Annotated in this window: 110 protein-coding genes, 2 tRNA genes and 1 pseudogene (2 of these 113 cut by a window edge); 38 read left to right on the top strand and 75 right to left on the bottom strand. The window is 64.6% G+C overall.

All coding sequences use genetic code 11. The annotated features are described in order from the left end of the window. The 4 genes in view from Q0L25_RS15635 to Q0L25_RS15650 are tightly spaced (at most 52 nt apart) and all read left to right on the top strand, a layout consistent with a single transcriptional unit that may run on beyond the window. Window positions 1-379, top strand: partial view of a cytochrome ubiquinol oxidase subunit I gene (locus Q0L25_RS15635; protein WP_296615898.1) — the end only. Its footprint begins 1,100 nt before the window's first position; 379 of the gene's 1,479 nt are visible here — the last part of the coding sequence; its start codon lies off the left edge, out of view; it ends in the stop codon at window positions 377-379. Further along, a complete protein-coding gene (gene cydB, locus Q0L25_RS15640; protein WP_296615900.1) occupies window positions 376-1,386 on the top strand; it encodes a cytochrome d ubiquinol oxidase subunit II in 1,011 nt (336 codons plus the stop codon). Before Q0L25_RS15635 ends, cydB begins: the two co-directional genes overlap by 4 nt. Next, complete coding sequence (locus Q0L25_RS15645; RefSeq protein WP_296615901.1) at window positions 1,386-1,505, top strand: DUF2474 family protein; 120 nt, start codon at window positions 1,386-1,388, stop codon at window positions 1,503-1,505. The genes cydB and Q0L25_RS15645 overlap by 1 nt, the downstream gene beginning before the upstream one ends. A 52-nt stretch (window positions 1,506-1,557) precedes the next feature. Continuing rightward, on the top strand, window positions 1,558-1,863 hold the full coding sequence (locus Q0L25_RS15650) for a hypothetical protein (protein WP_296615903.1): 306 nt from the start codon (window positions 1,558-1,560) through the stop codon (window positions 1,861-1,863). Here the strand turns inward: Q0L25_RS15650 and Q0L25_RS15655 are convergent. The 9 genes from Q0L25_RS15655 to Q0L25_RS15695 all read right to left on the bottom strand — a co-directional run bounded on the left by Q0L25_RS15655 (window position 1,856) and on the right by Q0L25_RS15695 (window position 9,835). After that, a complete protein-coding gene (locus tag Q0L25_RS15655; RefSeq protein WP_296615905.1) occupies window positions 1,856-2,386 on the bottom strand; it encodes a GNAT family N-acetyltransferase in 531 nt (176 codons plus the stop codon). The genes Q0L25_RS15650 and Q0L25_RS15655 overlap by 8 nt on opposite strands. 9 nt (window positions 2,387-2,395) lie before the next feature. After that, entirely contained in the window at window positions 2,396-2,926 is a 531-nt protein-coding gene (locus Q0L25_RS15660) for a phage tail protein (RefSeq protein ID WP_296615907.1), read from the bottom strand. Between the two features lie 15 nt (window positions 2,927-2,941). Beyond that, the gene (locus Q0L25_RS15665; RefSeq protein ID WP_296615909.1) at window positions 2,942-3,499 is read right to left on the bottom strand and encodes a phage tail protein; all 558 of its coding nucleotides are present in this window, start codon (window positions 3,497-3,499) and stop codon (window positions 2,942-2,944) included. A 35-nt stretch (window positions 3,500-3,534) separates the two neighbouring features. Next, window positions 3,535-4,074, bottom strand: coding sequence for a phage tail protein (locus Q0L25_RS15670; RefSeq protein WP_296615910.1), 540 nt, complete (start codon window positions 4,072-4,074; stop codon window positions 3,535-3,537). A gap of 463 nt (window positions 4,075-4,537) precedes the next feature. Next, window positions 4,538-6,442 carry an asparagine synthase-related protein gene (locus Q0L25_RS15675; RefSeq protein WP_296615912.1) on the bottom strand — a complete coding sequence of 635 codons (1,905 nt, stop codon included), beginning with the start codon at window positions 6,440-6,442 and terminating at the stop codon, window positions 4,538-4,540. A 27-nt stretch (window positions 6,443-6,469) separates the two neighbouring features. Next, on the bottom strand, window positions 6,470-6,736 hold the full coding sequence (locus Q0L25_RS15680; protein ID WP_296615914.1) for a PqqD family peptide modification chaperone: 267 nt from the start codon (window positions 6,734-6,736) through the stop codon (window positions 6,470-6,472). Then, window positions 6,733-7,632, bottom strand: a complete 900-nt coding sequence (locus tag Q0L25_RS15685) for a sulfotransferase domain-containing protein (RefSeq protein WP_296615916.1) — start codon at window positions 7,630-7,632, stop codon at window positions 6,733-6,735. The genes Q0L25_RS15680 and Q0L25_RS15685 overlap by 4 nt, the downstream gene beginning before the upstream one ends. Continuing rightward, window positions 7,629-8,552, bottom strand: a complete 924-nt coding sequence (locus Q0L25_RS15690; RefSeq protein ID WP_296615917.1) for a hypothetical protein — start codon at window positions 8,550-8,552, stop codon at window positions 7,629-7,631. Before Q0L25_RS15690 ends, Q0L25_RS15685 begins: the two co-directional genes overlap by 4 nt. A 92-nt stretch (window positions 8,553-8,644) precedes the next feature. Next, entirely contained in the window at window positions 8,645-9,835 is a 1,191-nt protein-coding gene (locus Q0L25_RS15695; protein WP_296615919.1) for a sulfotransferase, read from the bottom strand. 91 nt (window positions 9,836-9,926) lie between these two features. Between Q0L25_RS15695 and Q0L25_RS15700 the strand changes: the two genes are divergently transcribed. Together Q0L25_RS15700 and Q0L25_RS15705 are read left to right on the top strand one after the other, a co-directional pair. After that, window positions 9,927-10,508: an aspartyl/asparaginyl beta-hydroxylase domain-containing protein gene (locus Q0L25_RS15700; protein ID WP_296615921.1), complete on the top strand. Its 582-nt coding sequence runs from the start codon at window positions 9,927-9,929 to the stop codon at window positions 10,506-10,508. Beyond that, a complete protein-coding gene (locus Q0L25_RS15705; protein WP_296615922.1) occupies window positions 10,505-11,308 on the top strand; it encodes an FkbM family methyltransferase in 804 nt (267 codons plus the stop codon). Before Q0L25_RS15700 ends, Q0L25_RS15705 begins: the two co-directional genes overlap by 4 nt. A gap of 3 nt (window positions 11,309-11,311) precedes the next feature. Here Q0L25_RS15705 and Q0L25_RS15710 read toward each other — a convergent pair whose 3' ends face one another. Beyond that, window positions 11,312-12,310, bottom strand: coding sequence for an NAD-dependent epimerase/dehydratase family protein (locus Q0L25_RS15710; RefSeq protein WP_296615924.1), 999 nt, complete (start codon window positions 12,308-12,310; stop codon window positions 11,312-11,314). Window positions 12,311-12,320: 10 nt separating this feature from the next. Then, window positions 12,321-13,568, bottom strand: coding sequence for a nucleotide sugar dehydrogenase (locus Q0L25_RS15715; protein WP_296615925.1), 1,248 nt, complete (start codon window positions 13,566-13,568; stop codon window positions 12,321-12,323). Between the two features lie 132 nt (window positions 13,569-13,700). Between Q0L25_RS15715 and Q0L25_RS15720 the strand changes: the two genes are divergently transcribed. Together Q0L25_RS15720 and Q0L25_RS15725 are read left to right on the top strand one after the other, a co-directional pair. After that, the gene (locus Q0L25_RS15720; RefSeq protein ID WP_296615927.1) at window positions 13,701-14,639 is read left to right on the top strand and encodes a M48 family metallopeptidase; all 939 of its coding nucleotides are present in this window, start codon (window positions 13,701-13,703) and stop codon (window positions 14,637-14,639) included. Between the two features lie 94 nt (window positions 14,640-14,733). Further along, a complete protein-coding gene (locus Q0L25_RS15725; RefSeq protein WP_296615928.1) occupies window positions 14,734-16,032 on the top strand; it encodes a sugar transferase in 1,299 nt (432 codons plus the stop codon). A 57-nt stretch (window positions 16,033-16,089) separates the two neighbouring features. Here Q0L25_RS15725 and wecC read toward each other — a convergent pair whose 3' ends face one another. Beyond that, window positions 16,090-17,340 carry a UDP-N-acetyl-D-mannosamine dehydrogenase gene (gene wecC / locus Q0L25_RS15730; protein WP_296615930.1) on the bottom strand — a complete coding sequence of 417 codons (1,251 nt, stop codon included), beginning with the start codon at window positions 17,338-17,340 and terminating at the stop codon, window positions 16,090-16,092. Between the two features lies 1 nt (window position 17,341). After that, entirely contained in the window at window positions 17,342-18,475 is a 1,134-nt protein-coding gene (gene wecB, locus Q0L25_RS15735; RefSeq protein WP_296615932.1) for a non-hydrolyzing UDP-N-acetylglucosamine 2-epimerase, read from the bottom strand. Window positions 18,476-18,842: 367 nt separating this feature from the next. Here wecB and Q0L25_RS15740 point away from each other — a divergent pair, with 367 nt between their 5' ends. Both Q0L25_RS15740 and Q0L25_RS15745 read left to right on the top strand, forming a co-directional pair. Continuing rightward, window positions 18,843-19,097: a hypothetical protein gene (locus tag Q0L25_RS15740; RefSeq protein ID WP_296615933.1), complete on the top strand. Its 255-nt coding sequence runs from the start codon at window positions 18,843-18,845 to the stop codon at window positions 19,095-19,097. A gap of 202 nt (window positions 19,098-19,299) precedes the next feature. Then, window positions 19,300-19,998: a bifunctional 2-polyprenyl-6-hydroxyphenol methylase/3-demethylubiquinol 3-O-methyltransferase UbiG gene (locus Q0L25_RS15745; RefSeq protein ID WP_296615935.1), complete on the top strand. Its 699-nt coding sequence runs from the start codon at window positions 19,300-19,302 to the stop codon at window positions 19,996-19,998. Window positions 19,999-20,121: 123 nt separating this feature from the next. Here the strand turns inward: Q0L25_RS15745 and Q0L25_RS15750 are convergent, their stop codons facing one another. The 4 genes from Q0L25_RS15750 to Q0L25_RS15765 form a co-directional block, all read right to left on the bottom strand. Continuing rightward, window positions 20,122-21,369 (bottom strand): hypothetical protein, encoded by a 1,248-nt coding sequence (locus tag Q0L25_RS15750; RefSeq protein ID WP_296615936.1) that lies wholly within the window; start codon window positions 21,367-21,369, stop codon window positions 20,122-20,124. Window positions 21,370-21,389: 20 nt separating this feature from the next. Then, entirely contained in the window at window positions 21,390-23,618 is a 2,229-nt protein-coding gene (locus Q0L25_RS15755) for a polysaccharide biosynthesis tyrosine autokinase (protein ID WP_296615938.1), read from the bottom strand. Window positions 23,619-23,627: 9 nt separating this feature from the next. Next, the gene (locus Q0L25_RS15760; protein WP_296615939.1) at window positions 23,628-24,218 is read right to left on the bottom strand and encodes a polysaccharide biosynthesis/export family protein; all 591 of its coding nucleotides are present in this window, start codon (window positions 24,216-24,218) and stop codon (window positions 23,628-23,630) included. A gap of 103 nt (window positions 24,219-24,321) precedes the next feature. Next, on the bottom strand, window positions 24,322-25,794 hold the full coding sequence (locus Q0L25_RS15765) for an O-antigen ligase family protein (RefSeq protein WP_296615940.1): 1,473 nt from the start codon (window positions 25,792-25,794) through the stop codon (window positions 24,322-24,324). Between the two features lie 187 nt (window positions 25,795-25,981). Between Q0L25_RS15765 and gmd the strand changes: the two genes are divergently transcribed. The 3 genes from gmd to Q0L25_RS15780 are packed head-to-tail and all read left to right on the top strand — an operon-like array spanning window position 25,982 to window position 29,117. Then, window positions 25,982-27,046 carry a GDP-mannose 4,6-dehydratase gene (gene gmd, locus Q0L25_RS15770; protein ID WP_296615942.1) on the top strand — a complete coding sequence of 355 codons (1,065 nt, stop codon included), beginning with the start codon at window positions 25,982-25,984 and terminating at the stop codon, window positions 27,044-27,046. Then, window positions 27,046-28,158, top strand: a complete 1,113-nt coding sequence (locus Q0L25_RS15775; RefSeq protein ID WP_296615944.1) for a glycosyltransferase family 4 protein — start codon at window positions 27,046-27,048, stop codon at window positions 28,156-28,158. Before gmd ends, Q0L25_RS15775 begins: the two co-directional genes overlap by 1 nt. After that, complete coding sequence (locus Q0L25_RS15780) at window positions 28,155-29,117, top strand: GDP-mannose 4,6-dehydratase (RefSeq protein ID WP_296615945.1); 963 nt, start codon at window positions 28,155-28,157, stop codon at window positions 29,115-29,117. Before Q0L25_RS15775 ends, Q0L25_RS15780 begins: the two co-directional genes overlap by 4 nt. On the opposite strand, the gene Q0L25_RS15785 is transcribed toward Q0L25_RS15780, so the two are convergent. The 16 genes from Q0L25_RS15785 to Q0L25_RS15860 all read right to left on the bottom strand — a co-directional run bounded on the left by Q0L25_RS15785 (window position 29,095) and on the right by Q0L25_RS15860 (window position 49,731). Then, entirely contained in the window at window positions 29,095-29,838 is a 744-nt protein-coding gene (locus Q0L25_RS15785) for a bifunctional 2-polyprenyl-6-hydroxyphenol methylase/3-demethylubiquinol 3-O-methyltransferase UbiG (protein ID WP_296615947.1), read from the bottom strand. The genes Q0L25_RS15780 and Q0L25_RS15785 overlap by 23 nt on opposite strands. Then, window positions 29,835-30,962, bottom strand: coding sequence for a glycosyltransferase (locus Q0L25_RS15790; RefSeq protein ID WP_296615949.1), 1,128 nt, complete (start codon window positions 30,960-30,962; stop codon window positions 29,835-29,837). Before Q0L25_RS15790 ends, Q0L25_RS15785 begins: the two co-directional genes overlap by 4 nt. Window positions 30,963-30,975: 13 nt before the next feature. Beyond that, window positions 30,976-32,892: an asparagine synthase (glutamine-hydrolyzing) gene (gene asnB, locus Q0L25_RS15795; protein WP_296615950.1), complete on the bottom strand. Its 1,917-nt coding sequence runs from the start codon at window positions 32,890-32,892 to the stop codon at window positions 30,976-30,978. 10 nt (window positions 32,893-32,902) lie between these two features. Beyond that, window positions 32,903-33,874: an FkbM family methyltransferase gene (locus tag Q0L25_RS15800; RefSeq protein WP_296617771.1), complete on the bottom strand. Its 972-nt coding sequence runs from the start codon at window positions 33,872-33,874 to the stop codon at window positions 32,903-32,905. Then, window positions 33,874-35,217: an oligosaccharide flippase family protein gene (locus tag Q0L25_RS15805; RefSeq protein ID WP_296615952.1), complete on the bottom strand. Its 1,344-nt coding sequence runs from the start codon at window positions 35,215-35,217 to the stop codon at window positions 33,874-33,876. The genes Q0L25_RS15800 and Q0L25_RS15805 overlap by 1 nt, the downstream gene beginning before the upstream one ends. Window positions 35,218-35,235: 18 nt before the next feature. Then, window positions 35,236-36,438 carry a glycosyltransferase family 4 protein gene (locus Q0L25_RS15810; protein ID WP_296615953.1) on the bottom strand — a complete coding sequence of 401 codons (1,203 nt, stop codon included), beginning with the start codon at window positions 36,436-36,438 and terminating at the stop codon, window positions 35,236-35,238. A gap of 8 nt (window positions 36,439-36,446) precedes the next feature. Beyond that, window positions 36,447-37,214: an FkbM family methyltransferase gene (locus Q0L25_RS15815; protein ID WP_296615955.1), complete on the bottom strand. Its 768-nt coding sequence runs from the start codon at window positions 37,212-37,214 to the stop codon at window positions 36,447-36,449. After that, window positions 37,211-38,383: a glycosyltransferase gene (locus Q0L25_RS15820; protein WP_296615956.1), complete on the bottom strand. Its 1,173-nt coding sequence runs from the start codon at window positions 38,381-38,383 to the stop codon at window positions 37,211-37,213. Before Q0L25_RS15820 ends, Q0L25_RS15815 begins: the two co-directional genes overlap by 4 nt. Further along, complete coding sequence (locus Q0L25_RS15825; RefSeq protein WP_296615958.1) at window positions 38,371-39,297, bottom strand: glycosyltransferase family 2 protein; 927 nt, start codon at window positions 39,295-39,297, stop codon at window positions 38,371-38,373. Before Q0L25_RS15825 ends, Q0L25_RS15820 begins: the two co-directional genes overlap by 13 nt. Before the next feature lie 8 nt (window positions 39,298-39,305). After that, a complete protein-coding gene (locus Q0L25_RS15830; RefSeq protein WP_296615960.1) occupies window positions 39,306-41,402 on the bottom strand; it encodes a bi-domain-containing oxidoreductase in 2,097 nt (698 codons plus the stop codon). After that, window positions 41,402-43,054 (bottom strand): alginate lyase family protein, encoded by a 1,653-nt coding sequence (locus Q0L25_RS15835; RefSeq protein WP_296615961.1) that lies wholly within the window; start codon window positions 43,052-43,054, stop codon window positions 41,402-41,404. Before Q0L25_RS15835 ends, Q0L25_RS15830 begins: the two co-directional genes overlap by 1 nt. Then, on the bottom strand, window positions 43,051-44,268 hold the full coding sequence (locus tag Q0L25_RS15840) for a glycosyltransferase family 4 protein (protein WP_296615963.1): 1,218 nt from the start codon (window positions 44,266-44,268) through the stop codon (window positions 43,051-43,053). The genes Q0L25_RS15835 and Q0L25_RS15840 overlap by 4 nt, the downstream gene beginning before the upstream one ends. A 41-nt stretch (window positions 44,269-44,309) precedes the next feature. Then, a complete protein-coding gene (gene asnB, locus Q0L25_RS15845) occupies window positions 44,310-46,127 on the bottom strand; it encodes an asparagine synthase (glutamine-hydrolyzing) (RefSeq protein WP_296615965.1) in 1,818 nt (605 codons plus the stop codon). Window positions 46,128-46,136: 9 nt separating this feature from the next. Continuing rightward, the gene (locus Q0L25_RS15850; protein ID WP_296615967.1) at window positions 46,137-47,720 is read right to left on the bottom strand and encodes a hypothetical protein; all 1,584 of its coding nucleotides are present in this window, start codon (window positions 47,718-47,720) and stop codon (window positions 46,137-46,139) included. Further along, window positions 47,672-48,469: an FkbM family methyltransferase gene (locus Q0L25_RS15855; RefSeq protein WP_296615968.1), complete on the bottom strand. Its 798-nt coding sequence runs from the start codon at window positions 48,467-48,469 to the stop codon at window positions 47,672-47,674. The genes Q0L25_RS15850 and Q0L25_RS15855 overlap by 49 nt, the downstream gene beginning before the upstream one ends. 188 nt (window positions 48,470-48,657) lie before the next feature. After that, window positions 48,658-49,731 (bottom strand): glycosyltransferase, encoded by a 1,074-nt coding sequence (locus Q0L25_RS15860; RefSeq protein ID WP_296615970.1) that lies wholly within the window; start codon window positions 49,729-49,731, stop codon window positions 48,658-48,660. Between the two features lie 238 nt (window positions 49,732-49,969). Here Q0L25_RS15860 and Q0L25_RS15865 point away from each other — a divergent pair, with 238 nt between their 5' ends. Genes Q0L25_RS15865 through galU form a run of 3 tightly spaced genes read left to right on the top strand, consistent with a single transcriptional unit; the run spans window position 49,970 to window position 52,818 of the window. Next, entirely contained in the window at window positions 49,970-50,752 is a 783-nt protein-coding gene (locus Q0L25_RS15865) for a metallophosphoesterase family protein (protein ID WP_296615972.1), read from the top strand. Then, a complete protein-coding gene (locus Q0L25_RS15870; protein ID WP_296615974.1) occupies window positions 50,749-51,954 on the top strand; it encodes a nucleotidyltransferase family protein in 1,206 nt (401 codons plus the stop codon). Before Q0L25_RS15865 ends, Q0L25_RS15870 begins: the two co-directional genes overlap by 4 nt. Continuing rightward, window positions 51,955-52,818, top strand: a complete 864-nt coding sequence (gene galU, locus Q0L25_RS15875) for a UTP--glucose-1-phosphate uridylyltransferase GalU (protein ID WP_296615975.1) — start codon at window positions 51,955-51,957, stop codon at window positions 52,816-52,818. Here the strand turns inward: galU and Q0L25_RS15880 are convergent. The 3 genes from Q0L25_RS15880 to dut are packed head-to-tail and all read right to left on the bottom strand — an operon-like array spanning window position 52,815 to window position 54,434. Further along, a complete protein-coding gene (locus Q0L25_RS15880) occupies window positions 52,815-53,582 on the bottom strand; it encodes a molybdopterin-synthase adenylyltransferase MoeB (protein ID WP_296615977.1) in 768 nt (255 codons plus the stop codon). The two genes, galU and Q0L25_RS15880, sit on opposite strands and share 4 nt — an antisense overlap. After that, window positions 53,579-53,980: a hypothetical protein gene (locus tag Q0L25_RS15885; protein ID WP_296615978.1), complete on the bottom strand. Its 402-nt coding sequence runs from the start codon at window positions 53,978-53,980 to the stop codon at window positions 53,579-53,581. Before Q0L25_RS15885 ends, Q0L25_RS15880 begins: the two co-directional genes overlap by 4 nt. Window positions 53,981-53,987: 7 nt before the next feature. Then, window positions 53,988-54,434, bottom strand: a complete 447-nt coding sequence (gene dut / locus Q0L25_RS15890) for a dUTP diphosphatase (RefSeq protein ID WP_296615980.1) — start codon at window positions 54,432-54,434, stop codon at window positions 53,988-53,990. A 137-nt stretch (window positions 54,435-54,571) separates the two neighbouring features. On the opposite strand from dut, the gene Q0L25_RS15895 reads away from it, so the two are divergent. Further along, window positions 54,572-55,048, top strand: a complete 477-nt coding sequence (locus tag Q0L25_RS15895) for a GNAT family N-acetyltransferase (RefSeq protein ID WP_296615982.1) — start codon at window positions 54,572-54,574, stop codon at window positions 55,046-55,048. Here Q0L25_RS15895 and Q0L25_RS15900 read toward each other — a convergent pair. From Q0L25_RS15900 to Q0L25_RS15915, 4 genes and pseudogenes are all read right to left on the bottom strand, one after another. Continuing rightward, a pseudogene (locus Q0L25_RS15900) lies at window positions 55,045-56,325 on the bottom strand (bifunctional phosphopantothenoylcysteine decarboxylase/phosphopantothenate synthase). The gene Q0L25_RS15895 and the pseudogene Q0L25_RS15900 overlap by 4 nt on opposite strands. Further along, the gene (locus tag Q0L25_RS15905) at window positions 56,322-57,434 is read right to left on the bottom strand and encodes a hypothetical protein (RefSeq protein ID WP_296615984.1); all 1,113 of its coding nucleotides are present in this window, start codon (window positions 57,432-57,434) and stop codon (window positions 56,322-56,324) included. Before Q0L25_RS15905 ends, Q0L25_RS15900 begins: the two are co-directional and overlap by 4 nt. 121 nt (window positions 57,435-57,555) lie before the next feature. Beyond that, window positions 57,556-59,091: a 2-polyprenylphenol 6-hydroxylase gene (gene ubiB, locus Q0L25_RS15910; protein ID WP_296615986.1), complete on the bottom strand. Its 1,536-nt coding sequence runs from the start codon at window positions 59,089-59,091 to the stop codon at window positions 57,556-57,558. A gap of 124 nt (window positions 59,092-59,215) precedes the next feature. Next, on the bottom strand, window positions 59,216-59,947 hold the full coding sequence (locus Q0L25_RS15915; RefSeq protein WP_296615988.1) for a class I SAM-dependent methyltransferase: 732 nt from the start codon (window positions 59,945-59,947) through the stop codon (window positions 59,216-59,218). A gap of 56 nt (window positions 59,948-60,003) precedes the next feature. Here Q0L25_RS15915 and mutM point away from each other — a divergent pair, with 56 nt between their 5' ends. From mutM to dnaA, 3 genes are all read left to right on the top strand, one after another. After that, window positions 60,004-60,816 carry a bifunctional DNA-formamidopyrimidine glycosylase/DNA-(apurinic or apyrimidinic site) lyase gene (gene mutM / locus Q0L25_RS15920; RefSeq protein ID WP_296615990.1) on the top strand — a complete coding sequence of 271 codons (813 nt, stop codon included), beginning with the start codon at window positions 60,004-60,006 and terminating at the stop codon, window positions 60,814-60,816. A 135-nt stretch (window positions 60,817-60,951) separates the two neighbouring features. Then, window positions 60,952-61,212: a 30S ribosomal protein S20 gene (rpsT, locus tag Q0L25_RS15925; RefSeq protein WP_296615992.1), complete on the top strand. Its 261-nt coding sequence runs from the start codon at window positions 60,952-60,954 to the stop codon at window positions 61,210-61,212. Window positions 61,213-61,694: 482 nt separating this feature from the next. Next, window positions 61,695-63,047, top strand: a complete 1,353-nt coding sequence (gene dnaA, locus Q0L25_RS15930; RefSeq protein WP_296615995.1) for a chromosomal replication initiator protein DnaA — start codon at window positions 61,695-61,697, stop codon at window positions 63,045-63,047. Between the two features lie 84 nt (window positions 63,048-63,131). On the opposite strand, the gene Q0L25_RS15935 is transcribed toward dnaA, so the two are convergent. From Q0L25_RS15935 to ubiA, 4 genes are all read right to left on the bottom strand, one after another. Further along, window positions 63,132-63,914, bottom strand: a complete 783-nt coding sequence (locus Q0L25_RS15935) for a 3'(2'),5'-bisphosphate nucleotidase CysQ (protein ID WP_296615996.1) — start codon at window positions 63,912-63,914, stop codon at window positions 63,132-63,134. Beyond that, on the bottom strand, window positions 63,907-65,253 hold the full coding sequence (locus Q0L25_RS15940) for a TldD/PmbA family protein (RefSeq protein WP_296615999.1): 1,347 nt from the start codon (window positions 65,251-65,253) through the stop codon (window positions 63,907-63,909). Before Q0L25_RS15940 ends, Q0L25_RS15935 begins: the two co-directional genes overlap by 8 nt. Before the next feature lie 61 nt (window positions 65,254-65,314). Beyond that, on the bottom strand, window positions 65,315-65,662 hold the full coding sequence (locus Q0L25_RS15945; RefSeq protein ID WP_296616000.1) for a hypothetical protein: 348 nt from the start codon (window positions 65,660-65,662) through the stop codon (window positions 65,315-65,317). Between the two features lie 4 nt (window positions 65,663-65,666). Beyond that, entirely contained in the window at window positions 65,667-66,590 is a 924-nt protein-coding gene (ubiA, locus tag Q0L25_RS15950) for a 4-hydroxybenzoate octaprenyltransferase (RefSeq protein ID WP_296616002.1), read from the bottom strand. 125 nt (window positions 66,591-66,715) lie between these two features. Between ubiA and Q0L25_RS15955 the strand changes: the two genes are divergently transcribed. From Q0L25_RS15955 to Q0L25_RS15975, 5 genes are all read left to right on the top strand, one after another. Next, window positions 66,716-67,141 (top strand): DUF2147 domain-containing protein, encoded by a 426-nt coding sequence (locus Q0L25_RS15955; protein ID WP_296616003.1) that lies wholly within the window; start codon window positions 66,716-66,718, stop codon window positions 67,139-67,141. 28 nt (window positions 67,142-67,169) lie between these two features. Beyond that, window positions 67,170-67,322, top strand: coding sequence for a hypothetical protein (locus Q0L25_RS15960; RefSeq protein ID WP_296616004.1), 153 nt, complete (start codon window positions 67,170-67,172; stop codon window positions 67,320-67,322). 94 nt (window positions 67,323-67,416) lie between these two features. Beyond that, on the top strand, window positions 67,417-68,157 hold the full coding sequence (locus Q0L25_RS15965; RefSeq protein WP_296616006.1) for a 16S rRNA (uracil(1498)-N(3))-methyltransferase: 741 nt from the start codon (window positions 67,417-67,419) through the stop codon (window positions 68,155-68,157). Window positions 68,158-68,209: 52 nt separating this feature from the next. Next, complete coding sequence (locus Q0L25_RS15970) at window positions 68,210-69,583, top strand: glutamate--cysteine ligase (protein ID WP_296616007.1); 1,374 nt, start codon at window positions 68,210-68,212, stop codon at window positions 69,581-69,583. Continuing rightward, on the top strand, window positions 69,583-69,846 hold the full coding sequence (locus Q0L25_RS15975) for a hypothetical protein (protein ID WP_296616009.1): 264 nt from the start codon (window positions 69,583-69,585) through the stop codon (window positions 69,844-69,846). The genes Q0L25_RS15970 and Q0L25_RS15975 overlap by 1 nt, the downstream gene beginning before the upstream one ends. Here the strand turns inward: Q0L25_RS15975 and Q0L25_RS15980 are convergent. After that, complete coding sequence (locus Q0L25_RS15980) at window positions 69,827-71,158, bottom strand: isoprenylcysteine carboxylmethyltransferase family protein (protein WP_296616011.1); 1,332 nt, start codon at window positions 71,156-71,158, stop codon at window positions 69,827-69,829. The genes Q0L25_RS15975 and Q0L25_RS15980 overlap by 20 nt on opposite strands. Window positions 71,159-71,262: 104 nt before the next feature. Then, complete coding sequence (locus tag Q0L25_RS15985) at window positions 71,263-72,666, bottom strand: hypothetical protein (protein WP_296616013.1); 1,404 nt, start codon at window positions 72,664-72,666, stop codon at window positions 71,263-71,265. Between the two features lie 245 nt (window positions 72,667-72,911). Between Q0L25_RS15985 and Q0L25_RS15990 the strand changes: the two genes are divergently transcribed. Then, window positions 72,912-72,985 (top strand) — tRNA-Gly (locus tag Q0L25_RS15990). A gap of 137 nt (window positions 72,986-73,122) precedes the next feature. Next, window positions 73,123-73,566 (top strand): VOC family protein, encoded by a 444-nt coding sequence (locus Q0L25_RS15995; RefSeq protein ID WP_296616014.1) that lies wholly within the window; start codon window positions 73,123-73,125, stop codon window positions 73,564-73,566. Between the two features lie 22 nt (window positions 73,567-73,588). On the opposite strand, the gene Q0L25_RS16000 is transcribed toward Q0L25_RS15995, so the two are convergent. The 12 genes from Q0L25_RS16000 to Q0L25_RS16055 form a co-directional block, all read right to left on the bottom strand. After that, the gene (locus Q0L25_RS16000) at window positions 73,589-75,259 is read right to left on the bottom strand and encodes a thiamine pyrophosphate-binding protein (RefSeq protein WP_296616016.1); all 1,671 of its coding nucleotides are present in this window, start codon (window positions 75,257-75,259) and stop codon (window positions 73,589-73,591) included. Beyond that, entirely contained in the window at window positions 75,256-76,689 is a 1,434-nt protein-coding gene (locus Q0L25_RS16005) for an NAD-dependent succinate-semialdehyde dehydrogenase (protein WP_296616018.1), read from the bottom strand. Before Q0L25_RS16005 ends, Q0L25_RS16000 begins: the two co-directional genes overlap by 4 nt. A 165-nt stretch (window positions 76,690-76,854) precedes the next feature. After that, window positions 76,855-77,931, bottom strand: a complete 1,077-nt coding sequence (locus Q0L25_RS16010; RefSeq protein WP_296616019.1) for an AI-2E family transporter — start codon at window positions 77,929-77,931, stop codon at window positions 76,855-76,857. Beyond that, window positions 77,928-78,290, bottom strand: coding sequence for an adenosylmethionine decarboxylase (gene speD, locus Q0L25_RS16015; protein WP_367184159.1), 363 nt, complete (start codon window positions 78,288-78,290; stop codon window positions 77,928-77,930). Before speD ends, Q0L25_RS16010 begins: the two co-directional genes overlap by 4 nt. Window positions 78,291-78,298: 8 nt before the next feature. Beyond that, a complete protein-coding gene (locus Q0L25_RS16020; protein WP_296616021.1) occupies window positions 78,299-79,918 on the bottom strand; it encodes an FAD-dependent oxidoreductase in 1,620 nt (539 codons plus the stop codon). Next, complete coding sequence (locus Q0L25_RS16025) at window positions 79,918-81,450, bottom strand: polyamine aminopropyltransferase (protein ID WP_296616023.1); 1,533 nt, start codon at window positions 81,448-81,450, stop codon at window positions 79,918-79,920. Before Q0L25_RS16025 ends, Q0L25_RS16020 begins: the two co-directional genes overlap by 1 nt. A 140-nt stretch (window positions 81,451-81,590) precedes the next feature. Next, window positions 81,591-81,800 (bottom strand): DUF350 domain-containing protein, encoded by a 210-nt coding sequence (locus Q0L25_RS16030; RefSeq protein WP_296616024.1) that lies wholly within the window; start codon window positions 81,798-81,800, stop codon window positions 81,591-81,593. A gap of 15 nt (window positions 81,801-81,815) precedes the next feature. Next, entirely contained in the window at window positions 81,816-81,965 is a 150-nt protein-coding gene (locus tag Q0L25_RS16035) for a hypothetical protein (protein WP_296616026.1), read from the bottom strand. Next, the gene (locus Q0L25_RS16040; RefSeq protein ID WP_296616028.1) at window positions 81,965-83,368 is read right to left on the bottom strand and encodes a DUF4178 domain-containing protein; all 1,404 of its coding nucleotides are present in this window, start codon (window positions 83,366-83,368) and stop codon (window positions 81,965-81,967) included. Before Q0L25_RS16040 ends, Q0L25_RS16035 begins: the two co-directional genes overlap by 1 nt. Then, on the bottom strand, window positions 83,365-84,039 hold the full coding sequence (locus tag Q0L25_RS16045; protein WP_296616030.1) for a DUF4178 domain-containing protein: 675 nt from the start codon (window positions 84,037-84,039) through the stop codon (window positions 83,365-83,367). The genes Q0L25_RS16040 and Q0L25_RS16045 overlap by 4 nt, the downstream gene beginning before the upstream one ends. 10 nt (window positions 84,040-84,049) lie before the next feature. Continuing rightward, on the bottom strand, window positions 84,050-85,057 hold the full coding sequence (locus Q0L25_RS16050; protein WP_296616031.1) for an SPFH domain-containing protein: 1,008 nt from the start codon (window positions 85,055-85,057) through the stop codon (window positions 84,050-84,052). A 176-nt stretch (window positions 85,058-85,233) separates the two neighbouring features. Further along, entirely contained in the window at window positions 85,234-86,061 is an 828-nt protein-coding gene (locus Q0L25_RS16055; RefSeq protein WP_296616032.1) for a DUF6694 family lipoprotein, read from the bottom strand. 328 nt (window positions 86,062-86,389) lie between these two features. On the opposite strand from Q0L25_RS16055, the gene Q0L25_RS16060 reads away from it, so the two are divergent. Further along, window positions 86,390-87,364 carry an alpha/beta hydrolase-fold protein gene (locus Q0L25_RS16060; protein ID WP_296616034.1) on the top strand — a complete coding sequence of 325 codons (975 nt, stop codon included), beginning with the start codon at window positions 86,390-86,392 and terminating at the stop codon, window positions 87,362-87,364. Here Q0L25_RS16060 and Q0L25_RS16065 read toward each other — a convergent pair. The 5 genes from Q0L25_RS16065 to Q0L25_RS16085 form a co-directional block, all read right to left on the bottom strand. Continuing rightward, entirely contained in the window at window positions 87,361-87,951 is a 591-nt protein-coding gene (locus Q0L25_RS16065; RefSeq protein WP_296616035.1) for a murein L,D-transpeptidase catalytic domain family protein, read from the bottom strand. The two genes, Q0L25_RS16060 and Q0L25_RS16065, sit on opposite strands and share 4 nt — an antisense overlap. A 77-nt stretch (window positions 87,952-88,028) precedes the next feature. Beyond that, the gene (locus tag Q0L25_RS16070; RefSeq protein WP_296616037.1) at window positions 88,029-89,048 is read right to left on the bottom strand and encodes a L,D-transpeptidase; all 1,020 of its coding nucleotides are present in this window, start codon (window positions 89,046-89,048) and stop codon (window positions 88,029-88,031) included. Between the two features lie 4 nt (window positions 89,049-89,052). Continuing rightward, window positions 89,053-89,394, bottom strand: a complete 342-nt coding sequence (locus tag Q0L25_RS16075) for a carboxymuconolactone decarboxylase family protein (protein WP_296616039.1) — start codon at window positions 89,392-89,394, stop codon at window positions 89,053-89,055. A gap of 108 nt (window positions 89,395-89,502) precedes the next feature. Then, window positions 89,503-89,991 carry an Hsp20/alpha crystallin family protein gene (locus Q0L25_RS16080; protein ID WP_296616040.1) on the bottom strand — a complete coding sequence of 163 codons (489 nt, stop codon included), beginning with the start codon at window positions 89,989-89,991 and terminating at the stop codon, window positions 89,503-89,505. A gap of 350 nt (window positions 89,992-90,341) precedes the next feature. Further along, window positions 90,342-91,331, bottom strand: coding sequence for a zinc-dependent alcohol dehydrogenase family protein (locus tag Q0L25_RS16085; protein WP_296616042.1), 990 nt, complete (start codon window positions 91,329-91,331; stop codon window positions 90,342-90,344). A gap of 257 nt (window positions 91,332-91,588) precedes the next feature. On the opposite strand from Q0L25_RS16085, the gene Q0L25_RS16090 reads away from it, so the two are divergent. From Q0L25_RS16090 to Q0L25_RS16100, 3 genes are all read left to right on the top strand, one after another. After that, on the top strand, window positions 91,589-93,136 hold the full coding sequence (locus tag Q0L25_RS16090) for an MBL fold metallo-hydrolase (protein ID WP_296617774.1): 1,548 nt from the start codon (window positions 91,589-91,591) through the stop codon (window positions 93,134-93,136). Continuing rightward, window positions 93,136-93,783: a hypothetical protein gene (locus tag Q0L25_RS16095; RefSeq protein ID WP_296616044.1), complete on the top strand. Its 648-nt coding sequence runs from the start codon at window positions 93,136-93,138 to the stop codon at window positions 93,781-93,783. The genes Q0L25_RS16090 and Q0L25_RS16095 overlap by 1 nt, the downstream gene beginning before the upstream one ends. Window positions 93,784-93,939: 156 nt before the next feature. Beyond that, window positions 93,940-94,323, top strand: a complete 384-nt coding sequence (locus Q0L25_RS16100) for a histidine kinase (protein WP_296616046.1) — start codon at window positions 93,940-93,942, stop codon at window positions 94,321-94,323. 36 nt (window positions 94,324-94,359) lie between these two features. Here the strand turns inward: Q0L25_RS16100 and Q0L25_RS16105 are convergent, their stop codons facing one another. The 9 genes from Q0L25_RS16105 to Q0L25_RS16145 form a co-directional block, all read right to left on the bottom strand. Further along, complete coding sequence (locus tag Q0L25_RS16105; protein ID WP_296616048.1) at window positions 94,360-95,817, bottom strand: CHAD domain-containing protein; 1,458 nt, start codon at window positions 95,815-95,817, stop codon at window positions 94,360-94,362. After that, window positions 95,807-96,910 (bottom strand): AI-2E family transporter, encoded by a 1,104-nt coding sequence (locus Q0L25_RS16110; protein WP_296616049.1) that lies wholly within the window; start codon window positions 96,908-96,910, stop codon window positions 95,807-95,809. Before Q0L25_RS16110 ends, Q0L25_RS16105 begins: the two co-directional genes overlap by 11 nt. A 109-nt stretch (window positions 96,911-97,019) precedes the next feature. Further along, on the bottom strand, window positions 97,020-97,358 hold the full coding sequence (locus Q0L25_RS16115; RefSeq protein ID WP_296616051.1) for a TraR/DksA C4-type zinc finger protein: 339 nt from the start codon (window positions 97,356-97,358) through the stop codon (window positions 97,020-97,022). A gap of 145 nt (window positions 97,359-97,503) precedes the next feature. Further along, the gene (locus Q0L25_RS16120) at window positions 97,504-98,304 is read right to left on the bottom strand and encodes a universal stress protein (RefSeq protein WP_296616052.1); all 801 of its coding nucleotides are present in this window, start codon (window positions 98,302-98,304) and stop codon (window positions 97,504-97,506) included. Between the two features lie 94 nt (window positions 98,305-98,398). After that, window positions 98,399-99,301: a universal stress protein gene (locus Q0L25_RS16125; RefSeq protein WP_296616054.1), complete on the bottom strand. Its 903-nt coding sequence runs from the start codon at window positions 99,299-99,301 to the stop codon at window positions 98,399-98,401. 12 nt (window positions 99,302-99,313) lie between these two features. Continuing rightward, window positions 99,314-99,643: a helix-turn-helix transcriptional regulator gene (locus Q0L25_RS16130; RefSeq protein ID WP_296616055.1), complete on the bottom strand. Its 330-nt coding sequence runs from the start codon at window positions 99,641-99,643 to the stop codon at window positions 99,314-99,316. Further along, window positions 99,640-102,858 carry an efflux RND transporter permease subunit gene (locus tag Q0L25_RS16135; protein ID WP_296616057.1) on the bottom strand — a complete coding sequence of 1,073 codons (3,219 nt, stop codon included), beginning with the start codon at window positions 102,856-102,858 and terminating at the stop codon, window positions 99,640-99,642. The genes Q0L25_RS16130 and Q0L25_RS16135 overlap by 4 nt, the downstream gene beginning before the upstream one ends. 2 nt (window positions 102,859-102,860) lie before the next feature. Continuing rightward, a complete protein-coding gene (locus Q0L25_RS16140; protein WP_296616058.1) occupies window positions 102,861-103,886 on the bottom strand; it encodes an efflux RND transporter periplasmic adaptor subunit in 1,026 nt (341 codons plus the stop codon). A 12-nt stretch (window positions 103,887-103,898) separates the two neighbouring features. Further along, window positions 103,899-104,240, bottom strand: coding sequence for a rhodanese-like domain-containing protein (locus Q0L25_RS16145; RefSeq protein WP_296616060.1), 342 nt, complete (start codon window positions 104,238-104,240; stop codon window positions 103,899-103,901). Window positions 104,241-104,323: 83 nt separating this feature from the next. Here Q0L25_RS16145 and Q0L25_RS16150 point away from each other — a divergent pair, with 83 nt between their 5' ends. Together Q0L25_RS16150 and Q0L25_RS16155 are read left to right on the top strand one after the other, a co-directional pair. Further along, window positions 104,324-105,604, top strand: coding sequence for an FAD/NAD(P)-binding oxidoreductase (locus Q0L25_RS16150; RefSeq protein ID WP_296616062.1), 1,281 nt, complete (start codon window positions 104,324-104,326; stop codon window positions 105,602-105,604). Between the two features lie 11 nt (window positions 105,605-105,615). Beyond that, window positions 105,616-105,819 carry a DUF2892 domain-containing protein gene (locus tag Q0L25_RS16155; protein WP_296616063.1) on the top strand — a complete coding sequence of 68 codons (204 nt, stop codon included), beginning with the start codon at window positions 105,616-105,618 and terminating at the stop codon, window positions 105,817-105,819. A gap of 54 nt (window positions 105,820-105,873) precedes the next feature. On the opposite strand, the gene Q0L25_RS16160 is transcribed toward Q0L25_RS16155, so the two are convergent. Next, window positions 105,874-105,959: transfer RNA gene (locus tag Q0L25_RS16160), tRNA-Tyr, on the bottom strand. Between the two features lie 203 nt (window positions 105,960-106,162). Between Q0L25_RS16160 and Q0L25_RS16165 the strand changes: the two genes are divergently transcribed. From Q0L25_RS16165 to Q0L25_RS16175, 3 genes are all read left to right on the top strand, one after another. After that, on the top strand, window positions 106,163-107,767 hold the full coding sequence (locus tag Q0L25_RS16165) for a M20/M25/M40 family metallo-hydrolase (RefSeq protein WP_296616065.1): 1,605 nt from the start codon (window positions 106,163-106,165) through the stop codon (window positions 107,765-107,767). A 99-nt stretch (window positions 107,768-107,866) separates the two neighbouring features. Then, window positions 107,867-108,622, top strand: a complete 756-nt coding sequence (gene rlmB, locus Q0L25_RS16170) for a 23S rRNA (guanosine(2251)-2'-O)-methyltransferase RlmB (protein ID WP_296616067.1) — start codon at window positions 107,867-107,869, stop codon at window positions 108,620-108,622. 13 nt (window positions 108,623-108,635) lie between these two features. Then, complete coding sequence (locus tag Q0L25_RS16175) at window positions 108,636-109,391, top strand: hypothetical protein (protein WP_296616069.1); 756 nt, start codon at window positions 108,636-108,638, stop codon at window positions 109,389-109,391. Between the two features lie 151 nt (window positions 109,392-109,542). Here Q0L25_RS16175 and Q0L25_RS16180 read toward each other — a convergent pair whose 3' ends face one another. Continuing rightward, the gene (locus Q0L25_RS16180; RefSeq protein WP_296616070.1) at window positions 109,543-109,860 is read right to left on the bottom strand and encodes a 2Fe-2S iron-sulfur cluster-binding protein; all 318 of its coding nucleotides are present in this window, start codon (window positions 109,858-109,860) and stop codon (window positions 109,543-109,545) included. Between the two features lie 75 nt (window positions 109,861-109,935). Here Q0L25_RS16180 and Q0L25_RS16185 point away from each other — a divergent pair, with 75 nt between their 5' ends. Beyond that, window positions 109,936-110,559: a DNA-3-methyladenine glycosylase 2 family protein gene (locus tag Q0L25_RS16185; RefSeq protein WP_296616072.1), complete on the top strand. Its 624-nt coding sequence runs from the start codon at window positions 109,936-109,938 to the stop codon at window positions 110,557-110,559. On the opposite strand, the gene Q0L25_RS16190 is transcribed toward Q0L25_RS16185, so the two are convergent. Then, window positions 110,556-111,473, bottom strand: a complete 918-nt coding sequence (locus Q0L25_RS16190; RefSeq protein ID WP_296616074.1) for a LysR family transcriptional regulator — start codon at window positions 111,471-111,473, stop codon at window positions 110,556-110,558. The genes Q0L25_RS16185 and Q0L25_RS16190 overlap by 4 nt on opposite strands. 116 nt (window positions 111,474-111,589) lie before the next feature. Between Q0L25_RS16190 and Q0L25_RS16195 the strand changes: the two genes are divergently transcribed. Then, on the top strand, window positions 111,590-111,796 hold the 5' portion of the coding sequence (locus Q0L25_RS16195; protein WP_066587628.1) for a carboxymuconolactone decarboxylase family protein. It continues 339 nt past the right edge of the window; 207 of the gene's 546 nt are visible here — the first part of the coding sequence; the start codon lies at window positions 111,590-111,592; its stop codon lies beyond the right edge, outside the window.

The following is a 111,796-nucleotide window of genomic DNA, read 5'->3' on the forward strand; positions in this document are numbered from 1 at the left end:
GGGATTGTGTAGCCTGGCCGCGCGCATGCGGCGCAAGCTGTACGATTGGAAGTGGTTGCACCGCGCCGCCTTGGTGATGGGGCCGTCGGGCTTCGTCGCGGTGATTGCAGGCTGGATCACGACCGAGGTCGGGCGCCAACCCTGGACGATTTATGGCCTGCTCAGGACCAGCCAGTCGGCCTCGCCGCTGGCCACGCCAGCCGTCGCGACCTCGCTGGCAGCGTTCGTAATCGTCTATTTCGCGGTGTTCGGGATCGGCGTCTGGTACATCCTGAAGCTGATGCAGAAGGGGCCCGGGGCGCACGAAACCGAATTGTCGGACGCGCCGATCCGGACCGCCGGCATCACGCCCGCCGCTCAGATGGGAGACGAGCCATGACCGTCGATCCCACGCTTGCCTATATCTGGGCGTTCGTCATCGCCTTTGCCGTGTTCATGTACGTGGTGATGGACGGGTTCGACCTGGGCATCGGCATCCTGTTCCCGGCGTTCGGCGTCGGCGAGGAACGCGACCAGGCGATGAACGCTATCGCGCCCGTATGGGACGGCAACGAGACCTGGCTGGTGCTGGGCGGCGGCGGGCTGATGGCAGCGTTCCCGCTCGCTTTCGCGATCCTGATGCCGGCAATGTATCCGCCGATCATCGCGATGCTGCTCGGCCTGGTGTTCCGCGGCGTCGCGTTCGAGTTCCGCTGGCGCGATCCGCGGCACCGCGCGTTCTGGGATATTGCCTTCACCGCCGGATCGGTGACCGCCGCTTTGGCGCAGGGGATCGTGCTCGGTGCGCTACTCCAGGGCGTACAGGTATCGGGCCGCGCTTATGGCGGCGGCTGGCTCGACTGGTTGTCGCCCTTCTCGCTGCTCACCGGCGTCGGCACAGTGGCCGCTTATGCATTGCTCGGCAGCTGCTGGCTGATCTTCAAGACCGAGGGCGGGACTCAGGCGCATGCCTATCGCTTGGCGAAGGTCGCCGGTCTTGCCGCGGCTGTGGCCGTGATCGCGGTGAGCGCCGCGACGCCTTTCCTCGATCATCTTTATTACCAGCGCTGGTTCGCCTTCCCGAACGTGCTGGTCGCCGCGCAAGTGCCGCTGCTGGTGGCGGTCCTGTCGCTCGCCTTCTGGTGGGCATTGCTCAGGAAGAAGGAGCTGATGCCCTTCCTGCTCACGCTCGCTCTCTACCTGCTATGCTTCATCGGACTGGGGATCAGCATGTTTCCCGACATCGTGCCAGGATCGGTGTCGATCGTGCAGGCCGCATCGCCCGCGAATAGCCAGACCTTTATGCTGATCGGCACCGTGATCATGGTGCCCCTGATCCTGGCGTACACCGGCTGGTCCTACTGGGTGTTCCGCGGCAAGGTCGGCGAATCGGGCGGCTATCATTGATGGCCGACGACGCCGGTCCATTATGGAAGCGACTCTGCTGGATGGCGGCGATCTGGACGGCTAGCGTCGCGGCGCTGGCGGTTGTCGCGATGGCGATTCGTGCGGTGCTGCACGCTTGATCGCGCGGCGCTGCTGGGCCAGTGAAATCATGCGTCGCAAAGGGGGAAGCTAATGGCGGACGAAAAACTGGTTCTCGAGGATTTCGCGCCGCATGTCGGGACTGATTTCACAATCCCGAGAGCCGAGTCCTCGGACCTCGTCGCCTTCAAGCTGATCGACGCGAAGCCGCTGCCTCACAAGCCCAATTTCGGTGATTTTCGCGATCCGTTCCAACTCGTGTTCCGAGTTGCGGACCAGGACGTCCAACCGCAGGGTCTTTATCGCCTGTCTCATCCTATGATGGGAGATCAGGATATCTTTCTGGTTCCGGCGGGGCGCAGCGAGGCTGGTGTCGATTATTGCGCGACGTTCAACTGACGCCGTCGGGCGTCCACTCCATTTCCAGGTAGATTTCCTCTTCGCGGATCACCTTGAAGCCCATGCGGTCGTATAGCGATTTCGCAGGGTTGATCCGTTCGACAAATATATCGACACCCTTATCGCGCGCGCGGGCATAGTCTTGGAGGGCGTTTACAATCGCGGTACCCACGCCGCCGCCACGCCGATCGGGCATCAATGCGATGTCGAGAATATGGACTCGGGTCTGCCGTTCATCGACGTAAAGCCGGCCGATCGGCGTTCCGTCTCGTTCCAGCACGTCATAGGCGGCATCGGGATAATAGGCCCGATAATGTTTCCGTTGCGCGCTGAATTGGTGGACCAGAAAAGCGCGCTTCTCGTCCTGCGTCCAGGGGACAAGCGCCAGTTCCTCCGCCCGTGTCGACGCAAAGACTTGCATTAGGAAGGGCAAATCAGCGTCGGTTTCCGGCCGGAGCGACAAACCTTCTGTCAAAAGGCTTTCCGGCAACGCGAAGGCCGGAATTCCAGCAACTTCGATCATGGAAATCGATCAATTCCGTGCCGGGAAGACGCCTTGCAGACAGATGATGAAGGTGACCGCCAGATAAGGTTGCGTATTGTTATGCGGCTGCGATCCCCCGGCGGTCGAGATCGACTGAGGCGCCAGGAAAACCTGCGTGCCGACTGCCGCCGCGTAGACCCCATTCGGCGACGAATTGGTGAACAGCGTATTGCTCGCCGGTGTCGCGCCCGGGGTAGAATTCGCGATCGTCGCGCCCGAAATCGAGTGGGTGTGCAGGGGCATTTCCGTGCTGAGCAAGGTGACACTGTTTTCACCGGCTGTTTCGCCGATCACGTATTGGCTCAGGCCCGCGCCACTGCCCCAGTGCATCGGCGCGCGACCGCGCAGGTCGGGCAGGGCAAAATTTGTCTGACCGTTGCCCCCGTAGAACGTGCCGATCAAGGAGAACAAGGCGGTGTTTTGAGATATCGCCATGAGCTGGCCGTTGCACAGCGCCCAGCTCCTCGGCGCGAAATTGCCGGCGAACATCCGAATCTCTGCGACGTAGGGAGTGCTCATTGTCTATCCTTCCGGTCAATTCTGGCTCGGGAAGACGCCTTCCAGCGCGATGATGAAGGTGATGCACAGAAAAGGCATCATATTGTCATGCGGCTGGTTGCCCCCGGCATTGCCGATAATGCCCGCCAGCATCGGCTTCAGGTTGCCAGCCACCGGCGTCTTGGTCGAATCGGTATAGAGTGTCGCCGAATTCCCGCCGGTTGATTGTTTGGGTCGGCACGGCATCGTGTTCGAGGCGGGAGCGTCGTTGGTCGGATCGGTATTGTTGGCGACCGGCTGATGCCCGTGCGAGGGTAATTGGGTCGTGATCAGGGTTACGGTCTCCGTCCCGGCCTTCTCCCCAATGACGCGCGTCGACAGTCCCGGGCCTGTGCCCTGGTGAAGCGGAATGCGTCCCTGGAGATCGGGCAGCGCGAACGTCGTGACGCCGTCGCCACCATAAGTGGTGCCGATCAGCGCATATAATGCGTCGTTTTGTGAGATCGGAAGGAGCTGCCCATTGCAGAACGCAAAGCCGCGGGGTTGGAAACTCCCGCCGAACATCTTGACTTCACCGAGATAAGGAGTCGCCATGATAACCTCTCAATTGCGATAGTGCGCGATGTCGATCAGTTGCGCGACGGAAAGATGCCCTGCAGCGCTATGCAAATGGTCAGCACCAGATATGGCTGCATATTATTGTGGGGCTGGCTGCTACCCGCGGTCGACATGCTGAGCGGATTGAGATTCACATAGGATGAATTGGGCGCGTTATACGCGGCGAAATAATCGACCGGCTGAGTGTCAACGTCGTCGGCGAAGACGCCGAGATTGACACCTGCCTTCGTCGCGGGCGACGTCGTCGCAGTGAAACTATGGTTGTGGAGCGGCATCTCCACGCTGGTCAGCGTGTGATTTTCCTCGCCGCCCACTTCACCCAGCGAAACGTTGGCGAGGCCAGGACCCTGGCCCCAATGTATTGGCGTACGGCTCTGCAAATTGGGCAGTTGGAACGTCGTCACGCCATTGCCGCCATAGGTGGTCCCAAGAAGCGAGAACAAGGCCGCATTCTGCTGGATGGACAAAATCTGGCCGTTGCACATCGCCCAGCCTTTGGGCGCGAAATTGAACGAAAAGGTCCTGATTTCGGCCAGGAAGGGGCTCGACATTTTCCACCTCTCGCTTGCTTTGTCGGAAGCGAGGGGTTGTGCGATTCGCTGCACTGGCCCCCCGGCAGCACTATCCAGACCTTAAAAGCGTTCTCCGGCAATTCCTAGCTGAGTGAGAAAAAAAATATCACCGGAATGGAGATTCGCTTGGAGAAAGGTTCAAAGTGAGTTGAATTTATTTGCCGAAATACCGTTCGACTTGACCTCTGGCGGAGACTAGGCGCAAAAAGGATTAGGAATAGGCGCTGCGCAAGATCGCAGCATTGTTGGGGGAATTTTGCGATGTTGGCCACAGGCGAGCCTTCTTTCGGACTGGAACCGTCGAATAAGCGCAAGCAGTGGGAAACGCCGGTGGTGATCATTGCCTCGGCGGAACGCGCAACATTGACGAGCTTTAACACCGTCATCCCAGATACGCAGGCTACATCGACGAGCCAGGGATCGTAACGGCGCGGACTTCACGTCAGCGATTGCTGCGGTCGAGCCACGCCAAGAACCGAGCCGTTGTCAGCGCCTTCATTGCAAAGCCCAGCCGGATACGGTCACTCAGCCGTTCTTCCGACACCCCGTCGCGGAGCATTGCGGCGAGCGCATCTACGTCGATGTACCGTGCGATTGCGTCATCATGCCGAACGTCATCCAGTGCCGCGAGCATAGCGGGCGCGGCCTGGATATCCATTGATAGCAAATCGGGTTGTTCCCGATCATTGCCCGGCATCCGTCGGATCAAGGCGGGAGGAAGCCGGTCGGCGAAGGCGGTGCGAGCCAGCCATCTTTCGCGACCGTCGCGAAACAACAAATGATCTGGCAAGGCGCAGCCCAGTTCCACGATGCGCTTGTCGTGAAACGGTCGGGTCAAGTCGAGATCCGGTGTCATGGCGATGTAATTGCCGGCAGCGCCGGCCGAGGTCCAATTGCAGATTTCCAACCATAGTCCGCGCCAGCGAGGACCGGGATGAAACCCGTCCCGCAACCGACGGCGGCTGACGACACCGTTGGCGAAAGCTCGCAAGGCAAAGTCGCGCTGTACGCCGCGTCGCTGCCAAGCCGGACGAAAGCCGTTGACCGCAACGCGCCATGGCCGGCGCACCCATTGCGGCACCAAGGCACTGAGCACATCGCGCCCAAATACGCGCCAGGCTGACCAACCGGTGAAGCGCATTCGCGCCCGGTATTCACGCACGAAGCGGCGGACGTCGCCGCTACGAAGAATGGCGCCGAGCATCGCGGCATCAAATACGTTGACGGTGTAGTCGCCCCCATGGCCGTCTAGGATTAGGCGAGACCCTGCAGCCCGTGCCATCTCGCCCATCCGGCACCGGACGACGCTTGGCGGCTGGTGACGAAAGGTCCGGCCGAATGTCGCTTCGAGATCGTCGTAGCTGGTTTCCTCGCCTCGAACATAGTAGCGTAAATCGAGGCCCGGCAGCCCGCGAAAGGCCTCCACGGCAGAGCGGGCGTTGCGTCGCGAATCACCTTCCTTCAGGACCGACGCGATGCACGTGAGCACCCATCCGCGCGCTGCGACGATCGGCCCGGCAATCGTGGCGATGATGCCGCTGTCGAAGCCGCCGCTGAACAGCAAAGACGGCGGATCGTTCAGCCGCCTCAGCCGGCACGCCACCGCCTCCTCGATCGTCGCGCGATAGGTCGCGAGATAATATGCGTCGTCGCGGTCGAGATGTACGGGGCCGGCGTGCGGCTCCCAGTAACGGTTGATTGTGACAATACCACCAGCGGTCAGAGACAGCGTCGTGCCGCCTGGAAGCACGTGGATGTCGGCGTAGATGAGTTCGCCCGCGATTCGCTCGGTCGACTTCAACAGTCGGCGGGCCAATTCGTCCTCGTTCACTCGACGCGGGACGTCGTCGGCCGCGAAAAGTCCGCCAAGTTCGGTGGCGAACGCCAGGAAGCCATCCCCGTAGTGATAATGGATCACGCGCTGGCCCATGTGGTCGCGGCCGAGCAGCAAGGTGCCTCTCGCTCGATCCCAGATCGCGAAGGCAAAATCGCCGAGCAGGTGGCGCGCGCAATCGTCACCCCAATGGCGCCAGGCGGCCAGCAATAATTCGCTGTCGGGCAGAACGGCAAGGTCGGCGTCGGCGATGCCGAGCGCGGTGGCGAGTTCCTCGCGGTTGTCCAGGCGCAGGTCGGCGACGAGCACCGCGTCGCGGGTGATGCTCGGTTGCGCCTCGTAGATATCCTCGCGATTGACCCGCAGCAGGCAATGGCCCAGCGCGAGGCGGCCAAGCTCGACGGTCTCGACGCCGTCGGCACCGCGATGCTTCATGGCTCGAGCCATGCGGTCGACGCAGCGCGGCGAAACGTCGGCGCCATCGAACCGCACCACGCCGCAAATGGCACTCATCGCCGTTGAACCGGTTTCCGCTCTCGCTCAGCTGGCATCGCCGATCCGAACCGCCTGATGTTGGCCGAGCGTGGCGATGAACGAATCGACCTCCGCCCGGCAGATTGCAGGATCGACGTCATACTCGCTGACCAATGCGCGGCACAGCGCCTCGATCGAGCGCGGCGTTTCGAGCAATTCCCAGATGCGCGCGCCGACCGGCGAGAGGCCGATATAATTGCCGTTGGTCGCGCTCATCATGACCATCTCGTCGCCCACCTTGGCTGCGAGCCAGTCTCCGTCTCGATAAATCACTGCTGTCCCCCTGCGTCAGCCATAGATCGGCTATAGTTGAGCCGATCCATCATTACTGCATGATCACGTTCGATTTGAAGTACTTGCGCGCTCGTCAATTCGTCCCTCCAACCGCCCGACGTGCCCCGGCGGAAAAATCCGTTCATCTTGCGGGGCGCTTCGCGAAAGCCTTTCTCGGTCTCCTGGCGCCGCAACTCGCTGATCGAAGCAAAGGCGACCGCACGATCGATTGCCTCGGGGTTAGGTTCCAATCCCGCGAACCGCAACGCTGCCGACAGGGTCGCCGCTGTGTCGGTCAGCATGTCCTCGTACCGGACTAGATGGACGGGGATGTCGCGCTGGTCGAGCCAACTCCGCGCAAAGCCACTCCAGCCGCACAAGCGCTGCCGAAATTGGCGATCGAGTCGATCCGATGCCGAAGCGAGGCAGAAATCGGCGTCGTTCATCCGGGTTATGGCCGTGTCTATCGAACTGCCCATATGGTGGGCGAAGGACGCCGCGACATCGCGCGGATCCCGGACGAACAGGATCGCCCCAGTCGCACCGCTCGATCCCGCCATCAGCGGTTCGCCGCGATCGGTAAACGTATATGCGTCGTGCGCCTTGACGAACCGCACCGGAAAACAGGGATCGTCCGGATCGGCCAAGGTTTCGCCCAACGCGGCATAGGCGTAGGTAGCCGGACGCAGCCGGTCGATCTCGTCGTTCGTCAGCAGCGAAGAATCGATCAGCGTCTGCTGGTCGAACGGATTGCGAGCGCTGGCGATCGGATCGGTGCTTTCGATCAGATTGATGTCGACGGGACTATCGCTGTTCGACCACAAATTCGCGACCAGGATGCGGAACCAGGTGTTGCCCGACTTCGGATAGGAAGCCAGCCAGATCGTGGGGATCACGGTGCCGCGTCCCCCAATCCGATGTCCGCCCAGTGTGTCTGCAGCATCGCGATTGTCGCCGGCATCTCATCGAACCCGAACTGCCGCTTCAGCCGGAAAATGCCTGCCGTCGCGGCGAGGGCGGCGGCGGCGCGAAAATAGATTTCCCTTTGGTTCAGCCGATGCACGAGCAATGGGCGATATGCATTGGCGACGAGCAATCTGGTCGCGTCGACGACGTTAGGCTGTTCGATATCGGGCAATTGCTGCCCGCGTATCTCGATCAGCGCATAGACCGCGCCGATCGACACCGCTGCATCACTGGCGGCGGCGGGCTCGACATAGAATTTTCGCAGCCGATTGCGCATCGGGTCACCGCGGCGATCGCCGAGGCCGAGCTCGTCGATACTCTTTTCCCACAGCCGAAGTTGGCGGCCGTCGGCCTGGATTTTGGGAATACCGTCACTGCCGATCTCGATCGCGCATTGGTCGTCGGCAATGAGCGAATAGCCCCGTTCGCCGAGCGCCGCGGCCAAGGTCGACTTGCCCGCGCCGGACTGTCCGCAAAACAGCACCGCCTTGCCGCCGACCATCACTGCGCTGGCGTGGAGAACGATATGATTGCGCTGATGGAGGAGCACGCCGAACACACTGCCGGAGAGGAACACCGCCACATCCTGCAGTTCGGCATCCTCTTCCGCCTCGAAGGCGATCGAACGTCCCCCCTCCAGCAGGAAGCGCGCGACATTCGGGACATGCATCAGGAAACGCCCGTCGGCGCGCTGCCAGGTTGGACCAATCGCACTCGCGCCATCCAACGTTCTGGGTACTGCCGCGCGGCGAATCGTCACATCGGGTGCGCCGTTCGGATTGCCCGGAATCAGGCCGGGAAGGGTCACCTCACTGGCGACTTCGAGCCCCGATACGCGATACGAATACATCGCTTTCCCCCGCGATTGCCCGCCGGGCATACGAAGGACCGTGTAGCCGTTCAAGGCGTTAAAGTCGTTCTCAGATTTCGCTGAACGCGAGCTTAGCCCCGGGCCGCCAAGGTCTTCAGATCGTTATGCAGACCGCTCAAATATGTCTCGCTGGCGGCGCGGACAGCATCGCTGGCGCTACGGCGCTTGTTCTCGGCATCGGGCTCGAAGGCGAAACTCGGGGCTTTGGCATCCCACGTCGCCGCCGCACGCAGGGCAGCCAGGCCCTCGGGGTCCGCCTCGATCCCGAAATGCGGCAAGATGCGTCGTTCGACCGCATAGGGCAGGTCGGCATAATCGACGAACAACCCCCCACCGATTTCGGCATGGTCGACCGCCGCCTGAGTCACGCGATTGAGCACGCGGGCGATATAGTCTTCGGTCGACAGGCTGTGTGGATCGGGAATCGCAAAGACCGCATCGAGCTCGGTGCCCGGCACCGTCTGTGATCCGCGCATGCGTATTTGCGACACCATCACTTCGGTGGGATCGCGAAACAGGAAAACCCAGGGCGTATTGGGAAACGCGGCGCGGAACAGCGGGAGCGCAAGGCTGTGCCAGCTGTCGGTCTTGATGACGTAATGACGGCGATTGCCGAAGCGGTCGCGACCCAGCGCGGCGGCCATGCCGCGCAACAGCGTGACGCGTTGATCGAGCGGAGCCTCCGGGTGGCTGTGCACCAGCTGGACGATCGCATCGAGCGGGGGCGCCTCCGAAACCATAATGCTGCCCGGCATTGCGGCCAGCATCTGCGACACCAGCGTCGAGCCACAGCGCGACATGTGAAAAATCAGGCCATCCGGCGCGGCCGTTGCGTCTGGCGGTGGCCGATTGCCGAGAGTGCCGAGCGGGGTGCAGACCTTCAGCAGCGCGTTGATCGGCCGGCGCTTGGCGCGGCGCAGCGAGTCCTCGAAGAAGGACTCGAGGAGCGGGGCGTCGCCGAAATGAACCCAGTCGATCGCCAGCTGGCCTGGTGCCGGAAGCAATGCGGCGGGCAGCCAGTTGCGGCCGGGCCAATCCAACGTAGTTACCTGCTGTCCGGTAAAGCGCTCGATTCCCAAGGGATCGCGCTTGCTGCCGGCAAGGATCGCTTCGGCTGTGATCGTGATCCCGCCGCTGCGGCCGGCTTCCGCAGCGGCGGCGGAGAACGCGTCGCGATCTTCGATCAACGCGAGTCTGTCGGCCAAAGCTTCATCGGCCAGAATCATCGCGCGCAGGCGGGCTAGAGCATCGGGATCGGACATCAGGTGCTTGGCAATCGGATGAGAGGGGGAATAGGGTCGAGACCGGCCGCCCAGGACGTGCGGCCGATGGGAGCCTATCCTGACCGACTGGATGCAACAACCTGCCTTGACGCTGCCCGACCGAGCCCGATTGGCGCTGGCGTTCGATCCCGCACGGTTGCAGGCCGACCTGGCGGCGGTCGAGGCGATGACCTGGACCGACCATTTCGTCCGGCAGAATTACGAAGGACGATGGGACGTCTTGCCGCTGCGGCACCAGGCAGGTGCGACGCATCCGATCATGCAGGCCTATACCCCACCCGACGCGACGGAATTCGTCGATGCCGCCATCCTGGACGCCACCCCGTATTTCCGTAGCGTGCTGGCGGCGATTCCCTGTTCGTTGAAAGCGGTCCGGCTGATGCGTCTCACCCCCGGGTCGAAGATCAAGGAGCATGCGGATCACGACCTCGCCGCCGATTGGGGCCAAGCGCGGTTGCATGTACCGATCACGACCAATCCCGGCGTGACGTTCCTGCTCAACCGCGTGCCCGTCGCCATGGCGCCCGGCGAGGCCTGGTATCTGCGCCTGGCCGATCCCCATGCGGTGACCAATGACGGCGACACCGACCGCGTCCATCTGGTGATCGACTGCGCGGCGAACGATTGGCTGATCGAGCAGATCGCGGCGTGAGTAAGCGCCGCTTCAATCGGCTGCGGCTGATCCAGAAGCAGATCAACGAGCGGCCGCGGCTGCGCGAGTGGCTGACGCGGCTGCGCCACGGCGCGCGCGATCTGGACGTCATCCTGTTCACGCGCAAGGTCAGGATCAACGCGTTGCGCGAGAACGGCTATTACCGCGCAGCGCGGCTTGCCCACGCGAACAGCCTGCTGCGCGATGAGACATTGGTGATGCAGCGGGTCAGCATGATGCTCGGTGACGGTGTCACCTTCGTCGATGTCGGTGCCAATATCGGCATATTCTCGTCTGTCATCGCCGATGCGCAACGGCTGTTCCGCGACTTTCGCGTGGTCGCGTTCGAGGCCGATCCCGCGACATTCGCGCGGCTCGCGGTAAATGCCGAGCGTTTCGGGTTCGAGGCGATCAACGTGGCCCTGGCGGCCGAGGCGGGAGAGCTCGATTTCGCGACCGGTGCGGTATCCGGAATCGCGACGCGACATGACAAAGCGGGGCGCGCGCATATTGCCGGGCGCGGCTTCTCCATCGCGGCGCGGCGGCTCGACAGTTTCGACCTGCCGGGCAAACTGGTGATCAAGATCGACGTCGAGCACATGGAAATGGACGTGCTCGAAGGCGCGCGAGACCTATTCGAAGCGGAGCGGGTCGCTGCCGTCTATCTCGACGAGTTCGACGACAAGGCCAGGGTGATCGATTTCCTCTCGGGATATGGATTCGATTTACTGGCTCCGCCGCGGCTCCGTCCCTTTTCCCCGGGCCGCCGCGCACTATTCGCGGTCCGCCGTGGCGACTGATCTTCAGACCCCGTGATATTCGCGGTACCATGACACGAAGTTCGGCACGCCGACCTCGATCGGCGTCGTCGGGCTGAACCCCAGATCGCGTTCGATCGCGCTGATATCGGCGTAGGTGGCGGGCACATCGCCCGGCTGCATCGGCTGATAATCGCGGATTGCCTTAACGCCGCAAGCATCCTCGATCAGCCCGATCATCTTGCCCAGCTCTTCGGAGCGATGGTTGCCGATATTGTAGATCGCGTGCGGGGTGCGGCTGCCGCCGGCCTTTTCCTCGCCATCGTCCTTGGGCGCCGAATCGAGGCACGAGACCACCCCGGTGACGATGTCGTCGATATAGGTGAAGTCGCGGCGCATATCGCCATTGTTGAACACCGGGATCGGGCGGCCTTCGAGGATCGCCTTGGTGAAGATCCACATCGCCATGTCGGGACGGCCCCAGGGACCGTAGACGGTGAAGAAGCGCAGACCGGTCTGCGGCAGCCGGTAGAGACTGGCATAGGTCTCGCTCATCAGCTCGTCCGCCTTCTTGGTCGCGGCATAGAGCGAGAGTGGGTGGTCGACGCGATCCTCGACGCGGAAGGGCAGCGTGTCATTGCCGCCATAGACCGAGGAGGACGAGGCGTAGACGAGATGCTCGAGCTTTCGGTGCCGCGCGACTTCCATCACATTGAGGTGGCCGACGAGGTTCGATTGGACATAGGCGCGCGGGTTGTCGATCGAATAGCGGACCCCGGCCTGCGCCCCCAGATGGACGATGCGGTCGAATTCCTTGCCCGCCAGTGCCGCCTCGAGCGCTTCGTGACCGGCGAAATCGACCTGGATGAACTCGAAGCGGTTGGTGTTGAGCCCGTTGATCAGCGCGACGCGGTCGCGCTTGAGGTCGACCGAATAATAATCGTTGAGGTTGTCGATTCCGATCACGATGTCGCCGCGATCGAGCAGCCGGCGGATCACCCAACTGCCGATGAAGCCGGCCGCGCCGGTGACGAGAACTCGCATCGATAAGCTCCTAAAGCGTCCAGCGCACCGTGCCGGTCATGCCCGGCACGCCATTCTTGATATCGGCGAACAGCCCGCCGGGCGCGACCAGCTTTGCCAACCCGCCGTCCATTTCGAGATACGACCGATGCGGTACGGCCAGGACCACCAGATCGTAGGTGCGCGACAGGGCTTGGCTGTCGAGCGTGATGCCGTATTCGTGGGTCGCCTCGGCCGGATCGGCCATCGGATCGTGGACGGTGACGTCGTGGCCATGGTCACCGAGTGCCGCGACCAGTTCGGCGACCTTCGAATTGCGCAGGTCGGGAACGTTTTCCTTGAAGGTCAGCCCGAGCACCAGCGCGGATCCCTTCTTGCCCGCCCGGGCGTGGATCTGCCCGGCGATCCACGCCGACATGCCGTCATTGGTATCCCGTCCCGCCAGGATGACTCGCGGATCATGGCCCAGTTGCTCGGCCAGGTGGCTGAGATAATAGGGATCGACGCCGATACAGTGGCCGCCGACCAGCCCGGGTTGAAAGGGCAGGAAGTTCCACTTGGTCTTCGCCGCCGCCAATACGTCCCACACCGACAGGTCGATCGCGCCGAAGATTCGCGCGATCTCGTTCATGAAGGCGATATTGATGTCGCGCTGCGCGTTCTCGATCGCCTTGGCGGCTTCGGCGGCCTTGATCGACGCGGCGCGAAACACGCCGGCAGAGGTGACCTTGCCGTAAATCGCCTCGAGCCGATCGGTCGTCTCCTCGTCCTCTCCGGCGATCACCTTGACGATACGATCGACCGTGTGTTCTCGATCGCCCGGATTGATCCGTTCGGGAGAGTAGCCGAGCGTGAAGTCGCGGCCACGCGTCAGACCCGAGACGCTCTCGATCTCCGGACCGCAAATCTGTTCGGTGACGCCGGGATAGACGGTGCTTTCATAGATGATCGTCGGGCGCTCGGCGGGGTCGATCATCCCGGCGACCATCCGGGTCGCGCCCATCACCGCGCCGAGATCGGGGCGCTTGTCGGCATCGATTGGGGTGGGGACGGTGACGATATAGGCACTCGCCGCCGGGCAGGCGGACGGGTCCGAAGTGTAATTGAGAGTCGAGGCGGCGAGCGTGGCTTCGTCGATTTCCCCGGTGCGGTCATGCCCCTGCGACAATTCGGCGATGCGGCCGGTATCGATATCGATACCCCAGACCTCGAAATGACGCGCGAGCGCTATAGCTAAAGGCAGGCCAACATACCCCAGGCCGACGACGACAAGCTTCACACGCGCTCCTTCGCAACGCCGGATCGGATGAGCGCGCGCGGCACATGCCTCCTCCGGACTACCGGCCCTTAGCGGGGAAGCCGACAACGGCCAAGCTGGCTTGAATCCCGCGTCTCGGCTAGCGACCCGGGGATGATCAAGTCGTTAAGGCCATTGTTCGCTTTTGCCCTGATCGCGGCTGGGCCGTCGGGCGACGACCAAGCGACCCTGATCGTACGCGGGCTGCTGCAGCAGGACACCGCGGTCGCGACGATCGGTTATCGGCTGGCGACCGCCAATGTCGATCTCTGCGTCGAGCATATGGTCGAGAGCGGGATGCTGATCGAGACATTGGCTCAATATGGCGCGGCGTTCCGTCCGGCGGCCCGTCAGGTGCTGGGTCTGAGCAACGGACCGACCGTTGCGCTGATCGTGGCGGGATCGCCCGCGGATCGCGCCGGGCTCAAGCCCGGAGACGTGCTCGTCGATGCCGACGGCACGCCGTTCGCGGCGCCGCCGCCCGATTCGCCGGATGGCCGGTTCACCGGCGTCGAGGCGGCGATGACCGCGCTTGATGCGGCGCTGGCCGACGGAAAGGCGCGCCTGACGGTCGACCGGAACGGGCAGCGGCTGACGATCGACCTGACCGGCATCGCCGCCTGCAAGGCGCGATTCCAGCTGGTACCGGGCGGCTATGCTGATGCGGTGGCGAACGGCACATGGGTGCAATTGTCGACGCGGATGGCGGGATTCGCGACGACGCCGGACGAGCTGGCCGCGATCCTGGCGCACGAACTCGCGCACAATGCCCTGGGGCATCGTAAGGCAAAGGCGAAAATTCAACGTTTGCACGAACTTCAGGCCGACCGGCTGATGCCCTATCTGATGGCGCGGGCGGGTTTCGACCCCGGTGCTGCGGTCACGCTGTGGAGGCGATTCAGGGTGCAACGGCTTGGCGGATTGTTCCCGAGCGCCACGCATCCGCAATGGTCAGACCGCGTGCGCGCGGTCGAGACAGAGCGCACGCGGATCGCCGGTCTGGTGTCTCGAGGCGACACGCTCGTTCCACCGGACGACCTGAAGTCGCGATGAATGTTGCCGTAGATCAATAGACTCGGGGCGCCGGACGGGTGTAATGCTGCGCCGCAACCACCGTGCCGCAGCGACTTTAAGGGGAATTGGTCATATGCTGATGAGCCGGGCCAAGGCGGCAACGCGCCCGCGATCGAGCATCTTCGAGTCCTTCCGCGTCGAAGCCTTCGCGGTGCTGGTATTGGCCGTGCTCGTGCCGAGCATGCTGATCAGCCGTCCCTTGCTCCTCGACAATCCAAATGCGGCGACACTGATCGGCGGAGTCGACAACGTTATTCTCGGCGCGGCGGTTGGAGCCGTGCTGGGGCTTTTTCTGCTGCGGCGGGTGACGGCGTTTCCGGGGTCGCGCGTGTTCAGCTATATCGTCCCGACCTACGCGACATCCTATGGGCTGGTTTTCGCGACCTTCTTCTTCCTTCGGCTCGACTATAGCCGCGCCTATCTGGGCACGTCGGCTGCACTCGCGGCAGTGACCTCCTACGCGATTCATTTCTATCTGCTACGCGCGACGACCAAACCCTTTTACATCGTCCCCTTCGGCAAGACATCCGCGCTCACGGAACTGCCCAATGTCGAATGGATCCCGCTGACCGAGCCGGTCATACCGCCGGGCCGCGAGGCTGTGATCGTCGCCGACCTGCGGTATGATCATGATGACAATTGGGAGCGCATGCTCGCAGAGGCGGCGGTCAACGGCCATCCCGTCTATCACGTCAAACAGATACGCGAATCGCTGACCGGACGCGTATCGATCGAGCATCTGTCGGAAAACAGCTTCGGGTCGCTGCTCCCCAATCTCGCCTATCGCAAGATGAAGCGCGGTATCGACCTGTTGCTGACACTGATCTTCCTGCCGATCCTGATCGTGCCGATGTTGGTAGTAGCGCTGCTGGTAAAGATCGACTCGAAGGGACCCGCGCTCTTCAAACAGGAACGCATGGGCTATCGCGGCCGGCCGTTCATGGTGTGGAAGTTCCGCACGATGCGCGAATGCACACCCGAGGAAGCGGCACGCGACGGGTTCATCACCACCGATGACGATCAGCGCGTGACGCGCCTCGGCCGCTTCCTGCGCCGGACGCGGATCGACGAGCTGCCGCAGATGTGGAACATCATCAAGGGTGAGATGAGCTGGATCGGCCCGCGGCCCGAAGCGGTCGCGCTGTCGAGCTGGTACGAGCAGGAAATCCCCTTTTATTCATATCGCCACATCGTGCGGCCGGGGATCAGCGGCTGGGCACAGGTCAACCAGGGGCATGTCGCCGACCTCGCCTCGGTTCATTACAAGCTCAACTACGACTTCTTCTACATCAAGCACTTTTCGGGCTGGCTCGACCTGCTGATCCTGTTGAAGACGGTCGGCACCGTGGTCAGCGGGTTCGGCGCGAAATAGCGATATAGACGACTGCCGCGGGCGCTCCGGAGCGGCGCGAACATCGACGCCCGAAACTCAGTCCGGCCAAAGCCCGCGCGTGTCGTAGATCGCCTTGCCGGCACGTCGGTTGGCGGCGACTCCGCGGAACTCATGATGGTCGACCAGGACGACCAGCACCCCGCAATCGTCGAGCGCCTGATCGAGCGTGACCTTTGTCGCGCCGGTGCCGTCGAACACCGGCGGCAGCGCATCGATATGTGGTTCGACCACGCGCACGCGGTCGCCATATTTCCTCGCCAGTTCGATCGCGATCTCGAGCGCGGGGCTTTCGCGCAAATCGTCGATATTGGCTTTGAACGACAGGCCCAGGCACGCGATCGCGGCATCCGGATGCGCGTCCGCGAGCGCCGCCGTACGCGCAAGGACATAATGCGCCTTGCCGTCATTGACCTCGCGCGCCGTGCGGATCAGCCGGGCATTTTCCGGGTCGCTGTCGACGATGAACCAGGGATCGACCGCGATGCAATGCCCGCCCACACCCGGGCCGGGCTGGAGGATATTGACCCGGGGGTGGCGGTTGGCCAGTCGGATGACTTCCCAGACGTCGAGATCGAGCGTGTCGCAGACGATCGACAATTCGTTCGCGAACGCGATGTTGACGTCGCGGAACGAATTTTCGACCAATTTGCACATTTCCGCGGCGCGCGCGGTGGTCGCGATGCACTCGCCGGCGACAAAACCCTTGTAGAACTGCACGGCGCGTTCGGCGCAAGCGGCGCTAAGTCCCCCGATCGAGCGGTCGTTGCTGACCAATTCCTCGAGAATCTTTCCGGGCAGCACGCGTTCCGGACAATAAGCGACGCAGACGTCGGTGGCTCCATTGCCGCCATCGGGGAAGGTAAGATCGGGCCGTGCTTCCCTCAACACGTCGCGGACCGCCTCGGTCGTGCCGACCGGGCAAGTCGATTCGACGATCACCAGGCTGCCCTTGCGTACCGCCGGAGCGATCGAGCGGGTCGCGGCGAGGACATATTTGATATCGGGCGCGTGATTGTCGGTGAATGGCGTCGGCACCGCGATCACGAACACGTCGCTGGCCTCGGGGGCGAGCGCCGCGCGTAACGCGCCCGTCGCGACCATGTCGTGCACCAGGGATTCGAGATTGGCTTCTTCGATATGAATGCGGCCGGCGTTGATCGTCTCGACGACGTGCGGGCTGATATCGATGCCGAGCACCGATGCACCGCTTCGGGCGATCACCGCGGCAGTGGGCAAGCCGATATAGCCGAGGCCCACGACGCAGACGCGTAAAGTACTGGCGCTCATCTCAGTAATCGGAACCGAGGATGATGCGGGCGATCCGCTCGCTGCTTTTGCCATCCCCGAACGGGTTGTGGGCGCGGGCCATTGTTTCATAGGCCGCCCTATCGTCCAAAAGGCGTGAAGCTTCGGTAACGATGACCTCCTCGTCATTGCCGACCAATTTCGCGGTGCCCGCGGCGACACCTTCCGGCCGCTCGGTCGTCTCGCGCATCACCAGCACTGGCTTGGCGAGCGCGGGCGCTTCTTCCTGTACGCCGCCGCTGTCGGTCATCACGAAATGGCAGAGCGACAGCAGGCGGACGAAGTTGGGATAATCCAGCGGGTCGATCATCGCCACATTGTCCACGCCGGCCAGCACTTCGCTCATCGGGCCGCGGACATTGGGATTTGGATGGACCGGAAAGATCACGGCGACGTCGGGACGATCGGCGATTCGGCGGACCGCCTGGGCGACCGATCTCAGTCCGTCACCGAAGTTTTCCCGCCGGTGTGTCGTTACGGCAACTATGCGTTTGCCGGCGAAACGCGCGGCGATCGGAGCGATCGTCGAGGCGAGGGTAGCGTCCGAATCGACGCGCGCGCGCGTCTCGATCAACGCATCGATCACGGTATTGCCGGTCACGTGGATCCGTTCGGCCGGAACGTTTTCGGCGAGCAGGGCATCACGCGACGTGTCGGTCGGTGCGAAGTGCAGATCGGCGATCGCGCCCACGACCTTGCGGTTCACTTCCTCAGGCCAGGGATGATAGATGTTGCCGCTGCGCAGCCCGGCCTCGACATGGCCGACCGGGATCTTGCGATAATAAGCGGTCAACGCGCCGATCATCGCGGTGGCGGTGTCGCCCTGGACGATGACGCGGTCGGGCCGGTCGGCGTCCATAACCTTGCCCAATTCGGTCAACAGTCGCGCGCTGAGCGTATCGAGCGACTGGTTCGGCAGCATGAGATCGAGATCGTGTTCGGGCGTGATTCGTGCGATCTCAAGCACTTGATCTAGCATCTCCCGGTGCTGACCGGTGACGCAAACGCGCACATCGGCATCCGTCCGGCGTAGCGCATGGACCAACGGAAAGAGCTTGATCGCTTCGGGGCGCGTCCCGAAGACCACGAGGATGCGGGGACGTGCGACGGAAGGCATGCATGCCCTTTCCCGGATTGAATGGCGCCAGACAAGCCCCATTCGTCACGTCTCACCTTGGTGTCGCCGATATCTGACGATCCGGTGCGTCCGTGCGGCGGCCGGCGCGAATACGTCAGAAATCCTGATCTATCGTCATCGAAATTTAACCGTTCCCGGCGAAGGCGATGCATGGAAGCCACAGTCGGATAAAAAGGGCTTTCGCCACGCAACAAATCCAGCTTACCGGCGTTTGCGGATAGTTGGCGTTGGGGCCGAGTAGGGGCTGGGAACGATCCTGGAACGATCGGCACTATGGTTGACAGTTGGCGCGTTTATGTGGCAAGCGCGTCGAGAAATTGGAACAGATAACCAAGGGAGTTTGCTAATGGTGCTGTTTAAGTCCGCTGTTGCGGCGCTCGCGTCGGTGGCGCTCGCGGCGACCCCGGCATTGGCCCAGGCCGCGCCCGCCAAGGGTACGGTCATGGCCAAGGTCAGCACCGTGCGCGCTGGCGCCGATGCCAAGGATGCCAACCATCTTCGTGGTGGCGGCGGCGGCATCGTTGCGGTCCTCGCGGTGATTGCTATCATCGGTGGCATCATTGCCGCCACCTCGGGCAGCTCGAAGCCGAAGAGCCCGTGATCGGTTTCTAACCGGATATTGTAGGGCGCGAAGTTTTCGAACTTCGCGCCCTTCTTATTTGTACTGACCCCGGGACGGCGGTGCGCCGGGCCGGGTTTTTTAGTGCGCCAGGCGGGCCATCATCTGGTGCATCCCGGTCGCAGGCACGCTAGGCCGATATCGACATGCCCGAGGGACGAGGGCGATTGCCAAGGGAGCGACAGTGGCCGACGGATCCGAAACCGCCATCAGCTGGCACGATTCGATCGCGCCGGCATTTCGTGACGGATATGTCCGTTCCGCCGGATTCCGCGATCGCTTGCGCGCCTGGGGCAGGTTGATCGAACGTTATGCCCGGCCGGGAGATCAAGTGATCGACGCGGGGTGCGGGGCAGGCACCCTGTCTTTCGAAGCGGCCAAGATCGCAGCGCATGTCCACGGCATCGACGGTGCGGAACGAATGATCGATCTGGCGCGCGCCAGTGCCGACGACCACGGGATCGCCAACGTATCGTTCGAAGTGGCGCTGTTCGAAACATTGTCAGATCGTGCGGGGCAATATGATCTGGCATTGTGTTCGAGCGTGCTCGAATATCTCCCGGACCTGACGACCGAGATAGCCCGACTCGCCGCCTTGCTCCGCCCGGGCGGCCGACTGATTCTATCGCTGCCCAATGGGCGGTCGCTCTATCGCCGATTCGAAGCACTTGCCTGGCGAGTCACCGGGCGCCCGCGTTACTATCGCCATGTGCGCCACGTTCCGACATCGACCCAGGTGCGCGAGATTCTGCGGCAACTCGGTTTTACCTTGCTGGAAACGGTCTATTATGCCGATCCGCCACTGCCGCGTTTCGTCAACCGCTTGGCTGGTGGTCCGCGTCATCGCAAGACCATGTTCGCGATGGTGGCGGCGCGCGATTGATTCTAACCTCGCGCTGGAAAGGGGCGCCGGTTTTCGGCAGAAAAGGCGCGATCGGAAATAGCCGCAGCAGAGCGGTTGATCGGGGCTCGGGCAGTCCGCTTCAAGTCGCGCCAGGAACGATATTCAGCGCAAACGCGTGATGTCGAGCCCGTCCACATAGAGCGCCAGCGTGTCGAACGTCGTATCCCGGGCGGCCCCGGTCAGCGCCAGCTGTTGCTGATCGCATTTCGACGGCACATCGAACTCGACCGCATAACGGCCAAGTTGGCCGGGCAAGGGATTGATTGGCGCGGTAGCGAGAACCCCAGTCGCACCCTTGGTCATACAAACGATCGACCAGCGGAAGACCCCCGCATCGATCGCATCCTCGGCATAGACGCGCCCCGCGAATCGATAATGGCCGGCCGGCAGCACCAGTTCCTGATTGGCAAAGACCGTTTCGCGCTCCCCCGAATAAGAAACGTAGAGCGCGCTGCCCATTCCCGCCGGGCCATTACTCCGCTCGGCATAGACGCCGTCGGCAGGGTAGAAGCGCCATCCGAATGGCGGAGACGCGTCGAGTCCGGTAAAGTCTCCTTCGCGCAGCAGACCCTTGCCCGCCGATTGCGCGCTCGGCGGCAGCAGCGCGACCCATTGCGCGAACAATTGGGTCGGCGACAGCCGGTCGGCCATCTTGATAAAATAGGGGTCGAGCTCTTCCTTGCTTGCCGGTGAGCCGATCGCCTTGAGCCGAGTCAACAGCGCCAGGGTCGCGTCGGGATAGGGATTGTCGCTACCGAGCCGGGTGAGGAAGGTGCTGCGCCAATATGGCCGTGTCGCGAGCACGCGCGCCAGCGGATCGATGATCCTGGGATCGCGGGTCAGAGCAATCAGCGCGGGAAGAATGACCGGCCAATTCTGGTCGTCCTGGCGAAGCAGGATATCGGCTTCGGTCACGGCCGGCGCGACTTCGTTCGTGCGGAATCGATAGTCGAGCAACCAGGCATGGGTCAGGTAATCGCGCAGCGACAGCCGCGCGGCGATATCGAGCAGCTTGGCCGCACCTTTCTCATCGTCGTTCGATGCGGCGATGATGCCGATGTTTCGGAGCGCCACGACTTCATAAGGCGAATGTTCGAGGAGCCGTTTGCTGTCGGAGGCGAGCTTGGCGGCCGGAGCGCCCAGCTCGACGGTTTTCAGCCGCTCGTTGGCATCCATGCTGAGCGCGTTTGTGTTGGTCGGATCGATGCGGAGCGCGAGTTGGGAAGTCGCCGGCGTGGCGAGCAGGAACGCCAGCCCCGACCGCACGGTGAAGAAGCCGGCGGCGAGCGCGAGCGTCAGCACGACGACCCGAACGGTCGCCGTGCCCCGGCGCAAGGCGATCATAGCCATGACGCGCCCGCCGTCAGGGCTCAGCCCGTCACGCGCTTCATGAAGCCGATCCGCTTGTCGCCATAATCGTAATTATAGCCATAATCGTAGCCGATCTTCTTGGCGTCGAACTTGGTAAGTACCGCGCCGAGGATATTGGCATGGACGTCGGCAAGGCGGCGCAGCGACACACGCGCGGTACGCGTATGGGTGTTGCGCGCGGCGATCACGAACATCGTCGCTTCGGCATAGCTGGCAATCAGCGGCGCGTCGGCCAGGCCGAGCACCGGCGGGCCATCGACCACGATATGGTCATAACCCTCCTTCAGCAGCCGCTCGAAGGTCTGCGACAGGTTGGAGCCGGCCAGCAGCTCGGCCGGGTTGGGCGGGATCGGACCCGAGCTCATGATCGACAGACGGTCCACGGGCCCCTTGCGGATATAGGTATCGACGTCGGTCGCACCGGCAAGGATATTGGTAAGGCCGCCCGTATTGGCGAAGCCCATTATCTTGTGCACCGAGGGGTTGCGCAAGTCGGCGTCGATCAGGATCGTCTTCTTGCCCAACGATGCGAAATTGCGCGCCACCGCCATCGCCGTGGTCGATTTACCTTCGGACGGCCGCGAGCTCGTCACGAACAGCACGCGGGGCGCACCCTTGCTGGTAGTAAGTCGAAGCGCGGTCTGGAGCGACAGATAGGCTTCGGCAAGTGGCGTCTTGCTGTCCTCGAGCAGGTCGATCGAGACGTCCGAATCGGGCACGCGCGGTACGCTGCCCAACAGCGGCACGCCGAGCTTCCGCTCGAGATCGTGCGGCGCGATGATCGACTCGTCGAGCTGTTCGAGGATGAACGCAACCGCGCCGCCGACCAGCGTGCCGAGCAACAACCCGAGCAGCAGGTTCATCGAGGTGCGCGGCGTTACCGGGCTGCCCGACGGCAGCGCGGTATCGACGATCGACACGTTATTGGTCCCGACGCCGCCGGCGATGCCGATCTCCTTGTAGCGCTGGAGCAGCGCGTCATAGAGCGCCCGGTTGGTGTCGGCATCGCGCTGCAACGTGTTGTACTGGACGGTCCGGCCGCGCAGATCGATCACATTGTTCTTGAGCTTGTCGACCTGTCCCTGGAGTTCGGACTGGCGCTGCGCGGCCGCCAGATAGGCGGCGCGGAGCGAATCGAGCACCACCGCGCCTTGCTTGCCGAGCTGCTTGTCGAGTTCGGTAATCTGCTGGCGAAGGGCGACCATCTGCGGATAGTCCGACCGGAATTGTGCCGACAGACGCTGATATTCGGCCTGCAATTGCGAGCGCTGGCTGCGCAGGGCGGCGACGGTGCCGTCCTGCAAGCTCTCGGGCGCGTTCAGGCCCTGGCTGCGCGCCGCCTGCTGATAGTGCGCCTCGGCTTGGGCACGATCGATCTTGGCGGCGTTGAGCGCGTCATTGAGCGCGCGCAAGTCGGTCGATTCGACCGACGCACCGTTCGACGAATCCTGATCCTTGCTCGTGGTGCCGTTCTCATAATTGATGATCCGCTGCTGCCCGGCATAGGCGACCAGCGCGCGTTCGGACGCCTCCAGCTTCTGACGCGTATTCTCGATCTGCTGCTGCAGGAACTGGCGCGCATAAGCGGTCGCCTGGAACCGGCGATTGAGGTTGGAGGCGATGAAGTTCTTGGCGATCGAATTGACGACGGTCGCCGACAGCGCGGGATCCGGGCTGTCGAAGCTGAGCTGAACCAGGCTCGATCCGCGGACCGGCTCGACCGTCAAATGGCCCATCAGCAACCGTGCTGCGGTCAATTCGCGACGCTTGCGGTCGCCGGCGAGTGCATCGGCCGGCGGCTTCTTGCCGGTATAACCGTAAAGGAAGGTCGGATTGTCGGCGAGACGCAGCGACGCGACCGTCTGCTCGGCCAGCGCGCGGCTGCGCAACAGGCCATATTGCGTCTGGTAGAATTCCTGGCCCGCCGCCGCCTGCCGGGGTTGGGTATCGTCGGTATTGACCACGCGCGCCGCTTCGCGCGCGATCTCCATCGACCCGGTCGAGCGATACAGCTTCACGGTGGTCGCGTTGACGAACACCGCGGCCAGCACGCCCGCGGCGATGATCGCCAACACGATCCAGCGCTGCCGAATCAATATCTGGAGATACTGAGTCAGCGGGCTTTCCGCGTCCTGCTGTTGCAGGAAGTGTTCGAGCGCCAGCCGCGAGTCGGGGCCGCGGTCCGCCGCGGGGCCGCCGAGATCGAGCGGAAGGGTATTGGTTGCCAAGGGAAAGCCTTATCTTGCGATCTGATAGAAGATGCCGAGGACCGGCGCGATGGAGATGATGTCCTTGAAGAGCTGCCGGCCCGGGTTATTGCCGATCACGATGACATCGTTGCCATAGATTTCCGGGTCGGGCGTGCGCGCGCCACGGATATCCTTGATGTTGAACCGCGCGACCATCTTTTGGCCGTTGACCGTCCGAAACACCACCGCTTCGCTCAGTCGCGCGAAATCGGACGGGCCGCCAGAAGCAGCGATCATGCGGAGCAGGGTGGTGCGGCCAACTACGGCATATTGGCCGGGCTTAACCACGCTGCCTTCGACCGTGACCATCGCGCTCACCGCCTCGGTCACGGTGACCGACACCTGCGGGTTGCGGACGTAACGCTGGTCGAGCGCCGCCGCGATCTTGGCCGACAGCGAATTCGGCGTCTCGCCGATCGCCTTGATCTGGCCGATCAGCGGCATGGCGAGATTGCCCGCGCCGTCGACCTGGCCGTTGGTCGTCAAATCCGGCACCCCGAACACGTTGACCGTAAGCTTGTCGAGCGGGCCGATGCGATAATCGGCCTGGTCGCGCGTCATGTCCTCGACCGTCGGCACGGGCAAGGTGGTCTGGGGGCTAGCCGCGGTCGCTACCTCGGGCTTGTAATTCGGGCCGGCGCATGCGCTCAGGCCAGACGCGAGCGCGCACGCTACGATAAGCTTACGAGTAATGTTCGCCTCCCTGCGCCGCGAGTCCGCGGTCGATTGCCCTGTCGGGTACCACATCCTGATTTTGTCCATATACCCCAAAAGCGTCCTCGCCCAAATCGCGGCGCGATCTCGAGCGACTCGCCCCGGCTTCCTCCGGGACGGTCAGGAACGCGGCAAGAAAACCGAATATGCAGGCGATCGTTCCCGTCCGCATCGGATAATCGCCCATGCCATGCGCCAGGATCATCGTCATGAACAGCGCCGCCGTGGCCTGTTGCCGCCGCATGCGCGAGGAATCGTCACCATGATACCAGATGCGGACGACGCGGATCGCGAACCAGACGAGGAACGCCAGGATCAACAGGATACCGACAAGGCCGCCTTCGATCGCGACCTGCAAATAATCCTGATGGGCCTGGTTCCAATAGCCGAAGCTCAACTCACTGGCCCGCTCGTAGCTCTTGTACACCGGCTCGAAGCTGCCGAGACCGGAACCGAAGGGAAAGAAATCGTGCGCTACATGGGCAAACCGGGGCAAAAGGCCGATCCGTTCCTGCGTGCCGTCGTCGATCTGGAATCGATCCGACAAGACACGGCCGCTGAGCACCAGTCCCAAGCCGGCGGCGAGTGCTAACGTCACGACCGCGGAGCCGCCCAGCACATAACCGCGCTTCAGACCGATCCGTTCGAGCGGGAGCATCGCCAGCCCGCCCAGCAGCCCCACCACCGAGAAGATCGCGCCCGCGCGCGAACTTGTTCCGGCGATGCCGAACAGCAGCACGGTGATCGCCAGGCCGCAGATCACCGCGGCCGGCGCGGGGATGCGGCCGCTGACGGTCATCGCATCGGCCAACCATGCAAGCGCGATGACGATCGCGCCGGCCAGGAAAAGCGCCAGATGATTGGCGTTGGAAAAGAAGCCCACGCTCGAATCGTCGTTGGTCACGTGATAGAAATAGAGCGGGCTATCGGCTCCCATCGTCAGCTGGATGAGCCCTAGCGTTGCGCTGGCGAGCGCGAACAGCAGCACCGCCCGCAATACCACGACGCGACCCGCGTAATCGAGATGCTTGCCGAGTAGCCAGGCTGCCAGCGGCACGACCAGTGCCAGCAGGAAATCGAGTGTACGGCTGGGTGACAGGCTGATCGGCAGCCAGGGCTTGTCGCCCAGCGCCGTATAGACATGCTGCGCGAGGCCGCGACCGGGCAGCGCGGTCCAGACCGACCATGGAAGCGGGATGAGCTGAACGAGCGGCAGCGCGAACAGCACTGCCCAGAAGAATAATGCTCCACGTTCGACGCGGAGCGGCGAACGGTTGCGCGGCCAGAACAAATAGACGATCGCCATCAGCGCAGCGAGCCGGGGCAGCATCGTCGTCCCGACCTCATAGCGCGTCGCCCCGCCGAACAGGACGGCAACGCTGAGCAGCGCGAGCGCCGCGTAGAGCGTCTGCGGCCGGTTGGTGCTGAACGGATTGGGCAAACTTCCTCCGGCTCGGTCGGTCTGTCGTTGCCGCGGCGACGCCCGCGAAGCCGAGGCCCTAGCGACTGCTACGCGCGCTGCCAAGCTTGATGCCTCGCCCGTCTGGGGGTTGCTTTTGATCGTGCGCTGGTTACCCGGGCTCCCGACCCGTCCGTCGGCGGCGTCGGCGTAGAAGAGGGACCAGGAGTTGAACGGCAAAAAGGCGATCATCACCGGGATCACCGGCCAGGACGGCGCGTATCTGGCCGAGCTGCTGCTCGCCAAGGGATATGAGGTGCACGGCCTGCGGCGTCGTGCCTCGTCGTTCAACACGTCGCGGATCGACCATCTCTACGACGATCCGCATGTGGAGGGCGTGCGGCTATTCCTGCATTATTCGGACATGACCGACGCGACCAATATCGGCCGCGTCATCGCCGAAATCCAGCCCGACGAAGTCTACAACCTGGCCGCTCAAAGCCATGTCGCGGTAAGCTTCGAGACTCCCGAATATACTGCCAATGCCGATGGTGTCGGCGTCGCGCGCGTGCTCGAGGCGATCCGCGTCGCCGGGCTGGCGGAAAAGACGCGCTTCTACCAGGCTTCGACCTCGGAGCTGTTCGGCAAGGTGCGTGAGGTGCCGCAGACCGAAAACACGCCTTTCTATCCGCGCAGTCCTTACGCCGTGGCCAAGCTCTATGGCTATTGGATCACGGTCAATTATCGTGAGGCTTATGGCATGCATGCCTCCAACGGCATCCTGTTCAACCATGAGAGCCCGCTACGCGGCGAGACCTTCGTCACGCGCAAGATCACCCGCGCGGTGGCGGCGATCCGTCACGGGCATCAAGATACACTCTATCTCGGCAATCTCGACGCACAGCGCGACTGGGGCCATGCGCGGGATTATGTCGAGGGAATGTGGCGCATTCTGCAGCAGCCAGAAGGCGACGATTACGTGCTCGCTACCGGGGAGACGCACAGCGTACGGAGCTTCGTCGAACGCTCCTTCGCGGTAGCCGGGATCACTTTGGCCTGGGAAGGCGAAGGGATCGACGAAATCGGCCGTTGTACTGAAAGTGGCCGCATATTGGTGCGGATCGATCCGCGCTATTTCCGGCCGACGGAGGTGGATCTGTTGATTGGCGACGCGTCGAAGGCCAAGCGTGTGCTCGGTTGGACTCCAACCACCTCGCTCGATGCGCTGATCACCGAAATGGTCGAGGCGGATCTGCGTCGGGCCGCGGGTCAAAGCAACCGAGGCGGCGCCTGATGGCGGTCGCGCCGCGCGGGCGGCGGGTGTTGATGCTATTGACCGACGCGTGGGGCGGACATGGCGGGATTGCGCTCTACAATCGCGATGTGATCGAGGCGATGTGCCTCGACCCGACCATCGACCAAATAGTCGCACTGCCGCGCGTCGCGAAATTGCCACTGGTCGGCGATTTGCCCACGAAGCTCGATTTCGACCTGTCCGCGCTGGGCGGCTTCGGCTCATATGTCAGGGCGGTAATGCGCGCGATGCGGCGCGGGCGCTACGATCTGGTCTATTGCGCCCACCTCAATCTGCTGCCGCTCGCTCGCGCTGTCGCGACGTTGCTCAGGAAGCCACTGGTACTCGCTATCTACGGCATCGACGCCTGGGAACCGTCGCCGCGGGCATGGTCGCGGCGCCTGGCGCGTTCGGCCGATCACGTCATGTCGATCAGCCAGGTGACGCTCGACCGCTTCCGCTCCTGGGCGCCGTATCCGGACGCGGCAACGACGCTGATGCCCAATGCGATTCACCTCGATGAGTTCGCGTTGGGGCCGAAGAATTCGGAGCTCGAGAGGCGCTACGGTCTCGAGGGGCGCAAGGTGCTGATGACCTTCGGCCGGTTGGCGGGCAGCGAACGCTACAAGGGATTCGACGCGGTGCTGAACGTGCTGCCCGCGATCGTCGCGCAGCGCCCGGACGTCAGTTACGTCATCGCCGGCGACGGCAGTGATCGCGGGCGGCTGGAGGGCAAAGCGCGCGATCTTGGATTGGCCGATCATGTCGTCTTTACCGGAATGGTCCGCGAGGAAGAGAAGGCCGACCATTACCGGCTCGCCGACGTCTATGTCATGCCGAGCCGCGGCGAGGGGTTCGGCTTCGTCCTGCTCGAAGCGATGGCCTGCGGCATCCCGTCGATCGGCAGCACGCGCGACGGCACACGCGAGGCGATGCGTGAGGGGCTACTCGGGCCGATCGTCGATCCGCTCGATCAGCAGGCGGTGGTCGGTGCGGTGATCGCCAGCCTGGAACGGCCGCGCGCCATTCCGGAAGGGCTCGACTATTTCGCTTTCCCGGCCTTTGCGCAGCGGCTCGCGGCGATGACGGGCGTTTTGATGGCGCGAGCATGACCGCGCGGTCGGCGCTGATCTGGGGCGTCGGCGGGCAGGATGGCGCGTATCTGGCGCAGTTGCTGCTCGACAAGGATTATCGGGTGCACGGGACGAGCCGGGGCGGCGCGATACCGGACAATCTTGCCCGCCTGGGCGTGGCGGACAGGGTCATGCTCCACCGGGCCGATCCGTCGGACAGCGCTCGTGTTACCGAGATCGTCGCCGCGGCGGCGCCGGACGAAATCTATTATCTTGCGGGACAAAGCTCGGTGGGACGGTCTTTCGCCGAGCCCCAAGCGACGTTCGCGGGTGCGGCGTTCGGATTGCTCAACGTCCTGGAAGCGGCGCGGCGCGAGGCGCCGGATGCGGCGTTGCTCAACGCGGCCTCGGGCGATTGCTTTGGTGAAACCCTTGAGCCTGCGACCGAACAGTCGCCGTTTCGCCCGCGCAGTCCCTATGCCGCCGCGAAGTGCAGCGCGCATCTGCTGATCGAGGCCAATCGCGTCGCATACCGGCAGCGCGCTTGTTCGGCTTTCCTCTTTGCCCACGAATCGCCGCTCAGGCCCGACAGTTTCGTGATCGGCAAATTGATGGCGGCGGTCCGCCGATTTGCCGCTGGCGAGCGCGCGCCGCTCGAACTCGGCGATTTGAGCGTCGTGCGCGACTGGGGCTGGGCGCCGGATTATGTTGCCGCGATGTGGGCGATGCTCCAGCGCGAAACGCCGGAGGATCTGATCCTCGCCACCGGTACCAGCATGCGGCTCGAGGATTTCGTCGCCGCCGCTTTTGCGGCGATCGGTCTCGACTGGCGCGAGCACGTGACGAGCGTGCCCGGCCTGCGCCGCCCGGCGGACATTGCCGAGCAGCATGCCGATCCGTCGCGTGCTGCCGAGGTGATCGGCTGGCGCGCGAGCCTGGCGGGCGAGGAGCTGGTGAAGCGGCTGGTCGCCGAAGCTATTGCTTCGCCATCCGCGTGAGCATGTCGGCGGTGTAGATGCCGCCCTTGGTCGAGGCCATTTCGACCATCAGTCGGAATTTGATGCTCAACCGGATCATCTGCCACAAGAGATAGCGGATCGTGCTGACGACGCCGTGCGGGCGGGGGCCGCATTCGCGGAAATCGAAGCGCTTGAACCCGCAGAGCAGGCCGATCTGGCGGAACGCCGAGGGGGTGTAGGCGATCTCGTGGGTGATGTCCCAATAGCGCGTCATCGACCCGAACGGCGACCCGGCATTGGGCGTCATCGCGACCAGATAGCCGCTCGGCTTGAGCACGCGTGCGGCTTCTTCGAGAACCGTGGCGAGCGTCTGCTTGTCGATATGCTCGAGGATATTGAGCGCCATGATGCGGTCGACGCTGTTGTCGGCCAGGCCCTTGAGACCAGATACGAGATCGGTGTCGAGAAAGGTCGCGCCCGGCACGCGCTCGCGCGCCAAAGCATTCTCGCTACCCGATAGATTGATACCGGTGGCGCTCGCCGCCCCGCGCGACAGCGCGAACAGACAGCCTTCGCCCATGCCCGAGCCGAGATCGACCATCACTTCCCCAGGCTGCGCGCCCCAGTCGCCGAGCAGACGGCCGAGGGTCGCGACGGCATTGGCTTTCATTTCCTCGGTGAAGGCGGTGCGCGACGAGGTGGTTTCGAAATATTGGTCGATCACGCGTTCCTGCGTGGTCGGCGCGGCGGCGTCGGTCATCCAATCAATCTCCTCATCGCGGCCTCGACCATGGCAGCCTGTTCGGGCCAGGTGAAGAAGCGTTCGGGCATCCGGGGGTCGGGAGAGAAGCTTTCGGCCGATCTCAACGCCGCGACCAGCGCGCCGGGTTCGGTCGGCACGGCAAGCGGGGCGTGCAGCCGTTCCGCCTCGGCGATGCTTTCCGGCAACTCGCCGCCATAGGCGATCACCGGCCGGCGGCAGGCGAGCAATTCGAACAGCTTGTGGTGAAAGGTGCGGCCAAGGAACACGTAGATATTGGCGAGCGCGTGCTGGCACAGTCGCGCCATCTCGTCGGGCGAGACATAGCCGGGAAGAAGGATATCGATGCCGCGGTCGTTCTTCAGCCACTCGCCCTGATTGCCGAGATGGATCAGGCTCAGTGGCGGCTGACCGCTGGTCGCATTGAACTCGGCAAGCGCGCCGAGCACCGCGTCGACCGTTTCGCGATAATAAAGGCTGCCGACCAACGTTACATAGCGTCGTGCGGGTTCGGGAGCGGGATGGGGTTCGAAGAACGCCGCATCGACGCCGCTATAGATTACCTCGGCAGTGTCGCCGAGCCAGCGCCGCGCGGCATCGGCATGGAGCATCGAATTGGCCTGCAGCGCGGCATAGCCCCGCAGTCGCCAGGCGAGCGGCAAGCGCGCGGCTCTGGGCACATAGATGTCCGGATTATCCTTGTCGTCGAAGATCCAGGGAAAATGCTGCTCGCTGGCCAGCGTCCGCAGCGCGGTCACCGCTTCGAGCGAGCCGAACGTCGCCCAGCCGATTTGCGGCCGAAACTCGGCGGCAAGCGCGCGGCCGCGGGCGACGACGCTGCGCTGGAAACCAGTGCGGCGCCCGCCATGGCGTAGCAAATTGGCGAATGTCGCGACCGCGTTACCGCCGGTCGGTGGCGGATCGTCTGCCTCGACGATCAACGGCTGCGACCAGTCGTGCGATGCGATCGGCGACGGTTCTTTCGCCGCCACGCCCGGCAGAGGCGGGCAGATCAGCACGCAACGATGCCCCATCCGCGCGAACTCGTCGGCAAACCGCCCGGCGCGCACGCCCGAGATGTGCGGCGCCGCGGGATGCGTCCCGTTGATCAGCAGGATGTCCATCGGGCGCGTCGCGTCAGGCGGCGAGGCGCTTCGGCTCGATGCCCTGCGTCGCGGGTTTGAGGAAATGCTGTTTCCACATCTCGTGGATGAACGGCTGCCACAAATTCCAGCCGAGCCCGAGATCGCCGCCGCGGATACGGTCGAGCACCTTCAGCCACCATTTCTGGTCCCAGATTTCGGACTGGCGGAACGAGGTGGAGGTCAACGTGTCCTGCATCAGCTCGAGGAATGCAGGCGAGGTGAACCACAGATCCTGCGGCGGACGAAAACCCTGCTTGTTCCAGCGCGTCGCGATCGCTTCGGGCAGGAATTCGCGCAGCCCTTCGCGGATCGGCCGCTTGGTCTGGACGTCGCCCATGATCAATTCGGGCGGCAGCGACAGGACGAATTCGGAAAGACGATGGTCGCAGAACGGCAGACGCACTTCGCGCGAATGCGCCATCGAATTACGGTCGCCATAGCGCAGCAAGGTGGTCAGGAAGCGTTCGAAACTATCCTCGTAGAGCGCATCGCGCAGCGGATCGCCGCTGCCATGGTCGGTGCGCCCGCGTTGTTCGGATACCGCCTCGCTATAGCCGGATTTCAACCCAAAGCGGATGTCGGAGCCGCGATTGAGCATATGCGCGAGCGCGTGGCGCAGCCGTTGCGGGACCGCGGACTTCATCCGCATTGCCCGGTCCATCTGCGCGGCCGGGTAACGCCGCTCGATCTCGGGCAGCTCGCGCGCCAGTCGCGCCGTCTCGCCGCGTGCCTTGAGCGAGCGGATGTAGAAGGCGAAATATTGCTCATACCCGCCCATCAGCTCGTCGGCGCCCTGGCCATCGAGGAGCACCGTCACCTTGTGCTGCTTTGCCAGATGAAACACGCACCATTGCGCGAACTGGCTCGACGATCCGACCGGCAGCTCGTTGTGCCACATGAAGCTGGGCAGGTCGGCGATGAAGCGGTCGACGGTCGGCTCGACGACATGGCTGACTACGCCCGAGGCGTTCACCACCTGCTCGGCGAAATGCCATTCGTCGGCCGGCGTACCCGGGAAGCGCCCGGTGAAGGTGTGATAGACGGCGTCCGGGCCGAGCAGATGGCGGACCGCGCCGACGATCGCCGATGAATCGAGTCCGCCGGACAGGCAGGACCCGACCTCGACGTCGGAGCGCATGCGGATGCGCACCGAATCGACGAACAGGTCGCGGAACTCTGCCATCGCGTCCTTGGGATTCGCGAAGCTGCGCTGGCGCGTCAGGTCGATGTCGAAATAGCGCCAGGTCTTGCTCTCCAACGTGGCGCAATTGACCACCATCGCCTCGCCCGGGAGCAATTGTTCGACCGCGGTAAAGACGGTCTGGCGCTGGCGGTCGGCGCTCGATCCGGGCTGGCAAGTCTCGGTGACGACGCGCAGTTCGTCATGATCGTGCGGCACGCCCGGCAGTGCCAGCAGCGCCTTGTACTCGGAGCCGAAGGCGAAGAAGCGATCGCGCATCGTGTATAGGAACGGCTTTTCGCCATAGCGGTCGCGTGCGCACAGCATCATCCGCTGGCTGCGGTCATAGAGCGCTATCGCGAACATGCCATTGAGCTTCGACAGCACGCCGACGCCCCAGGCGCGATACCCCTCGATGACGACTTCGCTGTCGCTCGCCGACTGGAACGTCACGCCCGCGGCGATCAGCTCGTTTCTCAGCTCGACATAATTGTAGATCTCGCCGTTGAAGATCAGCACGTAGCGGCCATCGATCGAGTGCATCGGTTGGTCGCCGGCATGGCTGAGGTCGATGATCGACAGGCGGCGATGGCCCAACCAGACGTTGTCGCCCGAATCATGCCAGCTATTGTCCCCGTCGGGACCGCGATGGGCGATCAGGTCGAGCGCGGCATGCGCGTGCCCGCGGTCGATCGGGTCCTTCGACACCAGCCCCAGGATACCGCACATGCTTCGTCTCCTATCGCGCCGGCAGTCCGCCGAGCAGCGAGCGACCGAGCGGCACGAGGTCGCGCAGATTGGCGCGGATCGCCTCGGCAGGCGCGGCGCCGCCAAGCGATCCCGACAATGACCTGAGATCGGCCGCCAGGTCCAGTCCCAGCTCGGCGATCGCCGCCTGATGATGCCGCAGGATGGTCGCGGCGAAATCGACATAGCCGAGCGCGGCGGTGAGGATCACCAGCTTGGCGGCCTGGGTCGCGCCGCTTACCCGCCGGAAGTCGCGCACGGCGATCAGATCGCCCTGTGCCAGCACCGGCTTGGAATAAGGAAGGTCGGCCTTGGTCCGATAGGGATGGCCGGCAAGTCGTTTTGCGCGCCAGCGCTGCACCGCGATCAGGTCGAGGATGAGGAAGCCGCGATCGGTCAACAGCTTGGCGACGTCCCAGCCGAGCGGCTGGCCGGTGCGCTGTTCGAGGAACGAGACCTCGACGCGTAGCGCAAGGGTGGTCTCGAGATAGCGCGTGGCATGTTCGAGGATCGCGCCTTCGGCGCCCTCGACGTCGATCTTGATGTAATCGGCGGTCGGCAACGTGCCCTCCGCGAGCAAGCCGTCGAGTGTGCGCGTCTCGACCGCGATCGAGCGGTCGACGCTGTGCTGCTCGGACACGCCGAACCACTCGACCATTTCCTCGTTGTGCGGCAGCAGCGAAGCGCTCTCGGGCGAAGGCGGGATGTGGAGCGTGGCCGTGCCGTCGACCCCGCCGACCGCCGCGGCGATCACGCGCCGGCTCTTCCAGGGCTTGGGGTCGCCGCCTTGCAGCGCGGCCGCCTCGGCGGGTTCGGGCTCGAACCCGATCATCTCGGTCGCCCAGGCGAGCGGCAGCATCGCGGCGTCCAGTCCGCCGCGCGCACCGATATCGACCGCGGCGAATCCCGCGCTTTCGCAGAAGCGCGCCGCGGTCAACGATCGGAACTGGTCCTGGGCACTCATCACTGGGTCGATTCCTGGTTCTTGCGATCGGCCGCCGCCTGAATCGAGACGACGATTGTAATAAGGATCGCCGTTATCACCCAGGCGATGAGCTGGATATAGCCCAGAGCAACCCCGCGCAGCCCGGGAGCGAACCACATCGTCGCACCGACGATGACAAGGGTGTAGGGCACGAAAAGCAGGAACTGCGTCCACATCCGGCCGGTCGCGACGAGATATTGCTGGTGCACGTTGCAATAGACGGTCGGGACCAGGACGATCAGGAACAGCCCGAACAGGAACGTCTGGCCGTGAAAGTCACGGCCGTAGAGCTTCAGGATGAAACTCGAAAACAGGATGACCAGGATCGAGAAGATCAGCGCGATGCCGACGTTGAGGATCATGTTGTAGCGTTGCAACCGCTGCGTCTGGCTATGATCGTCCTGGCCGATATAGCGGCCAAGCATAGGCAATAGCGCACTGGCCAGCGACGCCATCACCACCAGGATCGGCGAGCGCCATTGCAGCCCGGTGTTGATCACCGCCAGGTCGCGCAGGCCATAGGGACTGCGGGTGAGGTAGTAATTGCCGATCCACATGGCGATGCCCTGCGCGAAGGCGAGCATCCCGCTCGGCAGGGAGAATTGCAGGATCACCGATCCCTGGCGAATGGCTTCGCGGAAATTGCTGTGCCCGGCGAGCCGGTTGCTGACCGCCCGCGCCGGGATCGCGACCGCCAGCCAGCGCAGTACGGCATTGCCGGCGAGCACGATCATCACCGGCGTCAGGCCGGGCGTGAGCTTGGCGACGACCACCAGCACGAGCACACCGACGATGGCGGTGGAGAGGCGTGCGATCGCCAAGGTGCGGAAGCGCTCGCTCGCCTGGAGCAGGGTGTCGTTGAGGCCGGCCTGGATCGAGGCCATCAGCAGGATCGCGCCGAGGATCAACGGCCAGGCATAGCCGGGCGCGGCGAACAGCCAATCCGACAAGGGGATCGCGAACAGCAACGCGATGGCCAGCATCAGCCCGGTGGTCGCCGCGGTCAGACGGCGGCCCAGCAAGACGACGGCGCCTGCTCGTTCGGGCTCGCGCGCCTGATAGCGCGAGACGAAATAGATGATCGCATAGGGCAATTGCAGCCCGACCAATGGGGTCAGCAAGCTGATCGTCGAGAACAGCAGCGCGTAGCGGCCGTAATTCTCGATCCCGATCGCGCGCGCGATCATCACCGTCTGGATGAGCGCGGCGGCACGCTCGATCAGCGACGAGGTGAACAGCCAGCCGGCGCCGCGCAGCCAGGCCGCGATCGGGCTGTCGCTCAGCCAGTAGCTCGGACTGACGAGCTTGCGGACAACGCTCATTTCGGGCTCATTTCGGGCTCACCGTGGTCTTGCCAGCGCGGTGTCGATCCCGCGATGGACGCCGGCGACGCTTGCCGAAATATCGAGCTCGTCGAAAATCTCGAGCGAGCGCGTACCCATTGCCGCGCGTCGGGTATCGTCGCCGGCGAGTTCATCGATCAGCACGGCCAGGGCTGCGGTGTCCGCACACGGAAAGACCAGCGCGTTCTCGCCCGGCCGCGCGATATCGGTAGGGCCGGCTGCCCCGACACGGTCGCTGAGCAGCATCGGCAGGCCGATGCACGCGCTTTCCGAACAGATCAGCGGATGCGGGTCGGCCTGGGATGGATGCACCAGCATATCGGCGGCGGCATAAAGCGCGGGCAGCTTGTCGACATTGACGAACCCGGCGAAGCGCGCATCGACCCCGGCCTGGGCGGCACGTGCCTTGGCCGGCTCCATCTGCTCGCCATTGCCGGCGAACAGAGCGGTAACCTTGCGAGAGCCTTTGGTCTGCGCCAGCGCCTCGATCAGATCGACCGGACGTTTGCGACTGGACAGCTTGCCGACGAACAGCGCGACGATCGCGTCGTCGGCGATGTCGTAGGCGCGGCGCGCCTCGGCCCGCAGCGCGGCCCGGTTGGCCTTGGCCGCGCGATAGGTGATTTCGTCGATGGTGAAAGGGCAGCGGAAGATGCGGTCGCGCGGTGCGCCGTAATAGGCATAGAAATCGGCGTTGCGATCGCCGACCGACAGGAAGGCCGAATAGCGTCGGAAGATCTGGCGAACGACGACTTCCTTGACCATCCGCGTCGTCGTCGTGCGCTGGCGCAGCAACTCGCTGTCGCCGATCGTCATCAGCGGTACCTTGTTGCGCCGACACCACCAGATCGCGCGATAGACATTGGCCTGGGCATGACCATAGACCAGGACGACATCGGGATCGAACGCCTTCAGTCGCGGGGCGATCTCGGGTGAATTTGGCGCACGCACGCTCGACTGGCCATTGGCCGGCACCTCGCCCAGGAATTCGTGGCTATAGCCCCCGAGCATGTCCATGTTCCAGCTGATCTCGGACTGCATCTCCTTGTCGAAATAGGATTTCACGCCGATCGGTGCGCCGTAGAGAACGTGGAGTTCGATTCCAGGATCGGCTGCCAGTGCCCGATAAAAGGGGACGAAATGTTGGATCGGGTGCGTGACGACGATCGCGAGTCGTACGGGCGCGGGGCGCGTAGGCATGATCGGGCTCAGGCCGTTTTGGGCTTGAGCACCACGACGGGGCCGTGGCGGTCGATCAGATCGAAGCGGCCGGTCGCCTGGAGCGCGGTGATCAGGTCCTCATAGCTGCCGTTGCCCGGGCTGTCGTGCGTCTCCATCACGATCATCCGCGCGCTCGCAAGCGCGTCGAGATCGTTCTTGAGGATGCGCCACTCGACACCCTCGATGTCACTGACCAGCGCGAAGTCGGTAAGCTCGTGCCGCTCGATCAACTGGCTGAGTGTGCAGGCCGGAACTTCGATCGTCGGCAGCGACCCGGCGTCGGCGGCGACGCGTCCGCTGACCGAGCTTTCGCCGAGCGCGAACGATACTGTCTCGCCCGGATCGTAGCTGATCGCCGCCTCGATCACTTCGACATTGGCATCGCAATGGTTGATCGCCAGGTTGCGGCGCAGTGCCTTGGCCAGGCGCGGGTCAGCTTCGACGATAAACTGGCGGCGGGTGGGGTCGATGCGGCGGCGGATGGTGCAGCTGATCACGCCGAGACTGCCCCCCAGCTCGATCACGTCGCAATCGGTCGGAATATACTGGCGGACGAAGCGGTATTCGCCCGATTCATAGCCCTGGAGCAGCAATGCCGCCTTGATCTTGGGCGTAACCACCGGGCTCGACGTGTCGATCGTCAATCCGCGATGCGGGATGCGGTCGCCAAGCACGCGCGCGGCGATGATGCCGGTCCAGCGATTGGCGAGCAACGGGCCGATGAAGCGCTTGGCGTGAGTGGAGAGGCTGGTCATGCGCGCTTGCCCTTGGGTGAAGCGTGCATACCGGTCAAGGTGAGGAACAGCCGCGCCATGTCCGCTCGAGCGGTCGACCCGGCGACGAAGTGCTCCGCCATTGCTCGCGCGCCGGCGCGCCACTGGGCATAGTCGGCCGGGCCCATCGCGGCGAGGCAGTCGATCGCCGCGGCGAGTGCGACCGGATTGGGGAGCGGGATGTCGAACCCGGCCTTGGCTGCTTCCAGATCCTGCCACGGCGTGCGGTCGCCGATCAGCACCGGCGTGCCGGCGCACAAGGCCTCGAAGATCGCGTGCCCGAAATTCTCCGAGCGCGACGGCATGAACATAAGCTCCTGCCCGGCCATCGCATGTGGCACGGCGTCGTTGGTCAATTCGCCGTCGCGATGTGCGGTGACGTTGGCGGGGAGGGCAGCGATCAGTTCCTCGCAGCGTGCCCAATGCGCGGGATCGCTGACGGGACCATAGATGGTAAAGTGGACCCGCTCGGTCACGAGCGCCAGCGCTTCGAGCGCGACGTCCAGCCCCTTTACCGGCGAGATGCGGCCGAGAAAGGCGAGCCGGAAGAGGTTGCCTGGTTGATAGGGCGGTAGCGGGAAGAGCGGGCGGACATTGGTGATCCGCTCGATCCGATTGTTCGGAAAAAGCTTGCGGGTATCCGCTTCCTCTTCCTCGCTGGTGACGTGAAAGGTCACGTTCCTCGCCAGTCCGAGCAGCCGGACCAGCGCCATGTACAGACCCTTGCGCGCGTTCTTGAGACCCAGCGCGCCCGACGAAAATTCGCCGCGGGGCGAGATTACGACCGGCGTGCGGGGCGCCTTGCCGAAACGGCGGGCGAGCATCGCCGGAATGGTGAACTCGCGATCGAAGAAGCCGTTGACGAACAGCAGGTCGTGGGGAGTTTCGCGAAGGAGGTCGGCGAGCCCTTCGGCACCACGCGGGCTGACGGTGAGGTAATGGATCTTCGCCCAGCCGAGATCGCGCCAATCCTTGTTGGCGACCATCGGCTCGGCAGCGCCGAATGGGCGGTCGCGCGCGACCAGCAAGAAGTCGACTTGGTCCGACAGGCTCTCGCACATCGCCTTGACGCTAAGGTTCGGCCCAGCGGACTCATGTCCCGGCCAGAACGCGCCGATCAGAATGATGACCCTGGGTTTCACCGCCGCCATGCGATTCCCGTCTCGGCGATGCCGTAACGCTCGGCGAGATAGCGCGGGAAATCCTCGATCGAATTGGCCGCGATCCAGGTCCGTGCTTCGTCGATCTTGGCGTCCATCAGCACGAAGAACCAGAATCCATGGAGAAAGTGCCAGACGAAACCGAGCCGGCCGTCGAGGAAGCCGCCCAGCAGGAAATAGCGCCGAAGGTAATAAAGAACCGCGCGCAGATAGAGCGGGGCGCCGCCATAGAGCTTGCGTAGCCCACGGCGCTTCCTGGCCGAAGCGGTGAGTTCGCCGTCTGCTTCCTCGCCGATCAATCCGTGCTCGCGCGCAATGAAGTCGATCATCTGGCGCGTCGCATAGCCATTATGCTTGTCGGTCCACCATCCGATGTCCTTCAGGCTGGCATCGACCAGGTCGCCTCCGGTCAATCGCTCGGCGCGCCCTCGTGTGATCAGCAGCCGCTCGTCCATCCAGCGCTGCTCCATCCGCCCGGCATCGGGGCGCCATAGCCGCGTCAGCCAGGTCCGGTAATAGCCGCCCCAGCGGATGAACTTGCCCTTGAACAAAACCTTCAACTTGACGTCGAGGGCGGTAACGTCGGCGGGGAGAACAGGGAGCTTGGCCTTGATCTCGTCGATCAGCCCCGGTTCGAGATATTCGTCGCAATCGATGCGGATGATCCAGTCGCTGGCGATCGGGATCGTGTCGAGCGCCCATTGCAGCTGCGCCGCCTGGTTGGTGAAGGCGTGCTGGTGCACCTCGGCGCCGAGCTCGCGCGCGATTTCCACCGTGCGGTCGGTTGAGAAACTGTCGACCACGATCGTCCGCTTGACGAGCGGCGCGATCCGCTCGAGGCAACGGCGGATATGCACCTCCTCGTTGAACGAGAGGATGATCGCGGTGGTCGAGGGCGCGGTCACGCGGGCCTTCAGTCCGCGCCGGCCATGTCCAGCGTCGCGGCGCTGACCGCGATCAGTTCGTCGAGCGGTATCGGCGGAGGAGCGCCCTCGCGCGCCGCGGCATAGAACGCCTTGACCAGTCCGGTCTGGCCTTTGTCCTGCGCGGAGGCCGATTTGGTGGTGGTCTTGCCGCCGCGCGTGATGTGAAGCTTGCGGAAATCGTCGAGCCGGATGACGAGCCCGCTGGCGAATATCTCGAGATATTCCTTGGGCAGCGAGGAGTCGCCGAGCGAGGAATAGAGGATCGTGCCCGTCGAGCCATCGGCGAAACGCAGAACCGCGGAGACAGTGTCGCCGATGCCGTCAGGTCTGAACGACTCGATCGAAACCGGCGGTCCGCCGGCCAGGAACGTGAGTGCGTCGACGAAATGGCAAGCCTCGCCAGCAATGCGGCCGCCGCCTTCGCTACCGTGCAGCCAGCTGTCGCCCGGCACATGCCCGGCGTTGATGCGGTAATGCATCGCGATCGGCCCGCCGCGATTGGCGAGCGCCGCCTTGGCTTCGACCATCATCGGCGCGAACCTGCGGTTGAAGCCGACCGTCAGCACGCCGGGAGCGCCGGTGGCGGCCGCCTGCACCTCGGCGAGCTGATCGATAGTCAGCGCCAGCGGCTTTTCGACGAAGACGTGCTTGCCGGCCTTGAGCGCTTCGACCGTCAACCGCGCGTGGCTGTCATGCCGCGTCGCGACGAACACGCAATCGGTGTCGGCGTCGCCCAGCACGGCCCGGGGATCGGTCGCGGCGTGCGCGAAACCCTGGCGTTCGGCGGCATCATGTGCCGACAGACCGGTCGATGTAACCACCGTCGTCAGCCGCTCGTTGCCCGCCTTCTTGAGTGCAGGAAGCAAGACCGATTTGGCGTAATTGCCGAAGCCGATAAAGCCGGTGCCGCGGCCAGTAGCGGCGGAGCCCTTCTTGCCGGCGACCGGGATCGAGCGTTCGATGGGAGTTGGCGTGTCGGCATAGGTGAGAAGGATAGCGAGATAGGGTTCGTCGCCATCCATCAATTTGTAGGCGGCCTCGGCCTGCTCGATCGGGAAGCGATGGGTGACGAGCTTGGACGGCGTGACCCGCCCTTCGGCGACCAGTTCGAGGAACGCCTGCATATTCCGCTGCTCGGTCCAGCGGACATAGGCCAGCGGGTAATCATGGCCTTCCAGCTCATAGGCGGGATCGTGGCGGCCGGGCCCGTAGGACATCGACAGCCTGAGGTCGAGTTCGCGCTTGTAATAGGGCTCGCGGTCGATTTCCATGCCGGTCAGACCGACCATGACGACGCGGCCCTTCATCCGGCTGATCTCGGCGGCCTGGTTGGGCGGTGCGGAGGATTTGCTCGACGCCGTGACGATCACCGCATCGGCGCCGTACCCGTCGGTGAAACCGCGCACCGCATCATCGAGCGCGTCGCTGACAGCGACGTCGGCGCCCATCTCCAGCGCGAGCTTGGCACGCGCCGGATTGGGATCGAATCCCAATACGCGACAGCCATTGGCCTTGAGCAATTGTACGGTGAGCTGGCCGATCAGACCCAGCCCCATGACGACGACACGCTCGCCCAGCGTCGGGTTGGCGACGCGTACACCCTGCAGCGCGATCGCACCGATCGTGACGAAACTCGCCGCCTCGTCGTCGACGCCCGCGGGGATGCGGACCGACAGGTTCTTGGGCACAGCATTATATTCGGCATGATTGGCGACCGCCGCGCCGGCGCAAGCGATCCGGTCGCCGACCGCATAGCGGCCGGCATCGCTGCCCGCCTCGACCACCGTGCCCGCCAGTGAATAGCCGAGCGGGATCGGCGTATCGAGCTTGGCGAATACCTTCTGCACAGTCGGCAGCAAGCCTTCGTTGCGAACCTTTTGCAGCGTCTTCCGGACGAGATCGGGACGCGCCATCGCCTTGCCGGCGAGGCTCGACCGCGCGAGATCGATGATCTGCTTCTCGGTTCCCGCGCTGATCAACGACACGCGCGTCGCGACCAGGTTACGCCCGCCGCCGGCGCGCGGCACAGGCGCGTCGATCAAGCGGAGCACGCCGCTACGATAATTCTGTTCGACCTGTTTCACTAAATCCCCGTTTCGAGCGGTGTTGCGGCGGCGAATTCCAGCGTGGCTTCAAAGCAACCCGGCGGGAGTGTCAAGCACAGCCGCCGTGTCGCCAATTCTACGCCCATGTCGGGCCACCACATAGCGGGTTCGACATGGAGCGGCGCGGACCCTTTGATGGCGATCGACACTTCGCCGCGATGCACAATCGCAAGATCGCCGTGAAGCTCGATGCGGCAATCGGGGTGGAGCAGCAGGCGGGACGTTGCCTGATGCCAATGCGATGCGTCGATCCGGTCGTGGAGAACAATTCCTTCGGCATTCGCCTCCAGCCGGCGGACGACGACCGGCTTCCCCTTGAGGTGGCGATAGCCGTCATGATGACCCTGGAGCAGCATGCCGCCATCGCCGCCTACGAATTGCGACACGCCGACGCGTGGTCGGCGGCCGCAGCGGAAGGCGCCATAGAAATCGGCCGGCTCGGCACCTAGGAGTGCCAGGCAATTATGGTGATGTGCGCTGCGGGCGGCCTGACGGCGTTCTCCGGCGACATATTCGTAGACACCCTGGTCGACTATCAAGCGCTCGCCGCCGATCGACAACTCGATCGATCCGATATCGCCATGCGCGTGCGCCGGAAGGCTGTCGGGGCCGATCCGCCCCATATCGGCGATCAGCGCGAAGCCCGGGGCATGGAGCCCGAAATAGCCGGCATCGCGAAAGCCGAATGCGCCATCGCGTTGCGGGATCGGGCGGCCGGTGACCCGCGAGAACGCGGCGAGGCAAGTGCTCGGAGCATAGGCCATGGTCAGCCCGGCATCGTTGAAGATCGCCGGGCCGCCATCGGGATGCGTCAGCATCGTGACGACCTGCGCCATGCGGGCGAGCACGGGGTCGAGCGCCGGGTCGCCGAGCGCCGAGCGCGTTTCGATCAGATCCGCGAAGACCTGGGCATGATAGGAGGATGACCGCTCATAATGCATCCCGTCCGGCAAGATCTGGCGCGGGATTTCCCGCGTGAGCAGCCCGATAGCGCGGTCCCGCAGCTTCTGGCCGAACGGACCGGCGAAGAACGCACCGCCCCAGGCCAGCGCCTTGATATTCTTGATTAGGTGATTGCCGCCGAGATCGAGTTCCAGGTTGCGCAGCAGGAAATCGAGTTGTGCTGCCAGGCTGGAGACGATGCGGCGACCGTCGGGATCGGTGAGGTCGAGGCCCCAGGCGGTCAGGCGCTGCATCCACACGACCACGCGCAGCGACAAGGCGTAGCTGTTCCAACTGTCGCGCCAGTAGCCGCGTCGCCAAGGCGGGTTGGCGGCGATCCACTGGCGGATCAGCGCGACGCCGGTGTCGCGGTCGAGCTCCTCCAGATACTCCATGTAATGGAGGTTCATGCACCACAATTGGTCGGGATCGGCCTGCCAGTCGATCGCCTCGCCGGTCTCGACCGAGCGGCCGACAAAGGTGAAGCGCCAGCCAGTGGGAAGGCGCTCGATCATTCCGGTGCGCGGTGGGAAGATCGGCTGCGGCGTCGCGGGGGCGGGATAAGCGAGCGCCTCGAGGCGCGGCGGTGCGCGCAGCGACCAGCGGCGCTTCGCCTCGAGCCAGAAGCGCGCGGCGATCTGGCGAGGCGGGACGTGGCGGGCAAAAGCGAGGCTGCGCGCGAGTTTCACCGCCGAAGCGCCTCGAATTCGGCGAGATAGGCGCGCGCCAGCTTCTCGCGGTCGAACTGAGCGCGGACGAACGCCTGGGCCGAAGCGCCGATTCGGCGGCCGAGCGCGCGGTCGTCGGCGAGGCGCAGGATCGCCGCGGCAAGTTCGGCATCATCCTCGGGAGTGATCGCGATGCCCGCGCCGCCCTCTTCCATCAGCGCCTTGGCCTCGCCCTCGACGCCCAGGATCATCGGCACGCCGAGCGCCATCGCTTCGAACATCTTGGACGGGATCACGGTCTTGAACGTGTCGACGCGTTTGAGCAGCACCAGCGCCGCGTCGCTCGCTCCCCAAACCGCAGGCATCGCCGCCTTGGGTAATTGGCCGAGCATGACGATGTTGGTCAGGCCCTTCGCGTCGCGCATTGCCTTGATCGTTTCACGCTCGGCGCCGCCGCCGACCATCAGGAATGCGATGTCGTCGCGATCGCGCAATCGCTCGGCCGCAGCGATCACTACCTGCAGCCCATGCGCCATGCCGTGGGTGCCGATATAGGAGGCGACGAACTTGCCGGTCAGGCCGTTCTCGGCGCGGAAGGCGTCCGCGGCGGCGGGATCGCTGGCGAAGCGCGACAGGTCGACGCCGTTCTTGATCACCGCGATCGGTCCCTTGGGCCGACGTGCGCGGATGTGGGGGACAAATCCGTCGGTGACAGACACGACCAGGTCGGCCTTGCGATAGGCGAACGCCTCGATCTTCTCGATCGCGCGGATCGCGGTACCGCGCTTCATCGCGCCTACGGTGACGATGCTTTCCGGCCAGAGATCGCGGATCTCAAGCACCCAGGGTCGCTTGCCGCGCTTGAGGAACCAGCCTGCGAGCCCGCAGAAGAATTGCGGGCTGGTCGACATCACCACGTCCGCGCGCGGCAAACGCCACATCCAGAACAACAAAGAGAACAGATAGCTGAGGTAATTGGCGATCCGGGGCAGGAAACCTTCGTTCGCCGCCAGATAGGTCCACAGCCGGATCACGCGGATGCCGTCGATCGTCTCTCCCTGCCACAGCCGATTGCGGTAGCCCGGATAGAGCTGTCCGGCGGGATGGTTGGGCGCGCAGGTGACGACGGTCACCTCATGCCCCGCCTCGTGCCAGACGCGCGCATGTTCGGACAGGCGCGACGCGGGCGCGTTCACCTCGGGCGGGTAATAATGAGAGAGCGCGAGAATTCTCACAGGCCGATCGCCTAGCCGTTCGCGGACATCAGCGCCATCGCTCAGGCGGTCGCCAGCGCGTCGACCGATCCCGCGTAGCGAGCTTCGACCACATGCGCCCAGCGACGCGAGGTGCGCCGATCCTCATGGTGTTCGACATCGCCGCGCAGCCAATCGCCCACCGGAATGCCGAAGCCGGTCTTGGGGCGCGCGACGACGTCGGCCGGGACCGGAATGACGGGCGCGTTGGCGAGCAGGACCTTGCCTTCGCCCGGCTGGAGCGACGCGATGCGCGGCGCGATTGCCTCAAGCAGTGTAAAATCGACCAGCGGCACGCGTATTTCGACCGAGTGCGCCATGCTTGCCCAATCGGTGTCGCGCAGCAATTGGTTGCGCATGTAGTTGCACGTTTCTAGCGCGCTCACCCGGCCGTTGTCCGATCCCGGATCGGGAACAAGGCTGTCGGTGAACAGGCCGAGCAGATCGAGTTCGGCCAAGCCTTCGCGTGCCATGGCCGGATCCATCGCGCCATCGAGTTCGAAGGGAAGCAGCACCGCGCGGCGCAACAGATAAGCGCCTGCCCAGGTTCCCGCATGGTCCAGCACGCCAAGCACCTTTGGGTTGCGGCGAGCAAGTCGCGGCAGGAGGGCGCGGATCAGCATCCTGGCGACCTTTGCCGCGCCGGGCATCTTGGTCAGTGGTCCGGCCCGATGAAACATTCGAGGGACCGATCGGAAGGTCGAATAGCCCGCGAGCAGTTCGTCGCCGCCCAATCCCGACAAGGCGACCTTCAACCCCATATCGCGGCATGCCTTGCTGACGAACCAGGTATTGACGCCGTCGACGCTCGGTTGGTCCATTGCATCGAAGATTGAATCCAGATCCTCGGCGAATTCGGCGGCGGCGACGGATCGGACGTGGTGATCGACGCCATAACGTCGCGCCATCTCGATCGCGCCCGGCATTTCGTCGTCTGCGGTTCCGGCGAACTCGCGATAGGTGAGGGTGCAGGCGCGGATGCGTTGCTGGCCGCAATCGCGCATCAGCCCGATCAGCGCGCCTGAATCGACTCCGCCCGACAGGAAGGCGCCGATTTCCACATCGGAGACGAGATGATGGCGCACGCTGTCGCGCAACGCCGCGCGAACATCGCCGTCGCCGACCATCCGCCCACGCGCATGGGCGAGGGTGGCGGCGACATTGGCGTAGCTGGCGGGCGTGCCCGGTCCCTCTTCCGTGCACATCAACCAGTGTCCCGCAGGGAGTGCGCGGATGCATCGATAAGCGGTGAACGGTTCGGGCACCGAGCCGGTAAGGTGGAAGCCCGCCAGGCCCGCCGGGGAAGGGTCGCGAGAGATAGCGGGATCGACCAGCAGCGCCTTTACTTGCGATGCGAACCGCAACGTCCCGCCGCTGTCGGCATAATAAAGCGGTTTGATGCCGAGCGGATCGCGCGCCAGGAACATCGTCCGGGCATGGGCATCCCAGATCGCGAGCGCGAACATCCCGCGCAGCTTTCCCAGCATGCCCGCACCGTATCGGGCGTAGAGGTGGAGCACGACCTCGGTATCGGAATCGCCGACGAACGTCGTGCCTTGCTCGGTCAACTCGTCCCGGAGAGCGCGGTAATTATAGATCTCGCCATTATAGGCGATGGTGTACCGACCATCGGGCGTCGGCATCGGCTGCGCGCCGGTCTCGCTGAGATCGATGATCGACAATCGACGATGGCCGAAGCCGGCGCGGCCATCGGGCGCGATCCAAAGGCCGACTCCGTCGGGGCCGCGGGGCGCCATCCGGTCGCGCATCGCGACCAGTGTGGCGCGGCCGATCGGCGCGCCGTGCGCGGCATGGGCAAAGAAACCGGCCAAGCCGCACATGACAGGAGCTTAAGGCTGTACGAAAAGTCGAGGCATCGCCCCGCCCAGCGCCCGCGGAAGGAATCGGTTCATCAACTCCAGGGCGATATGCGCCAGGACCACCAGTGCGATGGGCCCGACTATATCGGAAACGAAGGCGCCGTCGACGCGGAGGGCCATTCTCATGCCGATCAAGACGATAAAGAACAGGTGCCAAGCTTTACGTTGGATGACCTCGTAGGAATAGATCGTCCAGAGGCCAAAGACCAGCGCCAGGAATATCGCGACACCGATCGTATATAGCCAACCGCCATTCCAATAAGCCTCTGCGGCAAGGCCGGCACTGGAGGACGAGTTGTAGTTGCCGTTGGCGGCATAGGACAATTCTCGTCCCACGTCCGTGATGATGGGCTTATCGGGAAAGATTATTCGGGGGATCCAGACGATCGGCAAATATCTGTAGGAGTTTCCAGGCGTGCCGTGATCGTATTGATTTATCACGAAAGTCCCGGCGTTGACGAAGCTCAGGCGCATCCAGCCGGTTTCGACGTCGGCATATTGATCGCTTTCCCGGCCGGTAGTGAAATACGAGAGATACAAACCCGGAATTTCTTGAGCCGGAGCCGCACTATCATAGTACTTCCCGTTCATATCTCTGACATGCGTGATGATCGGAGAAAGAAACATGAACAAGGTCACGAAGCTTCCGGCCAGAAGGGTGATGCGGAATAGGCTGCGACGATGGTAGATGAAGGCGATGCTGACCATGACCAGGGGCATGAGCATGACCGACTTGCTCATTGCATAGAAGCCGATCACGCATTCTCCGAGCGCAAGTGCGATCGGCCAGATGATGAATTCCCGGCGCTTATTCTCGAGCCCCCAGAATATCACCATGAAGTATCCCAGCCACGAGAGCACGGATAGGTTCGCTAGGGTGCTGAAAAAGCTCAGTCTGATCCACCCGACGATCTGCGGAAAAATGATCAGATAGTTCACGGCCGAGCCGACGATCAGGCATAACGACCCGAACGCGATCATGTTGAAATTTGAAGGATTGATAAACTTCCGGTCGAGGATCGATTTGCTGATAGTTCTATTGCTTAAGGCAATAAATAACGTCTTTGTTGCTGCCAGAAATACGAAGTTAAATGTCGTAATCAGCAGATTAAGCTTGACGATCTCGTAAGGGAAGTAACTATAAAATCCCTTCATCAATTCCTGAGTATCGGCGTTGGTCCAGATCGGAACCAGAGAGCCAATTCCGTAATAGCTCAATAGCGCTACCCGGTACCACATTATGGGTGTCCAAAGCGACGCGACGTTGAGCTTCATTTGACGATAGGCGGCCCAGGCCAGCATGATCGAAAACGCGACCAAGCCGATCGTATTGATCCAATCTTCGGATCCGGGGAGCGCGCCCAGGCCAATGGCGAACCACAAGGCGATGAGCGCCGAAAAGAAAACCTCACGATAGGTCGGCTCCAGGTCGTGGATCATCGACGATCTGGGCTGGAGCGGTTTGGTTTCCGGCCAATATCGGGAGGGGGCAAGCGTTGCCATGATCAGGCTGCCATCCGCAGTGTAGCCGTGCGCGCAGCGCGCGCGATGCATTCGCGGCCATACCAATCGACCTGAAGGTCGGCAAACCCCTTGGCCTTGAGCGTGTCGAGGAATTGTTGCGGGTCGCCGCCGAAATCGTGAAGTTCGATGGCAACGCGATCGGTGATGTCGAGCAATCGGCTGCCGCGTTCCGTCATGAAGAACTCGCTGCCCTCGATGTCGCATTTGAGGAAGTCGATGTGATCGATCGCGTATCGCCGCAGGAATTCGTCTTCGTTGATCGTCGGCACGCCGCCGTAAGCGGGATCGTTTTCAAAATCGCGGCGCTGCTTATCGGTGAAGATGCCGATGAACGCTCGGCACAATTGTGCGCGATCCTGAAAGCCGTTGACCGCCATCGTCGCCGCCCATTTTGCGCCGAGCGGCGCGCTGGGTTCGATTGCAATCAACCGCGCAGTGGGATTGGCGGCAAGTGCCTGCGCAGAAAAATTGCCCATATTGGCACCGAGATCGACGACAGTGCCGTGATCGGGCACGCGCAGGAAACCGCCGCCGGCATAGACATCGCGGACCCATATCTCGCGCAACCCACTGAAGGCGCTTTCGCCGGTCAGAAGCGCGTTCCCGATGGCGTGGCGGACACGGAACGGACCGGTCCCCATCAGTCGGTCGGCAGCCAATAAATTGCGGGTCTTCAGCGCGGATGGCAAAGTTGCGGCAACGCACGCCAGCCAACGTAGCGCGGTGCCGATACCCGCAACGCGGGCGATACCCCTGAAATCTCCGAACAGCTTTGCCAACATGGATAGGGTCGTTTCCGCCAATGCGTTTGTCCGCGCCGTCCTAGGCGGGTCGGTCCGAGGGGGTCAATGCGCTAATCCGGCGTGCAATCGCACCGGAGGAGCTGGTGAGATGGCTGGTCGGCCGGTGCGCGAAGGTGGGTTGGGTCTGAAGTCCTGCAGAATGAAGGCGATGCGGCCGGAATCGTTCAGAGAACGTTGACGAGCAATCCCCGTTCCATCAACAGCGTCGCAATCTCTCCGGCGCGCGCCTCCAGCGAATAGGCCGGCACGCACCGGGCGTGGCCGGCTTCCGCGATGGCCGCGCGCTCGGCCTCGTTCGTGAGATAGTGTCCGATGCGCTCGATCAGCTGTTCGTCGCCGGTGAAGACATCGATCTCGCGTCCGGGCTCGTAAAGCGCGCGTACCTCGTCATTGTCGACATGGAGCATGAATCCGCCCGCGGCGGGAATCTCGAACGTCCGGGTCGAAGTCAGGTCCTGCCATTTATCCGATCCGACTTCGCCGTGATGGATGGCCAGGTTGATCCGCGTTTCCTCGATCGCGCGGGCAAAATAATCGCCGGTGAGTGGCGCGCCGAGAACAAAGGGCGCGAGTGGCGTTCCTTTGGCCATGTCGGTCCAGCCATTGCCGACGACGACGAAACGCTGGTCGGGGAAGGCGCGTGCGACCGCGGTCAGATGCGCGGCCTTGTGGGGCGAGGCATTGCCGATGAAACCGATATCCCAGCGATAGGGGATCGCCCCCGGCGCGTGGCGGCGCGAATGGGCGCTGGGGCAATAGCCGTGATGGACGAAGGCATGCCGCGCCGGCCCGACCAGCTTGTCGAGATAAGGCGCGTGATAGCTCTTGGACGTGACGATGAGATCGGTCGCGGCGAGCACCGCCTCGTCAACGCCGGCATGATCGAACAATACGTCTGGATAGAAGACGACCACGCGTGTGCCGTTCGCGCGGAGGCGCTCGACCGTCGAACGCGCGATGTTGACCCCCTTGATCGTCAGCAGGAGCTCGACCTTGTTGAGCTCGGCAACGCGCAGGATTTCGGCATTATATTCGGCGATCGAGTTGTTCCACAGCAGCCGCGCCGCGCCGCGCGCCAGCCGGCCCCGACCACGTACGACGAAATGGAGCAGATCGACCTCGGCGACGTCCCAGCCGAGCGCGCGAAATCCGCCGACCAGACCGCGTGCGGTCGAGCCGTGAATGAATTCGCTGGCGATCATCATCCGGATCGGCCGGACAGGAACGGTCGGGGTCATTCGGTAGCCTGTTGCCGGACGCCCAGGCATAACCTGTAGAATTGCCGCACTATTGCCCCTTCGAGGATTCGGCCATTTGCTCGACCGCACCGCTATAGGGGCATGAGCGTCCGGTAAACAGCCGACATGGCGGCCGGGCGATGCTTGCTTGCCAATGCCCGCTTGATCGCGGGCGAGCGGGGTGCCTATCTGCGGGCATGAATATCCGGGTTATCTGTTTTGCCGGGCGATACGCGTCATGATCGCGCGGCGGTTGAAGAATCTGTTCGGCGGCAGCGCGCCTGGTAGCGCGGCGACGGCGTCGAATGGCGCGCATCTGCCGCCGGGCGAGCGACTCTATGCGATCGGGGACGTGCACGGCCGGCTGGATCTGTTGACGCACTTGCTCGACGCGATCGAGCGCGACGATGCGGCGCGCGGCACGGCGGACACGCGGATCGTGCTGCTAGGCGACCTGGTCGATCGCGGACCGCATTCGAAGCAGGTGATCGACCATCTGTTGACGCGCGACTGGGGCACGCGGCGACCGGTGTTCCTGAAAGGCAATCACGAGGAAGTGTTCCTGCTGACGCTGGGCGGCAATTTGGAGGCGGCGCGGTTCTGGACGCGCATAGGCGGCGCCGAGACGATGGCGAGCTATGGCGTTTCGGAAGCGCTGATCGAATCGGGCGATACGCTGTCCTTGTGCGAGGATTTCGCCCGACGCGTGCCCGACGCGCACACCATGTTCCTGAACCGCATGACCGACACCCTGGTGGCCGGCGGCTATTGCTTCGTCCATGCGGGTCTCCGCCCGGGCGTGCCGCTCGATCGCCAGAAAGCCGAGGATCTGCGTTGGATCCGCGAACGCTTCCTCGATTTCGAAGGCAGCCACGGGACGATCGTCGTCCATGGTCATTCGATCAGCCCTGCGGTCGAGGAAAGACACAACCGCATCGGCATCGATACTGGCGCCTATGCCAGCGGGACGCTGACCGCGATCGGGATCGAGGCGGGGCACCGCTGGTTCCTCGCGACGTGAGCGGCGGCGGTGCCTCCGCCGAATTCCTGCTGCTCGCGGCATGTTGCCGCTGGCCGACCGATGCGCCGGCGATCCGCGAGGCTGGTCAGGCGGCGATCGATTGGCACCGTTTCGTAAAACTGGCGCGACGCCATCGCGTGCAGGGGTTCGCGCGGATCGGACTGGAAGCGGCGGCGATCGCCGTGCCCCCGGAGCTTGTCACGGCGCATCGCCGTCAGACCGCACGCAATTTGTTGTTGCTCGACGAGGCCGCGCGGATCGCCGGAATGCTGGCGGATGCGGATATTCCCGCCGCGTTTCTCAAGGGCGCGACGCTCGCCGAACTGGCTTATGGCGATCAGGCGGTGAAGCGGACACTCGACAATGACTTGCTAGTCCGCCCCGAGCAGGTCGCCGCGACGATCGAACTGCTTGCAGGCACCGGCTATCGCCTGACGGATCCGGCGGTGCGGCTCGATGGGAAGCGGCTGTCCGTGCTGATCGACATGGTCAAGGAATGCACCTTGGTCCGGCCAGACAACAAGGCGATGCTCGACCTTCATTGGCGCATGACGTCGGTCGAGGGGCTGCTCGCCGAGCCCGATCTGACCAGCGATCTGCGGACCGTGACGATCGGCAATCACCGGCTGCGGACGCTCGGCGACGAGGCGTTGATGGTCTATCTTGCGGTCCATGGCGCGCGGCACGGCTGGTCGCGGCTCAAATGGCTCGCGGATTTCAACGCATTGCTGGTGGCGATGGACGCGATGGCGCTGGCGTCCTTGCGCGCGCGAGCCAAACGCGATGGCGTGGCACGGGCGATGGACCTTGCCCTGTTGCAGGCGAACCGATTGTTCGGAACCCCCGTACCTGACGATGTTGGCCGATCCCGACGCGTCCGCTGGCTTGCCACTTTGTCCGATGCGCTGATGCGCGGTGGCGACGAACTGGCCGAACAGCACACGGTGCCGCGACGCTATATGGCGGTTGGCCATGTATCGGCGGTATTGCTCAAATCGAGTCCCATCTACCTCGCCAACGCGGCTTGGAGCAGCTGGGTATCGACGGGCGACGCCTTGGCGCTACCGCTCCCGCGCGCCGCGCGGCCACTCTATCTGTTGACCAGTCCGGCCGCCCGGATTGCCCGTGCCGCGCGCCGGATCGTCAATCGGGGCTTTTCGCGGTCGGCGCGGAGCCCTATGCGCGCCCGCCAGGAGAATTGAATGTCGATCAAGCCGCTGCGCAAGGCCGTGTTCCCCGTCGGGGGGCTCGGTACCCGATTTCTGCCCGCCACCAAGGCGCTCCCCAAGGAAATGCTGCCGATCGTCGATCGCCCGCTGATCCAATATGCGGTCGACGAGGCGCTGGAGGCAGGGATCGAGCAGATGATCTTCGTCACCGGCCGCGGCAAGTCGGCGATCGAGGATCATTTCGACATCGCCTACGAACTCGAATCGACGATGGCGCATCGTGGCAAGTCGCTCGAAATCCTTCACCAGACGCGCCTGAAGCCGGGCGCCGTCGCCTATGTGCGTCAGCAGGAGCCGATGGGTCTGGGGCACGCGGTATGGTGCGCGCGCGACATCGTCGGCGACGAGCCGTTCGCGATCTTCCTGGCCGACGAGCTGATGGTCGGTCAGCCCGGCTGCATGAAACAGATGGTCGACGCCTATAATCGCGTCGGCGGCAATCTGGTCTGCGGCTTCGAAGTGCCGCCCGAGGAAACCGATCGCTACGGCATCATTTCCCCCGGCAAGCAGGACGGCGATCTGGTCGAGGTGACCGCCCTGGTCGAAAAGCCGAAGCTAGGCACCGCGCCATCGAACCTAATGATCCCAGGCCGCTACATCCTGCAGCCCGAAGTCATGCGGGTACTGGAGACGCAAGGGAAGGGCGCCGGCGGCGAGATCCAACTGACCGACGCGATGGCGCAGATGATCGGCGGACAGCCGTTCCACGCATACAAATTCGGCGGACGCCGCTTCGATTGCGGCGACAAGGCCGGCTATATCCAGGCGAATATCGCACTGGCGCTGGACCGTCCGGAAATCGGCCCGGCGGTGCGAAAGTTCATCGATACGCTTTAAGTCCGGCACCCCGGACAGCCCGGATCCTTGGGCAGGCGGATCGTGCGGAACCTGAGCGACAGACCGTCGGCAAGCAGCAAGGTGCCGGCGGTGTCCTCGCCGAATGGCGCGATCGCCCGGACGACTTCGAGCGCGGCGAGGCTGCCCATCACGCCGGCCATCGCGCCGAGCACGCCGACATCGGCGCAGCTGACGCCCTCGCGCTCCGGGTCATGCCCGACGAAGCAGCGATAACAGGGCTTGTCGCTTTCCCAGCCGCGATAGACGCCGAGCTGGCCTTCGAACTGGCTGACCGCGGCCGAGACCAGCGGTATCCGGAGCGCCAATGCGGCATCGGCGACCGCCAGACGCGTCGCGAAATTGTCGGTACCGTCGAGCACGACATCGGCCCCGGCGAGAATATCGTGCACATTGTCCCGGTCGATCCGCTCGCGACGACGGTCGACGGTCACATCGGGATCCAGTCCGGCGAGCGCCGCAGCCGCGGCATCCGTCTTGGCGGTGCCGATATCGGCGGTGCCGAACAAGGTCTGGCGCTGGAGATTGGAGAGGTCGACCGCATCGTCGTCGACGATCGTGATCCGACCGATCCCGGCCGCGACGAGATATTGCAGCGCCGGCGATCCTATCCCGCCCGCGCCGACCACTACGACACGAGCGCGACGCAAGGCCAACTGCCCGACGCCGCCAATTTCCTTCAAGACGATATGCCTGGCGAACCGCGACAGGTCGGTATCGGAAAGGGGCGTCGGCGAGAGGCTCACGGCCCCCATGTAAGGGTCATGCCGACATGGTACCAGCTGTCGGCCGCAGGCGGTGGGCCAGCGATATTGCCGCGCGCCGCCTTCTGAATGACACCGGCGGCAAATTGCTCGACGGTGGGGCAGTTGATCGCTCGCGGTACGATCTTCACGGCCTCGCCGTTCGCCGCCGAGACGAGCACCACCATATCGACCTTGATGCTGGTCTTGCCGTCGACCGGGGCTGGCGCGACACACCGCCCGGCCGCGATCTCGTCATGGACGAACTTGGTCATGATCGCCGCATAATCCGGCGTCGTCGCCAATCGGAGGTCGGGCAGCCTCGACCAGTCGCTGGGCACAGCCGTCGGGACGGCTGTCGCAGCGGCCGCCTGGAAGAGCAGGAAGAGTCCGAACATCATTCGCCGATTATCGACCAGTAGAGCCGAAACCGCCACTACCTCGATCAGTGTCGTCCAGGTCGGCCACTTCGTCCAGCGTCGCGCGTTGAACCGGGGCCGGAACGAGTTGGGCGATCCGGTCGCCACGGCCGATATCGAACGGCTGATCGCCCAGATTGGCGAGGATCACTTTCACTTCGCCGCGATAGTCATGGTCGATCGTGCCGGGGGTGTTGAGGCAAGTCACACCATGTTTGAGCGCCAGGCCCGACCGCGGACGGACCTGAACCTCATAGCCTTCGGGGATGGCGATCGCGAGGCCGGTCGCGACCGCGTGGCGGGCGCCCGGGGCCAGCGTCAGGGATTCGGCCGCAACCACGTCCATCCCGGCGGCGCCGGCAGTGGCATAAACCGGCAGCGGCAGGCCCTCGCCATGGGGCAGGCGCTTGACGGCGATACGAATGGGGGCGGTCATCTGGTCAGGGCACCTTTGCGACGGTCGTCTCGATCCGGAGCGGCCGAATCGAGGTTGCGAACCGCGTTGTAGGAGCGCCCAGGGTGGCGGGGGAAGGGGAGTTGCAAGCATTGCGCGGCTGACGCCACAATGAGGTCATGACCGGGCGCTTCCAGATAGACATCGCCACCACCGCAGAGGACTTGCGGGCGGTTTCGGACTTGTTTCAGGGCTATGCCGCCTCCCTACCGGTCGATCTCGGTTATCAGGATTTCGCGGTCGAACTGGCGGGGTTGCCGGGCAAATATGCCGGGCCGGAGGGGGCGCTGCTGCTGGCTCGCGACCCGGCCGGGGCGCCGCTCGGTTGTATCGCGCTGCGGCCGCTCGACAATACGACCTGCGAGATGAAGCGGCTGTTTCTGCTCCCCGAAGCCCGGGGTATGGGACTCGGCCGCGCGCTGGCGGAAGCGGTCATCGCGGCGGCGCGCGATCGGGGGTATCGCGAGCTCCGGCTCGACACCTTGCCGTCGATGACGAGCGCGATCGCCTTGTACGAAGGACTCGGGTTCGAGCGGATCGAGGCCTATTACGCACCCACGCCGCCGGGTACGGTGTTCATGGCGTTGGCGCTTTAAGCGAGCGCGGCGGCAATTCGATTGGCGAGGCGGGCGGCGACGTCGCGCTTGGGCAATCTTTCCCAGCTCTCAACACCCTCGGCCGAGACGATATGGACGCTGTTGGTGTCGCCGCCCATCACGTCACCCGACACGTCATTGGCGACGATCCAATCGACGCCTTTCCTGGCCAGCTTGGCGCGGGCATGGTCGATCACATGCTCGGTCTCGGCGGCAAAGCCGACGACCAGGCGCGGGCGGCGAGGGTCGCGGGCAAGCGTCGCGAGGATGTCGGGGTTTTCGACCAGGTGGAGAACAGGCGGGCCGTTCGCGCCTTTCTTGATCTTCTGCGCGGATGCGTCGACCCGCCAATCCGCCACGGCGGCAACCATCACGGCGGCATCGGCGGGGAGGGCGGCATTGACCGCAGCCGCCATTTCGAGTGCGGTCTCGACGTCGACGCGGTCCACACCCGGCGGTGTAGGCAGGGTTACCGGACCCGCGACCAAGGTCACCCGGGCGCCGAGCGCCGCCAGCGCGCCGGCGATGGCGAATCCCTGTTTTCCCGACGAACGGTTGGCAATGTAGCGCACCGGGTCGATCGGCTCATGGGTCGGGCCGGCAGTGACGATGATGTGGCGGCCGGCGAGCACCTATCGACCCTCACCCTTCCGCGGCTTCGCCGCTCCCTCCCTCTCCCAACGGGAGAGGGAAGGGGCCCGCCGCCGGAGGCGGTGGGAAGGGTGAGGGTGGAGAGGGAATCACCCTGCCAATTTCTCCAGGATCGCCGCCAATATCGCCGGCGGTTCTGGCAGGCGCCCCGGCCCATATTCCCCGCAGGCCATCGCGCCTTCGTCCGGCTCCATCACCGTTATGCCATCCTCCCGCAGAGTCGCGACGTTGCGCCTGGTCGCGGGATGCGTCCACATCCGCACATTCATCGCGGGCGCGGCGAGCACCTTCTTGTCGGTCGCCAGCAGCAATGTCGTCGCTAGATCATCCGCGATCCCTGCGGCCATCTTTGCCATAAGGTCGGCGGTCGCCGGCGCGACGACGATCAGATCGGCCTCGCGGCTCAGCTGGATATGCCCCATCTCGGTCTCGTCCTTGAGGTCCCACAAGGTGGTATAGACTTGTTCCTCGGACAAAGCGGCGAGCGTCATCGCGGTGACGAAATGCGCGCCACCGTCGGTCAGCACGCATTTGACGCCGATCCCGGCCTTCTTCGCCAGGCGGATCAGCTCGCAAGCCTTGTAGGCCGCGATGCCGCCGCCGACGATCAACAGGATGCGCTTCATGGGGTGAGCCTCGTGACCGTAATCTTGCGACGCTTGGGGAAAGCGGCCGTGATCAGGTCCTTCACCCCGTCAGGCGCGAAGGCCAGGCCGATCAGGATCGCGGGCGCCACCATCAGCCCCCAATAGAAGGTGTCGACCCGCCCGAACAGGCCGATCAACGCGGCATAAGCGGTGAAGGTCGCCAATGCGCGGATGCCGGTAAGGTCGCGCCACGCTGCCCAGCCGAACAAGGTGAGCCCCATCAGCAATGCCGCGATCCACATCGGCGCGAGGCGGAGTGCGGTCGACAAGGTCAGTGCCTCGACGAAGAAACCGAAGCCGAGCATGCCGGCCCAGCCGGGCGAGGCGGGGTCGACCGGGGTCACGACCTGCGCGACGGCGTGAGCATGCGCGGCGACGGCGACCGCCAGCAGAACGAGCCCGCCGGCCCATCCCAGTGCTTCGCGCCGATCGCCTTCGAGCCAGGCGAGCACCAGCATGATTCCGACATAGAGCGCGCTGGTTTCGCGAACCAAAAGAGCGATTGCGCCGATCCCCGCGGCGGCGACCCAATGGCCGGGGCGGCGCACCGCCAGGCTGAGCGCGATCAGCAGCCCGGCCCAGACCTCATGAAAGGCCGCGAGGTCAGCCTGGATGAACGCGCCCATGCCGCCCGCGAGCAGAACCATCGCGATGAACAAGGGCGGCGGCCGCGCGAAAGTGGGGCGCAGACGATTGAACCACGCCACCATGACACCGGCGGCGAGCGCCCAGAGCAGGCCGACTACCGCCCAATGCGGCATGAGCGCCTGGACCATGGCCAGCGTCGGCAGGCGGAAGGTGACAAAGGGGCGCAGCGGATAATCGCCCCGCCGCAATTCCTGCGCGGCGACCTCGTAATAATTGCCGCCATGACGGACGCCGTCGACGATCGCTTCGTAGAGGACGATATCGGCCTGATCGTCGCCGCGCTTGGCCGAATCGCCGCTGACCGCCGGCGGGCCCGGCACGGTGAGCGCGCTCAGCGTCGCGAGGAGCAGCAGGACCAGCCCGACGAGCGCGAGCCGCGCCTTGCCTTTCGACAGGCCGGCGAAGCGCGAAGGTTCGGCCAGCCACAGCGTCCCGCTCATCGCCCCTCCCCTTCAGGGGAGAGGTTGGGGGTGGGGGATGCCTCGCAGAGAAACCGCCTGCCGCGCGGCCCCACCCCAACCCCTTCCCTGAAGGGGAGGGGCTTTTGATAGAGGCACTCGCTCACCGCAAGAACCACCACGTCGCCGCGACCGAGATCGCGGCGCTCAGCACGGCGACCGCGACATAGCGCCAGCCGCCGCCCAGACGTACGACCTCGATCTCGCGCAGCGGCGGCGCAGGCGGCGCGCCGCCGGGCGACGGGAAGCGCGCCTCTATGTTGCGAATGAGCTCGGGCAGACGCATCAGCGTGCGCAGATCGGTGATCAACCGATCGCCGATTGCCGCCTCGGGACCCAGCTCGGTCCGGATCCATTCGCGGATGAACGGCGCCGCAGTGTCCCACATGTTGATCTCGGGATCGAGGCTGGTGGCGACGCCTTCGACCATCACCATGGTCTTCTGCAGCAGCAGCAGATGCGGCTGGGTCTGCATATCGAAGTCGCGGGTGATGCGGAACAACCCGTCGAGCATCATGCCGACCGACATGTCCTTGACCGGCAGTCCGCGCATCGGCTCGCCGACCGCGCGCAAGGCCGTGGCGAATTCGGCGACATTGTGATGCGGGGGCACGTATCCCGCCTCGAAATGGATTTCCGCGACGCGCTGATAATTGCCGGTGATCAGCCCGTAGAGGATTTCCGCCAGCCAGACGCGCGCGCGCCGGTCGATCCGCCCCATGATGCCGAAATCGATCGCCGCGATGTGCCCCTGGGGAGTCGCGAAGAGATTCCCCTGATGCATGTCGGCGTGGAAGAAGCCTTCCGAAATCGCCTGGCGCAGGAAAGCGTTGACCAGGATCGACGCGAGCCGGCTGGGATCGTGCCCGGCGGCGATCAGTGCCTCGCGGTTGGTCAGCTTGATCCCGTCGATCCATTCGAGCGTCAGCACGCTGCCGGTGGTCCGCTGCCAGTCGATCGCCGGGACCTGGTAATCGGGCTCGGCGCGCATCGATTCGGCGAGTTCGGATGCGGAGGCCGCCTCGCGCCGCAAATCGAGTTCGCGCAAGGTCCAGCGCTTGAACGTCTCGATCACCAGGCGCGGCCGCAACCTCGCGAGTTCTCCGCCCAGCGCCTCGGCTTGCGCCGCGGCCCATTGATAGGTGTCGATCGCGCGCGCGAAATCGTCCTCGACGCCGGGCCGCAGCACCTTGACCGCGACCTGGCGCCCATCCGGCGTGACGGCGCGATGCACCTGGGCGATCGAGGCGGCGCCGACCGGTACTTCATCGATCGAGGCGAACACCTCCTCGACCGGACGGCCCAGACCGCGTTCGACGGCGGCCTTGATCGTCGGATACGGCAGTGGCGGCAATGCGTCCTGCAAGCGCATCAAATCGTGCGCCGCTTCCTCTCCGACCAGATCGGGACGGGTGGCCAGCGTCTGGCCGAGCTTGATTGCGGCGGGGCCGATCGCCTGGAAAGCGTCGGCATAGCGCGGAACCTTGGGCACCCTTGCCCCGAACCGCGCGATCCTGACCAGCCGACGGACGCGCGCGGGCGTGTTTGGGTCGCGCTCGATCCCCTTGAGCGCTCCGTGGCGCGCGAGGATCCGGCCCCATTTGAGGAGGCGCCAGAGATGGATGGCGGGGGCGGTCATTATCTAAGCCCCTCCCCTTCAGGGGAAGGGTTGGGGGTGGGGCAGCGCGGCAAGCCGCTCGCCTGCGGATAGGCCCCACCCCAACCCCTCCCCTGAAGGGGAGGGGCTTTATCGATGCCCCCCATCAAATCTTCCAGCCGCTATGGATCGCGACCAGCCCGCCGAGCATCGGTTCGACCTTGGTCTGGACGAATCCCGCCTCGCCGATCATTTCCTTGAACCGCTCCATGTTCGGAAAGCGGCGGATCGACTCGATCAGATAGCGATAGCTTTCGGCATCGCCGGCGATCGCCTGGCCGACCTTGGGCACGACATGGTGCGAATAGGCGTCATAGATGTCGTCGAAACCCGGCCACAGGGTGGTCGAGAATTCCAGGCAGAAGAAGCGGCCGCCGCGCTTGAGCACGCGATGGGCCTCGCGCAACGCCTTGGGGATATCGGTGACGTTCCTGATGCCGAAGGCGATCGTGTAAGCGTCGAAGAAGCGGTCGGGCCATTGCAGCGTCTCGGCATTGGCCTCGCTCCACACCAGGCCGTCGATGCCGCGCTTGGCGGCGCGCTCGATCCCGACCTCGAGCATCGCCGGGTTGATATCGGCGACGGTGATCGCCGCGCCGGACTTTTCCATCCGGAATGCGATGTCGCCGGTGCCGCCTGCCATGTCGAGGATCGCTTCGCCCGCACGCGGTTTCACGCGGCGGACGAACACGTCCTTCCAAACGCGATGGAGCCCGCCCGACATGGCGTCGTTCATCACGTCATATTTGCCGGCGACGCTGGCGAAGACGCCGCCCACGCGGCGGGTCTTTTCCTCGGGGCTGACATCTTCGTAGCCGAAGGAGACTGTATCGGTCATGCGCGCGGCTCTAGCGGGCGCTTGTGGCGGGGGCAAACCCAACCTAGCTGAGTAACGTGCCTGAACTTCCAGAAGTCGAAACGACCGTTCGCGGCCTCGAGCCCGTCCTCAAGGGGCAGCGGCTGACGCGCGTCGTCACGCGTCGCGGCGACCTTAGGCGGCCGTTCCCGCCCGATCTCGCGCAGCGCATGACCGGAGCGACCGTCACCGGGCTCGGCCGGCGCGCCAAATACGGGCTGATCGATACCGATCGCGGCGACACGATGATCTTCCATCTTGGCATGTCGGGGCGCTGGCGAGTCGATCCTCACGAATTGCTCGCGCACGACCATCTGGTGATCGATACCGAGGCGCGGCGCCGCGTCGTGCTCAACGACCCGCGGCGATTCGGCTCGGTCGATCTGGTGCCGACCGAAGGCCTTGCGGACTTCCCCGCGTTCAAGGCGCTGGGCCCCGAGCCGCTCGGCCCGGATTTCACCGCGCCTTATCTCAAGGCCGCGCTCAAGACCCGGTTCGCGTCGATCAAGCAGATGCTGCTCGACCAGCGGATCGTCGCGGGACTGGGCAACATCTATGTGTGCGAAGCGCTCTATGCCGCGCGCATCTCGCCGAAGCGCGAAGCAGGACGGATCAGCGTCGCGCGGCTCGAACGACTGGTGCGCGAAGTGCACGTTGTGCTCGATTCGGCGATCGCGGCGGGCGGATCGAGCCTGCGCGACTTCGCTCGACCCGACGGCGAGCTCGGCTATTTCTCCAAGCAATTCGCCGTCTATGGCCGCGAGGGCGAGCCGTGTGGCTGCGGCGGCACCGTGCAGCGCTATGTCGAGGGCGGCCGTTCGACCTTCTGGTGTCCAGCCTGTCAGACTTAGCGTCTCCGGCTTCGCGTGGATCGAGAATCCCTCAACGCGGTTGACCGAATCTCGATCGCTCGCTAAGGGCCACCGCTTCCGGGCGCGGCTCTTGGCTGTGGCCGTCCCATTTTTTGCGAAATTCAGAGGACTTTCATGGCGAACACGCCGCAAGCGAAGAAGCGTATCCGTCGCAACGAGCGTCGCGCGGAAATCAACGGCAACCGCGTTGGCCGTATCCGTACGTTCGTCAAGAAGGTCGAATCGGCGCTGGCCGCCGGCGACAAGGAAGCCGCCACCGTTGCGCTGGCCGCCGTGCAGCCCGAACTGCAGCGTGGCGTCGCCAAGGGCGTGCTCCACAAGAACACCGCGAGCCGCAAATTCTCGCGCCTGACCAAGCGACTCGCCTCGCTCTAAAATTACCCGTTTTGGTAGCGGGGATGGCGCCCGTCGGTGAGAAATTCACCGGCGGGCTTTTTGCTGTCCGGGCCTCCCGCCATGCTGCTCTGCAGCGAGATCCATACCCGATATTCGAACGAATCTCGTAACCATGGGAAAACCTAGCGATTCGCAAATGTTTCACAGAAACGTCACGTGAAATTTACCCGGATTCAGTGGGTTATTTAGAGAATCCCGGATTTCTGCGGGTAAGGGCGAGTCAACGTTTTTATTTTAATATTTCTGTCATCGTCGGGCTTGATCAGAGGCGTTCGAGCTTCATAATCGGCCTTCGCAGCGCCGGTCAGGTGCTCGCCGAATCATAGCAGTTCTCGCGTTCAGGCGGATGCGTTTCCGGCTGGGGGAGTCGTCTGTCTGAAAAAAAGGGCCGGTCGCGGGGGCGTTGGCTGGTGAAGAAGGGGTTGTTGCGGGTGGCGGTTTCGTTGGCAAAGGACGGTGTTGTGCCCGGGGAAGTTCTCAATGCCTGGGCGAGAATCCGTAAAAACCTGAGGGAATCGGCTGGTGCGCGTTTGTTCGAGCAATGGCTCAAGCCGATCGAACTCGACGACAGCGAGGATGAGACGACCGTTCGCCTGACCCTGCCGTCGGCGTTCACCGCCAATTGGGTCCGCAACCATTATCAGGACCGGCTGGTCCAGGAATTCCGCGCCGCGATTCCGTCGATTCGCACCGTGTCGATCGAAGTGCGTCAGGCGTCCGCGCCGGCGGTGTTGCGTATCGCCAGCGAGCAGCCCGCCGAATCGCCTGCCGCTCCTATCGAAGCCGCCGAACGTCCTACGCTTGATCCGCGCCTGACGTTCGAGCGCTTCGTGGTCGATCCGTCCAATCGCGTCGCCTTCAACGCCGCCAAGGCATTGGCCGAACCGGGCGCGCCGCGGTTCAGCCCGTTGTTCCTCCATTCGGGAACCGGGCTCGGCAAGACGCATCTGATGCACGCGATTGGCCACGCCTATCTCGCGGCGGTTCCCGACGCGCGCGTGTTCCTGATGTCGGCCGAACGCTTCATGTTCGAATTCGTCGCGGCGATTCGCGCCAACGATACGCATGCCTTCAAGACCCGGCTGCGCGGCGCCGATCTGCTGATGATCGACGATCTGCACTTCATCTCGGGCAAGAAGCCGACCCAGGACGAATTCTTCCACACGATCAACGAGCTGACAGCGGCCGGCAAGCGCCTGGTCATCACCGCCGACCGCCATCCGCAGGGACTTGACGATGTCGAGGCACGGATCGTCTCGCGGCTGGCGATGGGCCTGGTCGCCGACATCAAGACGCCCGACGCAACTCTGCGCCGAGCGTTGCTCGATCATCGCCTGGGCGAACTGCCTGAGGTGAAGGTGCCGGAAGACGTGCTCGAATTGCTCGCGCACAAGGTCACCGGCAGCCTGCGCGAAGTCGAAGGCGCGCTCAACCGCTTGGTCGCCTATGCCCAGTTGACGGGCGAGGAGATCAACCTGGAATTCGCCCAGGCGACGCTCGGCGACGTGCTGCGCGGCGGTACCAAGCGAATCACGATCGATGAGATCCAGCGCGCGGTGTCGGCGCATTACGACCTCAAGCCGGTCGACCTCGTCTCGGCACGCCGCGCCGTGGTGGTCGCCCGCCCGCGCCAGATCGCGATGTATCTCGCCAAGCGCCTGACCACGCGCTCCCTGCCGGAGATCGGCCGCAAGTTCGGCGGTCGCGATCATTCGACGGTGATCCATGCGGTGCGCCGCATCGAGGAATTGCGCGGCAGCGACAACGAGATCGACGGCGCGGTGCGGAGTTTGATCCGCCAGCTGGAAGGCTGAAATCTTCCGGCTACTCGCTCCGGTTTGATTGGACGGTTCGCCCGGAAGGCGCAGATCTTACACGCTAGCTGAGCCGAGAAAGCTTCAGCGCGGCTTGCCCAGCGCCGCCACCGCACGTTCGTGCAGTCGCGCGATCGCCGCGAGGTGGATGCCGGGCGCGGTCGCCAGCACGCCGAATGCTTCGGCACGCGGCGTGTTGAACCGCAGCTTGCGTCCGACCGCATCGCTGACCGCGCAGCCCGCTTCGCGCGCGATCAGCACCGCGGCGGCGATGTCCCATTCATTGCCCCAGCGGATCGTCGCCAGCAGATCGGCCTGACCCGCGGCGACCATCGCGATGCGCAGGGCGATCGAGTTGGGCTTGGCGACCGCGACCAGGTCCGCATCCACGCTGGGCAGCACATCGGTCGGCGTGCGTGCGCCGGTGAAGATCGTCCGCCCGCTATGCATTGTCGGCTCGCCGTTGAGGGTCGTACCCTTGCCAGCTTCGGCGCGCCAAACTTCTCCCAAAGCCGGCGCATCGAGCACCGCCGCCACCGGCTGCTCGCCATCGACCAACGCGATCGACACTGCCCAGCCCTCGCGTCCGCGAATGAAGTCGCGCGTGCCGTCGATCGGATCGACCACCCAGCAGCGGCGATGGTTGAGCCGCACGGCATCGTCGACCGTTTCCTCCGACAACCAGCCGGCATCGGGCGCGAGCGCGGTCAGCCGCTCGCGAAGCAGGGAATTGACGTCGAGATCGACCTGACAGACCGGGTTGCCCGGCGCCTTTTCCCAGCGCGCGAAGTCGGTCCGCCACCGCGCCAGCGCATAAGCTCCCGCTTCGGCAGCGATCGCCGCAATGTCGTCGACCAGTTCAGCCACCCGCTACCGTCATTCCATCGATTCTGAGAGTAGGGACATTGGTCGCATACCGAAATTCGAGGTCGTCGGCGGCGGTCAGCTGGAGGAACATGTCCTTCAGATTGCCGGCAATGGTAAATTCGTCGACCGGCCTGGTGAGTACGCCGTCCTCGATCAGGAAGCCCGCCGCGCCGCGGCTGTAATCGCCGGTGACGCCGTTGACGCCCTGACCGATCAGCTCGGTGACATAGACGCCGCGCTTCACCCCGGCGATCAGGTCGTCGCGACTGGTCTTGCCCGGGGCGAGATAGGTGTTGGTGGTGCTGACTCCCGGTGCTCCGGCGCCGCCGCGGGCGGCATGGCCGGTAGGCTCGAGCCCGAGCTGGCGCGCCGAGGCCGAATCGAGCAGCCAGGTCGTGAGAACGCCGTCGCGGACCAGGCTGGTCGCCGATACCGCCAGGCCTTCGCCGTCGAAGGGCCGCGAACGCAGGCCATGCGGGCGAAGCGGATCGTCGATGATCTCGATCCCGCTCGCGAAGATCTGCTCGCCCAATTTGCCGAGCAGGAAGCTGGTGCCGCGCGCGATCGCCGCGCCCGAAATGGCGCCGGTCAGGTGACCGATCAGCGAGGCGCCGACGCGCGGATCGAACAACACCGGCATCGGCCCGCTCGCGACCTTGCCGGGGTTGAGCCGGGCGACCGCGCGTTCGCCGGCCTCGCGGCCGATATCCTCGGGCGAGGGAAGGTGCAGGCGGTGCCGTGCCGAGCGATGACCGTAATCGCGCTGCATCGCGCCGCCGCTGCCCGCCAACACGCTGGCCGACACCGAATGGCTGGTCGTGGCATAGGCGCCGGCGAAACCGTGGCTGGTGGCGAGCGCCCACGCGACGCGCGAGGCCGACGCGCCACCGCCTTCGCTATTGGTGACCCCTGGCACCGCGCGGGCGGCGTCCTCCGCGGCGAGCGCGGTCTGCTTGAGCGTGGCCGGCGCCGGGTCGTCCGCATCCTGCAGGTCGAGATCGGGGATCGGTCCGGTCATCAGGCGATCCTGGGGCGCGAGCCCGGCCCATTGGTCCTCGGGCGCCTCGCGCGCCATCGCGACCGCGCGTTCGACCAACGCATCCATCGCGGCCGACGACAGATCGGAGGTGGAGACCGAGGCCGAACGCTGCCCGACGAACACGCGCAGACCCAATTGCTCCTCTTCGGAACGGCCGACGTCCTCGAGTTCGCCCAGCCGTACCGACACCTCGACGCTGGCCGACGCGCCGAGCACCGCGTCGGCGGCATCGGCGCCGGCTTTGCGAGCGCGAGTGACGATATCGAGAGCGCGATCACGCGCGGCGTCGGGAGTCAGCATGACGGGCACTTAGGAAGCGCGAAGCCCTGGGTCAAAGGGAACAGACTTCCTGTCACTGGGACTAAGTCGTCAGCAATGCGGCGTCGAACCAAACGTCCTCGTGATCGTCTGCGATTAGGAAGCGCCAGCCCGATGGCAGCGCGAGATAAGGCAGTATTGCCGGACACATTTCGTGCAGATGATACAAGTGGAAGGGTTTGAAGAAATTCGGGTCTTCGGAGAGCTCGGTTCCCGACCAGACAAACCAGCCTGTGGTGCCATCGTCGGGTGGATGGCGGAGCCCATTCAACGGCCGCCCGCCGTTTAAGGCACCCCGCGTGACGCCAATCTTGAACGTTTCCTCCGGCACCATTGGTGCGACGCCATAGCGTGCGCACAAGGACCGCTGGATTTCTTCGACTTCGGTCATGCGCTCAATAGCTGGTCTGGCCGACCACGAAGCAGGCGAGGAACACTAGCAGCCCGGCGAATCGGTTGGCGCGAAAGCGGCGAAGTGCGTTAGTGCCGTCGGCGGGGTCGAGGGTCGCGACTTGCCAGGCGAAATGCAACGCCGCCGGGGCGAGCGCGACGAGCACCAGCGGGTCGGGCCGCAACTCCCATAACGCCAGGGCCCAGCAGGCGACCGCGAGCGCGTAGAAAGTGCCCACCCCCGACCTGACCCGGCTGCCCAAGGCGCGCGCCGAGGAGCGGACGCCGACGAGCGTATCGTCCTCGATATCCTGAAGCGCGTAGATCGTGTCATAGCCGATCACCCAGAAGATCGACCCCAGATAGAGCAACGGCCCCGGCATCATCAGCGACCCCGCGATCTCGCTCCACCCAACCAACGCCGCCCAGGAAAAGACGATGCCCAGCCACGCCTGCGGCCACCAGGTGATCCGTTTCATGAACGGATAGGCAGCGACCGGCCCCAGACTGACCAACGCCACGACCGCGGCATAACGGTGGAGCTGGAGCAATACGACCAAGCCGATCAGGCAGAGGCAAATCAGCCAGATCCACGCCGCCTTGAGCGACACAGCACCTGAGGCGAGCGGGCGGCTCCGGGTACGTTCGACCTGGCGATCGAGGTCGCGGTCGACGATGTCGTTATAGACGCAGCCGGCGCCGCGCATGACGATGGCGCCAAGCGCGATCCACAGAATTAGATCCCAGCGATCGATCGCGCCATGCGCCAGTGCGATCGCCCAGGCGCCGGGCCAGAACAGCAATTGCCAACCGATCGGCCGATCGAATCGTGCCAGAAGCGCCAGCGCGCGCGGATAGGGCGGCAACCGCCCCGCCAACCCGCGGTACTGGGTGTCTGGGACGATCTCGGACTCGGGTGCGGCAGTCATCGCTCATTCACTAGCCGCCTGCGAATTGCCGCACCAGCGCCACGCCTTGCCCCAAGACGGACAATATCTATTTCTAGGCGGAAGGGGTGGGGGAGTGTGTTTTGGAGTTTGCGATGTCGATGATCATGCCCCGACTTCTGGCCTGCGCCGCGCTGACGCTGACCGTTGTTGCGGCGTCTGCGCAAGCCGGTCCCGAACCCGATCCGGCGCGCGCCGGCGCGGCCTGGGCGGGCACTTGGACCAATATGAACAACACGATGCACGTCCGCGCCGGCCGCTGTGGCGACGCGATGTGCGGTACCGTCATCTGGGCCGATGACAAGACCAAGGCGGACATCGCCTCGCGCGGCCGGACCTTGGTCGGAACGCAAGTGTTCCGCGAATTCCGTCAGACCGGCCCGAACGAATGGAAGGGCAAGGTATACGTTCCCGCGCTCGGCCAAACGATTTCGGGGCGAATCGAACTGACCGATTCGGACAGCATTACCGCCAGCGGCTGTACCTTGTTCGGCTTCGGCTGCCAGACGCGGCATTGGAAACGGATACGCTAGGCCGTTTAACACGTTAAGGGACCAATCCATGGTCCATCTTTCCGTCGCCATTGCCCGGTTCGCAGAGACCCTGTTCTGGGGCATCGCCCAGGCGGCGGGGCTGGCACTGATCGGCGGCGCATTCGGAATCGCGGCGTTGCTGGTCGGCTGGCGGATGATGCGGCGCAGGCCGAGGCCCTGATCTAAGGCATCCCGCACATTCCCCTCCCGCAAGCGGGAGGGGAGAAGAGTGGCGCCGCTAGCTCCCGAGAGACGAACTCGCTAAGCCGCCAGCCATGGCAGCAACTCCCGCCTGGCCGCCGCGATCGACGCCGCGCTTGTTCATTGAAGGGGCGATTTCCCCCGGACCCCTGCGCATTGAGGGGCCGGCGGCGCATTATCTGATCTCGGTTATGCGGATGAAACCCGGCGATCCGGTCAAGCTATTCGACGATCTCACCGGCGAATGGCTTGGCGTCGCGAACACAGTCAATCGCCGCGATATCATCTTGGATGTGACCAATCATCTGCGCGATCGCGAACCGGTGCCCGACCTCTGGTTGTGTGCGGCACCGTTGAAGAAGGGGCGCATCGACTGGATGGCCGAGAAGGCGTGCGAACTGGGCGTCGCTCGTCTCGTGCCAGTTGTTACGCGCCGATCAGTAGTGGAGCGGCCAAAGCTCGATCGTCTGCGCACGCACATGATCGAGGCGGCCGAGCAATGCGATCGGACGGCGCTGCCCGAGTTGGCCGAGACCGTGAAGCTCGACACCTTGCTCCGCGACTGGCCCGCCAATCGCGTCCTGTTCTTCGCCGACGAGACCGGGGGCGTACCGGCGGCCGAGGCGATGGCTGCGCGTAAAGGCCCGGCCGCGATCCTGATAGGCCCGGAGGGCGGCTTCGACGACGCCGAGCGCGAAGCGATCCGTGCCCTGCCCCAGGCGGTAGGGGTCGGCCTCGGTCCCCGCATCCTTCGCGCCGAGACCGCGGCGGCGGCGGCGGTGGCGATCTGGATGTCTGCTGCGGGAGATTGGTGAACGTCCCTCCGGGAGACTAGCGCGGCGCCTTTTGCGTAGCTACATGCGCGCCATGACGACGAAGACCGTTACGGACACGAACGCAGCGGTCATCGAAGACCGCCAGCAGCTGATCGATTTTTTCGCAGGGGGAGAGAAGCCGGCGGAGCGCTGGCGGATCGGCACCGAACATGAGAAATTCGTCTATCGCACCGACGATCATCGCGCGCCGTCCTGGGACGAGCCCGGCGGTATCCGCGACCTGCTCAACGGGCTGACCGAGTTCGGCTGGCGGCCGGTCGAGGAGAATGGCAAGATCATCGCGCTGACCGGCAACGATGGATCGGTCAGCCTCGAACCTGCCGGACAGTTCGAGCTTTCGGGCGCCCCGCTCGAAAATCTGCACGAGACCTGCGCCGAAACTGGGCGTCATCTTCAACAGGTCAAGACGATCGGCGACCGGCTGGGACTCGGTTTCCTCGGGATGGGCATGTGGCCGGACAAGGCACGGCAGGACCTGCCGATCATGCCGAAGGGCCGCTACGCGATCATGCTGCGGCACATGCCGCACGTCGGCAGCCTGGGGCTCGACATGATGCTGCGGACCTGCACGATCCAGGTCAATCTGGACTATGCGTCCGAAGCCGACATGGTGAAGAAGTTTCGCGTCGGCCTCGCGCTGCAGCCGCTGGCGACCGCTTTGTTCGCCAATTCGCCGTTCACCGAGGGCAAGCCCAACGGCATGCTGTCGTTCCGCAGCCATATCTGGTCGGACACCGACCCCGCGCGCACCGGCATGCTGCCGTTCGTGTTCGAGGACGGGTTTGGCTACGAGCGCTATGCCGATTACGCGCTCGATGTGCCGATGTACTTCGTCTATCGCGACGGTCAGTATCTCGATGCGGCCGGCCTCAGCTTCCGCGATTTCCTCGACGGCAAGCTCGACATCCTGCCGGGTGAGAAGCCGACGATCGAGGATTGGTCGGATCATTTGTCGACCGCTTTCCCCGAAGTTCGGCTCAAGACCTTCCTCGAAATGCGCGGCGCCGATGGCGGGCCATGGGGGCGGATCTGCGCCTTGCCGGCATTCTGGGTGGGACTGCTCTACGATCAGGGCGCGCTCGACGCGGCATGGGATCTGGTTCGGCATTGGACCATGGCCGAACGCGAGGAATTGCGGAATTCGGTGCCGGCGCTGGCGCTCGATGCGCCGCTGCCGGGCGGCGGAAAGCTGCGCGACATTGCCGGCCAGGTGCTCGACATCGCGCATGCCGGACTGACCGCGCGGGCTCGGACCGATGCCGGCGGGACCAACGAAACCGGGTTCCTCGATCCGCTGCGCGAGGTCGTGCGGTCGGGCAAGGTCCCTGCCCAGGTTCTGCTCGATCGCTATAATGGCGAGTGGAACGGCGACATCTCGAAAATCTATGACGAGATGAGCTTCTGATGGTCCCATCGCGGCTGATCGCTGCGATGGTTTTTGGTGCGGTCGCAATCGCCGGCTTGTTTGGCTCGCTGCTCTATACCGGCCGGATGGCCAAGGTCGTCGGCTCGATCGAGGGCAGACGACTCTTCTATGGACGGCCGGCGGTGTTGACCTGGTCGGACTACGCCCGGCTTTGTCCCGGGGGTCCCTATTGGACCCGGTTATGGCAGGCCAACTGGGCGTTTGTTCTCGGCCTGATCGGCGTCATGCTTTCTCAGGGATAGCGATCTCAGACGCGCCGGACACCGTCTTGCCGGTCAGCCAGCGGAAGAAGCGCGGCACCAGGCCATTGCGCTCCATCCACTGGTAATATTCTTCGTAAGCCGGGTCGGCGCGCAAATGACGCTCCTCGGTCCGCGCGCGCCAATAATAGATGCCGGCGACGATCGCCATGATCGCGGTCGAACGCACCGCGTCGAGCCAGCTGCCGGTGGTCAGGAACGGCACCGTCGCGATCAGCCAGAACAGGTTCTTGGACAGATAAGCGGGGTGGCGCGAAAAGGCATAGGGTCCGTTGGTCAGGATCCCGCGATTGGTCAGGTTGGAAAAGCGGATGCCGAAGGTGACCGTCGCCCAGGCGTAGATCGCGGTGAGCAGCACCAATATTGTGCCGATGCCGACCAGCAGCACCGGGTAATTGGCGAACCAGATCGACCAGCCGGCCTCGCCATAGGTCCCCGGATGATAATCGAGCGGGCCGTTATCGCCCATCAGCACGAAGGGTGGGTAGCAGATCAATGCCGCCATCCAGCCAGCAGCGTAAGGATTGGCGGTACGGATGTGCGAATCGAGCGGGCGCAACGCGAGCAGATAGCCTGCTGTCGCGAACGCGACATCGACCAGGAACATGAAGGTGATCAGCCAATTGGCCAAGGCCACCGGACTGGCCAGCACCCGGCTGAAATCGCCGCGCACGAAATCGCCGAACCCCGGCGGTACGATCGCGAGCATGAAGGCGGTGAAGAACATCTTCACGCCCCAGCTTTTGAGGTGGTTCCAGATCGCTTCCTGGTCGATCGGCTCCTTGAGCCCCATCATCCAGGCGCCCAAGGCCCAACACCCGTCCTTCGGCTCGACCATGTGGCGATCAAGCCACAAGGTGTAGGGGATCGAGGCGACGAACAGGACCGGCGCAGCCCACATCAGGCACCACATCGAGAATTGGAAATTGCCTTCCCAATAGAAGCGTCCGACCGCGTAGAGGCAGGCGATACCGGCCCAGGTCAGCCACAGTCCGGCCAGCTTGGTGATCGAGATGTCGAGCGTATCGCGCCAGGGCTTGGGATTGGACCAATCAATCCCGGTAGAAGGATTGCGGTGCACCTTGTCGACGAACACGGACCACAACACCATCGGCAGTCCTGTCGCCGCGACATTGGCCAGCGCGGCATAGGGACCGTCCATCCCGAACCAGCGCGCGATCGCGATCCACGTAAACAGCCCGGCCAGCCCGGATATGCCGGTCCCGGTGGACACGGCGGACTTGGGGCGCGGATCGGCCTTGGCGGCCGTGCCCAATGCTGGGTCGTGATACATGCGCGCGGGGATACGCGCGAAATGGTAAGCAACCCGTGAAGGATGTTGGACCGCAAGCAGCTAAAGCACGCACATCATTTGCAAAGCAGGCGCCTTGTACAAACCTATGTGATCGGTTTTGGCCAAGGTCCGTTCCAGCATTGCTTGGGATCGCGAGGCCGAACCATTGCTGGCTCGTTTGGCCTGATCCAGACCGGCAACCTTGAGAGAGATGCTACATAATCGGTAGCGCCGCCAGGTACGACGCCGAGATAGCTGCACAGCGGCGCGGGGGACCGAGGAAAGAGGATTGCGCGGCCGATCTCCGTGGCCGGCGTTGCCAGGCCGATCAGGAAGGCGCCAAGCACGATCCTGCGGCCACGTCGGCCAGAGGTGTCAGGAGGCGTGCTGAGCAGGTCGGCGATCAGCACGGAAAGAATGGCCAGTGCGGGTATCGAAACGCGCATCACGAAGTCGATCCCTCTGCCCACCTTCCCGAGCGGTGCGAGCAGCAGGATGATCGCGACGATCGCGAACGTCGCTCGGCCAAATCGGTCGGTTCTCGCCGCGAGTTTGAGCCCGACGAGGAACGGCACGATCTCCAAAAGCTCGATCGCGAGATATTGAGGAATCACGGGCGGCTCGAAATGTGCACCGACCGTGTCCGCCGCAGCCGTGAGATAGGCGAGCGAAGGGAGGGAGAGCAGGACGGCGAGCGCCGGTGAGGCGAGTTCCCGGACGTGCACTTCACGGCGCAAGACGACGCTCACCGCAGCGTGTGCGGCAAAGGGGAGCAGGCCCATGAAAGCAAGCGGCGACAACAGCGCCGACAGGGGGACGACGCAGAACAGCAGCGCCGCCGGTGCCTTATCGTCGCGCCACAACAGATAGCACAATGCCCCGATCCAGCCCGCCAAAGAGTGTTGGGGCACCCAGAACGCCTGGGTAATATGGGAGGAGAATTGGTAGATACTCCATTGTTCGATATGGCTGTAGATCGGGTATCCGGTGAGCAGCGCGCCGATAACGTCCATGCCGCTGAAACCAAGGAACACGCCCAGCGCGATGAGGCGCGCGCGTGTGCCGGTGAACAGGGTCGAACCGAGCGCCAGCACGGCCGTCAGCAGCAGGGTGTTTTGCAGCAACTCCGCGATCTCGGCGGCCGGGAAGCCATAAAGTTTGCCGATCCAGGCCGGGATCAAATACATGCCCAATGGCAGGCGCAGGATCTTCGGATCGGCTCCGTCATAAACGACGGGCCAAGGATAGTTGACGAGATCGCGCAGCACCGCGCCACGCACCTGCCAATCCACATTGGCGTAGAACAGCCGCCCTTCGCCGCCCAGGATGTAGACGACCAGCGAGACGGCGAAGCAAATACCCAGGAGCTTCCACGGCAATCTTGCGCTTGTCGCGGCGGTGCGTCGCGTCAGCGGCCAGAAGGCCACGGGCAAGGCGACCAGCGCCGACACGACGAGTATCGGCGGGACAAGGCCAAGGAAATGCCAGAGCATGACCTGGTCGAACACCAGGAACGAGACCAGCGCAGATGCGAGCGTGGCAGGGCGAATGCCGTACCCGACGATCGCTGGATCATCGCGCGCGTGAAGCGCCGGCCCGGGGGCAAGAGCGGAGCGTCCCTTATGGTCCATACGGCTTAGTGCGGGGGTTTGGTGAACGATCCGTTAAGTATGAATGGTTGAGGCCTTCCAGGGCGCCTGACCCTTGCGCCTCGCCGATCGTCGCGCTAACCGGTGCGCCGCACCAGCCGGATGCGGGTATAGCACAATGGTAGTGCAGCAGCCTTCCAAGCTGAATACACGGGTTCGATTCCCGTTACCCGCTCCAACCTCCTCGTCGACGATCGAACCCCTTCTGCTGACGCCGGCCTTTTGCCGAGCGGAGCACAGTCGGCCATTCACGGGATAGGCCGATAAGGGTCCGGTGAAATACGAACAGCCGAGGGTGCGCCGCATCGTTCATGAATGGGGAGCGCGACGGGCCGTGCGTCCAATTGGCTCGATCTCGGCGAGGAGGGCAAGATGATCGACCATATCGGCATCGGGGCGAGCGATTTCGAAGCGTCCAAGCGCTTTTACGACGCGGCGTTGGCGACCCTGGATTTCGGCATGATCATGGAAGTCCTTTCGGAAGAAAGCGGCGGCTATCACGGCATCGGCTATGGCAAGGACGGCAAGCCGTTCTTCTGGCTCGGCGATGACGGGCCCCGCGGTACCGGCATCCATGTCGCTTTTTCAGCGGCTTCGCGATCGCAGGTCGACGCCTTTTATGCCGCGGCGCTTGGCGCCGGCGGCAAGGACAATGGCGCACCCGGACTCCGTCCGCATTATCACCCCAATTATTATGCCGCGTTCGTCATCGATCCCGATGGCTTGAATGTCGAAGCTGTGTGTCACGCGCCCGCGTGACGTTCCGACGCGCCGGCCGCCGCTAGCCCTTTTTCTCCGCCGCCGCCCTTAGCCCGTCCAGCGTCGCGGTGGGGGTGATCGCCTGGCTGTCGAGATGGCAATGCAGGATCGCGGGCTTGCCGCTGGCGAGTGCGCGTTCGAAGGCGGGCGCGAATTCGGCGGTCGTCGTCACCGTCTCGCCATGCCCGCCATAGGCGCGGGCAAGGGCGGCGAAGTCCGGATTGGTGAGGTCGGTTGCCGATATCCGGCCGGGGAAGGTACGCTCCTGATGCATGCGGATCGTGCCGTAAATGCCATTGTCGATCAGCACGACGATCAGCGGAATGCCGTGATGGACGGCGGTCGCGAATTCCTGGCCGTTCATCAGGAAGTCGCCGTCGCCGGCGATGGTCAGCGCGATGCTGTCGGGCTTTTGCCGCTTGGCCATTACGCCGGCGGGCAGGCCATAGCCCATCGATCCGCTGGTCGGCGCCAGCTGGGTGCCGAAATCGCGGAAGCGATAATAGCGATGGATCCAGCTCGCGAAATTGCCCGCGCCGTTGCAGATCGTCGCGTCGGGCGGCAGCCGGTCGCGCAGCCACGTCATGACGTCGCCATATTGGAAGTCGCCGGGCACCGGCGGTGGGGTATCGGACCAGGTGAGGTAATCGGCGCGTGCCGCCTCGCGATTGGTGGACCAGCTCGGGTCTGCCTCGATACCATCGAGCGCGGCGAAGAAGGCTGGCGGGGTGGCGTTGATCGCCAGCACCGGCTGGTAGACGCGGCCGAGTTCCAGCGGATCGGGATGGACGTGGACGAGCTGCTGCCCCGACGCAGGAATGCCAAGCAACGTATAGGATTGGGAGGCGATTTCCGACATCCGCCCACCGATCAGCAGAACCAGATCGGCGGCCTTGATGCGCTCGATCAGCTTGGGATTGGGCGCGAGACCGAGGTCGCCGATGAAATGCTCGTCGGTCGCGGGGAAGAGCGGCGCACGACGGAATTGCGCGGCGACGGGCAAATCGAAGCGATGCGCGAAATCGACCATCGCGTCACGCGCCTCTGGCGTCCAGCGCGAGCCCCCCACGATCGCGACAGGGTTTTTTGCGGTCGCGAGCAATTCGCCGAGCCGGTCGATGTCGGCGGGCGCCGGGGCGGTTTCCACCGGATCCACGCGCGGGGCGTCGGCCACGTCCGCCATCTCGTCGAGCATGTCCTCGGGGAGCGCGATGACCACCGGGCCGGGGCGTCCCTGCATCGCGATGCGGAAGGCGCGGGCGATGATCTCCGGAATGCGCGCGGCGTCGTCGATCTCGACTACCCATTTCGCCAGCGCGCCGAACGTGGCGCGATAGTCGAGTTCCTGGAACGCTTCGCGATCGCGCATGCCGCGCTCGATCTGGCCGACGAACAAGATCATCGGGGTCGAATCCTGCATTGCGATATGCAGGCCGGGGCTGGCGTTGGTCGCCCCCGGTCCGCGCGTCACGAAGCAGATGCCGGGCCGGCCGGTCAGCTTGCCATAGGCTTCGGCCATCATCGCGGCGCCACCCTCGGCGCGGCAGGTCAGCAGGTCGATGCCCGACCCGATCAGCGCGTCGAGCACCGACAGATAGCTCTCACCCGGCACGCAGGTCGCACGGTCGACGCCCTGCGCCGCCAGTTGATCGACGAGGATGCGTGCGGCTGTCCGCCCCGAGGTCTGAGTCATGCGATGTGCACCGCCTTGGTGGTCAGATGCGCCATGATTCCCTCCGGACCATCCTCCGAGCCGAAGCCCGATTCCTTCATCCCGCCGAACGGCGCGTCGGGCCATGTCATACGGACCTGATTGATCGCGACCATCCCGGCCTCGACCGTTTCGGCCAACAGATTCTGACGACGCCCGCTCTCGGTGAAGCAATAGGCCGCGAGCCCGAACGGCAGGCGATTGGCCTCGGCGATGGCGTCCTCGACTGTGCCGAACGCGCGGATCAGCGCGAGCGGGCCGAACGGTTCGTCGTTCATCGCTTTCGCTTCGAGTGGAATGTCGGCGATCACCGTCGGCTGGAAGAAGAAGCCGCCATCCTTCGCCTCGCGCTCACCGCCAGCCAGCACCCGCGCGCCGCTGGCGCGGGCGTCCTCGACCAGTGCGGCGATCGTGTCGGGACGGCGCGGATTGGCGAGTGGCCCCATCTGGGTGGCGGCATCCAGGCCGCTGCCGATCTGCATGCGCTTGGTGCGCTCGGCGAACCCCTCGACGAACTTCTCGTAGATCGGTTCCTGGACGTGGAAGCGGGTCGGCGCGACGCAGACCTGCCCGGCATTACGAAACTTGTGCGTGACAAGAATATCGAGCGTCTTTTCGAGATCGCAATCGTCGAACACCAGCACTGGTGAGTGACCGCCCAATTCCATCGTCATTCGCATGACGCTGTCCGAGGCGAGCTTCATCAGATGCTTGCCGACCGGTACCGAACCGGTGAAGCTCAATTTGCGCGTGACCGGCGAGGCCAGCAGGTGGCGCGACACTTGGTCGGGTACGCCGAACACGATCTGCGCGACATTGCCGGGCAGGCCCGCGTCCTGGAAGCAGCGCATGATCTCGACCGCCGAGCCCGGCGTTTCCTCGCTCGGCTTGAGGATGATCGAGCAGCCCGCGGCGACCGCCGGTGCGATCTTGCGCACGACGTTCAAGGCGGGAAAGTTCCAGGCGCAGAAGGCGGCGACCGGACCGACCGGGTGGTGCAGCACCATCGACCGCATACCCGGCGCGCGCATGAGCACGCGGCCATAAACGCGCACCGCTTCGCCGGCATGGAATTCGAGCATCGCCGCGGCGGCCATGACTTCGCCCTTGGCCTCGGCGACCGGCTTGCCTTCCTCCATCGTCGCGATGCGCGCGATCGTATCGGCACGTTCGCGGACCAGGGCGGCGGTCTTGTTGAGCACCGCGGCCCGCTGCTCGGGCGTGACCGCACGCCATGCCTCGAACCCCTTTTGCGCGGCGGCGAGCGCCCGGTCGAGATCGGCGGCACTGGCCAGCGGCAGATCGGCTTGGCCCGCACCCGTTGCCGGGTTGAGCACGGAGTGTACGTCGCGGCCGTCCCCGGTCAGCCACTCGCCATCGATATAGAGGCCGAGTTTGGCGGAATAGGTCATGGGGGACTCCTGAAGGCGGGGGATTTGCCGCCCATCTAGGGTTCCGATCCGTTCGGGGCAATCGTTCCTCCCCGTTTACGGGGAGGGGGACCGCTCGCCGAAGGTGAGGGGTGGAGGGGCGCTGCTAAACGCGATCCCCTTGCCGCACGGCCCCTCCACCATCCGCTAACGCGAATGGTCCCCCTCCCCGCTAGCGGGGAGGATGTCCTCGACCAGCTCGCGCCACAGCATGACCAGCACCGCCATCGTCGCCGGACCGACGAACAGGCCGAGTAGTCCCAAAGTCTCGACGCCGCCAAGAATGCCGACCAACGCCCAGAAGAATGGCAGGCGCGTCGCGCTGCCGATCAAGGCGGGGCGGACGAAATGGCCGGCGACGAACTCGGCGGCGAAGCCGATCGCTACTACCGCGATCGCGGCGCCTGGCGATCCTTGGCCCAGCAGCAGCAAGGCGGCGATGCCGAAAGCGACCGGTGCGCCGAACGGGATCATCGCGGCGATCGCGGTGACCGCGCCGAGCAGAATGGGGTGGGGCACGCCGAGGAAGAAATAGACGATGGTCATGACCACGCCGAAGCCGAACCCGACCAGGACCAGGCCGTCGATCGTCCCGCGCACCGATGCCAAGGCCTGCTGGCCCATCCGTTCGCCTTGGGGGCCGAGCAGCTTCGCGCTAGCGGTACGGAACTGCGCTGCCAATGCGTCGCGGTCGCGGATCAGAAAGAACAGGGCGATCAGGGTGAAGCCGAATACCACGGCGCGATGGACCAACCCGAAACCGAGCAGCCGCGCCTGCGCGCCGAGGAGGCTGTGGCTGAGGGTCTCGAAATGATGATGGGCGGCCGCCGGATCGGACAGGTTGGTGCGCCACCAATCGGTCGCCTCGGCGCTGAACGGGAGGTTGGCGAGCCAGCCGGGCGGCGGCACGCCATATTGCTGCGCTTCCTTCACCCAGATCGCGACGTCATGCGCCTCGCGCGCCGCCTGCGCGATGCCGATCGCGATCGGCGCCAGCACGATCAGGGCAAAGCCCAAGGTGAAAGCAGCCGCGACCAGATTGGGCCGGGGGAAACGCCGTTCGGCGCGTTGGACGAGCGGATCGACCGCGACGGCGATGACCACCGCCCAGACCAGGACGGGCAGGAAGGCGTGAATGACCCACAGGCCGAGCAGCCCGAGCAGGAGAATCAGCGTAAGACGCGCCGCCGATTGGCGCTTGGGCGGTAAGGGCGTGCCGGTCATTCGGCGGTGGCCTCCAGGCTGAAGCCGCGAGCGAAGCGGCGCTGTTCTATCCGTCCGGCGTCAAGCATATTGGCTAGCGCCGCCAGCGCGGCGTCGAGATCGTGGCGGCGTCCGCAAAGGAACATGTCGACCGCGGCGTATCCGCGCTCGGGCCAGGAATGGATCGAGATATGCGATTCGGCGAGCAAGGCGATTCCGGTTACGCCCTGGCCGTCGCCGAAGCCGTGAACCTTCAGGTCGAGCAGAGTCGCATCGGCCGCAGTCACCGCTGCACGCAACGCCGCTTCGATCCGCGCTTCATCGTCGAGATGATCGCAGTCGAACAGGTCGGCCAGAAGATGCGTCCCGCTGAAATCCACGATCCTGTCTACGTCAGCACTGACCGATAGGGAATGGAGAGATGCGTCATCGCGTCCTCCGCCGCGCGGATGCCGCGATATTGCGCTTCCTCGAACAGCGACAGGCCGCTCAGGTCCGAATGCGCGAAGAACAATGGCGGGCGCGGAGCGGCTGCGGCTTCGCGGCGGCCGTCCCAGAAATAGCCGGGCATCGGCCGGATCATCGCGTGGCCCCAGCGCCAGACGTCGATCCGCCGGATCGCGCCTTTCAGGTCGGGATTGGTGCGGAACAGGTCGTCGCGCACCATGTCCTGCCAATACGTGAGGGGGCGGTCGAGTAACTCGCGGCGTGCGTCAGCGGGCGCCATGTCGGATAAAGGCAGGTACCAGCTCAGCACCGTCGCGCGCGGCACGCGATCGAGCGATTGATGCGTGTCGACGACATAACCGAGCGAGCGGCTGGTCCAGGACACATTGTCCCAGGCGACCTCGAACCCCGGCCCTGCCGGCATGCGGTCGACGGTGACGGCGGCGACCACCCAGGGCGCATAGTCGAACCCAGTTGCGGGCGGCGCATCTTTGGTCAGCCGCGCGCTGACGAAATGGGGCGTCGCCAGCACGACCGCCTCGGCCTCGACGCGGAGGCCGCGGCCGCTCGCGACGTCGAGCGCGTCCACTTGCACGCCGGTGCCGGCGCGGACGACGCGATGGATGATCCGCCCGCAATCGAGATGATCCTTCAATCGCGCCGCCATCCGGCCGACGAGATGGCCGTTACCCTCGGGCCAGGTCAGCATCGTGTCGGGATCGGCATTGGCGGCATGGCCGCGGCGGCTGGCGAAATAATGCACGCCGGCCCAGGCCGACACTTGGTCGGGCTCGGTGCCGTAATCGTCGCGGCAGGCGTAGCGGACGTGCGCGCGCAATATCGGTGATTTCCACCCATGCTGGTCGAGCCATTGGGTAAAACTCAGCTGGTCGAGCGCGAGCAGATCGGGATCGCGCGAACTCAATTCCATCGGAATCGCGAAAGCGGGTCGTCCCTGGGCGTCGCGGCGTTCCTGATAGGCCTTCATCGCGGCGAAGAACGCCTTGAGGTCATGGACGTCGGCCTCGCTCAGCCCCTTTTGCGGCACCAGCCCTTCCTGCCATTTGCCGAGATAAAGCAGGCGCTCCTCGGGATCGGAGACGAGCTGATAGGGATCGTAGACGGGCTTGCCGTCCTGCCAGCCGGTGATGATGCCGAGTTGCTCGAGCAAATGGATGACGCCCTTCGCCTCGGCATTGGGCAGCGGGAGATAATGTGCGCCGAGCGGATAGGCAGAGACGCTGTTGCGCCCGCTGCGCGCATTGCCGCCGGTGCGGTCCTCAAGTTCGAGCAGGCGGAAATCCTGAATCCCGGCATCGGCCAATGTCCAAGCCGCGGCGAGCCCGGCGACGCCGCCGCCGACGATCGCGACCTTTGTTCGCACGGTCTCGCTCGGTTCAGGGAATTTGCCGCCGCGCAGTCGGTGCCCACGGCGGAAATCGGCACCACTCAATGTACCGGGAATAGTGTCGTCACCTGGAGCTAGAGCGACCGCACCCGCGCCAAGAGCCGCAGCACCGGCGACCGACCCGGCAATCACATTGCGGCGAGACCAGCTCATCAGCCCTCGAACACCGACCATTCGGCGTCGAACTCGCGGACCAAAGCCTGGTTGTCGAGCCGGTTCACCGGGGTCGGGCGCCGCGCCATGTCGGGCGGGAAGAAGAAAGCCAGGGTGTCGACGCGTGGCGTCAGGAAGCGCAGTCCCGCGGGCAAGGCGCCGGGCGCGCCGATCGGGCCGTTCGAGGCGAGGACGAAGCCCCATTCGCCGAAGCTCGGCACATAGACATGATAGCCGCGCGTGGTGAGCCCGGCCGCTTCCAGCGTGGTGGCGACGGTCCAATAGGCCTTCGGCGCGACCAGCGGCGAGGTGCTCTGGACGCTGAGCATCGCGCCTGGGTTCAGCGCGCGCGCGAGTTCGCGATAGAAGCTCACCGTGTAGAGCTTGCCGATCGCGAAATTGGTCGGGTCGGGGAAGTCGACTAGCACCGCATCGAATTTGCGCTGGTTGGCCCGCAGCCAGCTGAAGGCGTCGGCGGTGACGACATGGACCTTGGGCGACAGCAACGACCCGTGGTTGAGCGTCACCAGCATCGAACTCTTGCGGAAGAGCGCCGTCATCGCCGGGTCGAGATCGACCAGTGTCACCGATCGTACGGTCGGATATTTGAGGATCTCGCGCACCGCGAGCCCATCGCCGCCGCCCAGCACCAGCACGTCGCGCGGGCTGGCAACGCGGCTCAACACGGGATGCACCAGCGATTCGTGATAGCGATATTCGTCGCGCGACGAGAATTGCAGATTGCCGTTGAGGAACAGCCGCAGATCCTCGTTGCGCTTGGTGATCACGATCCGCTGGTACGGCGTCGCATCGGCGTAGATGATCGGGTCGCCATAGGCCGCGACTTCGGCGGTGCGCTCGATCTTTTCCGATGCGACGAAGCCTGCTGCGAGCACGATCGCGACCAGAATCGCGACGAGCAATTCGATCGTCATCCGGCGCCGCTGCGGCAGCATCAGGATCACCGCGATCGCGACGCCGACGTTGAACAAGCCGAACAAAAAGCCGGTACGGATCAGGCCGAGATGGGGCACGAGCAGCAGCGGAAACAGCAACGAAGCGGCAAGCGCCCCGACATAGTCGAACGTTAGCACTTTCGAGACCAGGTCGCTGAACTCGAGCCGATCCTTGAGGATGCGCATCAGCAACGGAATTTCGAGCCCGACGAGGAAACCGATCGCGAGCACCAGACCATAGAGAGGCAGGCGGAAATCCTGGACGCGGTCGAATAGCAGGAAGAGTAACGCCGCCGAACAGCCGCCGATCGCGGCGATCAGCACCTCGACCCGAACGAACGTCACGAGCTCATTCTTGCGGACATAGCGCGAGCACCACGAGCCCATACCCATGGCAAATAGATAAATGCCGATGATGATCGAGAATTGGGTGACGCTGTCGCCGAGCAGATAGCTCGCGAGCGTGCCGGCGAGCAGTTCGTAGATCAGCCCGCAGGTGGCGACGACGAATGCGGAGGCCAGCAGCAGCGCGCCGGTGCGGGAAGGGCGGGTGAAGCTGCCCTGTTGCTCCGTCATACGGGCCTAGCCGTCATGCCGGACTTGTTCCGGCATCCAAAGTGCAACAACGGCTGAATTCCCTTGTGGAGGGTTGGACCCCGGAACAAGTCCGGGGTGACGAAGTGCTTTGATCGGCTGGGAAGTCTCAACCCAGCCGTTCACCCATGGATCGCGGCGGCGATGATCATCGCGACGGAAATCGCGATCGATCCGGTGAAAATCGCCAGCGCGACATTCTTCTCGCGGCAGATCTCGCCCCACATGTCGACCGGACTGATCTTGTCCCACAGCCAGAAGCCGCCGATGAAAATGACCAGGCCGATGCCGGTATAGACCAGGGTAGTGACGAGAATAGGAATGGAGATCATCGTCCGATCCTTTCGTTATTTGTGGGTGGGGCCGTAGGAGCCGAACATCATCGGCCCGCGCGCGCCCGCGGTGGCGAAGGGCGAATAGCCGTCGCGGGTCGCCATCATCCCGAGCAGGACGACACCAAGGCAGTAGAGCCCATAGATCGCGATATGACGGTTCATCAGTCGTCGTCCCCCCAGCTGTCGTCATTGTCGTCGCTGCTCCCGCCACTTCCGCTGACGGGCGCCATGCGGCGCTTCTCGAATCCGATATGCTTGAACAGGACGATCAGCGGCCAGACGGCGATCAGCAGGAAGGCGAGCACGATGTTGCCGCCGAAAATGCCGCCGCGCTTGATCGTGACGGTGACCGGAATCGATTGCGAGAACTGCGATGCACTGCTCCAGCCGTTCGAAAAACTGTTCGGCATGAACGTGCTGCTCGCGCTGCTCGAACCGCCGTTCCATCGATGCGCAGAGAGCGTCACGATCAGGTCGTAGCGGCCGCCCGGAATGCTCGACAGGCTGACTTCGGGGCGTGGGTCCCCTTCACTCCAGGGTCCGTCGCTATCGCTCCCCGAATAATGTTCGGCCAGGCCGTAGCTCTCGACGCTGTCCTGCGTCTTCTCGTCGGTCAGCGAATAATCCAAATCCACCCAGGCATTGTCGATCGCGCCGGCATCGGCGTCGACCACGATCCGCGAGCGCGCGTTGGGCAGGTCGAGCCCGCGAATCACCACGGTTTTCTCCGGCCCGTCGAGCACGACGTCGGTCGAGGTCTGGCCGATCTGCTGCTCGCTGCCGGCGAAAGTCGAGATGACCAGCAGCGCGAACAGGGCGACGATGCCGATGATCAGTGCTTCGCTCAACTGGCGCTTATAGGGCGACGGTTCGTGCGGCGCAGGATGGCTGTATTCACGGCGCCGTGCTGGGATGCCGAACGCCTTTTCGGCAACACCCCAGTCAAGCAGGTCGAGCTTGGTCCAGGTGCGCTCGGTCTGATAGACTTCGCACGACAGCATCGTGCCCGGGCGGACAAAGTCGGTTTCGTCGACGGTCTCGCCGACCGCGACGCGCCAGTAGAATTCGCCAACCACGAACGTAACGCGGACCGGATAGGTCTGACCGAACCGAGAGTAGCCCTTGCCGTCGAGTAGAGCACTGCCCCAACTCGACTGGGGCAGGCGGTCGAGCATGATGCCCAGGCTGAGGCGGCGGCCGTCGTCGACCAGGAAGGCATAGCCTTCATAGGGGTTGAACAGCAGATATTCGGCCCAGACGATCTCCTCGTCGGTGCGCTCCATATAACCGACGACTTCCCACACGCGGCCGTCCAACGTGCCGCGGGTGCCGAGCGGGATTTGCGGCGTCTTGAGCGCCTCGTTGGCGCGCGCGATGACCTGGAGGTCGGGGCTGGTCGCGTCGAGAGTCGATCCGCAATGCTCGCACAGTATGCTGACGGTCAGGCCCTGGGCGCGGACGTTGACGATCCCGCCGCAATTGGGACAGCTCAGCGCGTGCACGGTCGACGCCGGGGCGGGTGGCGGCGCGGGCGGCGCGGGCGGCGCGATCGGCGCGTCGGTCATGCGCGGAATTCCGGCATCGGCCAGCCCTCGAACGATCGCAGACCGGTGGCGTGAAGCTCGGCGAGCGACATATAGCGGCCGGTATAGACCTCGACCTCGCCGTCTTTGTCCTTCTGGACGCTGGCGCATTCGCCGTCATGGCCGTTGAGGTCGATGCTGGTCGCCATGAGCCCAAGCGGGGCGGAGAAGGGCAATTCGCCTTCGCTCGCGACCACGGTCACGTCCTTGGCGTCGGACACCCAATAATCGACGCCATCGATCGTCGCCTCGGTGCCCGGCGCCACCGGTTGCCCATCGCGCAATTGCCGGACGATCGTGGTGCGCATCCCCGAATGCTCGATCGGTCGCAGCATCATGTAACGCCCCATCGATTCGCCGACCCAGCCGGTCGAGCCGTCATCGAACAGTGCGAGCCATTCATTCCAGGCGCCGTCGGCATAGCGCCAACGAACGCGGCCGATCAGCTCGAAACCCTGTGCCCCGTCGCGGCCGCGCACGCCCAATTGCAGCGGACTGACGTCGTCGGGCACCTCGGCGATCTTGCCGATCGCCTGGAGGTTACCGCCGGTCCGCAACACCGATGAGCGGCAATAGTCGCACACCTTCACCGGAAGGTCGTTCGACCTGAACCGGATCGGGGCACCGCAATTGGGGCAGGTCGCGTCGAGCATCGGCGCGCGATCAGATCTTGGCGAGCAAAGCGGTCTTCTTCGCGTCGAACTCCTCTTGCGTGATTGCGCCCGCGACCATCAATTTATGCAGCTTCTCGATCTGCTCATAGGGATCGACTTCCGCTTGCGGCGCCGCGGGTACGGCGGTCGCTCCGCCACTGCCGACACCGCCGAGCCCCGCCGCCATTTGCTGGCCGATCGCCATGCCGGCCGCCGCGCTCGCGCCGATCCCGGCCAGGCCGCCGGGATTGGCCGCCGCAGTCTGGATCGAGTCCGCAGCCTGGAACTTGGCATATTGGTCGAGATTGCCGAGCACGCGCATCTGGCTGCCCTTGTCGAGATATTCCTGGACGTTCTCGGGCAACGACACGCTCTCGACGAAGAAGGTGCGGCAGGAAAGGCCCCATTCCTTGAACCCCGCCTCGACGGCGCCCTTCAACTTTTCCGACATCGCCTGCTGATTGCCGGCCAGATCGACGAACGCGATCTCGCCGCCGCCCAGCGCCGTGGCGATCGCGGTGTTGATCACCGCGCGCAATTGCTGGTCGAGGTCGGTAACGGTCAGCCGGTCGAGCGATCCCATCATCTTGACCGCGAAGGTCGCGACGTCCTCGATCCGGAACGAATAGCTGCCGAACGCGCGGATCCGCAGCGGCCCGAATTCCCTGTCGCGCACCGTGATCGGCTGCGGCGTGCCCCATTTCAGTCCCGTCTGCTCGCGCTGGCTGAAGAAATAGACATCGGCCTTGAACGGCGACTTGAACCCCTTGTCCCAGTTCATGATAGCGGTCAGCAGCGGCAGGTTCTGCGTGACCAAAGTGTGCTGGCCGGGTCCGAACGCGTCTGCCAGCCTGCCTTCGTTGTGGAACATCGCGACCTGGCCTTCGCGCACGGTCAATTGACCGCCATTCTGGATCTCGCGATCCTGCATCGGATAGCGGATCGCCAGCACGCCCGGCTCGTCGACCCAGTCGATGACGTCGACCAGTTGCTTCTTCAGGAAATCACCCAGACCCATCACGCATCCTCCAAAGATGCCGCCAATCTATCAGGCTTTGGCGGCTTCGCGAGAGCCGAATTTCGACGAATCGGGTTGCGGGCGCGGAGCTCCGCCTCCGCCGCGGCAAGCGGCACCGCGCGGTGCCGATAGCCGAGACGGGGGGCTAGCGATCGACTGGCCGCAACCCGGTCCGATCAGAGCTTGGCGAGCTTGGCGGCCAGAGCGTTGCGCTCACCCTGGAGCCTGGTCGCCTCGGCAGTGGCGGTCTTGTCGTCGACCATGGTTTCGTCGATCAACATCGTCCCGTCAGCACCGGCTGCGTTGATCAGCGTCAGATCGAGGTGGAGATCAGTGCGGTGAGCAAAGCTGTCCTGCGGCTTCCAATCGCCGAACATATTCGGTTCCAGGGTCAGCGATTGCGATTCGCCCGGCTCCAGGCCACCCGGAAACTCATAGTTGAAGCCGGAGGATATCCACGGCACGGCGCGGCCGGGCGAGGTCAATGCGCCGTTTAGATAGACCGTCTTGATCGGGCGTTTCGATCCGTTGGTGATGTGCAGCATGATCTGCGGCTGATCGATATCGAGGACGCCTTTGCTGATCCGATATTGCGCATTATCGATTTTCACCCCCTGGAACACGTCGGCAACCTTGGCGCGCGCCGCCTGATAGCGTTGGGCGCTCGCCGCCTCGTCGGCGATCTTCTGATCGAGCAACTTGATCCGGGTCTCATAGCCGAGCTTGATAATCTGGTCCGCGGTCAGTCCGTTGATCTTGTCCTTGGCGCCCATAAAGACCGGTGCGGTCGGCTCCGCCTGCGACCAGATACCCGTCTGGGGCTCGGCGGTGTTGAAGGTGATCGCGATCAGCGAATCCTTGAGCTCGGCCTGTTTGGCGGCGGGCATGTCCTTGACCATCGCTTCGATGCTCTTGCTGTACGCATCCGGGCTGGACGTATTCACCCGTTGTCCGCAACCCGCGATCAGCATTGCCGCCAGCAGCACCAGTCCTACCTTCCGCATCCGATTTCCCCCAATATATCAATATGGAGGGGACCTTGTTGAACCTTGCGCAAAACACAACCGGAAATATCCGAATTGGCGCAAGTAGTCGGAGCCGATCGGCTCGGAACGGGCGATCCGTGGCGGCAAATTGAGCCCGACTATCACCAGCGATGGCGCAGGTGAGTTGCTCTCCCGGCTAGCGATATGGCGGCGATGAGACCGTCCCTGCCGCCTGCGCTGGTGGGTAGGGTGCGCCAAATGCCCCCCCCATGTTTTCAGGGTCGGACGCGCCCGTTCGTAACAATACGAATGCCCGGAGGGACGGCTGCCTGACACGATGGTCGGCATGACTAATTCTGTGTCCCCCACACTTTCGCGTCGCTCGCTGATCGCCGCCGGTGCGGCGTTTGCCATCGGCGGGGCGATCCCGGTCGCTCGGGCGTCGCCGGCTGGGGGGCGCTTCATCGAATTGCCGCCCATCGCTTCGGCGCATGCCGCGCCACGCCGGATCACGGCTTGGTTGCCCGCCGAATACGATCGCGCGAGTTGGGGATTTCCGGTCATCTACCTGCATGACGGCCAGCTGATGGCGGACCCGAAAGGCGATACCATCCAGTCCGCGATTGCCGGCACGCTGACGGAGCTGGTCGCGCGACAGGCGGCGGAGCCGGCGATCATTGTCGGCATCTGGAGCAGTACCGATCGCCTCCGCGAGTTTTGCCCCGCCGCGTTCATGCCGGCACTGCCGCCGGCCGCACGCATCGGTGTCGAAGACGCGTGCCGGGGCCCCGCTTTGTCCGAAGGCTATGTTCGCTATCTCGCGGAGGAACTGAAACCGGCGATCGACCGCTTGTTCCGCACTCGCCCCGACCCCGCCGATACGTCAGTCGTCGGAACCGGAATGGGCGGGATGGCGGCGCTCTATGCGGTGGGCCGGCGCCCCGAACTGTTCGGCAATGCCGCCTGGATCGCCGGTGGGAGCCCGCTCGTCCCCTATGGCAAGGCGGTCCTGTCCGACGAGGAAGTCACCGGCGTGGAGCGTGCGTTCGAACATGCCTTCGACCGCATCATCCCCCAGGCGGGACGGCACCGTTTCTATCTCGACTATGGCGATTGCGGCACGGATCTGTTCGCTTACCCTTTCCAAGGGGCGGCGGATCCCGTGCTGTACGATCGCGGCTACCGCAGAGGCGGGGACCTGCTGTGCGAAGGCGCGCCGCATCCCGATTTTCGTCGCGTCTCCGACGACGAGAAACTTCGCGCGGCGCTTTCCCTGCTGCTTCGCCCTGGCGGCTGCACGCCGCGTCCCGGCGAAGACTAGCTGAACCGGCCGGCGATCAGGAGGCGTCCCGGGCCCATCCGCGCGAGCACCGCGTCAAGGTCGCGTTCCGCGACGGCGAAGCATCCCTCGCTTCTTCCCAATACGCCCGTGCCGCGGGCGATCTCGGCGCTGACATATTTGGCCGAATGAATCACGATCGCGCGCGCCTCGGCATTGTTGTTGGTGCCGTCCAACCCGGCAAGCCGCACCGACCGGCCGTGCTTGCCGTTATAATAACCGACCGTCCGGTAAGCTCCTTCGGAGGTGCAATAGGATCCGGGGTCGTTGGAGAAGCGCCGCAGCCAGCCGCTATGTGCAGGATCCGAGCCCCGGCCATGCGCGACCAGGAAGCTTTCGACTGTCCCGGACGCCATGTTCACCAGATGAAAGCGTTCCGCCGACGATGGGGTGGAGAAATCGGCGATCGCCACGACGTCGGTCTGCGTGATCTGTCCCGCCCTGCGGCGCAGTTCGGCGTTTGCTATGCCGATCCACCGCTTGTTGGAATCCGCGGCGAAAGCCTGCGGTGTAACGAGGCCAACGGCCGCCACGCCGACGGCCGATGCCAGAAATGTTCGACGATCCATACTCAACTATCCCGCTCGAGAGCGAGTAATTTAGGTCCGGAGCGGCCGATCCGCTAGGGTGGCGATTTCTGCCTGCCCTACTTCGGCAACGCTTTGTCGGGCGCGCTCTCCAGCAACGCCCCCCGAGTCAGAGACGTGGCGGAGAGGGAATCCGGAAGGATGAGCACGGTGGCGCCAGGCTCCAGAACGCCCGTGATCGTCTCTTTCACACCCTCAGGCAGGGTGACGTCCTGCCCCACCTCGGACGTGAGCGGTTTGGCTGGATCCTGTCCAGGCAACGGTAACCGCATCCAGTGATCGCCCGTGGCATCGCGTGCCTGCAGCATATAGGCGGCTGCCCGCTCTACCGGATTGGCCAGGATGGCGGGCGCGGATCCGATCTCCTTGCCGTTGCGCAGGACGATGAGCTTGCGGTCGCTCGCACTGATCACGACCGTGACGGGGCCGTCCGGGGCAAGCTCCGGAAACCAGGTCACGCCGTCGCCGGCGGGCGCCGGCTCGGGCGATTGTGTCCCGAGCGTCGGCGCCGGGACGAAGCGCGGCAGCTCGGGGCTATCGGTGATGACCACCACCGTGCCGAGCCGTGTCTCGCCATAGAGCAATTTGGCGAAGGCATGAGGGAGTCGGATGCAACCGTGGGAGGCGGGATAGCCAGGCAGGGTGCCGCCGTGCAGCGCGACGCCGTCCCAGGTGAGGCGCTCCATGAAGGGCATCGGTGCGCTGTCGTAGAGGCTCGAAAAGTGCGTTACCTGCTTTTCGAGAATGGTGAACACGCCGGTCGGCGTGCGGCGCCCGGCGCGTCCGGTCGATACGGTCGATATGGCGATCGGGACGCCGTTGCGATAGACGACGAGGCGCTGGGTCGCCCGATTGATGATGATCAGCATCGGTCCGGCGGGAGCGAGTTGCGGCGCCCACAGATATTGGCCGGCTTTCAGCGCGCGAACGGCGTCCATGACGGCGCCGCGCTCCAGCGACTGGGCCTGCACAGGCGGCGCGAGTGTCGAACCCAGCCCCGTCAGAAAAGCGAGCGCGCAGATCGCACTCGTTCCTGTGCGCCACCGTCTGCCCAGCCAGGATTGCAGCATCGCGAACATCGCCTCAGGCCGCAAGCTGATCGAACGCCTCGAGGGCGTATGCGGCGTACATGACCGAGGGTCCGGCGCCCATATAGATGGCGGTCGCCATCGTTTCGAGAATCTCCTCGCGGCTTGCCCCTTTCTTGGTCGCGCCTTCGGCGTGATAGGCGATGCAGGGCGAGCAGCGCGTTGCCACCGCGATCGCCAGGGCGATCAGTTCCTTCGTTTTGCCGTCGAGCGCATTGCCACCATGTGCTGCCCTGGCCATTTCCGAAAAGCTCTTCATGATCTCAGGCGCGCCATGGCGGAGTTCGCGCACGCCGCCGTTCATGTTTTCGATCAATTCACGCCAGTCCTCGATCACATCAGCTCTCCGGTAAAAATCGTCAGGCGCCGCCGCCGGCCGCCGGGGGAGGGCGGCCGACGGCGACATTCGGCCCCGGCGATCGCAGGTCGGGGCCGATGGGGCCGGTCAGGCCTTGATCGCGATCGTCCGCTTTTCCGCGGCCGCCTTCTGGTCCTTGCCGATCGTGACGGTCAGCAGGCCGTTCTTGAAGGACGCGGAGACGGAGTCGCGGTCGGCATCCTTGGGCAGCGTGATCTGGCGGCTGAACGCGCCGTAGCGCCGCTCGCTCATCAAGCAGCCGCCTTCTTCGCCGTCCTTGCTCTCGGATTTCTCACCCGCGATGCTCAGCACGCCGGCAGTAAGCTCGATCGTCACGTCCTTGTCGGTCATCCCCGGCAGTTCGGCGGTCAGGCGATAGGAATCGCCGGCATCGACAAGCTCCATCGGCGGGACCGGCGTGCCGCGCGATCCGAAATTGAAGATGCCGCGCGCCGGCTGCCCGAAATCCTCGAACAGGCGGTCGATCTCTCCGCGCAGCCAGGTCATCGGCGTCTGATCGAGAAATGGCGATGCCGGTGTCTGACGAGCGGCGATGGGCTTGGTGATCTCATTCATGACGGGTCTCCATTCTTCGGGTCGCTCAAGCGAAGAGATTCTCCTTGGAATCGACCGCGATCGGCTTGGACTGGACCGGGCGCTGTTCCGGAGCGATCGTTCGCGTGTGCAAAGTGGGGGTGCCAGCTGGCGGGCACGATGAAAGCGTCCCACCAGGCCGTCAGCCATTCGAGCGGCTTCAGCCACATCTCGTGACATACCAGCCAGAGATCCTCGGCATCATCGCGTCGCGCCTGTGGGGGCGGCTGCACCATCGCTATTCTCCGCATCGAGCAGGCACTGGGCTACGAGGGAGCCTCGGTCGCCACCATTGGGAATGGTACTTAGCGGCGCGGCTGGCCGGATCGGCGTCACGGAATCAGAACGGCGGCACCTTCCAGGCGACCCTCGCGGACGGCCGACAGCGCCTCGTTCGCCTCTTCGAGTTTGAAGCGCGTAACGCTCGTTCGGACGGGGACCTTGGGAGCGATGTCGAGAAAGACGAGCCCATCCTCACGCGTCAGATTGGCAACGGAGAGGATCGACCGCTCACCCCACAGGTCGGCATAGGGAAAGCTCGGAATGTCGCTCATGTGGATTCCCGCGCAGACCACGCGGCCGCCTTTCCTGATTGCCTTGAGGGCGATCGGGACGAGCGCGCCCTCGGCCGCGAAGATGATCGCCGCGTCGAGCGGTTCGGGCGCGGGCTCGTCCGACCCGCCGGCCCAGCGGCAACCGAGCTTCAGCGCGAAGTCCTGGGCTTGCCGGTCGCCCGGTCGGGTGAACGCATAGAGCGAGCGCCCCTGCCACAATGCGACCTGCGCGATGATATGCGCCGCCGCGCCGAACCCGTAGAGGCCGATCGCTCTGCCCTGGCCGGCCATGACCAGGGATCGGTAGCCGATCAATCCCGCACAAAGCAGCGGCGCTGCCTCGGCATCATCATAACCCGGGGGTATCGGCAGACAGAAACGGGAATCGGCAAGGACGTGGCTGGCATAGCCTCCATCGCGCGTGGCGCCGGTGAAGGTCGGCTGGTCGCACAGATTCTCGTGCTCCGATCGGCAATAAGGACAAACACCGCAGGTTCGCCCGAGCCAAGGCACGCCGACCCGATCGCCGATGTCCAAATGGGTGGCGTCCGGGCCGATGGCGATCACGCGTCCGACGATCTCGTGTCCCGGAACGACCGGGTAGCGCGCCGTGATCTCACCGTCCGCCACGTGCAAGTCGGTGCGGCAAACACCGCAGGCAGCGACCTTGATCAAAACGTCCGTGCCGGCCGGTTCGGGAATCTGAGTCGTGGTCAACCGGAGCGGGCGACTTGGCGCATCGATCACCATGCGAGTCATATATGCCATCGTCATGCCTCGACATTGGCTCGGAGCATTCGATGACCGGTCATGAATGCTTCAGCGAGCTAAGGCTGTATTGTACCTCATCTTGAGCGAGGGGGGTGTTCGTAACTTCCCTCATCGCCCATGCGTACATCTACCAAGTTCACCGCTGGTTCGCCTCGCCTAACGGTTGGCGGTTGGGGCACAGGAGCCAGACCTAGGTGACGAACAATCCAACGCTCTCCTTTCACGGTGCGGCGCGCACCGTCACGGGTTCCTGCATGGAATTCTGCCATGGGGGAAAACGCATCCTGGTCGATTGCGGTCTCTTCCAGGGTTCCCGGACATTGGAAACGTTGAACCGCAGCCCGTTTGCGTTTGATGCCAAACAGGTCGACGCCGTCATCCTGACGCACGCGCATATCGACCATTGCGGACTGCTGCCACGCTTGGTGGCTGAGGGTTTCGCCGGCGACATCTGGTGCACCGAACCGACCGCCGCTCTGCTCGAATATATGCTCGCGGATGCGGGCCGTATCCAGGAAGGCGATGCCGCGAGGCGCAATCGGCGCAAGGATCGCGCCGACCTCCCGGATATCCTGCCGATCTATACCGAGCAGGATGCCATCGCGGCATGGCAGCAGACCCGGAAAGTCGCGCTTGAGGAATGGTTCGAGCCGGTCGACGGTTTCAAGGCGCGGCTTTGGAATGCCGGCCATATCCTGGGTTCGGCGTCCGTCGAGCTGTCGATCGGGGACACGCATATCCTCTGTTCGGGCGACCTCGGACCGAAGAACAAGGCATTCTATCCCGACCCCGAAAGCCCGGCGGCGTTCGACCATGTCATCTGCGAGTCCACCTATGGCGACCGTAAACGCGACGATGTGACGCTCGCCGAACGCCGGACCTTGCTGGAAACCGAGATCAAGGCCGCGCTGGCGCGGGGCGGAAATCTGATCATTCCCGTTTTCGCGCTGGAGCGAACGCAGGAATTGCTGCTCGACCTGGCCATGCTGATCGAAACGAAACGCATCGCATCGGTTCCGGTCTTCATCGACTCGCCGCTCGCCACTCAGGCGACCGGCGTGTTCGCAAGATATGCCGGCACGCTGGAAGATGTGGACGGCGAGAACATCTTTCGTAACGCGGCCTTTCATTTCGTCGACTCGACCGCGGAGTCGATCCGGCTCAACAGCGTATCGGGAGCGATCATCCTCGCAGCGTCGGGCATGTGTGAAGCCGGGCGCATCCGGCACCACCTGAAGCACAATCTTTACCGGCGGGACGCGACAATCCTGTTCGTCGGATTCCAGGCTGAGGGCACGCTGGGCCGCGTGATCCTCGATGGCGCCAAGCGGGTACGGATCTGGGGTGAGGATATTGTCGTGCGCGCGCAGATCCGGCGGATCGACAGCTATTCCGCGCATGCCGATCAAGGCGACCTCATGGCCTGGATCGAGGCTCGCCGGCCCATCGCCGGCAGCTTGTTCCTCGACCATGGCGAAGGCGCGTCGATAGAGGCACTTCGACAACTCGCTTCGACGCAGCGGCTCGCGCCCGCCGTCCTCGCTCCGGAATTGGGAGAGACCTATAGTCTCGCGGCCGGCCAGCCGGCCCGGCGCATAAAAACGGGCGACCCCCATTTGCAGGAGGCGATCGGACGGGACTGGCAGAACAGCTATGCCGACTTCGCGGCCAACCTGAAGCGCGAACTCGCGGAGATCGCCGACGCGCGATCGCGCGAGCGCGCCGTCGCCGACATGCGAAAAGTGCTCGACAGCTACAAGCAAGTCCGCGCCGAGCAGGCGTTTCGGCGGCGCGGGCATTGATGCCCATCACCAGCTTGCTGTGGCGCGCGCGAGCGATGGAAGTGGCGGCTGAAATGCTCTCCTCCCCGCAAGCCGACATCTTGACCGAATTGCTGATCTTCTTTGCCATCGTTTTCGGCGTGAACCTGCTCCCGGCGTTCGGGCCGCCGACCTGGTCGATCATCGTGCTCTATTGCCTGAACACCCGGCTACCCATTCCGGCTCTCGTGATCGTGGGCGCCTTGGCGGCCGCGAGTGGTCGTTTCCTGCTCGCTCAGAGCTTTAGGCTATTGGCTGGGCGCCTGTCCGACAGAACGCGGCGGAATCTCGAAGCCGCGCACGCGGCGCTCATGCGGCGTAAACGCAACCTCGTCCTGGGGTTGGGGCTTTTCGCACTCTCTCCACTGCCGTCGGCCCAATTGTTCGAAGCCGCCGGGTTGGCGCGGATGCGGATTCTCCCGTTCACGGCTGCCTTTTTTGCAGGCCGGCTCGTTTCCTATTCGATCTATGCGCTGAGCGCGGGGCAAATCCGGGAAACCAGCATTGGGGACGCATTCCGCCGCCACCTTGCCAGCCCGGTGGGGATCGCCATCGAACTGGCGATGCTCGCGGGGCTCGTCGCCCTCGGCCGGATCGATTGGGAACGGTACTTCCGTCGTTCTGGCTGACGCGCCGCTCGCTTCCATATCCGGCTGGCCATCGTACGGCGCGGGATTGCGCCGGCCGGTCGCATATGAACCGCGCGCGACCGGACGTTCAGCATCGCGCCAAGCGACCTTTCGTAATTGGCGCTTCCCGACATGTCCGGACGGTCAGGAGTGCTTATGCGTAGGGTTTGGAATGTGGTGTTACTGGGCACATCGCTCATCGCGAGTGGCTCGGCCAATGCTCAGAGCTGGGGCGTTTATGTGGGAACGGGCGGTGGATATCCGGGCTATCAACGCGGCTATGACGACGAGGACGGCTTGGCGCGGTTCATCTGCTCGGGCCAGCGTGCGCATATGCTCGAAGACCGGCTGCGCCATGAAGTTGCCGAAGACGAGATCGATGGCGACGATGCCGATCGCATCCATGCGGCGATCGATCGCCTCGAAGACAGGCAACGCCATGAGTGCCGCGAGGGAGACCGCAGGGCGATCGGCGACATAGCGTATCGCTATGATCGCATTGCCCGATGGATCGACGGCGAAGCGCATCGCGGCTGGTAGGCGAGCGACGCAGCGCGCAGGACGGGGACGTTCGACTCAGCGCCAGAACCGGCCGGCATCGACCAGCGCCGCATGGGCTTCGGCGGCCGCTTCGAGCAGCTTCTTGCGGCTGCCTGGGAAGAGCACGGCCATCGTGTCGGGCGAATTGGCGATGCCGAGTTCGGTCAGGACCGCGGGCGCCGTTACCAAGTCGTTGAGCGCTCCCAATGCGTCCTGCAGCGCCTCCAGCTCCGCGACGAATCTTTTGTACCGGCGGCGCTGCCGCTTGCGATCGAACAGGGGGGCGAAGAACTCCGCCGCGTAGCGCAGCTTCTTGGCCTCCTTGCGGAGCTCGTGCCGTGCCGGATCGTCAAGTTCGGCGAGATCGCGGCCGCCTCGCTTGGCCTTGCGGCGCAGGCGATCGAGCGCGGTGCGGGCGAATATGCGCGCGGGCTGATCACGAAGCTCCGCGGTATCGACCGTACCCAGCCATGCGCCGCTAGCGCTCCATTGCGCCAGGTCGAGCATCAACCCGCGCGCCTGGGCGGACGCGAGGATCGCTTTGACCTGAGCATAGGCATCGTGCCGTGCCGCCTCGAGCCGATCGCGCAGCGCACCGGGCGGCGCGCGCGCGACCAGGACGTCGATGCTTCGCGCCGGGCCGAGCGCATTGGCAAGCCAGCGCAAAGTCTCGCGCAGCTCCGCGCTGGCCTCGTCGGCGATCAGGACCTTGAAGATCGACAGCGCCGACCGCAGCCGGCGCAACGCGACGCGCGCCTGGTGTAGCGCCTCCGGCGTCTGTCCGATCAGGAGCAGGTCTTCGTTCAACCGGAACTGGCGCAGGCAGGCCTGGACGATGTGCTGCAATGCCTGCCCGGCTGTCGTGTCGCGATGCAGATCGATCCCGCCGGCCCTGAATGCCGGGACCGCCGGATCGACCAGGCTATAGCCGCGTTCGGCCTTGGTCAGGACGCCCAGCCGGAGGGGCGCAGCGGCATCCAGCTTGCGCGCCAAGACGAACAATGCGGCGGCATCGCCACTCTTCAACTCCAGCTCGATCTCGCAGATCGACGAACGGCGATCGCCGGCCACCACCGCGCCGCGGTCGAGAACCAGTTCGATCAGGGCATCGTCCTGGCGTATATCCCAAGTGCGGCGCTCGACGCGGATCTCGAAGACCGGCGCGAGCCCGTCCGCCTGCTCGCCGAGCAGCGCCCGGATCGGCGTGGTATCGTCGAGGACCGGCATATCGTCCGGTACCGAGCATTCCCATTCGGGCCGGGCGAACATTCCGACCGAGCTGCCGCCACGAGCCTTGACTGTCTGGGTTCGCTTGCGTCCCGCGTGGCGAATGCGCAGCGAAAGTCCGGCCTTGAAGAGCGAATGATCGGCGGTGTCGAAATAGAGCGACCTTTGCCGTGCTTTGCGCGGCTCGCCGTCCAACAAGTCCGAATCGGCCAGGACAATGGCGTCGCGCGGCCGCAGCGCGAGCTTGAGCTCGACTTCATCCGGCATCGCCTTGCCCTTCCGGTTCGGTCGCGGGGGCTCGGCCCTCCGAATTGCCGAAGATATCCCACGTCACCATGAACAGCGCCGCGATGACGGGCCCGATCACGAACCCGTTGAACCCCATCAATTCGAACCCGCCCAGCGTCGCGACCAGGACGATATAGTCCGGCATCCGCGCGTCGCGGCCGACCAGGATCGGGCGGACGACATTGTCGACGCTGCTGATGATGAAGAATCCGCACAGGAAGAGGATGCTGCCCTGCCAGATCGCGCCGGTGGCGAGCAGGTAGATGGTCATGGGCACCCAGACCAACCCGGTGCCGATGGCGGGGAAGAGCGAAAACACGCCCATCGCCACGCCCCACAGCAGCGCGCCGGGCAATCCCAGCAGCCAGAAGGTCAGGCCGCCGACAAGGCCTTGCAGCAGCGCGACGATCAGGCTGCCCTTGGTCGTCGCGCGGATCACCTGCACGAATTTGGCGATCAGGATCGTGCGCTGCTCGGCGGGTAGCGGAATGCTGCGCTCGACCCGGGCCGCCAAAGCGTGTCCGTCGCGCAGCAGGAAGAATGTCAGGTAGAGCATCACGCCGAGCGAAAGGAAGAAGCCGAACGCTCCCTGGCCGATACTCAGCACGCGCGATGCGACCGACTGGAAGCTGTTCGCAAAGCCCTGGCTGATTTTGGCGCGCAGGCCTCCGACGTCGCCCAGGCCGATGTCCGCGAGCCAGCTTCGCGCCCAATCCGGCAGATGCGCCTGCGTTTCGACGAAGAGCCGGCCGAAATCGACCTCGCCGCTCCGCACCCGGTCGTAGAAGACGCTCGCCTCATGCAGCAATGCGGCGCCGAGCAACATCGCGGGCACGACGACGACGACGGTGATGATGATCAATGTCACCAGCGCCGCGCCATTGCGCCGCCGCGGCATCGCGGCGAGCAGCCGCGCGTTGAGCGGTTCGAACAGGATGGCCGCGATTACAGCCCAGAGGATCGCGCCGGAGAAGGGGGCGACCAGCCACACGAAAGCGACCGTGGCACCCGCAACGAGCGATAGCAGGAACACCCGCGACGGCGTCATGCTGAGTCGCCTGTCGTCACTCACGGCGCGATTGCCAGTTTGCCTTCAGGCCGGTTTAGCCAAACGCCTTTCGAGGGCGCGGCGCGCGATCCAGGACATGTTCGTACAAGATGGTCTCGCGCTCCAGCCATGTTCACCGCTTTGCGATATTCCCCGCTGTCGCACAATCGATGCACTCGGCAGCGGCCGGCAGCGCGTTCAGCCTCTCCGCGGCTATGGCGTTGCCGCAATGGGTGCAGGTTCCGTAGCTGCCCGCGTCCAGCCGGGCGATCGCCGCTCGTATCTGTTCGATTTCCGCGAGCGCGGAGTTCTCCAAAGCGTCCAATGCCTGGTCGTCTTCTCGATCGATCGCCTGCTCGGCGAAGTCGTCGTCCAGTGGTTGGCCGAACTCGCCTTCAATCCGCCCGACCTGCGCCATCAACGCGGTAAGCCGCTCTGTCAGACGGGTACGAGCTTCTGTTTTGTCCAGCATCACGTGATCTTTCTCTTGGCGGCCATGGCCGCAGTCGTGTCGAACGGGACCGGCCGTTCCCTGCGTAGGCATCTTCGGACGGATGCGCGCCAAAGATCGCACGCCGATCGCCGGCGGGAGCAAGCCCACCGATACGGCCACGCGCTCAGTGCGACAGGAAAAGCGGGTACGGAGAATGCGAAAGCAACTCGCGGGTCACTCCACCGAAAACCGCCTCGCGCAGCCGCGAATGGCCATAGCCGCCGGCGACGATCAGCCCGGCGCCATGACGGCCGGCCTCGGCGATCAAGGTGCGCGCGATACCCGTCGGCAGCGGCTTGGCGCGTTCGACCCGCGCATGGATATCGTGACGCGACAGATAACGCGCCGCGTCCTCCGCCCAGCCATCGGCTCTGTCGGTCTCGACTTCCACCAGGAATACGCGCTCCATCAGCTTGAGCAGCGGGATGGCGTTGCGAAGCGCCGATGTCGCCGCCATCGATCCATCCCACGCGATGACCGCACAATTATCGTCGAATTTCCGCACGTCCTGCGGCACGGCCAGGACCGGCTTGCCCGCACCCGTGATCAGGCCGCCCGCGACGCTGCGCATGGGCGTGACCGGATCCTCCAGTTGTCGGTTGACGATGACCAGATCGGCGAACTGCGCGGCGCTGCACAAACTGCCCACCAGGTCGCCGGTGCGTTCCTGCCAATCCCACGACACATCCTCGTGACCGAGACGCGCCTCGACCTTCGCTCGATTGGCGGCTTCCACCTCGATTTCGCTCTCTACGATCGTGGCGCTGATCGTGCTGCCGACCGAATCGTCGACATAGGCCGGCGGCAATACGACTACATCCAGACAGGTGAGATGCGCGTCCAGCCGCCGCGCAAGATCCATCGCAACTTGCAGCCGGGCTTCTTGCCCGGCGTCCTCATGCGCAAGTACCAAAAGGGTCTTCATGGTTTGCCTCCACGCTGCATGATAGGAACGTAATCGGCGAAGCGAATGGCAGGCTATTGGTGGATTTACGGACCCCGGTCAGGGCCATCACGCTCTAAGCCGGCGGCCTGCGCTGGCGATCGGCCTTAGGGTTGGTCGGCGCGACGCGGTCCGCCGCTTCCAGGTTGGTCACCAGCAGATCGAACGGCATGATCTCAAGCAAATCGGCCACATGGCTGCGCCGAAAAATCGCTTCGAGACCGCGGTGCCGATGGGTGGCGGCCACGATCAGGTCCGGGTGAAGTGCCGACCATTGCTCGATCAGCACCGATGCCAAATCGCCGCGCCGCACGATGGGTTTGACCGGAGTCGCTACGTCTGTACGCTTGGCGAGGGTTTCCGCGATCACCTGTTTCAACGCTTCCATCGCTGCGCCCAGGTACTCCACCGTCGACCGCTTCGGGCACGCATGCACCGCGTACACCTCGTTGGCCGATCTGATTTGCAGCGCAAGGTCGAGGACCCGCTGCGCATCCTCCTCCTCGTCGAGCAGGGCCAGGAGCCGCTTATAGGGGCCCGTCGCCTCGGCCTGCACGGCCAGCACCGGAATAGATCCCTCTCGCGCGACCTTGACGATCAAGTCGAACGGGCGGTCGTCGATCTGGTCGGAGTCGATCGCATTGCGCATTACGATCAAATCGGCGCCGAGCATTTCGGCCTTGCTCACAATCGCTCCGGCGTGGGGCGGCATCGGTTCGCTGAACGACACCGACCCGATGCAGGGAAAGCGCCGGCCGACATCTTCGGCCAGGACCTGGGAGGACGGGGCGCTCGGGCTGCCGCGGCGATGATGATCGCGCAACCTCAGTACGTGCAAATCGGCGCAATTCGCGGCGGCGATTTCGCATCCTCGCTCGAATGCGACGTCCGGATCGAGCGCCAGGTCGCTGGCGACCACGAGCTGATGCACGGCAATCTCCTCGCGTTCTCTTTTCGCCCGGGAGGCGTCGCGCGCCATCGGGAAGTGTACTTAGAGTGTAACCCCGGCGGGGGATTGCTCGCCACAGGCTTCGCACAAGGCGTCGAAGATCGACCGGACCATATCGTCGGCGATGCGGTAATAGCGCGTCTGCGCGTCGGCCCGCACCGCGACCGCGCCGCCGTCGCGCAACACGCCGAGATGCTGCGAGACCGCCGATTGGGCGAGGCCGGTCAGCTCGACCAGTTCGTTGACCGACGCTTCTCCCGCCGACAGACGGCAGAGCATGATCAGCCGCTCGCGATTGGCGAGCAGGCGCAGGATCGCCGCCATACGGTCGGCATTCGCGCGCAAGTCCTCGATCGGATCGGTGTGTTTCATGGCGCCAAGGTGAGCGGTCGGCCGTCGTCGCGCAAGACGATGTAGATCGCCGGGATGACGAGGACGGTCAGCAGGGTCGATGAGGCCAGCCCGAACAACAGGGAGATCGCCAGGCCCTGGAAGATCGGATCGGTCAGGATCACCGCCGCGCCGATCATCGCCGCCGCCGCGGTCAGCACGATCGGCTTGAAGCGTATCATGCCCGCTTCGAGCAACGTGTCGCGCAGCGATTTGTCCGCGCGCCGGGCATGCCGCACGAAGTCGACCAGCAGGATCGAGTTGCGCACGATGATCCCGGCAAGCGCGATGAACCCGATCATTGACGTGGCAGTGAACGGCGCGCCGAACAGCATGTGCCCGGCGACAATGCCGACCAGAGTCAGCGGGATCGGCGTCAGGATCACCAGCGGCAACCTGAAGCTACGGAATTGCCCGACCACCAGCACGTAGATGCCGAGCAATGCCACCATGAATGCCGCGCCCATGTCGCGGAACGTCACCCAGGTGATTTCCCACTCGCCGTCCCACAGCAGGGCCGGTCTGGTTTCGTCCTCCGGCTGTCCGTTGAGGCGGATTTCCGGCTTGGTCAGCCCGGCGCTTTTCCAGTCGAAATGCTTGATCGCGTCGTCGACCGCGAGCATGCCGTAGATCGGCGCTTCGTAGCGGCCGGCGAGTTCGGCGGTCACCATGTCGGCCGCCCGGCCGTCGCGCCGGAACAATTGCGTGTCGCCGGTGGTCATCGAGGCAGTGACGACTTCGCCAAGCGGGATCGGCACTGGCCCGTTTGGTCCTTGCGTGGCGGCGATCGGCGTTGCCGCCAGGGTCGACGACCAATTGCGCTGCGCCTGGTCGAGCGACACTTCGATCGGCAGCGGATCGCGCTGGTTGCCGCGCGGCGCATAGCCGACCACCTGATCGCCGAGCAGTGCGGCAATGCTGTCGAACACCTGACGTTCCGACAGGCCGTAATAATCGAGCTTGGCGCGATCGGGGACCAGCCGGAGTTGCGGGCGCGGCGTGCCGAAGCTGTTGTCGACGTCGACGATATAGGGAACGCCCTTGAACAGCCGCTCGACCGTCGTCGCCGTGGCCCGGCGAGTGGCTTCGTCGGGACCGTATATCTCGGCGAGCAACGTTGCGAGCACCGGCGGTCCCGGCGGTGTCTCGACCACCTTGATCGAGCCGTCGGCGGGGAGGGCGATCGACTTCAGGCGATTGCGCAGATCGACGGCGATGGCATGGCTCGACCGGGAGCGGTCTCCCTTGGGCTGGAGCGTCACCATCAGGTCGCCCATTTCAGGTCGGTTGCGCAGGAAATAATGGCGCACGAGCCCGTTGAAATTGAACGGCGCTGAGGTGCCGACATAGGCTTCCATCGACGTGACCTCGGGCACCGCGCGGGCGACCGCCGCCGCTTGGTCGATTACCCGCGCGGTGTTCTCCAGGCTGGTGCCCTCGGGCATGTCGACGACGAGCTGGACCTCCGATTTGTTATCGAACGGCAGCAGCTTCACGGTGACCGCCTTGAAGTAAAACATCGAGCAGGCGACGAGCGTCGCTACCCCGACTGCGGCGAGGAATATGCCTGCCGACCGCCGCGTCGCGATCACGCGGGAGGCGACCCGCGCGTAAAGCGCACCGAGCTTGCCGCCATGGGCGTCGTGATGGCCCTGGCCGCCAAGCGACTTGCGCGCGAAGCGGATCATCAGCCACGGCGCGATGATCACGGCGACGAAGAACGAAAAGATCATCGCCGCGGACGCGTTGACCGGGATCGGCGCCATGTACGGCCCCATCAGCCCGGAGACGAACAGCATCGGCAGCAAGGCGGCGACGACGGTGGTCGTGGCGACGATGGTCGGGTTGCCGACCTCGGCGACCGCGTCGATCGCGGCATCGACGCGGCTGCGGCCGTCGGCCATCGCCCAGTGCCGGGCGATATTCTCGATCATCACGATCGCGTCGTCGACCAGAATGCCGATCGAGAATATCAGCGCGAACAGGCTCACCCGGTTGATCGTGAAGCCCATGATCTTGGAAGCGAACATGGTCAGCAGGATCGTCGTCGGGATGACGATCGCCGTCACCCCGGCTTCGCGCCACCCGATCGCGAACCCGATCAACAGAACGATCGAGACGGTCGCGAGGCCGAGATGGAACAGCAACTCGTTCGCTTTCTCGTTGGCGGTCTCTCCGTAATTGCGCGTCACGGCGACGGTCACGCTGTCGGGGATCAGGCTGCCGCTCAGCGAGGCGACGCGGCGCACGATGGCGTCGGAGACGGTGACGGCATTGGCGCCGGGGCGCTTGGCGATCGCCAGGCTGACGGCGGGCGCCTGCGACCACGCGCCGTCCTGCCTCGCCCAGCGCCAGGACCGTGCCTGATCCTGGCCCGGGCTTTCGGTCACCGTCGCGACGTCGCGCAGATAGACCGGCTCCCCGCTGACCGACCGAACGGTCAGTAGCCCGACATCCGCCGCGCTCGCCAGCATCCGCCCCGCCACGACGTCTGCCACCCCACCGCGCTCCCGCACCGATCCGGCGGGGAAGGCGCGATTGGCCTGCGCCGCGGCCTCGACCACCGCACCTAGTGTGACTCGCCGCGCCGCGAGCTTGGCCGGGTCGGGGACGACGCGAATCCGCTGTTGCTGACCGCCGATGATGAAGGACAGGCCGACATCGTCGACCTTGGCGACCTCGGTCTGCAGCCGGCCGGCCAGATCGCGCAGCGACTGATCGGTCCATTGGCCGGGCGCATTCGCCTTGGGCGTCAGGGTCAGGACGACGATAGGCACATCGTTGATCCCGCGTACCGTGACCTTGGGTGCCGGTATGCCGACGGGAATACGGTCGATATTGGCGTTGAGCCGTTCGTTGATCCGGATCGCGGCATCTTCGGGATTGGAGCCGACCAGGAAGCGCGCGGTCACCAGCACGCCGTTATTCTCGGCCTGGGTGTAGACGTGCTCTACCCCGTTGACGCTCTTGACGATCGTCTCGAGCGGCTTGGCCACGAGTTCGACGGCGTCCCCCGCCGACAGGCCCGGCGCCGCGACCTGGATATCGACCATCGGCACGCTGATCTGCGGTTCTTCCTCACGCGCGATCGTCATCGTCGCGATCAGCCCGACCAGGATAGCCGTCAGCAGGAAGAGGGGGGTCAGCGGCGAATTGATCGTCGCCCGCGTGATCCTTCCGGAGATGCCCAATGCCACCGTCAGCGACCCGGACCGATCAGCGTGTCGCCGGCGCCGGCGCCCGCCAGGATCTCGACCTTGCCGCCATCCGCCGGCCGCGTCTGGACTGGCACGGTCGACTGTTGCCCGTCGGCCGCGACCATCATGACATAGTCGATTCCAAAGCGCGTCGTGACGAACCCTGCCGGCACGAGAATGGCTTGACGCTCTCCGATCCCGACATGCGCGGTGACGCGGCGTCCGATCAGCGTACCGTCGATCCCAGGCACCGCGACGTCGACACGGACCTGGCCGGCTTCGATCGCGGGATAGACCTTGGTGACCGTGCCGCGCAGGTCTTGTCCGTCGGCGACTCCGGATACCGTCACCAACGCCCCGGGGCGAACGAGTCCGCCAAGCGACTCGGGAAGATCGAGTCGAACGACGAGCGGGCCGGATGTAATGGTGGCGATCGACATGCCGGGAGTGACCGCCGATCCGGCGGGCACGTCGGCCACCAGCACTCGGCCGCTCGATGGCGCCAGGACGAGGCCCTGGCCGGCGACGGCACCCACCGCAGATTGCTGCGAGCGCGCGGCGCGAACCTGTGCGGATGCCGTGCCGACCGCGGCTTGCGATTGATCGAGGCGCGCCTTGGCGTAGACGCCGCGCCGATACAGATAGTCGACGCGTTGCAGGTCGGCCTGGGCTTGTCGCAACTGCGCTTCGGCCGCTGCTGCCTGCGCGCCATAGGCGGCCGCCTGATAGCCGAGCTGGTTGTCGACGACCCGGCCGATCGGCTGGCCTTTCGTCACCATGTCTCCCTTGCGGACGAGCAACGTCTCCAGCACGCCGGCGATCCGCGCCCGCGCGTCGGCGCGATCGGTCGTCGTGATCTCGCCGCCGACATCCTTCCAGTCCGTGGTGGCCGTCCATTGCAGCCGAAGGCGCGGCCCCTTCGCCGCCGAGCGCGTTTCGACCGGCGTCGCGCGATCCCCCCCGCCGCAAGCGGCAAGCGATGCCAGCGCCATCGCGGCGAAGGCGGTTCTGAAGGACAGAGTCGTCACGCGTCGATCCTCTCAGGCTCCGGTCACGAGCGGCAGATTAGCCGCCTTCCAGGCCCCGATCCCTCCGCAAAGATGCGTATCGACCGCCACGCGTGCCGCGGCGCACTGTCCGAGCGCGGCTGCCGATCGTCGGCCGCCGGCGCAATTGAGGACCAGGACCTTGCCATTGGCGGAGGGCAGCGAATTCGGGTCGAACCGTGACAGCGGCATGTTGACCGCGCCCGCTATATGCCCGGCCGCGAATTCGTCGGGCTCGCGCACGTCGACCACCGAGGCAGTGCCCGCGTCGAGCATCGTCTTCAACGCCCGCGGATCGATTTCGCGAATGCGCGTGCGATTACCCAAACCAAACATGAATCATCTCCAATCAGCAGTTGCTAATATTAGATATAACACATATTAGATAATTGCAATATATAGAGCATGAGGAGGTCGAGGTGGCGGTACCGAAAATCGTTGTTCTGGGAGCCGGGCTGGGCGGCACGATCGCTGCCTATGAACTGCGTGCGAAGCTGAAAGGCCGCGCGGAGATCGTGCTGGTCGGCAATTCCGAGGATTATTGGTTCGTGCCGTCGAACCCATGGGTGGCGGTCGGCTGGCGCGAGCCCGAGGCGATCCGGGTGCATCTGCCGCCGGTGATGGAGCGCCACGGCATCGCTTTCACCGCCGCCGGCGCCACGCGCCTCGTACCCGGCGAGAACCGGCTCGAACTCGGTGACGGATCGACGATCGCCTATGACTATCTGGTCATCGCCACCGGCCCCGACCTGGCGTTCGACGAGATCCCGGGATTTGGTCCGCAGGGACATACGCTCTCGATCTGCCAGACGCATCATGCCGCCGAGACGCATCGCCGCTTCGAGGAATTGTGCGCCGACCCGCGCCCGATCGTGGTCGGCGCGGCCCAGGGCGCCTCATGTTATGGGCCCGCCTACGAATTCGCGATGATCCTCGATACCGAGCTCAAGCGCCGCGGCGTCCGCGACCGGGTGCCGATGACCTTTGTCACGCCCGAACCCTATATCGGCCATCTCGGGCTCGACGGGGTGGGGGACACCAAGGGCCTGCTCGAAAGCGAGATGCGCGACCGCCACATCAAGTGGATCACCAACGCCAAGGTGACCGGCGTCGACGCCGAGGTCATGCATGTCGAGGAAGTCGACGAGGACGGCAAGACCAAGCGCACCCACGACGTGCCGTTCGGCTTCGCCATGCTGTTGCCGGCCTTTCGCGGCGTCGAGGCGGTGCGCGGTATCGAGGGACTGAGCAACCCGCGCGGGTTCATCCTTGTCGACAAGCATCAGCGCAATCAGGCCTTTCAGAACATCTTCGCGCTTGGCGTGTGCATCGCGATTCCGCCGGTCGGGCCGACGCCGCTGCCGGTCGGCGTGCCCAAGACCGGCTTCATGATCGAGAGCATGGTGACAGCGATCGTCGAAAATCTCGGCGAGATTCTCGACGGGAAGGAGCCAACCCACGAGGCGAGCTGGAATGCGATCTGCCTCGCCGATTTCGGCGATGGCGGCGTGGCGTTCATCGCCAAGCCCCAGATCCCGCCGCGCAACACCAATTGGGCGGCCGAGGGGAAGTGGGTCCACCTCGCCAAGGTCGGGTTCGAAAAATACTTCCTGCGCAAGATCCGCAAGGGCGAAAGCGAGCCCTTCTACGAAAAGCTCGCGCTGCATGTGCTCGGGGTCAAGAAACTGCGCTTCGACTGAGGAGGATTGCCATGAATATCGATCGTGCCGTGATGGCTTTTGCCGGCTTCGTCGTCCTGTTGGGCACCGTGCTCAGCCTGACCGTCAACGTCTGGTGGATCGCGCTGGCGATCTTCGCCGGCGCCAACATGATCCAGGCGAGCTTCACGGGCTTCTGCCCTGCGGCGATGCTCTTCCGCGCGCTCGGATTGCGTTCGGGTCAGGCGTTCCGCTGATCGCGGCTGTCCGGCGTTCCTCGACGCTCGTGGCTGCGCGAGGGGTTCTGGAAATGGTGGACAGGGCTGGATTCGAACCAGCGTACGCTTGCACGGGCAGATTTACAGTCTGCTGCCTTTAACCACTCGGCCACCTGTCCCCAGGTCTTCGCCCTTCGCGGGAAGGACGGTCGCTTCGAAAAGCGAGGGCGCCCCATGCCCAAGCCGCGCCGCCATGTCAACGCGGCGGCAGCAGGTTTTCGACCTGCCCGCGCACAGGCGTACGATATGCGTGGCACACCCTTGCGCGGGTGACGCGGCGGCAATAGCGTGCGGATATAAACCCCGGGGAGCATAATCGTTCATGCGCAAGATGATCGTCGCCTTTGCTGCGGCCGCCGCCGCCGTCGCCATTCCCGCGTCGCTGCATTCCAACGACCTGTCGATGGTCAACCGGATCATGGACGAAGGGTTCAACCGCTCTCAGGTGATGACCACCGCCGAATATCTTTCCGATCAGATCGGCCCGCGGCTGACCAACTCGCCCAATATGCGCAAGGCGGAGGCGTGGACCTCGTCCAAGTTCAGCGAATGGGGTCTGACCAACGTCCATAAGGAAGGGTTCGAATTCGGCCGCGGCTGGTGGATCGAGAATTCGTCGGTGCGGATGACCAGCCCGCGCCCGATCCAGCTGACCGCGATCCCGATCGCCTGGACGCCGTCGACCAACGGCGCCGTGTCGGGCGAAGTGATCGTCGCGCCGATGGCGACCCCCGCCGACTTCGCCAAGTGGAAGGGCAAGCTCAAGGGCAAGATCGTCCTGGTCACCAAGCCCGATGACGGCTCGGAGCCGGGCGACGCGCCGTTCAAGCGCTACACCGCCGACGACCTCGCCAAGCTCGATCAGTTCGTCCAGCCCAAATACGATCCGGCCGCGGCCGAACGCGGCATGAAGCGGCTCGAATTCGCCAAGAAGCTCGATGCTTTCCTGCAGGAGGAAGGCGCGGTCGCTTATGCCACCAAGTCGCGGCTCGACGGCAAGCTCGTCCATGGCGAGGGTTATCTGTTCGGCGCCGGCGATACCGTGAAGACCCCGGGCGTGGAGATCGCGGCGGAGGATTATCGCCGCCTGGTCCGCCTCTCGATCGCCGGCGCGAATCCGACCGTATCGATCAACAACGACGTCCGCTTCGACGACAGCGACGTCAATGCCTACGACATCATCGCCGACATCCCCGGCAGCGCCAAGGACGGCAGCTACGTGATGGCCGGCGCGCATCTCGATTCCTGGGTCGCGGGCGACGGTGCGGCGGACAATGGCGCCGGCAGCGCGATGATCATGGAGGCGGCGCGCATCCTGTCGACCTTGAAGGTCAAGCCGAAACGGACGATCCGCTTCGCGCTTTGGGCGGGCGAGGAGCAGGGGCTGCTCGGCAGTCTGGCCTATGTCGAGAACCATTTCGCGACGCGCGGCAGCCCGAACGATCCCAAGCTGACCGGCCTCGCGCGCTATCAGGGCTGGGCCAATCGCTGGCCGATCACGACCAAGGCGGACTGGTCGAAGATGGCCGCTTATTTCAACATCGACAATGGATCGGGGAAGCTGCGCGGCATCTATGCCGAGAACAATCCGGCGGTGGTGCCGATCTTCAAGCAATGGCTGGAGCCGTTCAACTCGATGGGCGCGTCGTCGGTGGTGATCCGTAAGACGGGCGGTACCGATCACGTCTTCATGCAGGCGGTCGGCCTGCCGGGCTTCCAGTTCATCCAGGATCCGCTCGATTACGGCAGCCGCATCCACCACACCTCGATCGATACCTATGATCACCTGAAGGGCGACGACATGCGTCAGGCGGCGGTTGTGCTGGCGGCGTTCCTGTGGAATGCGGCGAACAGCGACGCGCTGCCGCGTCCGCCGCTGCCGACGCAGCCGTCCAAGAGCGATCCCTTTGCCTATGCCGATGAGTAAGCCCCAATCGTCGCCCCGGCGCAGGCCGGGGCCGCCTTGTCATCGGGCGGTGCACCAAGTGCCAGCGGCCCCGGCCTGCGCCGGGGCGACGAGCTAGCCATGGCTCGCAGAGGCCATCGCCCTTCGCAAGCACCCGCTTCGCGGCCCCGTTTCTGGGGCCGTCATGCTGTGCTGGCGGCGCTCGCCAATCCCGAACGGACCGTCAGGAAGATGTGGGCGACGCGCGAGGCGCTGGCCGGGCTCGACATTCCGCCGGTGATCCCGATCACCTACGCCGATGCCGCCGATCTCGGCCGGCTGGTCCCGGGCGACGCGCCGCATCAGGGTCTGGTGATCGAGGTCGAGCCGCTCGAGGATATCTGGCTCGGCGACCTGCTCGAACAAGGGCAGGGCGAGGATGACCGGCGGCCGCTGGTGGTGCTCGACCAAGTGACCGATCCGCACAATGTCGGCGCGATCCTGCGCTCGGCCGCCGCGTTCGACGCGCTCGGCATCGTCACCCAGGACCGCCATTCCCCGCCCGAATCGGGCGCGGTGGCGCGAACCGCGTCGGGCGCGCTCGAGATCGTGCCCTGGGTTCGCGTGGTGAACCTGTCGCGCGCGCTGGACGAGATCGCGGAGGCCGGGTTCTGGCGCGTCGGCCTGGCCGGAGAGGCGACCGAAACGCTGGGCAACGTGATCGGCGGCGCCGCGCGGATCGCACTGGTGCTGGGGGCCGAAGGCGAGGGGATGCGGCACAATACGATGCAGCATTGCGATCAGCTTGCGCGCCTGCCGATATCGCCTAGGATCGAAAGCCTGAACGTGTCCAATGCCGCCGCGATCGCGCTCTATGCGGTAGCCGCGCGCGACTGAAGGGGGATGGGGAATGACGGCACGGATTACGCGTCTCGCGCTGGTGCTCGTCGCGCCCCTGATGCTGGTCGGCTGCCTGCTCGCGCCCGGCAAGTTCACCTCGACCTTGACGATCAATGCCGATCGCACCTTCACCTATAGCTATCAGGGCGAGGTTTACGCCTTCGATCTCAATGACGCGATGAAGGACATGCCGTCGGGCGGCGACGACGATACCAAGAAAACGGACGGCGTCTCGTTGCAGAATATCGGCTTCGACAAAGACAAATCGAAGGACAAGGACAGCGCCAAGGACGCGGCCAAGGCCAAGGCGGAAGCCGACGCCAAGAACCGCGAAATGGCCGCGACCCTGTCCAAGGAGGCGGGGTTCCGCAAGGTAGAGTATGTCGGCGACGGCAAGTTCCTGATCGACTATCAGATCAGCGGGAAGCTCGATCACACCTATCTCTTCCCGTACAATCTCGATGCCGGAATCATCATCCCGTTCGTCGCGGTCGAAATCCGCGCCAACGGCACTGCGCGCGTCAAGGCTCCCGGCTTCGCCAACGATTCGAAGGATTCTTCAGGCGGCATGGGGCCGGATGCGAGCAAGGCGTCGGCCAAGCTCGACGGCACTTTCATCCTCGACACCGATGCCGAGATCGTCAGCCAGAATAACGAGGACGGGGTGAAAGTCGTAAACGGCCGCAAGACCGTGACATGGAAGGCAACCCCGCTGTCGAACACCGCGCCGATGGCGGTGGTGCGGTTCGCCGGGACGGCGAAGTAGATCTCTTTCGTCCGTCACCCCGGCCTTGTGCCGGGGTCCAACGGGAGACAGGCTGAGGGCTGGAGGCTCTAGCTCTTCACCGCGAGGTTCGTTGGATGCCGGGACGCGCCCGGCATGACGATTTAGAGGTGGCGACCTATCGCGCCCCGCCTCAATCTTCTTCGGCGATCCGCACCTTCAACCCGTCGAGGTGATCCCCGAACTCGATCTGACACGACAGGCGACTGTTCTCGTCGCGATCGGCCGAGGAATCGAGCAGGTCGTTTTCGTCCTCGCTCATCGGTTTCAGTTTGGCAGCAAATTCCGGATCGACATGGACGTGGCAAGTGGCGCAGCTGCAGCAGCCGCCGCACAGCGCCAGGATCTCGTCGATCCCGGCGTCGCGAATCACTTCCATCACCGACAGGCCAGCTTCGCCCGAAATTTCCTGTTCTTTCCCGTCGCGTGTTACGACGATAAGCTTGGGCATGTCTTTCCTCCGTCCGGTTGCCAGCGGCCATGCCGCGCCCGGACGCATCGATCAAGGTTTCGTAGAAGGTTTGCTATGGTCCAGACTGCCACGTCGTTGAACGCCGCCCTCGATGCGCTCGCCGCGATCGAACCCGCCTTCGGCGTCGCACTGCAGCGCGCGGGCTATCCCGAGCCCAGGGTGCGCGACCGCGGCTATGCCACCTTGCTGCGCACGATCATCGGCCAGCAGGTGTCGGTGGCGGCGGCGCAGTCGATCTGGAACAAGCTGGAGGCGCAAATCGGCGACCTCACCGATCCAGCCACCGTCGTCGCGGCGGGCGACGAGCAATTGCGAGCCGCCGGCCTGTCGCGGCAAAAGGTCAGCTATGCGCGCAGCCTGGCCGAGGAAGTTACGAGCGGCCGGCTCGATTTCGACCGACTGCCGGAGGACGACGAGGAAGCCATCGCGCAGCTGATCGGGATCAAGGGCATCGGCCGCTGGTCGGCGGAAATCTATCTGCTGTTCGCCGAAGGCCGGCCCGACATCTGGCCGGCAGGCGACCTGGCCGTGCAGATCGAGATCGGCCGCATCCTCGGCCATGACGAGCGACCGGCGGAGAAGTTGATGCGCGAGCTGGCGGAAGCCTGGCGCCCGCATCGCGGCGCCGCGGCGATCCTGGCGTGGCATCATTACAAGGTGGACATGGAAGTGATCTAGCCCGGAGCGGGCTGCCCACGGCCGGCCAGGTCTAAGCCCGCAAAACGCGCGCGGGCGGCATCGATAAAGGCGCGATGGTTGACCGAGGTGCGGCGGTTGGCTTGGTAGACCAGGTGGACGGGGATCGGCGGCGGCGACAGTCCGTCGAGGATCGGCACGAGCCGGCCCGAAGCGATCGCGTCGATCGCCTGATAGGACAGGACCCGGGCTATCCCCGCACCGGCCTCTGCCGCCGCGATCGCTGCGTCGGCGGTGTTCGCGGTCAGGCGCGGTTCGATGCGGATCGCGGTCTTGCCGGTCGGGCCGAAGCGCCATTCGTGCGCGCGGTCGAGTTCGGTGAACGAGATCAGCGAATGACCGTGCAGCGCCGGTACGTTGGCGGGTATGCCATGCGCCTCTAGATAGTCCGGACTGGCGACGAGCACGCGCCGGACTTCGGCGACCTTCAGCGCGTGGAGCGAGCTGTCCGACAGGTCGCCGATCCGCACCGCCACGTCGACCCCTTCATCGACCAGCCGGACGATGCGGTCGATCAAAGTAAGCTCGACGTCGAGGGCAGGGTAGGCGCGCAGCAGCCCGGTCGCGATCGGCAATACGTGGAGCCGCCCGAACGTGACGGGCGCCGCGATCACCAGCTTGCCGCCCGGCGTCGCGCCGTCGCCGCGCAACGCGAGCGCCGCGTCGTCGAGTTCGGCCAGCGCCGATCGGCAGCGCTCCAGATACAGGGCGCCCTCGTCGGTCAGCCGCACCGACCGCGTCGTCCGGCGCAGCAACGGCCGGCCGAGCGATTGCTCGAGTGCCGCCACCGCGCGGCTGGCGGCGGTCGGCGAGACGCGCAGGCGCCGCGCGGCTTCCGCGAAGCTCGCCTGATCCGCGACGGCGACGAAGGTGCGCAGCATCTCCAGCCGGTCCATGATTATCCCGATATTCGCATGAGTGAAGTGTAGAATTGGACAATTATCACGTCTGCCGCAAGATGGCATCTCCAATGGGCAGGCCGCATGCCGCCGCCTGACAAGGAGAAAACCCCGTGTCCCGTATCGCCATCCCCGCCCGTGAAGACGCTCCCGCTACGTCCCAGTCGCTGTTCGACGCCGTCGAAAAGCAGCTTGGCGTCGTTCCCAATCTCTTCCGCCTGGTCGGGCTCAGCCCGGCGGCGCTTGAGGGCTATATCGGCCTCAACGGCGCGCTGGGCCGCACGCTGGATGCCAAGACCCGCGAGCGGATCTCGCTGGCC

The sequence above is a fragment of the Sphingomonas sp. genome (assembly GCF_024508665.1).
Taxonomy (GTDB): Bacteria; Pseudomonadota; Alphaproteobacteria; order Sphingomonadales; family Sphingomonadaceae; genus Sphingomonas.

What these genes read in the sequence shown, in the direction of transcription:
- cydB (WP_296615900.1), top strand. Translation starts at nt 376, where the DNA reads ATGACCGTCGATCCCACGCTTGCCTATATCTGGGCGTTCGTCATCGCC.
- Q0L25_RS15645 (WP_296615901.1), top strand. Translation starts at nt 1,386, where the DNA reads ATGGCCGACGACGCCGGTCCATTATGGAAGCGACTCTGCTGGATGGCG.
- Q0L25_RS15650 (WP_296615903.1), top strand. Translation starts at nt 1,558, where the DNA reads ATGGCGGACGAAAAACTGGTTCTCGAGGATTTCGCGCCGCATGTCGGG.
- Q0L25_RS15655 (WP_296615905.1), bottom strand. Translation starts at nt 2,386, where the DNA reads ATGATCGAAGTTGCTGGAATTCCGGCCTTCGCGTTGCCGGAAAGCCTT.
- Q0L25_RS15660 (WP_296615907.1), bottom strand. Translation starts at nt 2,926, where the DNA reads ATGAGCACTCCCTACGTCGCAGAGATTCGGATGTTCGCCGGCAATTTC.
- Q0L25_RS15665 (WP_296615909.1), bottom strand. Translation starts at nt 3,499, where the DNA reads ATGGCGACTCCTTATCTCGGTGAAGTCAAGATGTTCGGCGGGAGTTTC.
- Q0L25_RS15670 (WP_296615910.1), bottom strand. Translation starts at nt 4,074, where the DNA reads ATGTCGAGCCCCTTCCTGGCCGAAATCAGGACCTTTTCGTTCAATTTC.
- Q0L25_RS15675 (WP_296615912.1), bottom strand. Translation starts at nt 6,442, where the DNA reads ATGAGTGCCATTTGCGGCGTGGTGCGGTTCGATGGCGCCGACGTTTCG.
- Q0L25_RS15690 (WP_296615917.1), bottom strand. Translation starts at nt 8,552, where the DNA reads ATGTATTCGTATCGCGTATCGGGGCTCGAAGTCGCCAGTGAGGTGACC.
- Q0L25_RS15695 (WP_296615919.1), bottom strand. Translation starts at nt 9,835, where the DNA reads ATGTCCGATCCCGATGCTCTAGCCCGCCTGCGCGCGATGATTCTGGCC.
- Q0L25_RS15700 (WP_296615921.1), top strand. Translation starts at nt 9,927, where the DNA reads ATGCAACAACCTGCCTTGACGCTGCCCGACCGAGCCCGATTGGCGCTG.
- Q0L25_RS15710 (WP_296615924.1), bottom strand. Translation starts at nt 12,310, where the DNA reads ATGCGAGTTCTCGTCACCGGCGCGGCCGGCTTCATCGGCAGTTGGGTG.
- Q0L25_RS15720 (WP_296615927.1), top strand. Translation starts at nt 13,701, where the DNA reads ATGATCAAGTCGTTAAGGCCATTGTTCGCTTTTGCCCTGATCGCGGCT.
- Q0L25_RS15725 (WP_296615928.1), top strand. Translation starts at nt 14,734, where the DNA reads ATGCTGATGAGCCGGGCCAAGGCGGCAACGCGCCCGCGATCGAGCATC.
- wecC (WP_296615930.1), bottom strand. Translation starts at nt 17,340, where the DNA reads ATGAGCGCCAGTACTTTACGCGTCTGCGTCGTGGGCCTCGGCTATATC.
- wecB (WP_296615932.1), bottom strand. Translation starts at nt 18,475, where the DNA reads ATGCCTTCCGTCGCACGTCCCCGCATCCTCGTGGTCTTCGGGACGCGC.
- Q0L25_RS15740 (WP_296615933.1), top strand. Translation starts at nt 18,843, where the DNA reads ATGGTGCTGTTTAAGTCCGCTGTTGCGGCGCTCGCGTCGGTGGCGCTC.
- Q0L25_RS15750 (WP_296615936.1), bottom strand. Translation starts at nt 21,369, where the DNA reads ATGGCTATGATCGCCTTGCGCCGGGGCACGGCGACCGTTCGGGTCGTC.
- Q0L25_RS15775 (WP_296615944.1), top strand. Translation starts at nt 27,046, where the DNA reads ATGGCGGTCGCGCCGCGCGGGCGGCGGGTGTTGATGCTATTGACCGAC.
- Q0L25_RS15780 (WP_296615945.1), top strand. Translation starts at nt 28,155, where the DNA reads ATGACCGCGCGGTCGGCGCTGATCTGGGGCGTCGGCGGGCAGGATGGC.
- Q0L25_RS15785 (WP_296615947.1), bottom strand. Translation starts at nt 29,838, where the DNA reads ATGACCGACGCCGCCGCGCCGACCACGCAGGAACGCGTGATCGACCAA.
- Q0L25_RS15790 (WP_296615949.1), bottom strand. Translation starts at nt 30,962, where the DNA reads ATGGACATCCTGCTGATCAACGGGACGCATCCCGCGGCGCCGCACATC.
- asnB (WP_296615950.1), bottom strand. Translation starts at nt 32,892, where the DNA reads ATGTGCGGTATCCTGGGGCTGGTGTCGAAGGACCCGATCGACCGCGGG.
- Q0L25_RS15800 (WP_296617771.1), bottom strand. Translation starts at nt 33,874, where the DNA reads ATGAGTGCCCAGGACCAGTTCCGATCGTTGACCGCGGCGCGCTTCTGC.
- Q0L25_RS15805 (WP_296615952.1), bottom strand. Translation starts at nt 35,217, where the DNA reads ATGAGCGTTGTCCGCAAGCTCGTCAGTCCGAGCTACTGGCTGAGCGAC.
- Q0L25_RS15810 (WP_296615953.1), bottom strand. Translation starts at nt 36,438, where the DNA reads ATGCCTACGCGCCCCGCGCCCGTACGACTCGCGATCGTCGTCACGCAC.
- Q0L25_RS15815 (WP_296615955.1), bottom strand. Translation starts at nt 37,214, where the DNA reads ATGACCAGCCTCTCCACTCACGCCAAGCGCTTCATCGGCCCGTTGCTC.
- Q0L25_RS15820 (WP_296615956.1), bottom strand. Translation starts at nt 38,383, where the DNA reads ATGGCGGCGGTGAAACCCAGGGTCATCATTCTGATCGGCGCGTTCTGG.
- asnB (WP_296615965.1), bottom strand. Translation starts at nt 46,127, where the DNA reads ATGTGCGGCTTGGCCGGTTTCTTTGCCCATGCCGCGCACGGCGCGCCG.
- Q0L25_RS15850 (WP_296615967.1), bottom strand. Translation starts at nt 47,720, where the DNA reads ATGCATCGCGCGCGCTGCGCGCACGGCTACACTGCGGATGGCAGCCTG.
- Q0L25_RS15860 (WP_296615970.1), bottom strand. Translation starts at nt 49,731, where the DNA reads ATGACCCCGACCGTTCCTGTCCGGCCGATCCGGATGATGATCGCCAGC.
- Q0L25_RS15865 (WP_296615972.1), top strand. Translation starts at nt 49,970, where the DNA reads ATGATCGCGCGGCGGTTGAAGAATCTGTTCGGCGGCAGCGCGCCTGGT.
- galU (WP_296615975.1), top strand. Translation starts at nt 51,955, where the DNA reads ATGTCGATCAAGCCGCTGCGCAAGGCCGTGTTCCCCGTCGGGGGGCTC.
- Q0L25_RS15885 (WP_296615978.1), bottom strand. Translation starts at nt 53,980, where the DNA reads ATGATGTTCGGACTCTTCCTGCTCTTCCAGGCGGCCGCTGCGACAGCC.
- dut (WP_296615980.1), bottom strand. Translation starts at nt 54,434, where the DNA reads ATGACCGCCCCCATTCGTATCGCCGTCAAGCGCCTGCCCCATGGCGAG.
- Q0L25_RS15895 (WP_296615982.1), top strand. Translation starts at nt 54,572, where the DNA reads ATGACCGGGCGCTTCCAGATAGACATCGCCACCACCGCAGAGGACTTG.
- Q0L25_RS15905 (WP_296615984.1), bottom strand. Translation starts at nt 57,434, where the DNA reads ATGAGCGGGACGCTGTGGCTGGCCGAACCTTCGCGCTTCGCCGGCCTG.
- ubiB (WP_296615986.1), bottom strand. Translation starts at nt 59,091, where the DNA reads ATGACCGCCCCCGCCATCCATCTCTGGCGCCTCCTCAAATGGGGCCGG.
- Q0L25_RS15915 (WP_296615988.1), bottom strand. Translation starts at nt 59,947, where the DNA reads ATGACCGATACAGTCTCCTTCGGCTACGAAGATGTCAGCCCCGAGGAA.
- rpsT (WP_296615992.1), top strand. Translation starts at nt 60,952, where the DNA reads ATGGCGAACACGCCGCAAGCGAAGAAGCGTATCCGTCGCAACGAGCGT.
- Q0L25_RS15940 (WP_296615999.1), bottom strand. Translation starts at nt 65,253, where the DNA reads ATGCTGACTCCCGACGCCGCGCGTGATCGCGCTCTCGATATCGTCACT.
- Q0L25_RS15945 (WP_296616000.1), bottom strand. Translation starts at nt 65,662, where the DNA reads ATGACCGAAGTCGAAGAAATCCAGCGGTCCTTGTGCGCACGCTATGGC.
- ubiA (WP_296616002.1), bottom strand. Translation starts at nt 66,590, where the DNA reads ATGACTGCCGCACCCGAGTCCGAGATCGTCCCAGACACCCAGTACCGC.
- Q0L25_RS15955 (WP_296616003.1), top strand. Translation starts at nt 66,716, where the DNA reads ATGCCCCGACTTCTGGCCTGCGCCGCGCTGACGCTGACCGTTGTTGCG.
- Q0L25_RS15960 (WP_296616004.1), top strand. Translation starts at nt 67,170, where the DNA reads ATGGTCCATCTTTCCGTCGCCATTGCCCGGTTCGCAGAGACCCTGTTC.
- Q0L25_RS15965 (WP_296616006.1), top strand. Translation starts at nt 67,417, where the DNA reads ATGGCAGCAACTCCCGCCTGGCCGCCGCGATCGACGCCGCGCTTGTTC.
- Q0L25_RS15970 (WP_296616007.1), top strand. Translation starts at nt 68,210, where the DNA reads ATGACGACGAAGACCGTTACGGACACGAACGCAGCGGTCATCGAAGAC.
- Q0L25_RS15975 (WP_296616009.1), top strand. Translation starts at nt 69,583, where the DNA reads ATGGTCCCATCGCGGCTGATCGCTGCGATGGTTTTTGGTGCGGTCGCA.
- Q0L25_RS15980 (WP_296616011.1), bottom strand. Translation starts at nt 71,158, where the DNA reads ATGTATCACGACCCAGCATTGGGCACGGCCGCCAAGGCCGATCCGCGC.
- Q0L25_RS15995 (WP_296616014.1), top strand. Translation starts at nt 73,123, where the DNA reads ATGGGGAGCGCGACGGGCCGTGCGTCCAATTGGCTCGATCTCGGCGAG.
- Q0L25_RS16000 (WP_296616016.1), bottom strand. Translation starts at nt 75,259, where the DNA reads ATGACTCAGACCTCGGGGCGGACAGCCGCACGCATCCTCGTCGATCAA.
- Q0L25_RS16005 (WP_296616018.1), bottom strand. Translation starts at nt 76,689, where the DNA reads ATGACCTATTCCGCCAAACTCGGCCTCTATATCGATGGCGAGTGGCTG.
- Q0L25_RS16010 (WP_296616019.1), bottom strand. Translation starts at nt 77,931, where the DNA reads ATGACCGGCACGCCCTTACCGCCCAAGCGCCAATCGGCGGCGCGTCTT.
- Q0L25_RS16020 (WP_296616021.1), bottom strand. Translation starts at nt 79,918, where the DNA reads ATGAGCTGGTCTCGCCGCAATGTGATTGCCGGGTCGGTCGCCGGTGCT.
- Q0L25_RS16025 (WP_296616023.1), bottom strand. Translation starts at nt 81,450, where the DNA reads ATGACGGAGCAACAGGGCAGCTTCACCCGCCCTTCCCGCACCGGCGCG.
- Q0L25_RS16030 (WP_296616024.1), bottom strand. Translation starts at nt 81,800, where the DNA reads ATGATCTCCATTCCTATTCTCGTCACTACCCTGGTCTATACCGGCATC.
- Q0L25_RS16035 (WP_296616026.1), bottom strand. Translation starts at nt 81,965, where the DNA reads ATGAACCGTCATATCGCGATCTATGGGCTCTACTGCCTTGGTGTCGTC.
- Q0L25_RS16040 (WP_296616028.1), bottom strand. Translation starts at nt 83,368, where the DNA reads ATGACCGACGCGCCGATCGCGCCGCCCGCGCCGCCCGCGCCGCCACCC.
- Q0L25_RS16045 (WP_296616030.1), bottom strand. Translation starts at nt 84,039, where the DNA reads ATGCTCGACGCGACCTGCCCCAATTGCGGTGCCCCGATCCGGTTCAGG.
- Q0L25_RS16050 (WP_296616031.1), bottom strand. Translation starts at nt 85,057, where the DNA reads ATGGGTCTGGGTGATTTCCTGAAGAAGCAACTGGTCGACGTCATCGAC.
- Q0L25_RS16055 (WP_296616032.1), bottom strand. Translation starts at nt 86,061, where the DNA reads ATGCGGAAGGTAGGACTGGTGCTGCTGGCGGCAATGCTGATCGCGGGT.
- Q0L25_RS16060 (WP_296616034.1), top strand. Translation starts at nt 86,390, where the DNA reads ATGACTAATTCTGTGTCCCCCACACTTTCGCGTCGCTCGCTGATCGCC.
- Q0L25_RS16065 (WP_296616035.1), bottom strand. Translation starts at nt 87,951, where the DNA reads ATGGATCGTCGAACATTTCTGGCATCGGCCGTCGGCGTGGCGGCCGTT.
- Q0L25_RS16070 (WP_296616037.1), bottom strand. Translation starts at nt 89,048, where the DNA reads ATGTTCGCGATGCTGCAATCCTGGCTGGGCAGACGGTGGCGCACAGGA.
- Q0L25_RS16080 (WP_296616040.1), bottom strand. Translation starts at nt 89,991, where the DNA reads ATGAATGAGATCACCAAGCCCATCGCCGCTCGTCAGACACCGGCATCG.
- Q0L25_RS16085 (WP_296616042.1), bottom strand. Translation starts at nt 91,331, where the DNA reads ATGGCATATATGACTCGCATGGTGATCGATGCGCCAAGTCGCCCGCTC.
- Q0L25_RS16090 (WP_296617774.1), top strand. Translation starts at nt 91,589, where the DNA reads ATGGAATTCTGCCATGGGGGAAAACGCATCCTGGTCGATTGCGGTCTC.
- Q0L25_RS16095 (WP_296616044.1), top strand. Translation starts at nt 93,136, where the DNA reads ATGCCCATCACCAGCTTGCTGTGGCGCGCGCGAGCGATGGAAGTGGCG.
- Q0L25_RS16100 (WP_296616046.1), top strand. Translation starts at nt 93,940, where the DNA reads ATGCGTAGGGTTTGGAATGTGGTGTTACTGGGCACATCGCTCATCGCG.
- Q0L25_RS16105 (WP_296616048.1), bottom strand. Translation starts at nt 95,817, where the DNA reads ATGCCGGATGAAGTCGAGCTCAAGCTCGCGCTGCGGCCGCGCGACGCC.
- Q0L25_RS16115 (WP_296616051.1), bottom strand. Translation starts at nt 97,358, where the DNA reads ATGCTGGACAAAACAGAAGCTCGTACCCGTCTGACAGAGCGGCTTACC.
- Q0L25_RS16120 (WP_296616052.1), bottom strand. Translation starts at nt 98,304, where the DNA reads ATGAAGACCCTTTTGGTACTTGCGCATGAGGACGCCGGGCAAGAAGCC.
- Q0L25_RS16125 (WP_296616054.1), bottom strand. Translation starts at nt 99,301, where the DNA reads ATGGCGCGCGACGCCTCCCGGGCGAAAAGAGAACGCGAGGAGATTGCC.
- Q0L25_RS16130 (WP_296616055.1), bottom strand. Translation starts at nt 99,643, where the DNA reads ATGAAACACACCGATCCGATCGAGGACTTGCGCGCGAATGCCGACCGT.
- Q0L25_RS16145 (WP_296616060.1), bottom strand. Translation starts at nt 104,240, where the DNA reads ATGTTTGGTTTGGGTAATCGCACGCGCATTCGCGAAATCGATCCGCGG.
- Q0L25_RS16155 (WP_296616063.1), top strand. Translation starts at nt 105,616, where the DNA reads ATGAATATCGATCGTGCCGTGATGGCTTTTGCCGGCTTCGTCGTCCTG.
- Q0L25_RS16165 (WP_296616065.1), top strand. Translation starts at nt 106,163, where the DNA reads ATGCGCAAGATGATCGTCGCCTTTGCTGCGGCCGCCGCCGCCGTCGCC.
- rlmB (WP_296616067.1), top strand. Translation starts at nt 107,867, where the DNA reads ATGGCTCGCAGAGGCCATCGCCCTTCGCAAGCACCCGCTTCGCGGCCC.
- Q0L25_RS16175 (WP_296616069.1), top strand. Translation starts at nt 108,636, where the DNA reads ATGACGGCACGGATTACGCGTCTCGCGCTGGTGCTCGTCGCGCCCCTG.
- Q0L25_RS16180 (WP_296616070.1), bottom strand. Translation starts at nt 109,860, where the DNA reads ATGCCCAAGCTTATCGTCGTAACACGCGACGGGAAAGAACAGGAAATT.
- Q0L25_RS16185 (WP_296616072.1), top strand. Translation starts at nt 109,936, where the DNA reads ATGGTCCAGACTGCCACGTCGTTGAACGCCGCCCTCGATGCGCTCGCC.
- Q0L25_RS16190 (WP_296616074.1), bottom strand. Translation starts at nt 111,473, where the DNA reads ATGGACCGGCTGGAGATGCTGCGCACCTTCGTCGCCGTCGCGGATCAG.